The organism is Rhodococcus sp. IEGM 1330, from assembly GCF_033142445.1.
Taxonomy (GTDB): Bacteria; Actinomycetota; Actinomycetes; order Mycobacteriales; family Mycobacteriaceae; genus Rhodococcoides.
Genome location: NZ_JAWLSB010000008.1, coordinates 57067 through 172409, shown reverse-complemented (window position 1 = coordinate 172409; position 115343 = coordinate 57067). Strand labels below are relative to the sequence as shown.

Sequence of the window (115343 nt, the reverse complement as noted above, 5' to 3'; positions counted from 1 at the left end):
TCCGCCCCAGCCGCCCCAGAAGCAGATCTTGCCGTCGGGGATGTAGGGCATCGATTCGTGCTGTGGCAGAGCGAATCCCAGGCCGAAGCGCAACGGAATACCCAGGGCCAGATCGACTCCGGTGGATTGCTCCTCGAAGATCGAGTCGATCGTCTCCGGGCTGAGCAGCCGCACGCCGTCGACGGTACCGCCGCGGGAGATGACCGACATAATTCTTGCAACCGACCCTGCGTTGCCGTGCCCGTTGAGTGCACCCATGTCCGCGTCGCGCCACGCCGGGGTATTCGCGGACGCGGCCTGCACCAACGGTCCGAGGAATGTCTTGCGACGCACCATCGTCGGGTCGGGCACAGCAACATCGGACGGCGGGGGCGGAGGTACGACGTCGGCGATCCGGGCCCAGTCGGACTTCTTGGCACCGATCTGGAAGTCGGCACCGAGGGGTCCGGCGACCTCCTCGGCCACGAACTGCCGCAACGATCTTCCGGTGACGCGGCGGACGAGTTCTCCGATTAGGTGGCCTTGGCTGGCCGCGTGATACCCCGACGTGGTGCGTGAGTCCCACCACGGAGCCTGCGCAGCCAGACGCGAGGTCGACAGGTCCCAGTCGTAGAGGTCGTCTTCGCTGAACGGTCGGTCCCATCCCGAGACGCCGGAGGTGTGCGACAGCAGGTGCCGAACCGCGATGTCCTGCTTGCCTGCGGCCGCGAACTCGGGCCAGTAGGTCGCGACCGGCGCATCCGGATCGAGATGTCCGCGGTCGATGAGCATCAGTGCCGCCAGGCACGTCACCATCTTCGTGGTCGACCACACGTTGGTGATCGTGTCCGACTCCCACGGCAGCTGACGCTCGGTGTCGCGGTAGCCACCCCAGAGGTCGACCGCGGTGTGGCCGTCGATGTCGACCACAATGGATGCGCCGAGCTCCTCTCCGCTGTCGAGGTTGGCGGCCAACGCGTCGCGCACGCCCACGAAGCGGGGGTCGCAGTGACCGTCAATCCCCATGTGATGCACCGAGAACGCGGTGGACGGCGAGTTCGACGTAGGCGTCGGCGACGTCGTCGATGGTGAGTTCGCCGCCGTCGTGGAACCAGTTGCTGATGCCGTTGAGCATGTCGGTCAGCGCGAACGACGCCAGCCGTGCATCCGGAACGGTGAACTCGCCACTGCGCATTCCGGCGGTGATGACGTCGCGGACGCGTCGTTGGTACTGGCGGCGGTAATCCTCGATGGTCGAGCGATGCTCGGGGGTGAGCGAGGCCAGCTCGTGCAGCCCCACGATGTACTCCACCCGTCGACGGTTCAGATGCACCAGGTGCGCACACACCAGAGACGACATGCGCTCGGTAGGGGTTCCGGCCGCGTCGAGCAGTGGCAGGTTCTCCTCGGCCGGTTCTTGGGTGACCGTCAGACAGATGGCGAAGAGGATGTCTTCCTTGGACGGGAAGTGATGGTAGAGGCTGGCACCCTTGATGCCGACGGCGTCGGCGATATCGCGCATCCCCACGTTCGAGTAACCCTCACGCGCAAAGATATTCGCGGCATTGGCGACGATGTCGTCTCGCCGCTGGCGGGTCCGAACTTGACGGGGTAAAGCAGTGACCCCGGCCGGCTGCGTCGAATCAGGCTGCGGTGAATGTGGCTGAGTCATACGGTCTCCTCGACCGCCGCCCGCATCCGCAGTTCACGCTTGAGGATCTTCCCCTGTGGGTCGACGGGCAGCTCGGCCACGATGTGTACCGACTTCGGTGCCTTGTACGACGCCAACTCGGTGCGGCAGAACTCGATGATCGCAGCCGGGTCGGCGGTCACCCCGTCGCGCGCGATGACGAAGGCGGTCACGGCCTCGGACCAGTACGGGTCGGGAACTCCGACGACGGCGGCACGCAGCACATCCGGGTGAGTGTGGATGGTGCGTTCCACTTCCTGCGACGACACGTTCATCCCTCCCGACTTGATCATGTCCTTCATCCGATCGTAGAAGAACAGGTTGCCATCGGCGTCGATGCGCACCATGTCGCCGGTGTGCACCCAGCCGTCGCGGAACACCTCGGCGGTGCGCTCGGGGTCCTTGAAGTAGCCCAGCATCACCGATGGAGTGCGGCAGAGCAATTCACCGATCTCGCTCTCGTTGCCCGTGGGGTCGACCACCTTGATCTCGAGATGGGTGACGGGCTTGCCGATCCACGACGCGTCGCCGTCGGGAATGTCGTCGAGGGTCGTGAACCAGCCGACGGAGCCGAGCTGCGAAAGTTCGGACTGCCCCCAGTAGGTGCCCCAGATGGCCTCGGGTGCCGCGGCGGCCCAGGCGCTGATCGTGTGCGGTGACACCTGGCCACCGTAGGTGAGGCAGCGCCGCACCTGGCTCACGGCCTCGGGTCCGAACTGTGCGTCACGGGCCAGCGCCAGGTAGAACGTGGGGGTTTGCGCGATGACCGAGATCTTCTCGGCGGCGATGATGCGCAGTGATTGAGCCGGGTCGACCGTCGCGGGCAGCACGAGGGTGGCACCCATCAGCGTGAGCGTGGTCATCGAGCCGAGTCCGGCGATGGTGTGGAAGGGCATGACGAACAGCCAGGTGTCCTCCGGTCCCGTGCGCAGGCCCCAACTCCACGCGGGCGCGGTGGAGATGAGGAAGTTGCGGTGCGGAATCATGACTCCCTTGGGAGCCGCTTCGGTTCCGGAGGTGTAGATGACCATCGCGACGTCGTTCTCGTCCATCTCGACGTCCGGCTCGGTGGACGGGGTGTTCGCCGCCAGTGCGGCGTATTCGGTACCGAACGTCACCAGGGTGGTGGTCTCCGGCTTCACCGAGGAGATGATCTCGGCGTAGGCCGGATCGGCCACCACAACAGTCGGTTCCGCGTGTTCGAGCTGGTGCTTCACCTCGGCGGCGCGGTACATCACGTTGATGCCGGTGAAGGCCGCACCGGCCTTGAGGGTTCCGTAGTACGCCACCACCACATCGACGCTGTTACGAGCCATCGATGCGACGCGGTCACCCGAGGTCACTCCGTGATCGACCAGCAGGTTGGCGAACTGGTTTGCGCGAGAGTCCAGTTCGCCGTACGTGGTGACCTCGCGAGTGCCGTCCGCCGCGTAGCTGATGAGCGCAACCTTGTTCGGCTGAGTCCGCGCATGGCGACGCAGTTGATCGCCGATGGTGGCGCGGCCGATGGGGGAGCGGTGGTGGATGGCAGTACCGGGCACGGCGGACTCCTCGAGGTGCGAGCTGTTGGTCAGAGGGCGGGGGAGAGGGCAGCGGAGTCGAACATCGGCTGCGAGAACGTCTCTGCCGCAACGATCTGCTCCACCGGATCACGGGTGAGCTTGCGCGGAAACGACTTCTCGGGATATCCGACGGCGATGTGTGCGGCGGTGATGTAGTCGTCCGGGATGCCGAGCAGTTCGCGAATGGCGGGTTCCTCGTGGCACAGCAGCGTTGTCACTGCGGTCGCGACGCCCTGATCGCGCAGGCTCAGACACAGGTTCTGCACGGTCGGGTAGATGGATGCGCCGCCGACGACGGAGAGTCGACCGAGTTCGTGGTCGGTGGGGTGCAGTCCGTCCAATGCGGCACAGACCACCACGATGGCGGGCACCTCGGCGAGGTGACGGGCGAAGTAGTCGGCGTCCTGCACGGTCTTCGGCAATGCGCCGACGGCGACGGTTCCGCCGGTGATGCCGGCGAAGTAGGCGTCCCACATCGGGAGGTACAGATCGGCGAGGGCCTGCTTGCGGGCGGCATCGCGCACGACGATCCACCGCACGGGCTGACGATTGCCGCCCTGCGGGCCGAAGCGGGCGACGTCGAACGCGGCCTTGAACACCTCGTCGGGAACGGGATCGCTGAGGTACCGCCTGCAGGTGCCGGTGGTGCGCATCGCCTCGGTGAGTTCCATAGTGTTTCCCTTCGCCTGTCCGCTGTTAGGTAGTGCCATGAAGCATCATGTGGCGTGGGCCACATTGTCAAGGCTCGATTTGCTGTGAATCTCTAGATCGCGAAACCCTTGCGCAGAATTGCCTAACCGTGGTTAGTTGAGCTGTCGGAGTGGGATGGAGCAGCTCGCAACAGGAGGTACCGGTGTCCACAGACGCAGCAAAGGCAGCGGAGACCGTGGGTGGGGTTGATCGGGACCGGGTAGATCGGGACCGGCTCTCACGTGCTCTCGCCGCTGCCAACCTGCCCACGCTGGTTGCGGTGCTCTATCAGTTGACCGGAGATCCCGCGTGGCTCGCCGATCCGTATCGCCCGACGCGTAGCCGGGGCATGGACAACAACGACACGGGCGGATTCGACGTCGCGGTTGCCGACCGCATTCGTGCCGCAGCGCTCGATGCGATCTGCGCGTTCGGTGAGGGTGCGCCGATGGCGGTGCCCTCGCCCGATTCGGAGCACCTCGTCGAGATGATCAGCGTGGCTGTCGGTGAGCAGGTTCCTCCCGAGTTCGGCGTCATGGTCGCCGAGGACATGGGCTTCACTGCCTCGGACACTCCGGTAGCGGCTCCGAACGATCTGTCGGTCATCGTGATCGGTGCCGGCGTCTCCGGAATGCTCGCCGCCATCAAGCTGCACGAGGCGGGCATCAACCACGTTGTGCTGGAGAAGAACTCCGACGTGGGCGGTGGTTGGTTCGAGAACACCTACCCCGGTGCGGGCGTCGACACCCCCAGTCACCTGTACTCCTACTCCTTCGCGCCGCGGGCCTGGCGCACCCACTTCGGCAAGCGCGACGAGGTGTGGCAGTACCTCAGCGATGTCGCGTCCGAACACGATCTGCGGCAACGCATTCGCTTCGACACCGAGGTGGCGACCGCCGAATACGACGCGCAGCGTCAGGGCTGGACCGTCCGGACGGTCGACGGCGACACGCTGACCGCCGACGTGGTGATCACCGCTACCGGTCAGCTCAATCGGCCGAAGGTGCCCCACATTCCCGGGCTCGAGTCGTTCGAGGGGCCGATCTTTCATACCGCGAACTGGCCGGCCGATCTGGATCTGACCGGTAAGCGCGTCGCCATCGTCGGCACCGGGGCCAGCGCCATGCAGGTGCTGCCGGCCATCACGTCGACGGTGGGGCATGCGACGGTCTTCCAGCGTTCGCCGCAGTGGGTGTCGTCGAGCGACGTGTATTTCACCGAGATGGGCGAGGACGCGAACTACCTGATGGATGTCGTTCCGCTGTATCGCCTTTGGTACCGGACCAGGCTGGCCTGGAACTTCAACGATCGTGTGCACAGCTCGCTGCAGGTCGATCCCGAATGGGAGCATCCGCAACGCTCGATCAACCCGATGAACGACGCCCATCGTCGGGTGTTCACCCGCTACATCGAACGCGAGCTCGAGGGCAGGCCGGATCTGATCGAGAAGTCGCTTCCCGATTACCCGCCCTTCGGCAAGCGGATGCTGCTCGACAACGGCTGGTACGCCGCGCTCAAGCGCGACAACGTCACGCTCATCGCCGACGCGGTCTCCTCGATCACCGCCAACTCGGTTGTTGCGCAGGATGGTTCGGAGACCGAGGTGGATGTGGTGATCCTCGCGACGGGCTTCGAGACCCACAAGCTGTTGACGCCGATCGACGTGCGCGGCCGAGCGGGTGAGTCCATTCGCGATATCTGGGGTCCGGAGGATGCGCACGCGTATCTCGGCATCACCGTCCCGGACTTCCCGAACTTCTTCATCACCTGCGGTCCAGGCACGGTACTGGGTCACGGCGGCAGTTACATCACCATCGCCGAATGCCAGGTGCGCTACATCGTCGATGTGTTGATCGACATGGTGGACAAGCGAATCGGAGCCATCGAGTGCAAGGCAGACGTTGAGGAGGAGTACGTCCGTAAGCACGACGAGGCGCACGCGAAGATGATCTGGTCTCACGGCGGCATGGACAACTGGTATCGCAACGACGCCGGACGCGTGGTCTCGACATTGCCATGGCGCATCGTCGATTACTGGGAGATGACGAGGCGGGCCGATCTGGACGACTTTGTCATGGAGCCTGGACGGGATGAGGCTCGCTGATCAGTTGGATGTTGCCTGCTCCATCGAGAGTACGAATCCGTGTCCGCCGCCCGCGTCGCAGATCATCGCTTCGACGCGGGAGAAGCAGGTGAATCCGTTGAACGTGATGGAGGTGTTGTATTCCAACGGCTGTGCATTCTCGACACCGAACACTCCTTGGTTGAAGCAGGTGGGAGTCACTTTGCCGGGGTCGAGGTAGAAGCCTTTGGACAACATGTCCACGGTGAAGGTCGAGTTCGGGGAACAGTCGGCCTCGGCACCGTCGGGAACGGGTGCGTTTGATGACTGGCAACCCGAGGAGAACGGCCCGGTGCCGATCTTGCAATAGATGTTGCCCGACGGCGACTTCCAGCCCACCTGGTTGCCGTACGCGGTGTATCGGGCCGGGTCGACGGGGGTGATGGGTGCCGTGTTGTTCGCCGGATCGGCGTCCGTTTCACTGGTCGCGGCGGGGGCTTCGGCTGATTCGCCGGAACCCTCGGTACCGGCGTTCGACGGTGCTGCGATGGTCACCTGAGGAGGCGCGGGTATCTGCGCGGCGACGCTGGTCGTCGGGGCCGGATCGGCGGCGGGTGCATCCTGGTTTCCGCAGGCCGTGAGTACAGCTGTCGTGAGTACTGCGGCAAGCGCGAGTTTGCGGACCATCGAGAACTCCTTCATCAGAATGCGATGTTGACGTCGCGGGAGATCATGAAGCCCCGGTCGCCGTCGTAGCAGGTGATGCCGGCTTCGTCGGAGCGGCAGAAGGTGCCGGTGACTCCGATGACCTGGCCGTATTGAAGAACTTGGACGCCGCCGCTGTTCGGGTCGCCGACGAAGATCCCCTGGTTGGTGCAGATCTGTTCGACGGTGCCGTCTTGGCGAATCTGGACTCCGTAGGTGTTGGTTGCTGTGTTGGCGCATTCGCGTCCAGTATTGCCCGGCACCGAGTAGCGGACCTGGCAGCCGACGATGGTCCCCGGTGCGTTGGACGAGTTGAATCCGCAGTCCACATTTCCGCTGGGGGAGGTGAAGAAGTACTGCCCGCCGGCTTGCTCGAAGTCGCGTGCATCGACATTGACGTCGTCGCGGTTCGGAGCGGGCGGCACAGCAACCGTGCCTGAATCGGCTGGCTGCTCGAGCGCAGGAGCGGCCACTTCGGGTGTCTCGACGCTGGGTGCATCCCCGGCCTCGGGGGCACCGTCATCGGACGGAGCGGATGCGGCGCTGGTGGCCGGTGTGGGTGGGTTGCTCACCGGCTCGTCGGCGCCGCAGGCCGTGGCTGCGAGAGCGGTAGCGGCGATCAGCGCGCATGTGGCCACGATTGTGCAGACTTGCCTCATTCGATGGTCCTCACCGGTGGCTGCGGAGTGCATCACCTCTGATCAGTGAATCGAACGGGCCAAGTGGTCTGTTAACGTCTTTCGTGTCACGACCCCATCACGAATCGGTATACGAGTGGTCCTTTTGTCGCCGTGGCTGCGAGGGTGGGTCGGGTAAAGACTCAAGAACCACTTGATGTTTCAGGTTCAACCTGGAGTTCTTGGTTCGATGTCACGAGCGATCCGGTATCTCGTTGTGCGACATGATCGAAAGGCATGCTGTATGCGAAAAACATTGCGGCGAGCGGTCGTATCGATCGCACTGACAATTCCCCTGATACTCGGTATCGGCACGGGAGCGGCCGTGGCAGCGCCGCAGACCACGCTGCTCCAGATTCCGGTCGTCACCGGTTTCCAGATCGCACCCGGCGCCGTGCCCGGTGGGTTGTTCCAGACCATTCCGATGAAGGCCACGGTCGGTACCGAGCCGGGTGTTCTGCTGCTGTCCGCGGCGAATGTTGCACCGTACGCAGACCAGTACCCGTACCGAAGTCTCGGTGTGAGCTGGCGGAACTGGGACATCGGATTCCGTGGAAACGTGGGACTGCGGCACTGGCAGGAAGACCCCGACCCTGGCCCGCCCAACGACCTGCCGCCGCTGCGCGGAGAACAATTGCCACTCGAGGTCGCTCTACCCACAGGCAGCGGTTGGGTCGAAATCACCGTGACCCACTACCGCGATTACTACTACGGAGAGCCCTACGCCGACACGTTGATCCCGGGCAAAGGCCTGATCTACGTGCCCTGATCGTTCACCCGAAAGGAAACTCGATGCGGAAATCGATCCGATGCGGTGTCGCCGCCCTGGCGCTGACCGTCCCCCTGGTCTTCGGCATAGGTGCCGGAACTGCAACCGCTGCGCCGCAGGAGTCGGTACTTCAGGTACCCGTCGTCACAGGTCCCGAATTCGGCCCTGTGGGCGTTCCCGGCGGGCTTATCCAGACAATTCCGATCAAGGCGACGGTCGGTGAGAAGCCGGGTGAGGTGCGCTTCGCCGCCGCCGACATCCGGCCTTACTACTACCAGTTCAATTACCGGCACCTAACGGTCAACTGGCGCAACTTGTCCACCGGTGCAGTGGGCTCCGCAGGCCTGCGGCACTGGATCGATGAGGTCGATCGGACTCAACCCGCCAATCAGGGTGGCTCGCAGGCATATCGCCTGCCCCTCGAGGTGACGGCTCAGACGGGTGCAGGTCCGGTGTTCGTGACGGTCACCCATGATCGAGAAAATCCTGATGCGTCGAACGCTCTGATCCCCGGTGTGGGTGTGTTGTTCGTTCCCTGACACGCGGTGCTACAGGCGTTCACGTACCCAGATCGCCCGCGATATCCGCAGCGGCGAGCATCGAGACCAGGAGCGGCACAACTCGTTTGGCGGCGATTCGATAGTCGCCGCGACCGTGCTGCTCCACGATGTTTGCCGAACCCAGCGTCTTGAGGTGGTGATAGATCTGGCCGGACGACCCGAGTCCCACGGCTGCGAGGAGATCTGCCGCGTTCGCAGGGCCGCGCAGCAGCGTTCGCACGATCTGCAGTCGCACCGGATGTCCCAGAGCAGCAAACACTTCCGATGCGGAGGGAACCGGCAGTTCCACGATGGCGTCGGGGGAGTAGCCGATGTCCCAGCGGACGGTGCCGTACAGATGCACGTCGCCTTGGTAGGCGATCAAGCCGCCGGTCGACGGTGCGGCCTCGAGCTGCTGGGGAGCGTCGCGTCGTTCCAGTTCGGCGACGCGGGCTTCCAGCTCTGCCAGTCTCGATTCGAACTCTGCGTTCACACCACGCAGGCTATCCGGTCGAGAACCTCGGGTGAGAGCATCGCCTCGACGATGAGTTGCTGTTGCACGCCGGCTCCCGCATACGCTTGCTCGAATCTGTCTGCAGAAAGACCATCGGTGAGCCACACGGCCGTCGCCACCGTTCCATCGGTGCGCCGTAGCTCGAATCCCTGGGTGAGCACCCCGGGAAGGCTGCCGCCTTTGAACCCGACACCGAGAACGCCGTCACCGGCGGGTTGCCATTCCAGTTGGCGCAGAATGGTGTCGGATGCCGCGCCGTAGGTCTTGTCCGTGAAGGCGCGATACATTCCGTTCAGTTCTGCTGCCGAACCGCCGCGGAAACTGCTCTCAACCCTGGATACCTGGTCCTCGTAGGTCGGCACTTGCACGGACGCCTCGGCCTGTGCCCGGAACTGCGGGTCGAATGCCCACTTCTGTGCGGTCTCCCAGGGATCTGCATCGGCGAGTTCGGGATCGAAGATCGAGAGCATCTCGGCCACCATGCTCGGTAGCTCGAAGTTCTCCCATCCTCCGGCGGCTGCGGCGTCGACGAGTGCTTGATCGCCGAGTCGGTATCGCAGGTAGTCGGGAACCGAGTTGTCGCTTTCCTGGATCATGGCCGAGACCATGTCGTCGATGCGGACCGTGGCATTGGGGTCGGTTGCGTTGGTGCCGGCGTTGGCAATGCCCAACCGGGTCAAGGCCTTCGGATGCGCGTTGGCGTCGGTACCGGGTACGTACCACCGCTCCCAATCCGTCAGGGCCACCTGCTCGTTGGGGTCGATGGCGCCGTTCGCGACTGCCTGCGCGTAGGCGGCAAGATGCACCACCTTGATCGCGGATGCGAGTACTTGATCCTGGTCGGCCCGATGCTCGACGGTTCGGCCGCGGCCGTCGTCGATGACGAGGCTGACGGTGTCGGGCGCCTGATCGATCAGTCCGATCCACCCGTCCTCGGTGGCGAGGTCGGTGGACGTGACGGGTGCACAGTTCTCCGGCGTCGGGGTTGTGGTGGTCGTTGCAGCTGCGTCGGTGTCGGTGGCGCATCCACCCACCAGCAGTACGGCTGCACAGGCTGCCGAGATCCAATCCGAGCGTCGCATCGAGTTCTCCCATCTGCTATTCCGTAATTCCGGAATAACCATAGAAGATGGTCGAGTGATCTGACAACCCTGCTTCTGGCCTTCATCCGATGCCTGTCAGTGCCGACAGTGCTTCGGTGGGGATTGCGCGGTAGTACCCGAAACCTGCGGCGCGTTGGCAACCGTCGAGCTCGAAGGACACGAATGATCTGCCCGAGCCGTCAGGACGGCGTAGTTCGGTCGATGCAATGCGGGTACTGATCTCGTTGCAGGCCGGTGCGAGGGGTGCGTTCGCTACCGACCTCACGATCGATGCGCTCTCCGCTCGGCCGAGAGTCGTCGAAGTCCCAGCCGCAGAGACGATGGAGTCCGGTGGTAGTTCCTCGGCAGCCAGAGGATTCGATGTACGAACTGTGCACAACTGCAACTGGTCCACATCGTCTATCGGCATCACCAACGACGGAACCACCGGACCATCTTGTGACCGTTCGCGTTCCTCGGCAGCAGCCACGTCCTCCGGTGTCGTGTTGTCGAAACCCTGTCCGTACGGACTGCTTTCGCACGAGGTGTTGTACCGATTGTCGATGCCAGTCGGGTGAGGCGACCTGGACACTTCGTTGAGGTCGGCGAGTGCCTCCATCGGTGCGTTCTGTAGACCGCACGGGCTCGCCGGCCATGCCGGTCGAAACGCTTTGCCGGCCTCGTTCACGAACCACAGACCGACCGGCGGGTCCATGGCGTACACACACGACGCTACGACGCCGTCGGGAAAGCGCTTCGAATCGGCCGAAAACGCAGCATCCACGGCGTGGATATTGCCTTCGAGCCGTACCGAGTCCACCGTCATGCCCCCGGCTTCGTCGGTGCCCCGCTCACATCTCACCACCGCAACCGGCTGAAAAGTGGCCGGTGGGTATCCCGGATCCGGTGCATCGGACGTCAGCGCCGGATCCCATGGCCCCGAGCCAGTCAGTCCTGTGTAGATGCTCTGGGCCAGACAGTCAGGGGAGGAAACAATTGTCGCTGTAGGCGGGCGGTACGAGACGTCGTCGATGAACGGGTTCAGGCTCGACGAGCACGCCGGCGACGCCAACACCACGGTGCCGACGAGAATCAGCTGAGACCTCACGCCGCTCATGACGGAAGGGTAGCTGCCGAGGACACCGTGAGCGACGGTTCACGACCTGAACGACTGTGTCGCCTCGTCTGTCGTACTGTCCGCTCGCCGAACGAGGTGGCCGGTCGCGCGAAACGTGAACAACAGCCCGATGACGGTAGCCCCCACTACGTCGCTCGTGCGGTAGTCCGCATTGTTGGCACATACGCGTACGAACTCGCTCTGCGGGATCGGTCGCTCCCGCACGATGAGTTCTCCTGACGTGCCGTCGGTTTCGCGGAGGTCGTCGCCCTGGACCCTGTTGACGATCGAGCCGCAAACGACTCGGTTGTTTCCTACGCTTTCAGTGGACACCGAGAAAGGAGTCAGCAGGGCCCACCCGGCGGAAAGCAGGGCGGCAGTAGCGATCAGGCCACAGGCCAGTGCCCACAGTGTGCGCAGCTTTTGCGGCCGTCGCACCCGCCACCAGCAGTAATTGGCCGCTCCGCCGAATGCGGCGAGCAGAAGCCACCATTGCCAATCCGAGTTGAAGACCAACCAATACGTGGACACCACGAGGATCACCCAGAATGCCGTGGTGAACCATTTGGGATGCACCTGACCGAGTCGCCCGTGCAGCTGCATGCTCATCGCTACATCATGGCCGCTTGCCGGCGGGGGCGTCGTCACGAGCGGGCGGAAGTCGGTCTCAGGTGCGTCGGTACTCGACCGTTCAGAACAACGTGGGTGCGGTGTAGCGGCCGTGGCGTGCTTCGTTGAGTCGGGCGCTCCAGCGCTGCACGAGCCACATTTCGACGAGCTCGGGGCTGGTGCCGATGTCGGTGGCCCATGCGGTGATGAGTTCGACGTAACGGTCGTAGCGACGACGAGTGAATCCGGTGACGGACGGGGCTTCGAGCCACCCTTCGTGGATGAGTGTCGAGACTCCGTACTGGTCGATCAGCTGCGCAGGTCCGCCGTAGACCGACGCCTTCACAGCCCACAGGAACGTGGCCATCAGGGACATTCCGACGCCGGGTGCATCGGGCCAGCCGGACCAGGTCGAGTTCGGATGGTCCGGCACCACGCGGTTGCGGACGCAGCTATCGAGCACAGCGAGAGTCTTGGCGACGGGGTTCTCGTCGGGACGGCTGAGGTGCGGGTTCATGACGTCGGGGAAGCGCCGCATCGCTCTGCGGTGCCGGTGACTGCCCTGCCAGGCCGCGCAGAGAAACAGCAGGCCGAGCGAATCGTGTTCGCCTGCAGCCAGATCGGTGCCGAACCGAAGATCGTTGCGCTGCACCGTGGCACCGCCGTACTCGACGATCTCTCCGTCGAGATTGCGGCCGCGGAGTCGGAGATCATGACCTGCCCGGTCGAGGTGGCCGTTCCACCAATCCAGGTCCACTTCCACACCGTCGTCGAGGACATGCAGGTCGTAGCTGCGGTGCTGACACCACTGCACACAGGCCGTGGGCGGCGGGAACCCCTCGTCGAGTCGTGACATATCGCCATCGAAGCATCGGGTACCGACACAGTTGTTGGCGTTTTCGATGTCACTGCGAACTGTCGGTCCCATATGGAACTGTGGGGTCTGGTTAGCCATCAGAACGAACAGGGGAGTGCCGGTGACCGTTTGCCGACATTGCTGTCGACAGGCCACTCGTCGACGTGGTGATCGACGCCATCGACGCGGACACTGACCTGTTCGATGAGGTCAGGTACTACGTGCTCGTAGCGCTCGAAGGGCCGACGGCACAATAAGAACTACTCGACGGCGTCTCGACTCCCCGAGTCATCGGACGACAGGACTGTCGAAGAGCCCGTCGGCGCGTTCCTGACGTCCATCGGTGTGGCGGGCTCCCGGGGTATCGGCCCGAAGGCGACACTCGAATTGCGTCCTGCTTCGAGATCGCCATCGTCAGTAGTTGCAGAGGATTGGCCTGTTCGGGTTGGATAACGATTACGAGCAAGATGGGTTGAGTTGCAGGACTTTTGAGTGGCAGGAGACGGTGGCTTGTCAGCCGGTGAGCAACGGCTCTCTCAACGCAGTTTCCCGGATGATGCCGGGCACACCGGAACTAGACTCGCCCCAGGGTAGACGCACTGCCTCGTCGAGCCGCGCGCTGTCGATCAATCGACCTGTAGCGGTTGCGAGAACGTGTGCTGCGAAACGTGGTGGCACAGCGTTTCCAACTTGCTGTCCGATATCTCCACCGCGCCAGGGGAAGTCGGAAGGAAATGTCTGCAAGATACCCGCTTCGGGGAGTGATAGACGCGATTGTCGTCCGTCCGGGAACTGCAACCTGTTGCGGGTGATTTTCCCGGTCACGGTTGCGGCCGGCTGGTCAGCGCTTCGTCGTCCACGATTTTTGGGATCACCACCGCTGCCGTAGTTCGAAATGACGGTGAATTCGTCATTACGATTGAGGGCATCAGCCATCGACACCCATCCGAGCAGATGTGATTCGCCCGGACGCAAAGTTCCCTTGTGATACGCCTGGTGGGTCTCCGTGGGGAGCGCAGCTTTGCCATTTCGGCGCGCGATCAACACCGCTCGCCTGCGCGTTTGCGGCACACCGAACTGTTCGGTGCGCAGAACGTCGTGACAAACGTCGTAACCGTTGGCTGCCAAAACGCGGCCGATCGCTTTCCAGACAGGCAGGACTGCTGGTACCTGCTCAAGGACGATGGATTCGTATGGGATGCCTTGTCGAAGGGCTTGCATTGCCCATCGAAGTGGTTCGACCACCAGGCCGGTTCGCTCATCGTGAAGAGCACGAAGTCGTGCTGCTATATCCTTCCCGCTGGCGAGCTCGTCTACCAATCCGAGCACGGTATCAATGGCCTTACGGCCGGTTCCGGAACCGGCGATGGTGAACGTCTGGCACGGGGGCCCACCTGCAAGCACTTTGGCACCAGGGAAGTCGTCGGGGCCGAATAGGCGAACGTCGCCCTGTATGGTGCGCAGTCCGGCTGCCATCCTCGTCTCGCATGCGCGCGGATCGAGCTCGATCCCGCACACCGATAGACCCAGCCATGACGCGCCGACGTCTAACCCGCCTGGCCCCGCGAAGAGGTCTACGACGTCAAGGTCTGCGTCGAGTGATTCGGGCATGTGTCGATGTTATCCCGCTGGCGTCCACTCAAGTGCCTTCGACAAGCAGTCGAGTGTTTTGCTCAAGCAACACGGGAAAGTTCAACGTCCGTACAGATTGCCGCCTCGCAAGGTAGAAGTGGACATAAGCGATAGCTGTCTTGGAACAAGGGGTTGTTCGGGTTTGGTTGTTTTGGACGAAGCACAACGCCGCGTGGTCACTGCGCCTGCTGAGGCGCGGCTAATGGTGGAAGCCCCGGCCGGGTCTGGCAAAACCGAGGTTGTCGCGTCTCGTATCGCGTATCTGGGAGCCGACGAGGGTCTGTCGGCGACAGCGGAGATCTTGGTGTTGAGCTTTTCCCGTGCAGCCGTTCATGCAGTCCGAACGAGAGTGTCGGAGGGCGAGAGAGTAGAGGCGAACGTACGCACATTCGACTCCTTCGCGTCGCAGCTCTTGCTTGATTTCGACATCGAACCGCTGAGCTCGTACGACCAGCGAATCAGGCAGGCCACCGCAGCACTTACAGCACTACAAGACCCGCCAGACCTGATCGCGGATCTGGCTCATGTCTTCATCGACGAGGTCCAGGATCTCGTCGGGGATCGTGCCGAGTTCGTCCTGGCTGTACTGGCGCACCTGGATGCGCACGCGGGCATCACTGTGCTGGGCGATCCGCTACAAGGAATCTACGACTTCGTCCTTGACGACTCAAGCAGCGCAATGAGCTTTGACGCATTCTTCGACGCGCTCTCCGGGGAGTTTGGCCTCCAACGCTTGACTCTTGAGCACAACTACCGTGCGAGAGGTGCAGACTGTATTCGTCTTGCCAATGTGGTGAGAGGACTTCGTCTGGAGACGGACCCGAGTTGTGCTCTCGATTTACTTGACGGCTTCGAAGGGTCACTGCCGCAGGTGGATCAGCCATCGGACTGGAAGTTTTTGGAGTATTACCTTGGGCGGACAGCAGTGCTGTGTCGAAGCAATGCAGAAGTTCTGCGCATTTCCCGATCGATGGTTGATCACGGTATTCGCCACGTGGTAAGGCGGCCGGCGCGGTCATCTGGTGCTGCGCGTTGGATCGCTCCTGCTTTATGCCGCCTCAGCGGTCCGATCGTTGCGCAGTCGGACGTCGAGTCCGCACTTCGCATCCAGCTCGATGAGCTTAATGCGGAGAACGCCTGGTACCTCCTCAAGTCGGCGGAGGGCCGATCTCGGAATTACAAGCAGATTGACCTTGGCCGCCTGCGGGCGAAAGTTCGTTCTGCGGCTATGCCGATCGCCCTGACGCAGGGGGACGACCTGGAAATCATCGTCTCGACGATCCATCGTGCCAAGGGACTGGAGTTCGATAACGTGGTAATAGTCGAGTCGACTGTGGGCTTCGAGGAAGAGCCATGGGCTCAAGTTCGCCGAAGGTACGTTGCCCTCAGCAGGGCGCGAGATTCAATTGCTTTAACGCGCCTGCCCCAGGCGGGGTCGTCGATTCGTGAATTCGATTGGCTCGCAAACCGTTTACAGGAGAGAGTAGGAAGGTCGGGTCAAACGCGAGCTCGGGCGATGGAGTTTTGCCCGGCCGATGTCTACAGTGACCGACCTTCTGCCGGAGATGAAGTCGACGCACGTGCCGTACAGCAAATACTCGAGGCGGCGCTACCGGGCGTCGCTGTGGAGGGCACACTAGATACTGCCCTGTCCGGTGTGAACCACCCGATCTATACGCTAAGGATTGACGGTGCGCCCATCGGCCGGACGGCGGACGAGTTCGGGCATGCGTTCGCTTCGCTCTTCAGGATCAAGCAGGGTTTCTGGCCCGCCGAGCTCGTCGACCTGACGTTGGCGTCGGTCGAGACCACCGCTGGAGATCCGCGCTTCACCGAGGAGGCCGGTCTCGGTCCTGGGGGATTCTGGCTGGTCCCACGAGTAGTCGGACTGGCAAAGCCGTTATGGGACGTCATGGAGGAAGCGCGATGAACGAGCAAGATGCACTCGACGAAAAGTATAGGTTTCGCGAAGACATGGTTGATGCCCTGGTGGCCGACCTCGTCGGTCCGGCAGATGGAGATCGCGAGCACGTTGGTGAAGCTCCACTGAGCAGATACGTTATTGGTGCCCTGTGGCCGCGAATTTCCGATGATGACGATGACATCAATGAGTCGATGCAGAAGTCGTCAGCCGAGCCTGATAGTGCTGAGTCTGACTCAGAGGGCACGGATGATGGCAATCCGGTTGCTCAGGCGCTAGCTCGATTTCCGTCATCGATGGGGATGACGTTTTCCGTACGTGCCTCAGCGGGCCACGTTGTGATAGCTAGTTCCGCGGCGCGGTATGAGCAGCCGATCGATGACGATCAGGTCGCTCAAGATTGGGTCCGAGTCCCATCAAAAATAGAGCCGGTTGTTCAACAATTGGCTAAACCTGGGGTGCACCGGCGCGAGGTTGCCGACGGGCTAGAGCTCTATTGTTACGTGCGACCCGCCAGGAACGGTATCGTCACGCTATCTGTGGCTCTCAACAACACACATGTCGCCCTTCAGGGGGACATGCGTGACGCCATTTCCTGGTTTCAGGTCGGAATTGAAGCGCGAACCCAGAACGCAGACATCGTGGACCGCTCGTCACCCGGAAACATCGGGCATGACGCTGACTTGGATAGTGCTGCACTGATGTATCGTCATGCCTACACCTTTGCCATCGGTCACGGATGTGCCGCCGATTGGGAGCTGGGCGCGATCGACAGCGGCGCGGTTCCCCACGTAGCAACGACCTTCATTCCGACGCATGAGGTCCACCGAGCGCGTCCGGGTGCGTTGGAGGGCGTCGATCTTCGGATGTCGAGTCTCGCGGACCAGTCGTTGGACAAAGTCACCGCGAGCCTGAGAAGCCTGACCGGACAGTACCGCGAGTGGATCGACAACCTCGCGCAAACTATCGCATCGGGTGCCGCATCAGTGTCTGAAGAGCTCGCGCCGGTCGCTGCTGGTCATATTGCCGAGATGCGACGCGTCGCAGACCGTATCGACGCGGGCATACGCCTGCTGGAGGATGACGAAACGGTCTACAGAGCTTTCAAACTCGCGAATCGCGCGATGCAGCTGCAGCGCGCTCGGCAGGACTGGGTCCGTTCGGGTGCGAAGCCTGGTGAGTTGACCGACGGATCGGCCGCAGCATGGCGACCCTTCCAGATTGCGTATGTGCTTCTAAATCTTCCAGGTATTGCTGATCCCAAGCATGAAGACCGTGACGTCGCCGACCTGCTGTGGTTTCCGACGGGCGGCGGCAAAACGGAGGCGTACCTCGGCTTGGTCGCGTTTGTCATCTTCCTGCGTCGCATTAGGAGTTCGTCCGCGATAGGTGTGGCCATCATCATGCGTTATACGCTGCGACTGTTGACAATTCAGCAGTTCGAGCGCGCTTCGATGCTGATGTGTTCACTGGAAACAATTCGGAGGGACAACGCGTATCTTGGGTCGCGCGGGTTCTCGATCGGGCTCTGGGTCGGTGCGGGCGCTACACCGAACAGCGTTCGCGAGGCGCGAACGTCCCTGAATAAGTTGGCGCGGAACGAGACTTTGATCGAGAAGAATCCCGTCCAGCTGACCCAGTGCCCCTGGTGCGGAGCAATCATGGACCACGAGAACTACTCTGCCCCAAGAAATCCATATGATCACCTGATCATTGCATGCGGTACGTCGACGTGTGACTTTAAAGACGGCCTGCCGGTGCATGTAGTCGACGAGGACGTCTACCGTGAGCGTCCGGAACTCGTTCTCGGAACCGTCGACAAGTTCGCGATGATGGCGTGGAACGAGAACGTCGGAAAGTTGTTCGCGCGGGACGGTCAGGGCACACCCCCGGAGTTGATCATCCAAGACGAGTTGCATCTGATTTCGGGGCCCCTCGGGTCGATGGTCGGTCTCTACGAGACAGCCGTCGATGCTGCATGCACAGTCACGTCGCTCGACGAGGAGTCGAATCGCGCTCGGCCGAAAGTCATCGCTTCCACTGCGACGATCCGTCGTGCCGACAAACAGATCGCTTCGGTATTCGCACGCAAAGCGGCACTTTTCCCGCCGCCTGGTATCGACCCTGATCAATCCTTTTTCGCTGAACCGTCCACAAAGGAGGAGCTGGGGACGCGTCGGTACGTCGGAATAATGGCGTCAGGGACCAGTCACGCGACGCTCCTAGTCCGCACCTACGCAGCCCTTCTGCAGGCTGCGAAGGACGTCCCTGGTAGCGACGAGACGCGAGACCCCTACTGGACGCTGCTGGGATACTTCAACAGCCTGCGAGTGCTCGGTAGCGCGAACCTTCAAGTCGAGGGTGACGTGCGGGAGCGACTGGGCGTTGTAGCCGGACGCAAGGGCACGGAGAAGCGCGAACTTAAAGTCGTGAACGAGCTGACTAGTCGTGTTGCGTCGTCCGAGATCCCTGAGCGCCTCAAGGCGTTGGAACGACGGCTCGGCGGCGCTAACCCGCCGGACGATGTGGTGCTCGCGACGAACATGATCTCGGTAGGCGTAGATATCGACCGACTTGGCCTCATGACGGTGATGGGACAGCCACAGGCGAGTGCTGAGTACATCCAGGCCACCAGTCGCGTCGGCCGTCAATACCCTGGACTCGTAATAACCATTTTCAATTCGGCTCGGTCGCGTGATCGCTCGCATTACGAAAGCTTTCGCCCCTTCCACCAGGCTCTCTACCGCGCCGTTGAAGCGACCAGTGCAACGCCGTTTGCGGCGCGTGCCCGAGATCGGGGATTGCACGGTGTCCTTATTTCTATGGCGCGTCTATTGATCCCAGGGTTGTCCGGCAATGGGTCTGCATATCTAGCCGACGTTAACTGGGATGACTTGACGAAGGTTGTTGCGCTGATTGAGCAGCGTGTGACCATGGTTGAGGGTGACGAAGCAGACGACACGGCGGACGAGTTGGGGGATCTGCTCGACATTTGGTCCGACGCCGGCCAGGCGCGGGAGTACATGAAGTACCAGAACAAGGAATTGGAAGCCGCGCTGATGGTGCGACCCGAGGACGCCTTGACGAACGACGAGATCGAATACTCGCAGCGCGAGGTCCCGTGGCCGACGTTGCAGAGCATGCGCGACGTGGACGCTGAAAGCAGTCTCTATCAGATCCCAATGAAGAGGAAGCCATGAGCACCGCCGACGCGAAGGCACGCCGCAGCCAATTACTCAGCACCTACGGTATCGGAGGGTTGTTTCCTTCCGAGACGTCGAGTTTTATGATTGTAGGTCTCGATTTTTGGAACGAAGACCGAGCTCCGGTGATAAGCGAGCCCAGGTTGGCCCGGTCACTCGGTGTCAAGGAACTCAAGTCGCCACCTGCAGGAGGCCGTAAAGATGTTCCTGTGGTGCGGTTTCCACAAACGCAGATCTGCCCAGGATGCAGGCGAATCGGCAGCGCGGCCGACCTGGGTGGTGATTGGAATGCGTCGCAATGTAAGTGCAAGGAAGGGCGAGCCGGGGTAGCCCTGTCCCCGTTCCGTCTCATCACCGCATGCACGCGTGGCCACATCAACGAGTTCCCGTTCTACAACTGGTTGCACGCAGGTCATGCCACAACACCCGGCGACAAGCACTACATGAAGATGGTGTCGTTGGGTCGGACTTCATCTCTGGATGATCTGGTCCTCGAATGCAGTTGCGATGTACCGCGCCGCTCACTTGATGGTGCCTCACAGGGTCACGCGATGAAGGGAATCTTGTCGTGCAAGGGTCTGCGCCCGTGGCTCGGGGCGGATCATGCCGAAGTGTGTGACGAGACACCGAGAGTGTTACAACGGGGTGCATCGAACGTATGGTTCCCGGCGGTGCGATCAGCGATATCGATTCCGCCGTATTCCGAGGCACTCGCGAAATTCGTAAACAAGCACTGGGTTTCACTTGAGGACCCTGCCACTGTCAACGATGCACTGATGGCCAAAATCGCCAAGGATTCCCGCGGCCGATTTACCGTCGCGCAAATAGCCGCGGAAGTCGAGCGTCGCCGCGGCGAGCAGAACGGCGACGCAATCGGCGAGGAACAGCTCCGTCAGCAGGAATTCGGTGCACTGATAGACGGTCGTGATGCGACAAGAGACGAGTCGGATTTCGTCTGTGAGAAGACTGTTGTCGATGGGGATTTCGACGGTGACGTTCCCAGCATCATCACGGATTTGCGGAAGGTCACTCGCCTACGCGAGGTACGGGCTCTGTACGGGTTCTCTCGACTGACCGGTTCAACTGATGCGGACACTTTGTGCACTCTGTCCGGCGAGCCCAAATACTGGTTGCCGGCGATCGAAGTCATCGGCGAAGGAATCTTCCTGGCGATGGACCGGCAAGCGCTGAGCGACTGGGCAGGCGACAAGTTCGCTCAGAAGCGGCGCCATAGCCTCCAGAAGGCAGCCAATCGTCAGGCGGAGGCGTTTAAGAGGCCGCCCATCACGGTCGACATAGCCAAGGTTGCCTTGCACACCTTCGCTCACGTCCTCATCGACCAGCTGTCGCTCGATGCTGGTTACCCGGCGTCGGCTCTGCGGGAACGGCTGTTCGTCGACGAGGAGATGGCAGGAATCCTGGTTTACACCGCGAGCTCGGACTCGGCGGGCAGCTTGGGCGGTGTCGCATCGCAAGCCGATCCGGAACAGTTCGCAAAGGCGATCAGCGAAGGTCTGACTCGCTTGTCGTGGTGCTCTTCCGATCCTGTCTGCATCGAGTCGACCGCATCGGGAACCGATGCGCTCAACCTCGCGGCGTGCCATGCATGTGTTCTGGCCCCGGAGACGTCGTGCGAGTTGAACAACACCCTGCTCGATCGTGCACTGTTGTTCGGTACGCACGAGGAAGACGAAGAGGATGCGGGGTTGTTCAGCGAATTCCTCGCACGGGCATAACTGCCAAACAGACCCAGGGGAGTAGGCGACACGGTGGCAGATATTGCCGCGGGAGAACGAGTGATCGTTCGCGATGAAGAATGGCTGGTCCGGTCCGTCCGGTCTACCGAGTTCGACGGGGCTCGGGTCGAGGTGACGGGGGTCAGCGAACTCGTTCGCGATCTCGATGCGGTCTTCTTCGACCACCCCGAGCTCGACGACATCCAGCGCCTCGATCCGAAACACGGCACCCTCGTTGCCGATACCTCGCCGGGATTCCGACGCACCCGGCTCTGGCTTGAGTCGGTCCGTCGGGGTAGCCCGATCCCCAGTGCCGACACCCGCATCACGGTTGGCCATCGCGCCCTGCTCGATCGCATGGACTACCAGCTTCGGCCGGCTTCTCAGGCTCTACAGAATCTGCGACCACGCATCTTGATCGGCGACGCGGTCGGCCTGGGCAAGACGCTCGAAATCGGAATCCTTCTGTCCGAACTCATCCGACGTGGACGCGGCGAGCGCATTCTGGTCGTGACGCCGCGCGCTGTCCTCGAGCAGTTTCAGCAGGAACTGTGGACCAGGTTCGCCATTCCCCTGATCAGACTGGACTCGGATGGCATTCAGAAGGTCAAACGAGACCTGCCCGCGTCACGTAACCCGTTCAGCTATTACAAACGGGTCATCGTCTCGATCGACACCCTGAAGAACCCGGCCAGGTACAAGCACCACCTCAAGAATCAGCACTGGGACGCCGTGGTGATCGACGAGTGCCACAACCTCATCAACCGCGGGACGCAGAACAACGCACTCGCGAAGTTGCTCGCGGAGCAGACCGATGCCTTGATCCTGGCCAGTGCGACACCACACAACGGCAAGCCGGAGTCATTTGCTGAGCTGGTCAACTTGCTAGATCCGACAGCGATCGCAGATCACGACAAGTACTCGGCGAAAGACATCGAGCATCTGTACGTGCGACGCCACCGGAATTCGCTGGATGTGAAGCTCGACGTGGCACACAAGTGGAAAGAGCGTTTGCAGCCGGAGGTCGTCGGAGTCGAACCGACCCCAGCAGAGCTGGACGTGCTGCGCGAGCTGGAATGTGTCTGGCTGCATCCCGACGGGCCATCGGTCATCACCGGGCAAGGGAGGCAACTGTTTCCGTGGACGCTGTACAAAGCGTTCCTCTCATCGCCCAAGGCGCTGCGTGCGAGCGTCGGCAGACGCCTCAAGAACGTTGACGAGAAGGGGCCGGAGGCGAAGGCGCTCCGACGCCTCGACGAGCTGGCAATGGCTGCCGACAAGGGCGCTCCCGCCAAGCTCGACGCGCTTATCCGCCACCTTCAGAAGATCGGAGTCGGCAAAGACTCCGACACTCGTGTCGTGATCTTCTCCGAGCGCATCGACACCATCGACTGGCTACACGACGAGGTCAGCAGGCGACTGAAGTTCTCCGGCAAGCCGACAGCTGACTTGCACCCGGTCGAACTCCTGCACGCGGGTTTATCCGACCAGAAAATCCAAGCGGTCGTCGAGGGGTTCGGGCAGAGCTCGTCGCCCATTCGAGTGCTGGTGGCCTCGGATATGGCTTCGGAGGGGCTGAACCTCCACAAGGAGTGCCACCAGTTGGTCCACTACGACCTGCCATGGTCGTTCATTCGCATACAACAGAGGAATGGTCGTATCGATCGCTATGGCCAGCTCCACCGACCGCAGATCACCGCACTGGCTCTTGCCGCCGAAGCCGACGCCGATGTCACCGACGACCTGAACGTGGTGACGAAGCTTCTGCGGAAAGAAGACGAAGCGAATCGAGCTCTCGGCGATGCAGGCGCGCTCCTCAACCTCCATGACTCGGAGATCGAAGAAGCCAAGGTGATGGAGGCGATCCGACAAGGAAAGGACATCGACGACGTGGTCCCCGAGGCCACACCGGCCAAGCTCAATCCTTTTGCGGCGTTGATGGCCACCGGCGGCGAACACCGTGCCGACACGTCTCCCGAGACAGCGGAGCTGTCGACATTCTTCGAGGACGACGACAACTACCTGACCGATGAGCTCGCGGACATCAGTGGCGGCAAACGCGGGCCGGATATGGAGATCGAGCGCGACGCCGACAATGATTTCATCGCGTTCAGGCCCCCTGACGATTTGATCAATCGATTCCGCGATCTGCCGCCTGACTACCTCGACGAACAAGGCATCGCCGAGCGACTGCGGCTCACCGGCAGCAAGACGTTCGCACAAGGACGGTTGACTCGTGCCCAGAAGGCAAAAAAGACATCCTGGCCCGACGTGCATTTCTTGGCACCGATTCATCCTGTGCTCGACTGGGCCGGTGATCGCGCTGTGGGTCGATTCGGCCGGAACGAGATCCCGGTCGTCGCAGGCGACGTGGACGAACCCTATTTCTTGACTCAGGCGGTCTGGTCCAACGACGCAGGCAGCCCGGCTATCGCGCACTGGGGTGCCGTCGGTGGGCTACCGGGTGATCCTGATGTTCGTGACTTCGACGAGATCGTCGACGTCGCGGGCATTCGTGAAGGCGCGACAAACCCGGGGGTCAACAACGAACTCCTTGGAGATCTGCAGAAGAACGTTGCGGGGGCAGTCGATGCTGCGACAGCACATATTCGTACTCGACGAGACGACTTCGAGGTCGAACTCCTCGAACGAGTGGACCAATACCGCGCCAGCCTCAAAAGCTGGGAGCAAACTGCCTTGACGGTGGTCACCGAGACCGGCGCGCGGAAGAACACGCGACTGGACATCGAAAAGACCGCCGATGCCTGGAGTGCGATCATCGATTCACTTGCGGCCTCGGGCGATCCGTTCGTACGGGTCGTCGGCGTCATCATTCCGAAAGCGAGGGCCTGAGTCGTGTTCGATTCGATCCACAACGCCAACGACTTCTTGTCCGAGCATTGGCTCGCGGAAGTTTTCCCATCGAAGTTGAAGGACCTCGCCAAGGGTTGGAAGGAACGTGCCGAACAGGACAAGCCGACGCCGCTGCGAGGTCTGTCGTCCATTGCCGGCGCTTACCTGAAGGAACTTGCCGACCTCCCTCCAGTTGGGGCATCGGAGTATCCGAGCCGAGTGACAGAGGTCCATACCGGGTTGCTCGCAGCGGTCGGGTTCCAGGCTGCCGCGACAACAATTGAAACGCTGCAAGCGAATACACCCATCGATGTGCCCCTTCTGGCACGTTTCCCCAGCACCAGTACGACGGACTCGCTGCACATCCTGCAGGCGGTACCTGTCGACAGCGTCGATGCGCTCCTTGGAGGCGATGCGGAGCTCATCGAGCCGTTCCGAATCCACGTCACCAGTCAAAAGATCGAGGAGGTGACGTCGGTGGCTGACGCGGTGACGCAGTTGTTCGTGAGCGACGACGCACCTCGGTACCTGCTGGTCGTGGCCGGAGGTGTGGCGCTGTTGACCGACGTCGCACGGTGGGCAGAAGGCCGGTACCTCGGCTTCGACATTGCGACCGCGCTCGACCGTCGCGACGTCAAGGCCGCAGGCGAACTCGCCTACCACGCCGGATTGTGGTCTTCGGATGTGCTGCTGCCGGATGCAGATGGCCAGACCGAACTCGATCACTACACCGAAGACTCTGAAAAGCACGCGGTCGGCGTCAGCGAGGACCTCCGGGAGGGACTCCGCATCTCGATCGAGAAGATCGCGAACGAGGTACTGACCCGCAGGCGTGCTGCGGGCCTGCAGGTCGAGGGCGTGCCCGAATTGCCGCGCGACCTGACCACGCAGTCGCTCCGGTTTCTGTATCGAGTCCTGTTCTTGCTCTTCGCCGAAGCTCGACCAGAACTGGGCGTTCTGCCCGTGGGCACCCCCGAGTACGAATCGGGTTATGGCCTTGATCGCCTCCGGGAGATGGTGCAGGTGCCGTTGGCCGGAAGCTCGGCCGAGGGCCACCACTTGCACGAGTCACTCGATCGGCTGTTTCGCCTTGTCAACACCGGCCACAACGCAGGCCGCGCGAGCACCGATGCCTTTGTATTCGAGCCGCTTCGGTCGGATCTGTTCGATCCTGAAGAGACGCCCCTCATCGACGGTGAGGGGATGCGGCTCAGTAACCGGGTACTGCAAGAGGTGCTGAACCTTTTGCTCCTGTCCAAGCCGTCAAAGAACAAGAACAGGCAACGCGGATACATCTCTTACGCGCAGCTCGGCATCAACCAGCTCGGTGCCGTGTACGAGGGGCTGATGTCTTACTCGGGGCTGATCGCCACCGACAACATGATCGAAGTGGCCAAGGACGGAAATGCCGACAAAGGTTCCTGGCTGGTGCCGTCGACGAAGTCCGCCGAGTACGACGAGAAAGATATCGTCTGGCGCGAGGATCGACTAACGGGCCGAAGGGACATAGTCCGTCATTCCAAGGGCAGCTTCGTATTTCGTCTGTCCGGTCGAGACCGGCAGCGCAGCGCCTCGTACTACACACCGGAAGTACTTACGAAGTGCGTAGTGAAGCATGCACTTGCCGAACTGATCACCGCTGAGACGACGGCCAGCGAGATTCTCAAGTACCGCATTTGCGAGCCCGCCCTCGGCAGCGGTGCGTTTCTCAATGAAGCTATTAATCAGCTTTCGGGCGAGTATCTGAACCGTCGGCAAAATGAACTCAAGGAGCGAATCAAGCCGGAAGACTACACGACTGAGCTTCAGAAGGTTAAGGCGTATCTAGCGCTGCACCGCGCTTACGGCGTTGACTTGAATTCGACCGCAGTCGAACTTGCTGAAGTGTCCCTGTGGCTTAACGTGATGCATCCTGGACTGCAGGCACCATGGTTCGGGCTGCACCTTCGGCGCGGCAACTCACTAATCGGAGCCCGCCGCGCCACCTATGACTTCACCTCGCTTGGTCGAGCCAAAAAGAGCTGGCTGAAGACTCCGCCTATCGATCGGCCACTGTCCGAGGGCGGAATCGGCGATGGAGAGATTCACCACTTCCTTCTCCCTGCCGACGGTTGGGCCGCAGTCGCTGATGCCAAACAAGCGAAAGAATTGGCGCCTCAGGCGGCTCAGGCCCTGATGACCTGGCGTAAGTCGATCACCAAGAAGCCCGACGCGAAGCAACTCAACCGTTTGCGGTCCTTGGCGACGCGCGTCGAGCGACTGTGGGCGCTAGTTCTTCGGCGGCTTGAGATTAGCGAGCAGCAAATTTCGCGACAGATCGACGTGTGGGGCGCTGAATCGTTGTCGATTGCGCATGCGGTCGACCGCGTCAAAGTCGAACAAGAGTTGCACGACCCGGAAGGTCCCTACGAACGGTTGCGTCTCGCAATGGATGCGTGGTGCGCACTTTGGTTCTGGCCCGTTCTCGAGTCGGCGGAAGACAACAGCGTCGAACAAGCGGGACCACCTGACCTGAACGAGTGGATCCTCACCTTGGAGGAGCTTCTCGGTGCCGCGGGATTGCACACGGTGGACAGTGCGCAAGGCACGTTCCAGGACCTGGCCAATGGGTTCGAAGAACTTGCACTGATCGATGACCAAGATCGAGAGTTCTCCGGAATGCGCCGGATCCCTGAACTGCTTACGCGACATCGATGGCTTGGTACTGCACGATTAGTAGCGCAAGAACAGGGATTCTTCCACTGGGACTTGAGCTTCGCGGCTGTCTTCAGTCGGGGTGGCTTTGACCTTCAAGTCGGCAACCCGCCGTGGGTTCGGCCGGACTGGTGGGAGTCAGAAGCCTTGGCGGAGGCGGACCCGTTTTTCCTTTTGGAGGGAAATATCTCCGAAAGAGAATTCCATTTGCGTCGCGAAGAATTGTTAAACGACTCTGATGTAAAAGAAATTTACCTGTCAGATCTCGGGCGTTGGGCAGGAACCAGTTCAGTCCTCGGCTCAGAGGTCGTCTATCCGTTCCTTCGGGGTTTGCGTACGAACCTCTATACAAACTTCATCGAACAGGTTTGGCGTAACTGTAGTGCGTCTGGCGTTTCGGGTCTGATTCACCCGGAGAGCTTCTTTAGCGATCCAAAGGCTGCGAAACTTCGACAGGAGGCATATGTCCGTTTGCGGCGCCATTGGCAATTTTCTAATATGTCAAACTTATTTGAAGACATCAGTAATAAGGTTCTTTATGGTGTGCATATTTACTCCAGTCCAAAGCCGGTTTATTTCCTGCAGATCGTAGGAGTACTAGACCCGCTAACAATCGACGAATCAATGACTCACGACGGTCATGGAGAGATTCCTGGAATCCAGTATCCTCACGGCGGCTGGGACCTACGACCACACAGATCGCGAATTACAGTGGTAGACGACCGCGCATTGAAGGATTGGGCGCGGCTGTTCGATCCTGCCGGAACTCCAGCACGTCAAGCGCGTTTGATGCGTCCTGCGTCCAAAGAGCATCTAGAGATTTTGTCACGTATCTCATCAAGTGAGACCCGCCTGTCAGACCTCGGCTTCAAATGGTCAAGCTTGTGGAATGAGAAGATTGCAAAGCAGGACGGAAATATCGAATGGCGTTCCGACCATCCAGCTTCGTGGGATGAGGTTATCTTACAGGGGCCTCATTTCACGGTCGCCAACCCGTTGGTGAGGGAACCGAACAACCCTTGTAGATCCAATAAGGATTGGGCGTTACTCGATCTTGATGGGCTACCCGAAGCCATAATTCCCCGCACAAACTATCAAAGATCTACGGGCCGCGATGTTTATGTGGGTGGTATCCCGCAGTGGGGGGGTCACTCGGCCACTGATTTCTGGAGGCTAGCGTGGCGCGACATGACCCAGCCGGGTCTGGAGCGTTCTCTGCATTGTGCGCTTATTCCGCCGGGAGCATCGCATGTTCACACCGTCAGGTCCATGAGTGTCTCACCCAGTCACGGCCTAAATAGTTGGGAGCCTACTGATAGAGAGTCCTTGCGCCGTACTGCGCTGGTGTGCGGGCTGTGGTCCTCTCTGCCGTACGATTACCTCGTAAAAATTAGCGGAACATCGGCAGTGAATGTAGAAATGATGAAACGAGTCCCGGCCCCCACCGACGATGTCTTGGCGATCAACCTGCTTCTTCGGACGTTGCGGCTCAATTGTCTTACCTCCGATTACCATTTCCTATGGGAATGGCTTTACGAGTCTGGCTTTGAAGCGGACCGGTGGACGGCTCCGTTTAAATGGCTGACGAACCCGCTTGAAAATCTGTCCCGAACCTGGTCATGGATGACCCCGCTTCGTACCGATCTTGAACGTCGTGCTGCGCTGGTGGAGATCGACGCACTGACAGCACTGATGCTGAAGTTGTCTGCCGAACACCTTGCCGTCGTATTTCGTACTCAGTTCCCGGTATTACGCAAGTATGAGTACGCGATGTATTTTGATGCGAAGGGTCGGAAGATCGCACGTGATCATCACGCTCAAGGAGTTCTGCAGCAGGCAGATGACTTCAAGCTCCTGCAGGCGTGGGTGGACGGCGAAGACTACGGCGATCTCCTTGACCGCTACACCCCGTTTGAGCCGGACGAGGATCACGAGCACCCCTGGTTCTACAAGCCGGATCGCGAGGCCGAGATGCGTGCTGCCTACGCCGACTTTGAGCAGAGACTTGCCGAGGCATGACAGTTCACGAACCCACGTTTCCGTCTCTCCTCGCTGAGGAGACGCGTAACTCGATAGTCGAGTATCTGTCGACGACTTTCGCGTTGTCGGACCCGACGGCTCAGGTTGCACTGCGTGGCTTCCTGGCCAGCCCGGAGACGGGAATTTTTCGTGGCCCGTACGTGAAGATCCGAACGCCCTACCAATCCGTTGGCCAAGGTTGGCAGTCCCCGCTTGACTGGCTTCCTCAAGGGTTCAGACCTTTTCAGCACCAAGCTGAGGCCTTTCAGCGGTTGTCGACGAAGGGCAAGCCTGCGCAGCCCACAATTGTTACAACAGGTACGGGCTCGGGCAAAACCGAATCGTTTTTGCTTCCACTTCTCGATCACGCACGACGAGCTGCGGCCCGCGGCGAAACGGGTATAAAAGCGATCATCTTGTATCCGATGAACGCTCTGGTCACCGACCAAGCGCGCCGGCTTGCCGAGTACATTCACGACGATCCTCGTCTTGCGGATGTGACTGCAGGCGTCTACATCGGTGGTAACGGAAAGCGTCGGCGCTCGACGCAGCACGCTCTCATTGACCACCGAGACACGTTGCGGCAAAACCCGCCTGATGTCCTGCTCACCAACTATCGGATGCTCGACCTGCTGTTGCTGCGCGCGGCTGACGCAGGCCTGTGGTCAGATGCCGCGACCAGCCTTCAATATCTGGTTCTCGACGAGTTCCATACGTACGACGGCGCTCAAGGAACTGACGTCTCCATGTTGCTCCGCCGTTTGGGTGCCAAGGTGGGAGTTGCGGGCGAGGGAAGGCCGCTCGGCCGCGTGACGCCGGTCGCCACGTCGGCGACGCTGGGAGGTGGCTCGCGAACGGCCGAACTTCGTGCGTTCGCCGAGACCGTATTCGGGACGCCCTTTGACGCCGAATCGCTAGTCACCGAGACCGCGTTGACCGCTATCGATGTTGTTGGCGACGTCGACTTCACGCTCGAGATCCCGACGGTCGGCGACATCCTGAACACACCGACACCAAAATCGTCCGACCCTCAATCATGGGTGCCGTTGGCAGAAGCTGTCCTGAATGCGGCAGGTCACCCTGTAAACGGGAAAGGCCCGGACTTCACCGACCCCGTGGTGGTGGGCGAGAGTCTTCGAAGACATTTCCTCACCAGGGTGGTGATCGACGTGTTGGGCGGTTACCCTCGGTCCATCACCGATGCCGTGGCGGGGATCGCGCAAGCGGGCATCCTGCCGTGGGGAGTCCACAACACCTCTCGGCCAGAAGAAGTTCAGGCCGCCTTGTTGAAATTCCTGGCCTTGCTGTCGGTCGCGCGGGTACAGGATCCGCACGGCACGATCCGGCCGTTGGTGAATGTCCAGGTACAGGTATGGGTTCGCGAGGTCAGCAGATTACTTCGCGCCGTGGCTCCGGAACCAGAATTCCACTGGTGGCACGACGGTCCCAGCGAAGGACCACCGACGCTGCCCGCGGCCTATTGCCGGGTATGCGGTCGCGCCGGATGGATGGCAGCAACCACTGAACTCGGCGACAGCCTCTCCGGGGAACCAGTAGCAGTCTGGCGCAACAGCGCTCGACCGACGTCTCGAGGGAAGACGCGCGTGCTGCTCGCTGCTGACGCTGCCGAAAACGGCGTTTCGCATCTCGATCCGGAGACTCTCGAAGTGCAGCCCAAGCCAGGCGATGGGTTGCTGCCGGTGCACGTGTCGGCGACAGCTGAGGACGCCGCGAATGAGGTGTGCCCGTCGTGCGGGGCGCGTAACGCGATCCGATTTGTGGGCTCGAGCGTTGCCACGCTGCTGAGCGTCGGATTGACGACCGAGTTCGGTTCGAGCGTGCTGGCCGATGACGAGAAGAAGACGCTGGTGTTCACCGACTCGGTCCAGGATGCCGCTCACCGGGCGGCATTCATCGAGGGCCGCGCATTCGCGTTCAACTTCAGGTCCGCGATGTTCCGGTCCGTGAGCGCCGGTCGAATTGACCTCGCCGCCGTTGCCGAACGCCTCGCGACGAGCACCTCGACCGACGATCTCTATGCGATCACGCCTCCCGACTTCGCCCGCCGCCTTGCGGTCGATGCCGACTGGCTCGACCACGATTCTGGTGGTGGACTTCGTTCACTACTCGCAATGCGATTGGCCTTTCAAGCGCATCTGGAGGCGGGACTCAATGCACGCACCGGTCGTACTCTCGAAATCACGTCGGCTCTGTCGGTGGATGTCGATGTCGATCTGACGTCATTCGGCGAGCACAGCCGCGAAGCGCATCAGAATCTCCCGCAGCTCAGCTTGGCCAGCTCGTTGCAGAGCAGTCGCTATGAGCCGTGGTTACTGGGTCTGCTCGATCACCTCCGCGTTAACGGCGGGATAGTTCATCCGTGGCTGCACACTTACATCAAGGAAGAAGGTAAGCGCTGGTCGATCTGGGGCGGGAGTCCCGATGGCATGACCAAATTCCCCCGAGGCCGGCCGGCGCCATCGTTCTACACGACGGGCGTCGCCGGCGACAGCGACCTCCAGTCACTCAATCCGCGCGGCGAATCCTGGCTCACTGACTGGACGAAGCGCTGCCTCGAAGTCACGCCGAGTGAGGCGCGGGCGTTGCTCACCGCTGTCGTCGATCAGCTTGCGAACGCCGAAGGACCACTGCAACGACGCTCAGGCGAGCGCGGTGCGCACATCTACGGATTGGACCCTGCAGCTGTACTCCTCGACGACACCGACGTCGCCCGTCTGGAATGTCCTGTGTGTCATCACGTCCAGCCATCCGCTGCATCCCGCATCGCGATCTGGGAAGGTGCGCCATGCCCACGGATGCGATGCACCGGCCGACTCGGCGCCGTGGAGATCGAGCCCACGAACTTCTATCGCGATCTATACCGCAGCGGCAGGATCCGCCGCATTGTCAGCGCCGAACACACCGGACTCCTGGACCGAGACGAACGGGAGCTGGTCGAGGCTCGATTCAAAACCGGTGGTTCTGCCTCGGATCCCAACATTCTAGCCTGCACTCCGACACTGGAACTCGGCATCGACATTGGTGATCTGAGCACAGTTGCTCTCGCCTCGCTGCCGCGGTCAACGGCCAGCTACCTGCAGCGCGTAGGACGTGCAGGGCGGTCGACCGGTAACGCCTTCGTGCTCGCCGCGGTCCCCACTTCTCCACGCGACCTGTACTTCTTCGCAGAGCCCGAACACCTCCTCGCCGGCGAGGTCTTGCCGCCGGGCGCTTACCTCGACGCGACCGAGCTTCTGCAGCGCCAATATTTTGCGTTCTGCCTGGACAGGCTCGCTACGGGAACCATCTCGCTCCCGCAACCCATGCCCACCAGATTGGCCGAGTGCCTCGACGACGGCATGGCTGATGGCCACTGGCTGCGATCCGTGGTCGAGGAATGCATCGCCCAGTCTTCCGAACTCGCCTCTCAGTTCTTAGCGCTCTTCGGCGACCATGTCGGCGAGGACTCCCGCGTAGGCCTTCGCGTGTTCGCTGATGGCGGTCTCCGTACAGTCATTGCGGAGACGGCGGCACGGTGGGCGGGTGAGAGCGACGAGATCCGTTCGCGCCGTAATGAGCTGGCGAAGACGATGGACGAGATAGACAAGCACGGACATCTCGGCGATCTCGAGAAAGAAGATCGCAAGCGATGTGCCGGCGAATTCAAAGCTCTCAGCGATCAGCTCTACGAACGAAGCAAACTGGAGACGTTAACCGGCTTGTCGGGCGTGGGGCTCTTGCCGAACTACAACTTGCTGGACGATTCGACGACTCTCGACGTTCACCTGTGGTGGACCACCGGCACCGCACCTGGTGGCAAGCCGCAGGCCGAAGCGCTGGATCTCACCTACGAGCGGGGGAGCTCAACCGCGCTAACCGAACTCGCGCCCGGTGCTTTCTTCTATGCCGGGGGCAAGCGCGTCGAGATCGACGCGGTGGACATCGGCCCGTCATCCCGACCGCACTGGCTCGCCACTCGCCTGTGCCCTGACTGCGGTTGGGGGACAACCGATTCAGCTCCGGTGTCAGCCTGCCCGCGGTGCCATTCCGCGGCGGTGTCGGACTCCGGCGCCGTGCACGACGTACTCGAACTACGAAAAGTGTCCGCGGTACATCGCCTTGATGACGTCCTCATCGACGAGGAAGCCGAAGACCGCGCACGAACCTTCTTCAGCACAACCACGAGCGTGGACATCGATCCCACGACGATCACCAAGGCCTGGCGACTGAAGGACAAGGCATTCGGTGCCGAGTATGCGCGGATGGCGGTGGTCCGCTCCATCAATACCGGGCTCGGCGACGCGCCCGGAGAGGACGTCACGATCGCGGGCGAAACGAATAACGCCGCCGGCTTCACGACGTGTGCGCACTGCGGCGTCGTCGTACGTCGAGCGTCCGCAACTGCCGACGCCCGACATCGTGGGTATTGCGCGACGCGTCGCGGCACCTCCGAGAAGTGGACTCGGCTGTTGCTCTCCCATGAGCTCAGTACGCAGGCTGTCCGACTACTGCTCCCGGTGTCGTTGCTGCACTTCGAGACGACCCTTGCCTCGTTCAAAGGTGCGCTGTTGTTGGGGCTTCGAAAGGACTTCGGTGGAGATCCCCAGCACCTCTCGGTGGTCGCTTCGAGCATGACCGACTCTGCAGGGGCAATCCGTCGGTTCCTGGTACTTCACGACACAGTTCCAGGCGGTACCGGTTACCTTGACCGCTTCGGTGAGTCCGATCGCCTGCAGCACATTCTCGTGCTGGCGCATGAGGCCTTGGCTCAGTGTCCGTGCCGCACCGAAGAGCGCGCCGCGTGTCATCGTTGCCTGTACGGGGTGCTCTCACCGCGAGAGATGCCGAATGCGTCACGTGACTCGGCTCTACGCTTGTTGGATGAGTTCCTGGCGGAATGGGACGTCGAAGAAATAGACACCGTCACCGGCGTGGATATCGGGTCGGTACAGCTCAGTGAGTTAGAGATTCGTTTCCGCGAGGCGTTGAAACTACATCTCGACCAGCGAGATGGTGCGTCTTTCGAGGTATCGATCGGCGCGAAGGGCGAAGAACTCGACCTCCGTCTACCCGGGGGTGGAGGCGAGGTGCGGCGCTGGCGTATGCGTCCGCTGGTGCAGGTCGTCGAACTCGGCGTCGCGACCGAGCCCGATTTCCTGCTGACCCGAGTCGACGCGCAAACCGCGGATGTTGCAATCTATCTCGACGGCAAGCAGTTTCACGCGAGTGTCGAGAACAATCGAACAGCGGATGATGCTTTCAAGCGGGACGCCTTGCGTCGAGCTGACAAGCGTGTCTGGTCGATCTCGTGGGATGACGTTGCGGTGTTCGAGAGTATTTCGGCCAAGCTGACAAGCCCCGAGATGCTTCACCACCACACGAAAAATGTTGTCGGCGAGACCATGTCCGACACTCGAGTCAGATACATGTGGGGAAACCCGATTACTTTCCTGATCGAGTATCTCGCAGACCCAGATGACGACGTGTGGGGTGCCGGAGCGGTTCAGACCACTCTTGAATTAGTCCCGGCATCCCCAAAGCATGGGCGCGCTGCGCCCGTTCAAACTACGGGTGCTCAGTTGGGCGCAGCGCTCGTCGCACTTGCTGAAGGGCTAACTCCACCCGCAGATGCGAGCGGCACGATCATGATCGTCCCGCGCCACGGACTGACTGGTCTCCCGATGTGGATCTGTGCGGACACTGCTGATCACGAGCGTTCCCTTGGTGTGCTTTCCGTTCTAGACGATTCGGAAGCCGCGATCGGTGGACTTGACCACGACGCGCACTGGCGTGACTGGCTCCGGTGGTCCAACGTCTTCCAGTTCTTGACGATGCCGGTATATGGCACCGTGATGCCCCGGCGAATGGCCGCTATCTGGACTACCAGATCACTGGGGGAATTGGTCTCACAGCCGGTACCGCTTGCCGGTGCGGGCAGCGACCTGTCCGAGGCCGGACTCGAAATGCCTGCGGACTGGACACTCGTCGCAAAATACGTGGATACATCCCTAGCCGAACTGATCTGGTCGCTGGTGCAGCGAGGAGTAGCTGCGCCGGAGTCAGGGCTTGAGGTCGGACGGGTCGACACGGTCTGGCAAGTCGAGATGGCCTGGGAGGATTCCAAGGTGGCTGTGGTGGTCGACGCCGATAGCGAACGCGAGAAGTGGTTGGACGACCACGGGTGGGCCGTCGTGAGTATCGATGCGGGCAGAGACACGAAGTCGACAGCAGCGGAGCTCGACGCATTGATCATCAAAGGAGTGAGATGACCGTTCAAGTTCTCATACACAAACAGTTCGAGGATTCCTACGACCGACTAGACGGGAGCATCCGAAACCGGGTGCTCAACTTCATGGTCCGACTTCAGCGAGAGCCCGAGTCTCCAGGTCTCGATCTCAAGCATCCGCAGGGTGCCCAGAGTCACGTACGTACCGCGAGGGTTACCGACAACTACCGTGCGGTTCTGGTCACCTCGGGTGCAGACGGTGACACGGAGCTGCTATCGCTGATAGCAGTCAAGAAGCACGACGACGCTTATGAGTTCGCGAGCACTATTCGTCTCGAGGTGAATACGAAGACCGGCGCGGCCGAGTTGTATCAGCCCGCCCTACTGCAGGCGGCGATGGAAAGTGCTCCGACGACGGCTAAGAATTCCGAACCAAGGTTTCTTCCCAGTAGCGTGCGCCAACTGGATCTTGAACGGTTCGGTATAGCCCCTGACATTGCCGAGAAACTGGTCTCGGTGATCGGCGAGAAGCCGTTCCTCGCAATCGCTGGTGCGCTCCCCGATACGCAAGGTAGCGCCTTGCTCGACCTTGCGTTCGGGAAGAGTCCCGATGAGGTGTGGCAGGACTATGGCATCGACAACGTCGGGGCGATCGATGTTGATGATGTTGAGAAGGCGTTCCAGCGACCCATTACCAGGCTCAATTTCACTGCGGCGGCGGCTGACAATGAAGATGAGCTGCGTGCAGTGCTCGAAGGTGATTTTGCGAAGTGGCGAGTCTGGTTGCACCCATTGCAGCGGACCCTGGCCTACCACCACGGGTGGAATGGGCCGTATCGAGTCACCGGCGGAGCGGGCACAGGCAAGACGGTGACAGCCATCCACCGGGCGCGTCATCTTGCGGAGGGTCTCGATTCGGCTGGTCCGTCGTCGAAGGTCTTGCTCACAACGTTCACACGGAACTTGGTAAGGGCCATCGAGGCTCAGCTCGTCGAATTGGCTGGCCCAGGTATCTTGGGAAAGGTTGATGTTCTCAACGTCGACTCCTTAGCGCGATCAATCGTCGCGGCAAGTGAACCGGGCCGGGTGCTGGTTCAAGGTTCGACAATCGTTCATGAGAGCGCCGATCGAGTCTTGGAGCTGTGGCGAAGTGCCAGACAATCGGCATCTGGTAGCTGGGAACCGGAATTCCTAGCCGATGAATGGTCTTTGGTGGTGCTGGGCAACGCGATCCAAGACGAAGCTGGCTACCTTCGGATTCCGAGGAGTGGGCGCTCACAGAGACTGAGTCGGCCTCAGCGCGCCGACGTGTGGGTAGCGGTCGAGCAGTTTCAGAGGCTGATGCGCGCCGATAAATTGATCACGTTCACCGAACTCGCGGCACGTGCCGCAGCTGCCCTGGCGGGCGACCCATTGCTTCGAGCCTCGTTCGACTACCGCCATGCAGTTGTCGACGAGGCTCAGGACCTGCATCCCGCGCACTGGAAGATGTTGCGGGCTCTGATTGAGCCCGCTTCCGACGACCTCTTCATCGTCGGCGACGCACACCAGCGCATTTATGGTCGACCGACGCCCCTGTCTCGATTCGGGATCGAGACCAGAGGGCGGTCGCGACGGTTAACCATCAACTACCGGACGAGTCGGGAGATCCTGCGGTGGACGCTCGGTGTCGCGGATCCTGACGTAGACGACCTCGACACTGAGTCCGATACATTGCAGGGTGCCCGGTCGGTCTTCGGTGGGCCGGAGCCAGAAATAATCAGCTTCAAGAATTCGCAAGCGGAGAGCGCCGGCATCGCCGCGCTCGTGAAGAGCTGGTGTGCAGACGGATTAAGGGCATCGGACATTGCGGTTTTCGCCTACGAGAAGCGACACATGACAGAGCTGGTCGAGTCCCTAACTGCAGAGGGGCTGAAGAGCGCAATCGTTGGCCCTGACACGCGAGAAGAGAAGCTCGGCGACGTGGTCCGGGTAATGACGATGCACCGTGCCAAAGGGCTCGAATACAGAGGAGTGGTGTTGGGTCGAATGGGTGCGGCCGACTTTCCGCCTCGGTACGTCAAGAGCATGACCGGTGCAGCGAAGGACCGTGAACTGAAGAAACTTCGCAGCGTGCTCTATGTTGCCGGATCGCGTGCCCGCGAACGTATGGCGATAGCCTCCACAGGGCCCGTCACTGGCATCATTGGGGGCGAGAATGCAGGAGGATGAATCGGCCGCCGACAACTTGGCGGCGATAGAGCTCGACGCAGACCAAATGGCAATCGTCAATGCACCTGCGAATGCGCGCACCCTGGTCACCGCAGGTGCCGGACAAGGAAAAACCGAGGTCGTTGCGGCACGCGTCGACCACCTGGCGGCGAGTGAGGGGCTGTCGCCATCGGTCGAGATACTGGTCCTCAGCTTCTCGCGTGCAGCGGTGGCGGCGGTTCGACGAAGGACTGCGGAGCGTGACTCCGGAACACCACACGTTCGGACATTCGACTCCTTTGCGTCCTTCCTTCTGGGGGAGAACGACGTTGAGCTGCATGGTGGTTTCGATCATCGAATCCGAGAGGCCACGAAGCTCTTAAAAGGACAGGGAGATTTGGCGGGCATCGAAGACTTGCGTCATGTGATTTTCGACGAGGTACAGGATCTTGTCGGCGACCGAGCAGAGTTGGTTCTCGCGCTCTTGGGCAAGTTAGGTGATGAGGTTGGCTTCACAGCACTGGGTGATCCGTTGCAAGGAATCTACGACTTCACACTTGAGGAATCCCGCAGCAAGCGGACGTCAGACGATTTTCGTCATGAGCTAGTCGCTAAGTTTGGTGCAAGGGCATTGTCTCTGTCAGTTAACTACCGCGCTCAAGGTCTTCGTCCGAAAGATGTTGTGCGACTCGGTATCAAGATGCGTGATGAACCATCGAATACGACAGCGGCAGGACATCTTAAGAATCTGTCCAATACATTCCCGCACTCTGGGATCGTATCTGACTGGTCGTTCCTTTACGAACAGAACGGTAGTGTCGCGGTTCTTTGCGCGACGAACGGTGAGGTTCTGCGAGTTTCTAGGGTGCTCTCTACGCAGAATATCCGCCACGTCGTTCGCCGGAACGCTGAAGATTTCGGTGCGGCCCGGTGGATTGCCGATGTTTTCGACGGGATGGCCGGCCCCGAGGTTGCCCGGGGGGATGTAGTTTCACGTATCGAAGAGCAGCTCGAAGGCATTCTTCGGGACGAAGCTTGGTATCGACTGAAGGCTGCTGAGTCGCGGCCTCGTTCGATGGATCAGCTCAATCTGCACCGTATCCGCGGCCTCATCAGCGGGAGGGGTTTACCGTTGGAACTGACTGAACCGGATTCGGTAGATATCGTTGTGTCTACCATCCACCGAGCGAAAGGTTTGGAATTCGACAGCGTCTACTTTGTTCATCCGGACTGGGTGAAAGGAGACCCGGACGCTTGGGCCAGGTTACGTGAGCGGTACGTCGCGCTGAGTCGGGCCCGACATGATATTGCCGTCGTCGAGCTTCCGTCTGATTGGTCGTGGTTCGAGGACCATGAGGGGCGGCTGAGAGAGCGTAAGAAGAGCAAAAAGGGCAATCGCTACACCCGGGCCTTCGAAGTTAAATCTGATGATGCAGAGGTCGTCGGGGCAGCGGATACCGGCATTTTGGCAGCACAGGACGTCCAAGAGGCCCTTCGAGAGGTCGACCTCGGCACTCCCGTCACCGGAGTTGCAGAACCTGCGCTGTCCCATGGCAAGGACATTCCTGCTTTTGTTTTGACGACGAGCTCGGGGTCCGAAATCGGCATGACGGGAAAGCAGTTCGGGCGCTATATGAATTACGAATTCGGCTACCGATTCAAGGACGAAGGTTGGGACGGCATCACCATCGAGGGGATGAGACTCACGTCTGTGGAGACGGCTGCCGGGGACCCACGTTTAGGCGAGAGCGTGGGTCTCGGTCCCTCTGGTTTGTGGCTTATTCCACGGTTGGGTGGTCTAGTCGCACCAGTGGATAAATAATTAAGCATAGAATTCGGCCAAAACGATGGGTGTGTAGCGCTGACCGCCGACCAAGGGGTGGTTCGTATGCTCAATCGCTTGCTTTTATCTCGCCAATCTTTTCGATAAAGAACCTGTCGCCTAGCTTGAGCAGCTCTACGCCGTTGATCAACGAGTTCAACTCGGCGTCGACATCCTGCTGATCGATCTCGGTCGAAAGGCTGAGCGTATCGTATGGCAGTGCGGTACCGATTGGTAGATTAGCGAAGCGGTCGCAAAGTTCGTCAAGTGCGCTCTGTACCGCGGGCGCAAGTGCCGCTGGCGGGGGTGGTATGGACTTGCTGTCTGGGTGTGTCCATCGACGACAAAAGGCGTCAGCCATTGCGGCGGCGCGGACTGCTACTGCCGCATCCGATATCTCAGATAGCGCGAGCGAATTCACCAGAAAATCGTCTTTGGGAAAGAACCTTTCGCGCTCTACCCAAGAGGTCACGGTAGCAATTCCTCTTGGTCGGGGTGAGTTGACCAAACCAAGGTTGCCGATCGAATTTCGCAGGGCGTCACTACGGACATCATCTCCTACGAGAAGCTGCGCTACCTCGAATGTGTCCGGGGCTGGTTCGGCGGCTATACCTGACGCAATGAGTAGACCTGCTTCACAACCGCGGATGACGAGCTTGCTGCGTGCCCGTGTGAGATTCTTGTACAGCGGGGTGGATATTAGGACGTCCCGCATCTCTTTGTCCGAAGGCCAACGGCCGGACTCCGATGTATTAGATAGCAGAAAGTTCTTGACTACGGGCTCGAACGGAGCGTCGGCTCCACGCAAGGCCTTGAGAAGATCCAGCAACATCCTGTTGTAATTCTTACTAGTGGATCGTAAAACGGCACGCCGGACCAGCCATGACTCGATGTGGGCATAGGCCGCGGACCGGTCGTCTGAACTGGAGTGCTGCTCAAGGTAGAGCACCACGGGTGCAAGGACAGACGTGTCAAGGGCCTCCGCAACGTCCATAAGTTTCTGGTGTGTTGCGCCGGCCGATCGCACGATGATCCGCCGATAGGCGTCGCTATTTGTAGCAATGTGTTCGATACGTTCGACCAGATCTTCGCGACCAGAGTTTGCAGTCAAGGCCTTAAAGGCCGTGAACAGTTCAGTAGACAAGACTTCCTGGCCGCTACACATCGTGAGATAGTGCCCGAAAAACGCGTCGAGACGTGATCGGATGAGCCGGCCCTGCCGGATCTCCTCGCGCCAGAAGTCCGTTTCGAGCCGACGCCAGTGATCGTCGAAGACTTGCTCAACGTCTGCACCCGAGCGCTCCAAGAGCTGAAAGAGGGAGTTCTTCACCAAATCGCTTGGGAGCAGAGGTGTGCCACGGTCGTTAAGGCTCTCGAAGATGACCTGGGCGTTGTCGGTTGCCGCGAGTTCGATGACAACGACCTGCAGACCAGTTCGAAGCACTTTCACCAAAGACGCTGTTCTTTCGGGATCCGTGCGAGACTCTTCCAAGAAAGCCAAGGTCGCACCCAAGAAATAATCGTATGCGTCGCGAAGCCGGGAGTCGCCGGGCCCCGGTGCGTCCCCGCTCACGATGGATCGAAATTCAGGTCGGTCCCGCAACGTGGGCCAGACCTTGAACGGTGCAAAATCGGCATCCGAAAGGCCTTCGTCGTTGCTAGTCAACGAACGGAGCGCTCGGACCAATCGCGCCTGCGCGTCGGTAGCAATCATCGCATCACGGACAGCGCACAGAACGACCTGCAAAGTCGTAACTCGCTGCTGGCCGTCGATAACCTGTCGCACACTGATGTCCGCCGAATCCTTCTCGGTTGCGTCCAGGACGACGGCACCCAAAAAGTGCGGTTCAGCATCCTCATCGGTCGAGAAGCGATCGACCATCTCAGTGATGTCGTTCCAGAGAGGTTCCCAATTCCGGGTGCGTGTCCACACGTAAGGCCGTTGGAAGACCGGCACGACAAGACACTGCTCACCCTCGAACAAGTTGCGCAGTCGCTGAGCGGTTGCCTTCAAATCCATGACTCCGTCGGTGTCGGCTGATCTAATCCACTATGACGGTATCGGACAATGACGACAGAGGAGCCCCAATGAGTGGTGTGGCCGCCGCGATTTTCGATGAGCTCAATCGTGTGGGGGCCCTGTCTGCTGACCAACTCGCCGAAAACCTGGGGGAGTCGGTCGGCTTCGTCGAACAAGCGTTGGTAGACAACCACTTGGTGTTCCAGACCGTCGGCGATACGAGAGTCTGGAGCGTCGCTTCACCTGAATCGTTCGGTGCGGCTTTGTATTTGAACCGCCTAATGCGAAGGTGGCAGGTAGAAGCTCTCCAAAAATGGTTGTTGAGCGGCCGTTCAAGCCTAGTCGAGGCTGTGACCGGCGCGGGTAAGACCGACTTGGCTCTCGCTGCGATCGTCGAGGCTAGACGGCGAGGGCTCGCGGCTTTGATCGTGGTTCCCGATCAACACGACATTGATGCATGGTCGAAGGCGCTGTCGACAGGCATTCCTTCATCAATCGTTGCCCAAGTTGATCGAGGAACCGGCTCGCTCGACGCGTATCCGATATTGCTGGCTCGTTCATCAATTTTGGGCGACAGACGGTTGCGGTTCGCGAGGAGGGAACGTCTGCTGATAATCGATGAGGTAGATCAGCTCTCGGTTACTGACTTTGCGAATTTGACAAAGATTGGGACTGTCACGGACAAGCTAGGCTTGACGGCGGCCTACGAGTGGCCTGATCTTGGGGCAGAGAGCGTCCTAAAGCCGTACTTCGGCGACGTCATCGACGGTTGTGACTATCTGCGAGCTGTCGAAGACCGAATGATGGCTCCTCCGGTGGTTGTTGCTGTCGGGGTGGATTTTACCGACAGCGAGGCCCGCGACTATCGAATCGCAACCGACAAGGCGTCTGCCTTAACGGCCGAACTTCTCGATGCTGACGATGGCTCACCGGAGGGGGCACTTTCGCTTGCACGACGTCTTGACGCGGATGCAGCCGTAGGACCTCGAACGAGCACTGCACGGGCACTGCTTGGAGTGGATCGAGACAGACGCACAATACTAAGCCGCTGCACGGCGAAAATGTCCGTTGTTTCTACCTTGCGGAAGGCAATGCATAATACCGATTTGAGCGCCGTCTATTTCGACTATGACGGAGCAGACGGAACCGATACTAACGTGCAACCGAGGAAGACCGCGCAGAGTACTCCATCTGTCGGAGTCCTACTCTCGGTCCCGCGCACACCTCGGTCATTGATGGGACTGTTGGCTCGCGTATTTGAACTAAATTCGCCTTCAGAAGCCTTTGTCACGCTGGTCTATGTCAGAGGGACAATGGAGGATCCGCAGACGGATTCTGCTGCGGCCAGCCTTGCCCTCCTACGCGAAATTGCCCTCGACTTCAACGACGTGAACGAGAGTGACGCTCTCTCATTGCTTTTGCTCAGAGCCAGTGAACGTGACGGATGGCTCGATGTATCGCTCGATTCCGGATTCAACGAGGGCGGCCCCATCGAGGGCCCGGACACCTGGTCCGTCGTAGATGCGATCAAAGATATTTTTGATGATTATCAAGGCTTCCCCCTTTGGGAAGAGATTCGAGAATTGCTACCAGACATCGACGCAGAGCAAACGCTCAGGCAAGGTGTTGACGGTATCTCGTGGATGCCAGTCGGTTCTGCGCTTGTCGGTGCTGGTGGCCCGGGCACCCGTATCGAGCGCATACGTGCGTTGTCCGTGCTGGCAGACGTGTTCGAGGAACTCGGAGCGCATGCTCAAGAACTGAGCGATCTGGCTCAGGCGTTTTCACGCTCGGCACTGCTTTCCGAGAACATGACAACAAACAGAATCAGGGAGTTGTGGACAGGCTTGGGCGGTCGAGTAGCGCCTGGTGATAGAGCGCCGGTCGAAGTGCGCTCGGTCGATGATGTCATGCCGCTCGCCGCTGACGTTGATATGAGCCCGGCTCTGCGCCGTGTGTTGGTTGCGTTCGATGCTGCAGTCAGCAATCGAGGGGGCGCAATGAGAGGTCCGCTTGGCTCTCGCAAAGACGAATACGAAGTGTTGGACGCTCGGGGGGTCCGCCGGACAGTACGTCTTGCCGCTGACGACGCAGAGGGGTGGTCTGTCCCAAAAGCCGAGCTCAATCAAGCGAGCAACGCAGTTCGCGTCTTCATGAGTGCTTTGGATCATCATCGATTCTATATATTCACGGCCCCTGAATTTCAGCAGGTTGCCCGGGAAGCCACAAAGAACTCCACTTTCGGGCAGAAAGGGAAGGCCAAGTCGAAAATAATCGTGATCCCAAAAAGATCTGTTGTGGCCGGGCTTGATAAGTGGGAAAAGCTCGGCACGCTGGCAATGCCGAGCGCCGCATCCGCTAATTCGACGTCCATTTCCGAGTCGCGTGTCAGGCGAGCTTATGGTACTTCGAGCGTCGACCCTGCCTCGGGCGGGAGATCATCGATCGGCGCAGTCGAAATATCAGGGACCGGCGCGCAGAAATTTTCGCCGGATGCGTCCATCGTCGAGCCTTCCGACCAGCCCTTGTTCGATAGCGCCGGCCGCATTCGAGTTACATTGAAGGTCGATTCCCATTCGGTCCCAGGTGCTTTGGATACCGTCACCGGACAACTGCAGATTGCTGAGGTGGAGGTCGCAGGTAAGAATTCCGGAAAGCTATTCAGGAATGCGGCAACGGCCGCCTCGGCAGTTAGATCGATGAACAAGCCTGAGACTACTTTCAGCGACGGAATTTCTGAATGGACGGTTGACGGAACAAATGGAAAGTTTCTAACGTATTATCTCGACCAAAGTTCTTGGACAATTGAGATTCCGGAAAAGAGCTCCGCCGGGTAAACGGTGGCTGTCGGGTTGAGGGCTGTCAGCTTGACCGGCTCCGGCTCCGGCTTACGGTCTCAGGCTGCCCTTAGTCGGTGCGGGCGGGTTGGCTCAAAATCGGAGAGGGACTAACTATTCTTGACTAAACTCAAACTAATAGTCTCAGCAGGGTGACCGACGGTCTGACGACGTTCTAAATCCGCTTCTGGCTAATATTGCAATCTAGCAATCGTCCTCTTGTTGTGGGTGCATTTGGGCAGCGCGCTAAGCCTAGGTGAGGTCCAGTGCGCCGTGTAAGCGGCGTTGGTTAAACCAGTCGACACATCACATAGTTGCGAACTCGACATCGTCAGTTGTCTTCTTCGGGCCGATCAGAAACGGCAACGCGTCAATGCTGCCTCCGTCACAAATGATCTAATTGAGCTCTACGTCAACGCGTTATCGTAGGTGTTTCCGATGCTTCTAATCGATGTTGTACTAGCCCCGAACACAAGCGTTTTGCATCACGTGACTATTCCTGCCCGGAACGCAGCCAATGCCGCCTCCACTCGATTGCGCACAACCGAGTTCGATTAATATCCCAGAGATATGGGTCTTCACCGTCGTCTCACTGAGGTACAGCTCTGAGGAGATGTCCGCGTTGGTCGAACCAGTAGGCAAAATGCGGAACACATCTGGCCCCGCGGACTCATCATGTCCATCGACATTGTCATCGAGGCCGGTTTGGCAATTTAGACGTCTAAGGCTCTCAATTGAGTCAATGGCTTGAGATGGCACTCACCTCTCAGGTCGATCTATTTGACATCCTTATTTAGAAGCTTTAACCATTTCAAGAAATTCTGAGCCTGTGTAAGCACTTCGGGTTCTGGCGGGTCCGGGCTTAAATGCATGATCTCATTCCTAAGTTCCCTGAGGCTCTGCAGTGCCTCAAGGAAAACGTTGCGGTCCACATACCAATCGATACGCTCCCAATTCGTGGGACGCTCAATAGTCTTTGGATCTCTCCGAGCGTTAAATCTTCAGCCGATATTGCTTCGCGACCGGGATCATTGGGATTTTTCGAGTCTTCGATATCTTTCGTGGTGAAGTGAGTATTGACGATCTGTCGGAGGTGACGTTCGGCCTCGCCGGCAAGCAGAAATGGGCCTGCCAAAATTTGAAATGCTTCACTCAGGTCGGCGGTCGTTACTATTCCGCAAATTCGATTTTCAACGTCCCGGACAAATAGGTAGCCAGAATCGATAATGCGTGGGATTTGGCTTAGTAAATCGTCGTCCAATGAGACGGACTCGGCCGTAGAAGTGCATAATCTAAGATCTGCCTCAGGCGAGTGGACTGTCGCCTTAGCGATGGATTCCCAGCTAATCGCTCCCTCGAGCTTTCTACCACCCTCGATTACTGCTAATTGGAAATAGTCGTGCCGAATCATTAAGGATTGTGCTTTTCTGAGCGAATCGCTTTTGCTAACTGAGATCAAGCCGCGGTTCGCAGACTCAAGACTCGACACTCGAAGAGAGTTAATCTGTGGCGCAGTTGGTGCGATCGGTGAACCTACCGGACTGTTTTCTGTGTCCTGGTGCTCTTGTTTGAGAAGCACCTTTATCTGACTGTCGATCCAGCCCGTTTCGAATGGGGGGGAAGTGGTCAGGCCATAACGAGTCAGGTCGTCATTGATCTTTTTAAGTACCCAAATTCCGCGACGCTTAGCGCCCCATAGGGCAAGAAACTCTCGTATGGACGTTGTTACTTCTTGTGTTGTTGCTTGTTGGGCGGCCCTTTTGAGGAACTCTTCCGAGTCCATTCGATGATCCTACCGCGTCTTCCCCCGTAGTGTGCAATTTTCTGGCCGTTTGTCTGAACTCGCGTTTCGTCTGGTGAGGTGCTGTCGATCCTGGCGACTGCCAAAGACAAATTGGAGCAGACCGTCTGGAAATCTCGGCCCGGAGTCGCGTGCAGGTTCCGTCTTGTCCGATAGCAATACAGATACGCTCCACGCTAGGGGTGATGTAGCTTACGGCCCGCTGGAAACCTGCGACAGGTCGCGACGATACCTTCGCGCGATATTGGGATACTCTGGAGCAAGTGCCGTATTAGATGCCTCGCGCTTTAACTGTGCCCGTTCATTGTCGACATGCATACTGCGCGAGACTGGCTTGTGATCCGACGGTGTATTCTGTTCTACGGCAGTTCGAAGTCAGGCGGCCGGCGATAGTAGCTCGATTCGTTTACGTGACCATGCCAGCCCGAAATGCAGCCATAGCCGCCTCGACTCGATTGCGCACACCGAGCTTCACGAAGATCCCGGAGATATGGGTTTTGACCGTCGTCTCACTGAGGTACAGCTCGGAGGAGATATCCGCATTGGTCGAGCCAGTAGCCAAGATGCGCAGCACTTCTCGCTCCCGCGGGCTCAGCGCATCCATTGACAGCGACGGCGAGGCCACCGGCAACACCGACGTTGCCACAATCTTCCGGAGCGAATCCTCACTGAACAACGTGTTGCCAGATGCCACTGCTCGAACCGACTGATGGAACGTCTCGGGTGCCTCGCTTTTGCTCAAGAAGCTGTGCGCCCCTGCCTCGATGGCCAGTACCACCAGATCGTCCACATCCATCGCCGTCATCGCAATGACCTTCGGTGGATGGGCCAGCGTCATCAACTCGCGAGTGGAGTCCAGTCCGCCGACTCGGCGCATCTGAAGATCCATGAGCACCACGTGCGGCCTGAACGCCGCAACCGCAGCAGGCACCTGGTCGCCGTCCTCCACGTCGCCCACCACCACAATGTCCAGGGTCTTCGCGAAAATGTCGGTCACTCCCCGCCGAACGAATGGGTCGTCGTCGACGATCAGTACGGTGATCACGGCTGGCGCTGTCATGGTGCGCTGAGCTTAGAACGCGACTCCGACACTGCCCGTCAGGAGTACCACGGCAACCAGCACGAGACCACGAACTCGCCCGGCTGCGCGCTGGCGAAAAACGTGCCGCCCACCCCGCGGACCTGTTCGCCCAGTCCGGTCAACCCCGCACCCGACCCATGCGCAAACGCCGGTTGCCCCATCAGCTGATTGCGCACATCGACGCGAACGCCCGCCTGATCGGACCCGTGCACCACCACCCGAATGGTCGAACCGGCGGCGTGTTTCTGCGCGTTGGTGAGCGATTCTTGCACCACCCGATACGCCACATGACTGCTCGCAGCGCCGATCTCACCGGGCGTCACGTCGAGCATCAGCGACGTGTGCAAGCCCGCGTCCCGCGCCGAGTGCACCAGATCGGAGATGCCTTCGACACTCTGCCGGCCACCGTTCGAGGCATCGGCTGATCCGCGGAGCACGCCGATGATGCGCTTTAGCTCGTCGAGCGCATCGTGGGCGGTCTGCCGAATCATCGATGCAGTCTGGGCGACCTTCTCGGGTCCATCAGCGCTGTTGACTTGCATTCCGCCTGCGAACAGCGAGATGCGGCTGAGGCTGGCAGCGAGGGTGTCGTGCATGTCGCGAGCAATGCGGGCACGTTCCGCATTGAGCAGCATCTCCTCACGAAGGGCGTTGGACTCCACCGTCACCTTGTCTCGCGTGACCACAGCCTCCGTCAGATCGGATCGCGTGCGGCGCAGTATTGCTCCACCCACGACCAACCCGACGAGCACTGCCGCGACGACCCACGGAATCCACGCCGGGACGTCCCATTCCACCGGCACGGATCCGTCCTCGGTCTTCGTCGAACCGATGGTCAGGACGGAGTAGTACCGACTGCGATGGGCGTCGTACGTCAACGACACCCCGCACGCGACGTACACCGCGACTGCGGCCATCGCCAGCGGCTTGGTTCGTGCGAACGCACCGACAGCAAACAGGGCAATCAACGCTGCCGTCGCATCGGTGGCGAAGAACAGGGGCCCGGCCAGGGCCAGTCCCAGCACCACCCATGGCCGTTCGTGTCGCCAGATCAAGGCGACGGCGGCGATCAGGTTGAGCGTGACGCCGATGCCGAGGTTCCAGCCCGGTGTGCCGGACGCGCCCGCCAACCCGGCGGTCATCATCGAGCAGAACAGGCTGAAGGCCACCGCCGCCGTCGTCCAGGCTTTGCGGCGCAGGGTGCCTGTCCTATGCGTGCTCACGGTCAGCAGCGTACGGCCGAGCACCGACACGGCGGATCGTCCTATCGGCCCGCGTGGCCGATTGGATGCGACCTAAAGGAGGAGGTGCACCGACCGGTCAGCCGAGGCGCGGGCGGGGCCGACTGCGGTGTGGTTGATGCATCGCCGAACGAGAGGAATTTCGACATGACCAACCACAACCCGAACCCCCAGCAGCAGTACGCCCCGCCCGCTCCCGAGCAGAAGAAGAGTTGGTTTGCCCGACACAGGATCCTGACCGTCATCTTGGCAATCGTCGTGCTGGGTGTCCTCATCCGGCTCATCGGTGGCGGTTCATCGGAGACCCCGACGGCTCCCGCGTCGGCCGGATCCTCGGCGTCGGAGGAAGCGGCTCCTGCGGCCCCGGCCGAGCCGAGTAGTCCAGGAATCGGCGTTCCGGTACGCGACGGCAAGTTCGAGTTCGTCGTGACCGCGGTCGCACCACCGGTCACTTCGGTCGGCTCGGAGTATCTGACGCAGACCGCTCAGGGCGAGTTCGTCCAGGTGACGATGACCGTGCGCAACATCGGCGATCGTGCGCAGAGCTTGGATGCGTCCTCACAGAAGTTGCTCGACGCGGACGGCAAACAGTATTCCGTCGACAGCCTCGCGACCGCCTACCTCGACGAGGGCATCGGCTACGAACAGATCAATCCGGGCAACGCGCTGGACACGACCGTCGTGTTCGACGTCCCCGTCGGGACCGTGCCTGCCGAGATCGAGCTGCATGATTCGGCGTTCTCGGGCGGCACGACGGTCGCCCTCCGTTGATCGACTCGAACAGCACTTGCTTTCTCGCCGAATCTATTTCACTCGTTGCAGTTTCGGCTGCGACCTGAAGGAGGAAACTATGACCAACCCTCAGCTGTCCCTCGTCGCCGCACTGCTCGACCGGTCCGGCTCGATGCATTCCATCGCCGACGACACCCGCGGCGGATTCGATTCGTTCATCGCCAAGGAGCGTGAGGCCGACGGTCGGACCGTGGTCACGCTCGCACAGTTCGACGACCGGTACGAGCTGGTCTACGACAACACGCCCATCGCGGACGTCGACCCGCTCGTGCTCGAGCCGCGGGGCAGCACCGCGTTGTACGACGCGATCGGTCGGCTCGTCAGCGAGGTCGGCACCGGGCTGGCCACGATGCCGGAGGATGACCGTCCAGGCTCGGTGACGGTGCTCGTGATGACCGACGGTCACGAGAATGCGAGCCGGGAGTGGACCAATTCTGCTGTGCGGGAGCTGATTCAGCGGCAGGAGTCCGAGTACAGCTGGGACTTCGTGTTCTTGGGATCGAACATAGATGCCGTCGAGGTGGGTGCCGATCTGGGCTTTCAGCCCGGCAAGTCGATGACGTACGTCTCGACGTCGGTCGGCGTGACGGCAGCCTTCGATTCGGTTGCGGACTACCAGCGTCGGAAGCGATCGGCCGGTGTCGATGCCTGTTCGGTATCGGCTTTCACCACGAAACATCGGAGACGCGCGCGAGGGTAGTGGTAGAGATTGGCGATTTAAAGCCCGCGTCGTCCGTGTGGACTCTAAGCGGTTGCTCCAAGCCTCCCACCGCCGAGAGCCTGCCTTGTTCAGCAAATACACGCTCAGATACGTAATCTAGGACCACATTCCGACCGCACTCACTCAAGCCAGTCAAGTTGGATAGGTGTGGGGGTGTGCGCAGGAAGCTTTTTTCAGCATCATGTCGATGAACACTGCGAACAGGTTCCCGCGGTAGAAGGGACCAAAGTTCACCTCCGTTGGACGAGGGTATCTGAGTCAATGGTATTAACAATACGGGCTAGAATAATGCCATGATGGATAAAATAATCGAATGTACTCGGACTGTAGACGTCACGGCGGTCCTACTGTGCGCTGGTTTAGGAACGCGCAGTGAAACAGTGGCAAAGTTTGGAATACCCAAATGCCTGATCCCCGTTGATGGGACGCCATTTCTCGGATGTCTCATAGGGTGGTTGAGGAAAAGCGGAATTGTGAAGGTAATCGTCGTTGTCCATGGCTATAGCGATGCAATCTCAGAATTTCTAGAATATGGACCATTCGAAAATACTGATATCGAGATCGTCACATTAACCGAACGTCGCGATACAAATTGGGCAACTCATCAAGGTTTGAAGAAGGTCAAGACCAGGAGAGCCCTGGTGCTTGTTGCAGACACCGTATGGAAAATCGACCTGCAAAGATTCTTCAGTCATGATTTTACGCTCGACGTCTGCGTTCCCCTGACCAAACCGCGGCCACTGTGTAATAGGAACTTCGCGGTAGACCGGCGCGGGCGTGTGGTCGAAATTGGGGCCTTGCCGACTAGGCGATCGGTCACATATATGACTGGAACTGGGATCTACTTGATAACTTTGTCTGATGCGGTGATTGAAGGGCTAAACCGAGGCGGCGATCTAGATACAACAGGATTCGCTCCCGATGACTTGAGGATTGGTTCGTATAGTCATGTCGGTCCCCTCGTAGACTTTGGAACCGACCCGCAATTGACTCTGCTTCGGAACGACCTACAGTATTGGCCGGAATTCTTCAACTCTACCGACGTCAAACGAGATCTCAACTATCGATGACAAACCAGTCGAATTAAATTTCTGATAATTAATGAAATGCGCGCCTGGTGAGTAACGTTATGAGACGTTCCTCCAGCTAGAATTGTGCGTATTTGAAACGAAACCAATTTTATTGGCTGAGGCATGCCTGCTGTACCATACTGAATCTGTTCAGGATGACTAACCTTCAGTGGCGGCCTGGCTCTTTATTGCGTTAAGGCGGTCTAGCACGCCGAAACTCGTTAGAGGCTGCTTCTTGGTGACGCCTTCGACTGAATCCTTTATTACTTCTAGACGCGCTAGGTCGTAGGCCGTTATTGACTCCTCTGCTGTCTCGACGGCAGACGAAACTGACGACTGTAATCGGTCGGCCTCCCTCTGAACTGCGGATTGGTAAGGAGACAATGTTCTCGCGGCGCACGTACGGCTTGTGATACCAAAGACGGCTGCCATCGAAAGCGCTTCCGCCCCACGGATATCGGCGCGGATCACTGCGGATATTGGAGCCGAACCGCCGGACCGAATGGCTGCAGAAGCGAATTTAGCGGCTTCTAAAGACTTTCCGATGAGGCCCCTAATTGCTTGATGGTCGTAGCCCGCTCCGCTGGTCAGTGCCTCTGCAATCTGTCGCCGGCGCCATGCGGAGTCGCCAATAGCAAGCAGTGCGGAACTGTCGCTGGGTAAATTAGCGCGGTCCATCAAAGATAAAACCCAAGCAGCTTCTGGGTATCGCCGACGCGACGAGTACGCAACCGATAAATCTAGTGACGATGACGCCAAGTAATTGTTCCGATTCGGGAATCTTAATGCGTAAAAAAACCACTGCAGAGAAGCCAGCTCGAAGGTGCCGTTGTCTGCCGCTGCTCGGCAGAGAACTGATGCTCCACGGTGCAGAAGTTCAGGGCTCGCGTCCGAGAGAATCTGGGGGGTCAGCCAACTAAGCAACTCTGCGCACGGCAAGTCAACTTTGCCAATTGACATCTGGCTCTCCATCGACTCGATTAGGGACTTCGCGATTTTAAATGCAGATCCTGTTAGAAGAATTGCGTCTACACTCGCAGGTATATTGAGGTTATTCCCCTCCTCGGGGAGCCTTTGAGTCTCTCGCAAAACGTTATCAGCAAAAGTGATAATTCGTCGATTTTGGACTTCATTCGTGGCCGTTTCTTGCTGCTCTTTCACCACCTCCCAAAGAGCAATATGCATGTAGGAATTTCCGCGTGCCAGTCGTTCCGAATTTATGCGCTTGGTGGGTCGTCCGACGCCAAATTTCCGAAGGATGTCGTTTGCATGCCGAAATTCCCACCAATCTAAGTCAAAGAAATCGTCATCCGCACAGGCTCCGATCGCAGGATCGGATAGCTTTAGCCTTGCCCACTGGACCGCCTTGAGGATCAAGTCATTTCGTTCTGCACCCGAAAGCGTCGCTGTTTGGTTCACGAACCATGACGATGTGAGAGGATCATCCAGGGTTCGGCATCGAGAATCGGTTTCGTTAGGAATTTTTGGCCAGGTTGCCGCCAATTTTTCGAGTGCACGCCTGAGGACATAATGACTGCCGTTTACTCCGATATGACCATGGCCATTTTCCCGGTTTCGATGTCGTCCAGTGTGCGTCTCGGGACGCGGGACTATTCGTGAGATGGATGGACGTTCCGGACTCTGCGTGCTAATTGGTAGACACAATAAGTCCAACCCATAGTATAGGCTTACTACACTCTGCTCGATCGGAGTGATCTCGGTGCAAACTTCGAGGGCATTGCATAGTAGTCGTCTTACCTCCCCAAACGGGCGGCAGGCACCGCGAGAAGTCGTGAAGTAGCCTGAAAGTACAGGCGTTAACGGGGCCGTTATTTTGGTGGAGCCACGCAGGAGGGTCTTGTACCGATGGAGAAGGCACCGAACATCCGCCGACGAGACATCGATGCTGCTCACGCGCCAGATTGTAGCTGCTATCGTCAGACTTCGGCACCGCTAAGGATCTGCCTCATGGGCGAGCACCTGGACTGGCACGGAGGCAACTCGGTTGTAGCCGCCATCCAGCACCGAGCGTTTGTGGGGTTGGGCCGGCCAGGACTGAAACTGCCAAGAGTTCTCGGAATTGATCGACTGACGCGATACCTCTCCAATGAGAAGACCCTGTCCTTGCAACCGGTGGCGGTAAGGGTCCATCCGGGATTGGATGGTCTCGGTCTGGGCTCGACTTCAGCCGTAATGGTCGCAGCAGCCTTTGGTATGCAGTCGGTAGCCTCAAGTGTCTACATAAGACAGGCAAGAGCGGTAGATGCGGCTTACCGTGCCGAGTTCGAGGTCTTCAAGGGTGGTGGGATGGATCATATAGCGTCAGGGTTCGCGGGAATAGCGTTGACATCAGGTGGCTTTGGGGCTTTGCCGGTCGTCGACCGTCACGAGCTGAAATCATTTGGTCAAGATGGCCTGTCGTTCATTGTGATAGATACAAGAATTCCCAAGCAATCAGGTTCGATCATGCGCCAATTGCGAACTGAGTACAAAAAAGAGATGCAAGATTATGCAAATTCGGTCAGCGATCTAAGCGATGTAGTCTTCGATTCTATAGTGGCAGGAAATGTTGATAACATAGTTCAGTTGTTTGAAGCAGTTCAGCGTCAAATGGTCAGATTACCTCCGGTTTGTCCGCCATCTTTGATTGAGATTATTGAGGAGCTGGCTCGGCATAAAATTCGTGGAGTTAAAGTTTGTGGGTCTGGAGGAGGCGGAGCGCTCATATTTCCTCATATTCCGGGCTCAACTGAGCATGCAACTATTCTAGATAAGTTCTTTCCAAAATTGAGTTACTTCCGGACCGGCCTGTCTGACGACCCAGTACGAACTGATCATGAGGGTGCTGGTGTTTGTTCGGGGTGAGCGAGTCTTGTCGTTTGAGATACGTGTTTGAAAAAAAGTGACAGTCCAGTGGTGATTAATTCGCCGATCTTTCGCTACCGCTGTGTTGGGCAGTCCAGCGGTATCAGCTTTCTGCTGAGTTCAGCTTGACCGGTTGCTATTGTGCCAGCCGATCTCGATCGATCGAAGGTCCGGCGTCAAGCCTGAGAGTCTGCCTTTGAAGTTGTTGGGAATGGTGTTCTAAGTCAGGCGGGTGCGTGCGGCACGGCCCATTGGGTCAGGGCGGAGGCGGTCGCGTCGTACCGGGTTTCCGTACTTTGAGAGTTTCGGACGGATGCCGTGAGCTTATGAAAGGCCGGCCGTGCCGTCGACGACTCCTTTGACGAGGGTGCTTCGGTGTTCACCGCCACGTACAGTGATCATGAAAGTGAGTATCTCCGTCCAGGAAGCGAGATCCACGAGTGCGTGCTGTATCTGGACGTGGACGGGTCTAGGTGGTATGAAGTGGCTTCGACTGTGTCGGTTGTTTCTGAACATTGGCCTCGCAGCGTTCATTTAGACGGTTCCATAGGCCGAGCCGTCGACCTGATCGCCATCGGAGATGTGGCGTAAGTGTTCAATCGAAGACCGTCGCCATTAGCTGCCCCCAAGAGGGGCGGGGTTCGGGGCGTTTTTTCGGATGATCACAGGCCTCCCTGTGACAACATGGAAAGGTCGATTATTGAGATGGTGTGATCGAGACGGCGCCATCTTCCTTTCGCATAATTTCCAAGTAGCCGGCACGATATCCGCGCCCCTCAAATAAAGAGATCGCCGGACGATCGCGGCGAGCTCCTCGATTCCCCTGTTGGGGGTATTGAGTCTTCGTTCGAGACGAGTAGTGCTTCGTTGACTTCGTGTCGAGCGCAGTGAAAGTTGCAATCGGAGTTGGGTCGAGTAGTAATACTGCGCTCTCTCCAGACTTCATTGAAGGGACGAATGGCCACGTCGCCATATCGATGGGCGCTGTTTCCTCGATGATAGGAACAGACGAAGCAGCCTGACGGGGAGATGGTGGTCCTGAGGTCCGCGACCGGGCACGATGCATAGTTTTTTATCTGGCCCGTTTGTTCTTCTGCTGATTGGGCGGCCAACATGCTCGAAGAAAATTCGACTTTAAAACTGTCTGAAGCTAGCATTCTTGCGTTGGTCAAAGACTGTCTAATTTTTCCTCGGTCGATTTCTGAGAGAGCCATAATTTGATGATTAGGCTGCATCTCCGCCTTGAATTCGATATAGTCGCATCCCAATTGTTTTGCTAAAGCGGTGGCAGCCATAATATCGTCTATATTTCTGGATCCTTGTTGCGCCGTGTAACCTGACTGTATTACGAATGAGTACCCAACCGTCCCGCGCGTAGCGGGGTCAATCTCGGCAATCTTGCGAATTCCGTCTATTATTCTCTCGAATGTCTTGAGACTGGAACCTGTTGTACGTTGGGGACGGACGCGTGCATAGGTATCCGGTGAACCCGCGTCCATGGAGATCCGGATCCACTCGCATGACTTAGCGAGAAGGTCCACATATCTATGAATCATGGTTCCATTAGTCACGAGGCCAGTTTTTATCTTATGTTCGCGAAGACCGGCAATGAGCCGAGGTGTATTGGGGTGTATCAGCGGTTCGCCTCCGCCGATAAGTATGACAGCCATCACGCCCATTTCTGCAAGCTCGGCTGGGAATTTACTCAATCTCTCGGCGGAGAAACGTGACTGGTTAAGCACATCCATTGTGATGCAATTCGGGCATTCGAGGTCGCAGAAGCTGGTGGGATCGAGTTCAACGACGATTGGCCCGACTGTCTTTGAGTTTCTCGCCTCACGGATCCGCTGTTGTATCCGTGGATGTCCAAGCTTCCCGAGCAGGTCGAGTGGCTGGTGGGTCAAGTTGTGGCCTCCAGGCTGGTAGTGGGCCGGGTTCGGAGTTTCATGGAATCTGTGCACGATCGTAGACGACTGAGCGCGATTGTAGGAGAACCATCGGGGCAGTGGAGTCCGCTCATTCGGCCGGTAATGCTTGCGCTTGTCCGATCGAACCGTAGGAGAATTTATGATTACCGTAGTGATCATCGCGGTGTTGTCGTTCTTGTTGGGACTCCAGAACGGGTTCCTGATGGGTCGCAAACTGGGCTCGACGCAGGAGCTTGCCCGTGTTGAAGTCCTCATGCCCGTAGAGCGGCCGCGCGGCAAGAGCGGTCGAAAGCGCCGTAGATAAGACAGTAGTTATGCTTTCGTCCAGGGGCGCTCGAATGGCAATTATTCGGGCGCCCCTCGGCCGTTCCCGTTGGCAATGGTTCTGAGTGACGGCTGAGCGCTGAGCTACCGATTGGCCCCCTCGATCAACGGCACGATGGCAGGCCGTACTCACTCACGCGCCGGCATCGTCGGGGATCGAACACGCTGTTCTGCAGAAGAGCGAAGGGCGGTACCGTGGCGAGTTGCCGCTATCGGCCTGCCAAGTCCGGCCGGTCATTGGAGTCCGCGGCTGGACAGCTCCTATACGAACGTTCTGAACCCCAACCCTTGCGGTGGAGCATAATGGCTTGTCATCCCGGGAGAGATAAGTGATGACCCTGAGGGCCTGGCTATGGCCTCTTGCCGAAGGAGCATGGACCGTTTGAGGGCGTCTCGCAGCTTGGCAGACTCTTCCGAGCGAGTGTCGCGGCGGTGCTGCGTTCGATTCCATCGTTGCGGTGGGCGATTTCAGCCAGCACTCGGATTGTCCGTCATCGCGACGACGTCGCGGCGAACCACCTCTGGGAACGCGTTGGCTTGACAACATCCTTCCACCGTGATGATCGTTCCTCGCAGGTCGGTAGTGATCAAAGCTGGGACAGCCCGGTGGTCGCTCGAAGGCGCGCGAGGTGTGTAACCGGTTTCTGCTGGCGATGGGCAGATTCACGCGACGTTAGTTTGTCCGGGATGTCTTTCTGTTTCCCTACCGTCGTCTGCTGACGATCGACAAGCAAGGACTGACCGGTAGGACGGTTCAACACCACAGCGTGCGCACTGTTCGATCACCCAGTTCGCCGTCGAAACCCGAAATACACTGAACTGGACGCCGGTTTCAAGTCTGGATTACGGGGGGGAACGCGTAGCCGTGTCAGAAGCATGTCGAGTTGTACGGGGCCAAAGCGACCGTCTCGGACTGTTGTGTGTTGACCTTACTTCCAAGACGTGGTTGGGGTGGATAGAACCTGTAGATCACCGACCGCCGTACTTCGAGGTGATGCGACTCTCCAACCATTGCAGCGCAATCGTGGGCGGCAATGCCATCACGAGGATCAACACGACGGTACCCATGATGTTCTCCATCCGCACCAGGCTGACGTTGCGCAGAAGTTCGTATCCGATTCCACTGGACGACGAGAACATCTCGGCGAGAAGCAGTCCCAGGAACGCCAAGCCGAAGGTCATCCGCATACCCGTCGCCAATGCCGGGAGCACCGCGGGAATGACGATCTGACGGATCAACCTGGGCCAGCTCACCTGCAGTGACGCTGCCATCTTGAGATGGATTCTCTGGACCGACGCCGTCGCCTCGACCGCGACGAGGAACATCGGGATGAAGGCGGCGTAGAAGGAGAAGCCGAATCGACTCAGTGCGCCGATCCCGAGGAACGACAGGAAGATCGGGTACAGCACGATCTTCGGAATGCTGTTGATCGAGTAGACGATCGGGGCGATGGTTCGGGTCCAGAACGGACTCAGTCCCAGCGTCAGGCCCAGCAGGGAACCCACGACGGTGCTGGCGAGGAAGGCGAGCACGAGAATGCGTAGGGAGTCGCCGACATTGGCGCGGAAGTCCGCCTTGCCCAGGTCCTCGACGAGCGAGGCCATGGCCTCGGCCGGCGTCGGGAAGATGAGACTGTCGACGAGAACAGCCGCGAACCACCAGATCAAGACCGCGACGACGGCCACGACCAGTGGTGGGAGGAACCGTCGGGCGTTGGTGCGGCCCGCGGATGAGGTCACCTTCGGGGGAATTGTCGGTGCGGTGGCTACTCTGTGCAAGGTGCTGCTCATCAGCGGCGCCTCCAATCGAATCGGTTGAGCGCGAGAGAGATCAGCGAGGTCGAGAGCAAAGCGATCAGCGCCACGATGAGGATCCCGGCGTACATATCGGCGATGTCAAACCCGTCGTAGGCAATGGAGATGAAGTGCCCCAGGCCCTGCGTCGACAGGATGAACTCACTGGCCAACACTGAGATGACGGCGTACGAGAGCCCCAATTTGAGTCCGGTCACAATGCTCGGCAGCGCATACGGCAGCAGCACCGATCGGAAGTACTGCCACCGCGTGAGCATCAGTGTGGTTCCGAGCTTGGTGACGATCGGTGACACCGAGTTGAAGCCGGTGCGTGCGTTCAACGCGACCACACCGAAGGCGAAGATGGTGGACAGAATAGCGATCGGAGCCACCCCGGCCCCGAACAGCACCACCATGATCGGGTACAGCGCAAACGTCGGGACGGCGTAGTAGACATTGAGGTACGGCTGAAACGCCCTGTCCCACAACTCGTACCGCCACAGCACGTACGCGGCGGCGACACCGAGAACGGAGCTGAGCACGAATGCGAGGACGATGATGCCGAGCGTTCGGCCCAACTCGTCGATCAGGAAGTCCGGGTCGGTCAGCAGGCCCAGCGACGTCGAGATCATGTCGGTCACCGGAACGATGTCCAGCGGTGAGGCGAAGAATCGTGCCGAGATGTCGATGGCCACCAGTGCCGCGACGAGGATGAGCACCGTCCATCCCCATGCGGGGAGACCGAGTTGGGTGGAGGGGGCCGGTCGGATGTATCCGGGAACCACGGAGGCGCGCGTGCTCTCGCGCGTGGGCGCACTCATGGTTCGATGCTCATCGTCTTCTTGGCCTCGTCCCGCAGCCGCGACCAGATGCGTTCGTGCAGAGCCACAGCGTCGGGACTGGCCAGCACGTCTTCGGATCGTGGGCGCGGCAGGTCGATGTCCACCTCGTCGATGAATCGGCCGGGCCGCGCACTCATCACCAGCACGCGATCGGAGAGCAGCACCGCTTCCTGGATGCTGTGGGTGATGAACAAGACTCCACACGTGAGCTTTTCGACGATCTTGAGTAGCTCGTACGACATGACCAATCGCGTCTGCTCGTCGAGTGCACCGAACGGCTCGTCCGCGAGAATGAGATCGGGTTCCATGGACAGGCAGCGCGCGATGGCCACACGCTGGCGCATACCGCCGGACAACTGGGTGGGGTAGTGGTCGCCGAACTTGGACAGCCCCACGGTGTTCAGCAGCTCGTCGGCGCGGGCTCGACGTTCTTTCTTGCCGACACCCCGCACTTCGAGGGCGAACGCGACGTTGTCGCGAACGGTCCGCCAGGGCAGCGTCGCCGATTCCTGGAAGATCACCGCAGTCTTGGACCGAGGGCCGGTCAGCGGCTGGCTGTCGACGTGCACGGTGCCGCCGTCGTGGTCCTGAAGTCCGGCGAACACCTCGAGCAGAGTGGACTTGCCGCAGCCACTGGGGCCGACGACGGAGACGAATTCGCCTCGGCCGATGGACAAGTCGATCTCGTGGAGGGCGGTCACATCACCGAAGCGCCGCGAGACCGACGAGGCGACGGCGATGGCGGAGGTGGTGTCGGGTCGGGGTCGAGTCGCTGCGTGAGTCACGTCGATACCTTCTGGTGGTGGGAAAATGCTGTCAGGAGTCGCAGTCGCCGGGGACATCGTTCTCGACTCCTTCGGCGAGGAACTCCGGGTCGAACAGTGTGCAAAAATTGGGTACGCGATCGCTCCCCGACGCTTCCACGCCGTCCTGGGCAGATTCGACGGACGCTGTGTCGAAGCCGCCTCCCCAGGTGTCGACCGAGGACGCGCGTTCGACCACTGCGGTGGCCGACTCGACGTCGAATCCCGTGTACGCCGCGTAGATTTCGGCAGCGGCAACAGGATCGGCCTCGATGGATGCGACCGCCTCGGTGTAGCCGGCGTTGATCGCGCGCACGACGCCCGGGTTGCTCGCGGCGTAGTCCTTGGTCGTGGTGATCGTCGACTGCAGGAACCGTGACATGTAATCGGGGCTGCTGACGATCAGTTTGAAGTCCTCGGGTCGCTGTTCGGCGACGATGGAGGGGACGAGGGCGATATCGACGTTGCCGGCTTCGAGTAGTGCGAAGCCCTCGCCGATTCCGCCGGATGCGACCCGCTCGATCTGGCCGGCGTCGACGCCCGCGAGAGAGGGAATGAGGCGGGTGAGGGCGTCGGACGCCGAGTTGGGGCGGGTGTAAGCCCACCGCCGGACGTCCTCGATGGAGTTGATGTTGGGGTTCGAGGCGAGCGCGTAGAAATTCATCGGGTACGGCCCCTGGGTGCCGCCGCCGACGATGCGGAGTTCGGAGCCGGCCGCGTCCGCCTGCACGATCGACGGGTAGCTGACTTCACCGATGGGGATGTTGCCGTCGAGCAGCGTGCGCATGGTTGCGCTGCCGCCCTTGCCCGGCACGATGTTCTCCACGATCACACCGTGCTTCTCGAACAATCCCTGCTGCTGCGCGACAAGCCAAGGGATGCTGTAGATTTCGGCCGCTGCCGAAACGGTGACATCGATCGTGACCGGATTGGCAGGGTCCGCGTCGGGACCGGGATCTGATCCGCAGGCCACCAATGCGGTGGACAGCGTCAGTGCTGCCATGATGGACGTGGCTCGGCGTAAATGCATCTGCGTCCTCGCTGGATGATCGGCGTCGCACGGAATCCATGTAGTCCGCGTATCGCCGAGGTCTGGAATGTCGGCTGTCACAGCGTCGGGTGTGGTGAGACCTAAGTAACAGCTGCGATCTACCTAAACATAAGATATATAGACCGTCAAGGGGCGTGTATCTGCGTCTCGACGCGTTGATTCGGTCAGTTTCGGTCGCAAACATCTGATGTATGGAGCCGGATTCGAGTCAACCGGCACCGCGCACGCGATCGATGCATGACCGTGCTTCGGCCAGGCTAGGCTCGAGCCGATCGTCAGCCGTCGTCGAGAAGTAGGGGGAGAAGTGGCCGAACCGGCATCGCTCAAGGGCTCGGCCAAGAGCGTCCCCGCGTATGCGGTTCTCGCCGGACATCTTCGTAGCCGCATTCTGTCCGGTGAGCTCCAACCGGGGGAGCGGCTCCCCGGTGAGGCCGAGCTGACCGCTGAATTCGGCGTCGGGCGTAGCACCATTCGTGAAGCACTCCGGTCCCTGGCCAGCCAGAACCTGATCGAGACGACTCGGGGAGTCACCGGGGGAAGCTTCGTCGCCGTCCCCAGTGTCGGGCACATCAGCGAGCACCTGGAAACCGGTGTCGCGCTGATGGCCGCCGCAGAGACCGTCACCGTCGACCAGCTCATGGAAGTGCGCAACCTGATGGAGGTGCCGGCCGCAGGCATCGCTGCGTTCCGTCGCACCGACGAGCATCTCCAACAACTCAACGCGACGATCTTCGACCCCAACGAAGTACAGGGTCCCGAGACCTTCGCCAAGAACCAGGAATTCCACCTCGTCTTGCTTCGTGCGGCCCACAACCCGCTGCTCGAGCTCATCACCGCACCCGTCTTCCGTGTCTTGTCCGGCCGATTCGGTCGGGATCACGCGCCCGAGGGGTTCTGGCAGTGCGTCGACAGCGACCACCGAGGACTGCTCGACGTGGTGGAGGCCGGTGATTCCATGGCCGCAATGGACTTGATGCGCAAGCATCTCGACCACCTCGGCGACTCGTACCGACAGATGGATCGACTGCGCAACCCGTAAACATCTGCTCTTTATCGGGTCGATACACCTGAAGTTGGTAGATTGCCGGTTTTCTCGAACCCTTGACGCCGTAAACATCTGATGTTTATGGTCTAGGTAAGGCACTCGCCAAACCGACACGAGGAGACACGGTGGCATTCCATCCGGCCGTTCTGGGGCGCTTCTTCGACGACTACGCCGTGGGGGACGTCTACCAACATCCCTTCGGGCGGACGATCTCGGAGACCGACAACACGTGGATCACGCTGCTGTCGCTCAACACCAACCAGAACCACTTCAATGCGCACCTGGCATCACAGAACCCCATCACCGAGGGGCGCGTCATCGTCAACTCCGGCTTCACAGTCTCTGTGGTGCTGGGACTTTCGGTGATCGACATGAGTCAGAACGCGATCTCGAACCTCGCCTTCACCGACATCAAGATGTCGCACCCGGTGTACGCCGGAGACACGCTCTACGCCGAAAGCATCTGCACCGGGTTGCGTAAGTCCGAGTCACGTCCCTACGCCGGCATCGTCTCGATGATCACCCGCGGCCTCAATCAGGATGGGGTCGAGGTCATTTCGTGGAAGCGCTCGGTCATGGTCGCGACCCGCGACAGTGGCATCGGGCAGAACTACTTCCCCGAAGCGCAGAACGGCCCGCTCGAACTTCCCGCCGACCTTGAACTACAGACGAAAGATTCAGACGCATGAGGCCACTCGAAGACGTCCGCATCATCTCCCTCGAGCAGTACGGGGCAGGCCCGTTCGGTAGCTTGCATCTGGCTGACCTCGGCGCGGATGTCATCAAGATCGAGGACCCCAGTGTGGGCGGCGACGTCGGCCGCTACGTCCCGCCCTACAACGAGGGCGAGGACTCGCTGTTCTTCGAGAGCTTCAACCGCAACAAACGGTCGCTCTCACTGGATCTTTCGACCCCGAGCGGGCGGGCTGTGTTCGAGGACCTCGTCCGTACCAGCGACGCCGTCTACTCGAACCTCCGCGGTGACGTGCCCGAGAAGATCGGCATCACCTACGACCAGCTCAAGCACCTCAATCCCGCGATCGTGTGCTGTAGCCTCACCGGCTTCGGTATGACCGGCCCGCGCGCGAAAGAGCCTGGCTACGACTACATTCTGCAAGGTCTCGCCGGCTGGATGAGCGTCACCGGTGATCCCGACGGTCCGCCCACGAAATCCGGTCTGTCGCTGGTCGATTACTCCGGTGGCTTCGTCGCCGCGATCTCACTGCTGTCAGGATTGCACGCTGCCCGACGCGACGGCATCGGTGGTGACTGCGACGTCTCGCTGTACGACACGGCGATGTCTTTGCTCACCTACCCCGCGACGTGGCATCTCAACGCCGGCTTCGAGCCGATCCGCACGAAGAACTCCGCTCACCCGTCCCTGGTTCCGTTCCAGGCCTTCGAGGCAACGGACGGCTGGCTTATCGTCGGCTGCGCGAAGGAGAAGTTCTGGGACCGCTTGGTGGTTGCCATCGATCGCCCGGACCTCGGTGCCGATCCGCGGTTCACCAACTTCTCGCTGCGTGGCAAGAATCAGGACGTGCTCTTGCCGATCCTGGAAGAGGTGTTCGCTACGAATACCGTCGAGCACTGGCTATCGAAGCTCGGCCCGGCCGGGGTGCCGACCGGTCCGATCAACGACGTCGAGCACGCACTGACGGAACCTCACACGCTCGCACGCAATCTTGTGGTCGAGACCGAGCACCCGGTGTACAACACGGTTCGCCAGGTCGCCTCACCGGTGAACTTCGGTTCCGAGGCCAAGCAGTACCGCCGAGCGCCGCAGCGCAACGAGCACTTCGACGACATCGTGCGCGACCAACTGGGCTACGACGACGAACGCGTCGCGAAACTGAAGGCGGAGGGTGCCTTCGGTACGGCGAAAGACGGGGTGCGGGCGTGACTTCGACGATCTTGGCGGAGTGGGCATCGAGTGTCACCGTTGCCGATCTGTCCGAGGACGTCCGGCACGCGGCCGCGCGTCACCTGCTCGATGGCGTCGGCAATACCGTTGCGGCCCAACGTCTCGGCTACGGCCGGCCGGGCTGGACAGTGGCCGAAGCCCTCGGAGGCCCACCAGAGGCGCGGCCTCTCACCGGCACCCGAGGCCTGTCCGCGCCGGCAGCCGCCTTCGCGACCGGGGTGATGCTGCATTCCCTGGACTTCGACGACACGCATGCGGGCGCACTGGTGCACGCGACGGCCGTATCTCTTCCCGCGGCATTCGCTGTGGGGCAGCAGGTGTCGGCCTCGGGTTCGGATGTGCTGACCGCCGCGGCTCTCGGTCTCGAAACCGCCTGTCGCCTCGGTGAAGTCAGTCCGCACGGCTTTCACGCTCGGGGCGTGCACGCCACGGCAGCGGTGGGTCCGTTGACGGCCGCACTCGTTGCCGGACATCTCTCGAAATTCGACACCGAGACGTTGGTCAACGCCCTGGGGATCGCCGGGTCGTCGAGTTCGGGACTGCTCGAGTTTCTCGATACCGACGCCGACACCAAAGCGCTGCATCCGGGATCAGCCAGCATGAACGGTGTGCTGGCCGCCCGGCTCGCCGCCGCCGGTGCCACCGGACCATCCTCGGTTCTCGAAGGACGACGCGGAATCTACGCTGCGTTGACCGATCGGCCGACGAACTTCGCGGCACTGACGGAGGGACTCGGCACGCGGTGGGAAGCCACCCGGATCGGCATCAAGCCGTATCCCAGTTGCCAGCTGATGCACGTCACACTCGATGCGGTGTCGAAGGCGCTCGGGAACAATGCGATTGCGGCGAGCGATGTCGCTGACATCGAGGTCTTCGTTCACCCCGATTCGAGTCCGTTCGTCTGCGGACCGAACACCGGCGTCGCGTCACCGCGCAGCACCTACGACGGCAAGTTCGACCTCCCGTGGAGTGTGGCCGCGTTACTGCACGACGGAGCCATCACCGTCTCGACCTACACCGACGAATCCATCGCACGCGAAGACGTCCTCGTCACCGCCCGCAAGGTACGGGTGACGAACCTCCCGTCCGAGGTTCCCGCGGCCGCCGCGTCGGGCAGGGCGGTTCTCACCCTCACCGACGGACGAGTGCTCGACGCGTCCGTCGGCGGCAGTCAAGGGTCTGCCGGGTTCCCACTGAGCGATGACCGTCTGCTGGAGAAGTTTCTCGGCAACTGCGGCAACGACTCTCGTGCCGCAGAGCTGTCCGACCGCATCCTCGGTCTGGTCGACGAAACCGACCTGACCGCCATTCTCGATCTCGCCGCAGCCATCGCGCCGGCACCGTGACACTTTGATCGACGACACCCCAATCGACAGGACATCATCATGGACTTCACGTACGACGAACAGCAGATGGCATTCCGGAAAGCGTTGCGCACCTTCGTCGACAAGGAAATCATCCCCGTCGCGAACGAGTGGGAGAAGACGGGGCGATACCCCACCGAGATCGTCGAACACATGAAGGCCATGGGCCTGTTCGGGATCACGACGCCGGAGGAGTACGGCGGTCTCGACCTCGATAAGGTCTCGTTCACCCTCGTCTACGAGGAGCTCGCCCGCGGCTGGATGGGCGTCGCCGGCATTCTCGGCAGCCACAACCTCTCGTGCTGGATGATCGGCAAGCACGGTACCGAGGAGCAGAAGAAGACTCTGCTGCCCAAGCTTGCGTCCGGTGAATGGCGAACGGGCGTCGGTCTGACCGAGCCCGGTGCCGGAACCGACCTGCAGGGCATCAAGACCACCGCCAAGCGCGACGGCGACCACTACGTCGTGAATGGTGCCAAGACGTGGATCACCAACGCCCGACACGCGAATGTGCTTCCGGTACTGGTCAAGACCGACTCCTCGACCACGCCGGCGCACAAGGGAATGTCGCTGCTGCTGATCGACACCACGACCGACGGGTTCGAGGTGCAGCGCGACATGGGCAAGCTCGGCTACAAGGGCACCGAATCGTGTGAGATCACCTTCACCGATGTGCGCGTTCCCGTCGATGCGCTGCTCGGTGGTGTCGAAGGACGTGGTCTGCAGCAAGCACTGTCCGGTCTCGAGATCGGCCGCCTGAACATTGCGGGCCGCAGCGTCGGAATCGCTCAGGCTGCCTACGACGCCGCCCTCGAATACGCGAAGCAGCGCAACGCATTCGGGCAACCCATCGCCGAGTTCCAGGCCATCCAGCTCAAGATCGCCGACATCGCGACCCAGCTCCAGGCTGCACGTCTGATGACGTACTGGGCGGCATCGCAGGCTGATTCGGGCAAGCGCGTCGACATGGAAGCAGGCATGGCGAAGTACTTCGCCTCCGAGGCCGCCATCACCGCCAGCCTCGAAGCCATGCGGATTCACGGTGGCTACGGCTACTCCACCGAGTTCGTCGTCGAGCGCCTCTACCGTGACGCCCCGCTGATGGCCATCGGTGAGGGCACCAACGACATCATGCGCACCGTCATCGCGAAGTCCCTCGTTGCGGGTACGGGAGTCATCGGATGAGGTCGGCCCTGACGTACCTCTACGTCCCGGGGGATGTACCTGAGCGGTTCGACAAGGCACTGGCATCGGGCACCGACGCAGTGGTGTTGGATCTCGAGGATGCCGTCACCGCGGCGAACAAGGACCATGCTCGTGCGACGGTGGCTGCGTGGGTTGCGGCCTGTGAACCGGGTGTCGTGCAGATCTGGGTACGCGTCAATCCAGGGGCGTTGCAGGAGAGCGATATTCGCGCAGTGCTGCACCCGAATCTGACGGGCCTCTGGCTGCCGAAAGTGTCGTCTGCTCGCGAGGTTGAGCAGGCCGTTGCACTTCTTGGTGAGAGCAGCGTTGTGGTCTCGCCGCTGATCGAGACGGCCGGTGGCGTGTTCGCTGCCCTCGAGATCGCCCGGGCACCGCGGGTGCGGTTTCTCCAGATCGGGGAAGTGGACCTCGCCGCCGATCTCGGCGTCGACGGTTCTGCGGAGTCACTGTCGTTCGTGCGGGCTCAGGTAGTGGCAGCCAGCGTGGCGGCCGGAATCGATCCACCACCCGCGGCGGTGTCGCGAAACTTCCGCGACTCCGAGGCCTTCGAGGCCGATACCCGAACGCTTGCCGGCCTCGGTTTCGTCGGTCGTGCGTGTATCCATCCGGCCCAACTCGCCCCTGTGCGCACGGTGTTCGTGCCTACGGAAGACGAGGTACGTGAGGCAGAGCAATTGCTGGCCGACCTGGAACGGGCCGAGTCGGGTGTGGCCGTCGACAGCAAGGGATTTCTGATCGACGAGGCAGTGGCACGAACCGCTCGACGAGTGGTGGAGCGGGGTGCCGCGCGGGAGACGATCAGCAACTGACGTCAGCCGAAAGCGATGCGAAGCCCGACGCTCGCCGTGGCCCCACCGGCGCTGAGGATGAAGTTATGCCGTCCTTCGTCGCGGAACACCATCTGCATCGGCAGGAACCAGAACCGATTCTCGCCGGTGAAGCCGGCACCGGGGATCTGAAGACCCCGCTGGTTGACGATATGTTCGCCGTTCGCGTCGAGGACTTCGAGCGTCGCGGGAAAGTCCTTACCGATGTCGTCGGGTCCCGTCTGTAGCAGAGCGACCAGCCGGCATTCAAGCATTCGGGTGTCGCGAGGGACCGTGCAGGTATCCCAGACGCCGCCGAGAATGTCGAGCATGTCTTCGCTGACCCGCGCGTACTCCGCGAAGAACAATCCGGTGATGATCATCGGCTTCCTCTCTCGGTCATGACTCGCCTCGAGGTAAATCTACCCACGGCAGCCGGCACGGTGTCCCTGTCAGGGGCCTTCGCTGTCGAGTAGGACACTGCGGCTGCCTTGCTCCTGCAGTGGCCGCGCGTTCTGTTCGATGACGGATCTGAATTCGTCGAGCTGCTCGGCCGAGGCCTGGACCGGAGTGGTCATGACGATCCACTGCACGCCCTCGGTGCACGGGGGAGTGGTTGAGGGACCCGGTGTAACGCACGTCCGTCCGGTTGGCAGGCAGAAGATCGGCGGGATCGAATCAGCGAGTTCCGCGGTTTCGCCGGCCGGAGGCATTCCATCCTAGTGGTTCCCCAGTGCAGTGGCCGGGGTTCGCGCAGCTGACTGGCTTGCGTCAGACTGTCAGAGAAAGCGAGGCACATCGATGCGGATCAAACACGTTCACGCAAGCAACTGGCGCAACTTCAAGTCGTTGGACTTCCCGCTGGACGATCGGATGTTCGTCGTGGGCCCCAATGCTTCCGGCAAGTCCAACTTGCTCGACCTTTTTCGCTTTCTCGGTGATGTGGCCGGCGCTGGAGGCGGACTCGCCGCCGCTTTCGACAAGCGCGGTGGACTGTCGAAGGTGCGCAGCCTTTTTGCGCGCAACCACCAGAGGGGCCGACTGATCATCGATGTTCAATTGCAGGACGGCGACAACTCTTGGCGCTACCACCTGTCCGTGCGGGGAGAGAAAGGAGGCCGGAATCGGCCGATTGTCGATGCCGAGCGGGTGGAGCTCAACGAAGAAGTTTTGTTGCAGCGTCCGGATAAGGTTGACAACGACGATCCCGAGCGGCTCACCCAGACTCACCTCGAACAGATATCGGCCAATCAGAGCTTTCGGGTCCTGGCCGAATACTTCGCGAAGTCGCGCTACTTCCACTTGGTGCCGCAGCTGATTCGTGACCCCTCTAGACTCGTCGGGACACCTGACAATGCATATGGTGGCGACTTCATCGCTCAAATGAATGCAGTTCAGCCTCGTATCCAGGCCGCGTGGCTTCGGCGAATGCAGGACGCGTTGAAGGCGGCTGTTCCGGAGTTCGAGTCCCTGAAATTGGAGGTCGACTCGGCAGGGCGTCCGCACCTTGTCGCCGGCTACCGCAACTGGCGAGATACGCCGGCACGTCAGAGCGAGGCGGACTTCTCGGATGGAACGCTGAGGCTGATCGGACTGCTTTGGACGTTGGTGAGTGCGCCAGCGAATGGCGGCGTGTTGTTGCTCGAGGAGCCAGAGCTTTCGCTGAATGCCGCGATTGTTCGTACCCTGCCAACAGTGCTCGCTGCGGCTCAGCGCGATCGATCGATGCAAGTGTTGCTGTCGACCCACGCTCCAGAACTGCTGGATGACGAAGGAGTACTACCGCGTGAAGTGCTTGTTCTTCGGGTTACGGGCGACGGCACCACCGCAACGCTACTTTCGGATATCGATGAAGTCGCGGACGAGCTAGCGGCGCAGTTGCCGACTTCAGACGTCGTCGATGGGTTGGTCTCTCCCCAGGACCTCGCAGGCCTCATCGCCGTGGGCCAGGGTAAGCGCCTTTGATAAACGTCGTCGTGGAAGGCGAGTCCGATCGGGAAACGGCCAAGGCGACCGTCAAAGCCGCCGGGCGCACGGTAGCGAAGGTCGTGATTACTGGTGGGAAAACTCGACTTGACCCAAAGATCCCAAACTACAACGAGGCCGCGCGCAGGTCCTCTTGGATAGTTTTTCGGGACTCGGACGGAGATTGCCCAGTTCGACTGCGAGCTGAGATGACGTCGTCGATTACGGTGTGGAGTCCGAACTTTTCCCTGCGCATCGCCCATTCGATGACGGAAGCGTGGCTGCTGGCGGATCGAGACGGCTTTGCGGATTTCTTCAACGTCAGAGTTGGGCGAATTCCGAAAGATCCTGAAGGTGTGCTTCACGCGAAGCGGGAGGTTCTGCGATTGTGTGCAGACTCGACCACTCGGACGGTTCGACAAGACATGGTGAGGTCGAGCGGTGAGATCGGACCCCTCTATGTCAGCCGGATCAACGAGTTCGCCTCGACAAGGTGGGATGCTGCGGCCGCCGCCGTCAACAGTGACTGTCTCACCCGAGCGATCCGGAGCATCCGCAGTCTCCCGTGAGAGAGTTCGCGATCACCGCTCTAGTAGACGTCAACTCGATCAGTGCGGCCGCCGTCGCCGCATCCCACAGGCTCGTCAACGCGTAGATCTGACGCTATGGAATTCTCCTTCCTGGCACGCCGACCCAGTTTGACGCCGACGATCTTCGCCAGCACGTCGGCCGACCCCTGCGGGGAACACGCGCGCCGGTGAGCGGTCTCGACCTGTCGAGCAGGCCGTTTATGCTGGCCGCGATGGATGACAATGATGATCTCGCCGAGCTCGATACCGCAGCCCTCGATGTCCTCCGAGAGCTCGGTCTGCTGAGCACCGAGGACTGGGCGAACGCCATGTCCGACCGAGGATTCGGACACCGACGCGACATGTACGAACTTGTCGACACCGTCGATTCGGTCGATCTGGCCTTTCTGCCGGACATGCGCAACATTGCTGTCGACGTTCTGTTGGATGGCCGCGTCCTCACTCACCGGCTCACTCAGCGGGAGGTGGCGTCGGACATCATCGTCGCGATCGACGACCTTTCGCCCATCACGACGCTCTTGCAATTTGCCGAAGATCCCGCTGGCCTTCGCGCGACTTACAGAGGTGTGGGCGACGACGAGATTTTCGCCAGTCTAGGCATCGATGACCCATTTTGGCCGCACAGCGAAGCGCTCGTACTCCCACAGGGGACACTGAGCGACTACGAACAGGGTGACCTCGTATCGCTCGTAGTGGTGGGCGGCGTGGTTCGGATTCGAGCGGTCGACGGCCCGCTGGAACAGATCGACGTAAGTGCCGCAGTGCGCGAGATTGTGCCCGAGGACACCACGGTCGATCGCGATGCTGTTGTGTACCAACTGATGCACGACCAACCGGACCTATTCACACAACCATGCCCACCGCTGTCCGAGATCTTCGCCGGTGCGGGGATCGAGCAGTCGGAAGACCTTGTGGCGCGAGCAGGATTCGAATTCGACGCCGCGATGGCCACCACTCGAACGAACATGGTCTCCAACACTCTCAAAAGTCGACGCCGCAGAGGCACGTGCACTCGTCCTGTTCGGTGACATCGTCAGGGACATTCGCGGCGAGATCGCCTGCGACGCCCAACAGCATGCCGAGGCAGCAGTTTCCGAGGGTGCGGATGCGCTTACCCCACTTGCTCGATCCGACGTCGCCGTGTTGGCACTGAACAGACACTTCGACAGCGATGGGACCGCGGAGCCCCTACTGTATGCGGCCGACGCGCTGCTGAGTGCAGGGCCTCGACGGGTGACCGCAGCCGCGTACTGGTTCCGCGCTAACGCGCTGGACAGACTTGGAGACGCATTATCGGCTGAGAAGGCGTTGGAGAAGGCACTCGACGCCGACTCGCATTTCGAGCCGGCGGTGCTGTCTCTCGCCGAGTATGCGTCGACGCGGGGAGATGCAGTCCGTGGACTGTCTCTGCTCGGACGTATAGACCCCGCCGCTGGCGCGGACCTACGGAATATGCAGGAGCCCTGCATCCCTCAGGATCGCCCTGATCTGGGGCGTAACGACCGCTGCTGGTGCGGTTCGGGTCGTAAGTACAAGGTGTGTCACCTCGGAAGGAACGTTCTGTCGCTCGAAGAGCGCGCACAGTGGCTCTACCAGAAAGCCAGTGGCTATGCGGCAACGGCGAATTCCGCAGATCTAATCCTCGGTCTGGCCCGAACACGAACGGCGCATCTCGGCGATCGTGACGATGTCTTGTCGAAGGCCTTCGATGAACCGTTCGTCAGCGATGTAGTGCTGTTCGAGGGCGGAAAATTTGCCGAGTTCGTGAGTTCTCATGGGCCGCTACTGCCGGCCGACGAGTTGATGTTGGCCCAGCAGTGGCTTCTGGTGGAGCGGTCGATTCACGAGATCGAATCGGTCAGCCCCGGAGAAGGCATGTCGCTGCGCGACATTTGTACCGGGGATCGACACGACATTAAAGAACGCTCGGCGAGCCGACAGTTGACTGCATGAGAATTCATCTGCTCGCGCGTCGTACCCGTCGGTGCAGAGTTTCAGATCTTCGGTGGCATCGAACCTGTCGATCCGGCGCAACGAACGAAGCTGATCGAGATCCTCGACGCCGACCCTGTCGATCCCGAAGATCTGGTGAGTTTTCTCAGTGCGCGGTTGGCTCCTCGCCGAATCGAAAATCGTGACGGCGATCCGGTGGCGTTGTGCGAGTCGGTCTTCGAGCTCGGTGAGGTCGGTGGACTACGGCGGAGGCTGAGCCGCAAATTCGGGGCCGCGGGGGGGAATCGCTGGTACTGGAAGGTCGGAACGAGCATCCTCGGAAGACTCACCCTGGACGGCACCCGATTGACGGTGGAAGCAATGTCCGAACGCCGAATGGACACGTTGATCGACGATGTGATGACCCTTCATCCGGATGCGGATCAGATGAGCGACAGGCGTTCGTCGGCAGAGGAAGCGATGGCCGAGACATTAGGGAATGGCGGAGAACCCGTCGAAATGGCTCCAGAGCTCATTGCGCTCCTCGAAGAGCAGGTTCGCGAATACGAACAGAAGTGGCTCACCGAGTCCATCCCCGCTCTCGAAGGTTGGACGCCACGCGATGCCGCGGCAGATCCGACTCGTCGCGATGATCTGATTCGTCTCCTCGATTCTTTCCCGGACGAGGAACGAACTGGTCCGATGAGCATGCGTCGACTGCGCGACATGCTGGATCTGTGAAAAACGCGTCGATGCTGCTCGCCTGAGATGCGCGAAGCACGGGCGGACGAAAGTCGATCGGCCGGTGCGGCGATCAAGGTCCAGTCAATCCCTATGGACCGCGATTGCGTCTACCGTGAGGGTTGCCGCGAACACCGATATCGCCGCCACGATCAGCGCGACGAAGGTGCACTCCGGTACGGGTGGCCCTGGAGTGTTGCCCAGTCATCGAGGGATGGTTCAGTCCCGGCCGCGGGGTCCGACGATCCAATCGAATGGAGACGGCGTCGCACCGATCGGCAAACGCCAGGCGCACCTGCGTCCGATCAAATGGAACCGATGCGCTGGTAGCTGCGTCCAACACCACGGATGGGTTCCAAGGACGGAGTGCTGTGAGCAAGATGCGATTGCTGATCGGGAGTGCGGTCGGACTGATGCTGGTGGCAACCGGCTGCGGAGGGGCGTTCGAAGGCGTGCCCGTTGCGGCGGCACCGTCGACGACATCGGTGATGACAACCGCTCCGGCGAATGGGGCGTGGGATCCGTGCACCATCCCGGACTCGGCAATCGAAGACGCGGGCTTGGCGGTGGAGACAAAGTCCTGGAACCTGGTGGGAGATCTGCCGATCTCTGAGGACTGGCTGACGTGTTTCTGGACCAATCCGCTGCCCACGCCGTGGTATCACCTCGGCATCTTCTCGTCCACTGAAAGCCTGGACTACCTACGCGAGCGGGGACCGTTCGAGAATTTCCAGCCGATCGAGGGGTTCGATGGCGTGCGCTTCCAGCGGACCATCAAGTACGACGAGGTCAATTGCGGCGTCGCTTTCGGACGCCCGGGCGGCGTCGTCTATCTGAATCTCGATGGGATTGCAAGGACACCAGCTCTCGCGGATCCGTGTGTCGAGGTCGAACGGTTGGCGCGTTCGCTCCGACCGTCCATGCCGGCATCGAACTAAAAGGAAGAAGAAGCGATGGGTTCAGAGACGAACGAGCTTGCGGTATCGATGCAGCAGTGGCAATCGCTGTCGATGCAAGCAGAGTCCGGACAGCTCGAGATCCCCGATGGCGTGGCGTTCCGGTGCGATGAGGTCTGCGCTGCGTACATCAGACACCTGACGGAAATGCTGGCGAGGACGAAAAACCTGGTCGACGTCGAGGCGTTCGGCACCCTCGATTCGGCTAGGCAGCTCGGGAGGAAGTTCGAGAAGATTGCCCACAGTGGCGATCGATCGTTGCGGGTCGTGCTCTTGCAACACATCGAGGTCATCGAGCTGATGCGGTCGGTGTTCAAGCGCTATTTCGACGAGGTGGAGTACACCGATCAGCGGACGTTGAAATCCATCGGCGAGATCGCGGAGGGTCTGAGCAAGTGATTTCATACCGGAGTTGGTGTGATCGGAGCTGGTCTACCGTCCGTCCGAATGATGCTGCGCTGGCGTCGAATCGGTAGTGAGCTACCTCTGGCTCGCTCAACCCAGCGCCCCTGTCAACTTCCTTCAGTATCGAGCAGAACGCTTCGGCTGCCTTGCTCCTGAAGGGGCCGAGCGTTCTGTTCGATCAGGGTGCGGAATTCGTCGAGTTGCTCTGCCGAGGCCTGTACCGGAGTGGTCATCACAATCCACTGCACGCCCTCGGTGCACGGGGGAGTGGTGAGGGATCCGGTGTAGCGCACATTCGTCCGATCGGCAGGTAGCAGAGCCGCGGGATCGAAACTACTGAGCTCCGCGGTGTCGCCGACGGGAGGCAGTTCGTCGAAGTAGTTTCCCAATGCTGCGTTCGCTGCCCCCCTTGTCGATCAGGACGCTGACGACGGTGATGCTTCCGTCTTCTGCGGTGTGCACCAGATGCAATTCGGCGTCGTGGCGGACGCCGTCCAGTTCGTGCTCGGCCGGTTCGTGGAGGTGGAACTGCGTCAGCGCAAAGTGCTTGTCGCCGAGGATCACCTCCGATCCGGGTGTCTTGTCCGCCTGTACCGTGTGTCTAGTGTTCTTCAAGGCGATAACGCCTGTGTTGTAGGCGAATTGGAGCGACGGAAGGTCTGCGGCGGTGGCGTCGTGGAGGTTGATCGGGGATTGGGCCGACGTGTCGGCGCAGGCACCCCAGTCAGGGCTGAGGGTCGGCCACGCGTCGGGGTCGAGTTCGCCGTCGTACTGGAATTCGGTCGCTTGCTGCGCCCCTGCTTCTTCCGCTGCAGCGGCGGCGCTTGCTGCAGGTGTGGTCGTGTCAGTGCTGGATTCAGCGCTGGGCGTATTCGAGCACGCTACGAACAGGAGCGGGACGGCCGCGACAAAGGCAGCACTGCGAGCAAGGCGAAGCATAATTCCTCCCAACTAGATGTAGAACGCACCTAACGAAATATGTCTATCACACTGACCGATTGCCGCTTCGATGGCGGGCGGAGTGCGAAATCGATCCGAACTCGGGGCGATCCGATCCATCGGATGGTGCATGTCGTACCGCGCGTCTACGCTCGGAGGTGGTTCATGAGTGGCAGCTGTCGGTACCTGGCCGGCTGTCCGGCAACCCCGTCTCCATCGACAGGGTGCCCCAGGGGAAGAACCGGCGCGTCCCGCAATCGCAGGCGCGCAAGTCGATGGAGGGTTGCACCTCCAGAATGAGGTGAACAATGTCCGGTAGTGACGAACTCGAAGCAGCACAGGCGAAGTGGGAACCCATTCCGCCGGAACGCCGTCGTACCTGGTGCCAGACGCTACTGAGTTACCCGCCGATTTGGTACGGCGTGTTCCCGATGCTCGAGACTCGGAGGCTGGTACTCGAAGGCGGGTACGCCAATGCCGAAGCTTGGATCGAGCTCGCGAAACGTGCTGAGGCAGTGGGTTTCACGCCTCAGACGTGGCTGATCTTTCGGCAGAGTCTCGAGCCGTCCTATCTGAAAGGTCGTTTTCCTGCGCATCCAGAGAACATGCCCAAGCGGCGTGGGAACGGTGGTGTCGAGACGGTGGTCGTCGACCCCGAGGACTTTTCCGTATGGCCATGGCTGTTCGAGGCGGGGTATCGCGCGGGCGAGGCGACCTTGCAGACGCTGTCTCGCTGAAGCCGTCTATCAGCCGTCGGCGTGCGGCTTCTCAGTGGAACCGCGGGCGTCGCTGCTGCGTCTGATGCTGTGGGGCGGCGCTCGGGCCGCGTCGGGGAGGGGCGGAAATGGCAGTTCCAACTGATTTCCCACCAGTGGTCTACGTGCCGTGCGTCGAATCGGTGGCCACGCCCTACGAAGACGGTTTGGGTAGCGTCGGCGACGCTATCGGTGATGGTGCTGCGGCAGTTGCCGACACGGGGTCGGCAATCGGCGAACTGGCGACAGGGGCGTGGGATGCGATTTTCTGACGTGCAGACCAGTGAAGTGCGGCGCTGGGTGGCATCGCCTGGGTCGATGATCGCTCGAAGCGCGATCTTCGGGGTTGCGGCGCTGATTGCTCTGTACTTGTGCGTGGTGGGTGTCGTGGAGGGAATGATCGCCCCTGCGCTGTCGACATTCGGATTTGCTGTATTCTGCATCAGCACAATGGCTTTCGCGTGGACCAACGTCCCGTCGATTAAGACAGGCTCTGACGTCGGCCCTTGGGTGCAGGGATCGACTGTGCGCTACAACCCGGTGAGCTTGAGGTTGCTCGTCGTGGTGGTCAGTTCTCTGTCGACCTGCGTGATCGCGATGGGTTTCACCTCGGGTGGGGTGGGGTGGGATGGGTGCTTGCGGCGATGGGGCTTTCCATGGCCTCGCTCCTGATTCCAATCCTGTTGCGCAGTATTCGCAACGGCTACCTCGAGCTCTCGGACGACGGTATTCGCCACCGCGGCTGGGCATTCGACATCCAGGTACCGTGGGCGGACATCCGAGACACCGCTGTGGTCGTGGAGTCGTACCCGTTGGTTCTGGTGAGGGTCGACGAGTTGGCGAAGATGAACCGTCGCTTCACAACCTTGCTCCGGAGAATCGAAATTATGCCGAAAGGCAAGTACATCGAACTCGACTGCAGACGCTTCGATATCCACCCGGTTGCGCTTGAACAGTGGATTCGCTTCTACATCGACAACCCGGAGGCCCGAGTCGAACTTGGAACCGATGCAGCAGCAGATAGATTGACGGGCGTCGGTGTACAGCGCGCCTGACCGAACTGTCCGAGGTCATACACGAGTTCCGGTACGCCGGATCCGGAAATCGTTGCGTACGAGTTGATCGGACCCCTTTTGCCGAGATCCGATTCGGGTTCCATGGCTTTGCTCTACGGCCACGCGGGTTGCAGTCCGCCTGGCCGGTCAGGCACCGCCATGGTGGCGTTGTCAACGCGGATCCAGAGGCGGCACAGGCGTTCCGGCCCGAGTCCGCAGAGTGAGGTCACAGCCCAGCGCATTCGCGATGGCGATCGCACCGTCGAGTTGGATCGAGTCTTTGCCGCCTTCGAGAGCTTGGACCGTCGATCGCCCCACGCCGGCAAGCAATGCCAACTCAGCCTGAGTGAGGCGTAACTGAAGCCGACGTGCGACGAAGGCGTCGGCCACCTCGCTCGAATATCTCCGGCTTCGTCATCGCGGATCGGCCATATTCGCTCCTTGTGCTTGCGAGTGCATGCATAGGTGAGGGTACGCCTCATGGTTGAGGCGCCACATCCGGTTATGCCTGTGAACGACGGCATAACGCCGTATCCGAACGTCGAATCGCGCGTGTCGGTGGTCCGTTCATTGCGATACTGAATCGACATTGCCTGTACCGGGGACGGGCCCATGCAGTCTCGACCGGCTCGGAGTTGGCATGTCCACGAGAACGTTCATTGCAATCACCGCAATAGCTCTGGTCTGCGCCGGCTGCTCGAGCAGCCCCGACGAGACACCGAGCGAAGCTGTTCCTGTCACGAGCAGTTCCAGCGTCACTGTGTCGGCATCGCCTACCTCCAACGTGGACGTGCCGGCGGCACCTGAGCCGCCGCCTGTTCCTCAGCCTCAACCAGTCACCTACGAGTGCGGCGACTTGGATCTGTATCAGTCCGGCACTGCCCTGTACTCAGACGGAACGACAGGGTACGAAGCCGAATGCGACACGTACGTCGCGCCGGCACCGCCTGAATTGAGATACTGCGATTACGGCGGCACCGCGGTCTTCACCGATGGGTCGTACGAGGTGAACGACCCGAGATGCGCGGCGACCGCGCCGGTGCCCGATGCAGGGTATCCGTACAACGAATCCGAGGATCGAAACGGCGATGGCGTCGTGAATGGCTACGAGCGGTGCGGAGTCCTGTGCGGAGAAGAACCCACCAGCGGGGACATACAAACCCAGTACGGCTGCGAGCAGGGCTACATCACAGGTCCGCAGTGCGAATAGATTGACCCGTGTTCGGCATTTGCCGTATTGCCGGTGACCCGTGCGGCATAGTGACCACCACTGTCCGTTTGCGTCGAAGGTGGAACCTCCGTGGGGAATGCAGTGAAGACCGGACGCGACAAGTGGGTCGTCGTCGATGTCGAGACCTCAGGTCTGAAGGCATCCCGTGATCGGGTGCTCAGCGTGGCCGCTATGACGGTCGACGAGGACGGACGCGTGGGACGCGAACTGTCGACTCTGGTCAACCCGGGCTGCGATCCCGGTCCGGTACACATCCACAAACTGACGCCCGAACGGCTTGCCGGCGCGCCGACGTTCGACATGATCGCCCCGCAGCTCATGGATCTGCTCGACGGTCGAACCATGGTCGCGCACAACGCAAGTTTCGACCATGGCTTCCTGAAGCTCGAATCGATGCGTGCGGGCATCGACATGCCGACGAAGCAACGGTTGTGCACCGTGGCATTGTCGAGGCGACTACAACTCGACACTCCCAACCACAAGCTATCCACCCTGGCTGCGCACTGGAAAGTGCTGCAGTCCAATGCACACGACGCCTACGACGATGCCCGCGTGCTGGCGCAGGTGTTCACTCACAGTGCTCGACTGGCCAGGTCGCTCGAACTTCCCCTTCCCGTCGTCACGTGCACCGAGCGCCTGACGCTGTATCCGGACACCGTTCCTCGAACGCATTGCACGTGGGAGAACCCCGGTCCACTTACTGAGGACGGCGCTCTGATTCAGGGCATGCGAGTCGTGATCAGCGGCGACACGCGGATTCCGCGGCTGCGTTTGGCTGCTCAGCTCACCGAAGCGGGCTTGGACGTGATGAACTCCGTCAGCAGGTTCACCAGTGTGGTGGTGTGCTCGGATCCGACGACTGAAAGCAGAAAGGTCGAACGGGCTCGGGCCCATGGACTTCGGATCATTTCGGAGTCAGAACTGCTGGACTTTCTACGGAACGTGCAGCCAGGAATGCCGAAAGAATCTCTGCCGCAGGCCCAGCCGAAGCCACGCGTGCAGCACCTCGATCCAGTCTTAAAGCCTTGGCAGTCAAGAAGGGTCTTGGTCATGGGTGGTTCGCATGCCGATTCTGTGCTGATGCGTTCCCGTCTGATACAACTCGGTGCGACACCGGCTGTGAATCTCAGCGCTGGCGTGACCGACATCCTGATTCTGGACGGCGGAGACGGAGATCCCCGGATGCCGAAAGTGAAAGAACGGGATCTCACACTGCTGACGCCCGCCTTGATCGACCGCGAACTGAAGATCGAAATGCCTGCGCCGCTTCCTGCCCGGCGATCCCGAATCGCTCCGCTGGTGCCACGTGGTGGTGTTGTCGATCTGGATCCAAGCCTCACCATGCTGACTTTGAACAGTTCGTGGCGGGCCGACGAGTCCGATCAGGTCGGTGTCGACGTCGTCGCATTACTGGTCAACGACGACGAGTTGGTCTCCAGTGACGAGGATTTCGTGTTCTACAACGCTCCGGCCACCTCGGACGGTGCCGTCTCGATGTCGATCGACGGGGACAGTGAGCAGGGTGTGCGGATCGATCTGGGACTTGTTCCAGAGGAATGCTCGCGCATCGTCATCGCCGCGGCTGTCGACGGCGACAAAACGTTCGGTGATGTCGGCGCGGTCTCGGTATCGCTCGATGGGCTGGAGTCGACGGTCGCCACAGCGGTGCTCGATGCGGCCACAACGGAACAATCGATGCTGTTGGCAGAGATCTACCGCCGGGGGAGCGGTTGGCGCTTCCGACCCATCGGCCAGGGCTACGACGACGGATTGGCTGAACTGGCTGTGCGATACGGCGTGGAGGTCGACGAATAATCCGAAGCGGGAACCTGTCAGTCGTGGCTGCTGAGATCCACGACCAATCGGATCACGAGTTCACCGTCGACGACTCGCGTTCGTTGCTCGCAGATGGTGTTCATCAGCGCGGTTCCCTCGTCGATTCCGCGCCGATGTGTGAGGAGCCTGTCGATCGAGTCGTCGGCGGTGGTCAATGCCGTTGCTGCTGCGGTGAGTTGACTGTTGGTAACCCCTCGGTTGCCCGTCAGCGCCACCCTCTGCGAACCGCGGGTGAACGTCGTGACCGCAGGCGGCGTCGGACCGCCGGTGTTGGCCTGCCGAACACCGGCAATGTCCACACCGGGGAGCAGGTCGGACGTCGCCTTGGCCGGAACACCACCGATCGGATGTACCGCCACTACTCGATCACCGAGGCGACGCAGAGCCGCGTCGATGGACGCCACCGTCCCGGCGCGGTGGGTCGCCACAAGCACAGCGACGGTTCCGGTGAGGTGGCTTTCCCAGTCGTCATCGGTGGCGAAGTTCGTCACGGACGGTAGATGGTTGGCGGTCCACTTCGTGCCCAGTTCGGTGCGGTGCACCATCGCGACGTCCACGGTGGGAAACAGGACGGACGGCGCAAGAGTGGCTGCGAGATTGCCGATCAGACCATCCCCGAAAATCAAGAGCGTCTCCGGTGTCTCCCTTGCCAGGCACGACAACGCGTAGCGGACGACGGCGTACGGCTCGACGAGAGTTGCTCGGGCACTGGACAAGCCTGGCGGAAGCAGCGATACCAATCCGCCGCTGACGGCGGACGCGCCGATGACGACCCGCTGCTGGAACAATCCCTCGACGTTGTGACCGAGCAGGAACGACGAGTCGTGCGGGTGCGTGGGATTGATTACGACACGATCACCGACGGCGAACTCCGACACACCTGCACCGACCTCTACGACGCGGGCGGCTCCCTCGTGACCGACGATCGGGGACGGATCGTCTCGGTCACCCCGGACGATCTGAATGTCCGTGCCGCACAGCGACACTGACTCAGGTGCGATCAACAATTCACCCGGCCCGGGCGACGGCGTCGCGCGTTCTTCGACGGCCGAGTGGCTGCCCTGCCGAACGATGGCGCGATGAGTCGCTTGTGTTGTCATCATTCCTCTTTCAGATCTTCGTGACGCGGAGGAAACCGTCGGCAATGGCGTCGGCTCCGGCCAGGGTGTCGATGTCGCCGGGGCGGCAGAGATGGATGATGTCGGCGACGCGCTCCGGAGTGAGGGAGTCGGCATACGAGCGCGTCTCCGCGAGCTGCCCGGTGAGCTCGCGTTCGTAGAATTCCCACAGTCCCTCGGCTACACCGCCGCCTATTCCGATGCGGTCCAAGCGCGGGTCGAGAGCGATCATGGTCCTGATCAGTTCGGCGATCGGTTCCACCACTGTCCGCAGCAGCCTGGACGAATCGGGGTCTCCGGCCGCCAGCGAAGAGGCAAAGGTATCGACGTCGTAGCGAATCTCGAGAACATCTGCCACTGCCTGAACTGCGGGTCCGGACGAGATGGACGAGACGTGCCCGATTCCTCCGCATGCGCAGGGCAACGTCCGCACTGCCTCTGGGGCCGAAGTCGATGCTCGGAGATGGCCGACTTCGCCCTGGAGGCCACGATGGTCCACCGGAATGGATCGGTCGGTGAGAATGGCAGTGCGCGCGGCGATTCCGCTGCTGATCGTGAAGTAGGCGATGTGCCGATCGGTGGGTCGGGCGAATCCGAGCGCGAACGACGCCAGCCCTGCGGTCACGTCGTTGACGAGTCTCCAGTGCACATCGGGACGACGGGACGACAACATGCTCAGCAGGGGAATCTCACCGGTGGGCGCTCCGCCCCACAGTGGCCCCGAACCCAATGCAACGCCGTTCTGCTCGTCGAGCGCCGCGCCACATGAGATGTTCACCGCTGCACCATGCGGCGCATGACGATCGAGCGTATCCATCAGTTGCTGCAGCAGGTTGTCGGCCGCCACGCCGGGCTGTCTGAGCGCACTGGGCGAGGGCACTCGCTCGATGACGTCACCACTGCGGATACGCAGCCATGTGCCGCCCAGATCGACCGACACAGCTGCCGTCATCGCACCGGATCCACGTCGATCACGAGGGCACCGTCGCGTACCGCGACCCGCAACGATTCGAAGTCGTCCACGCGGGCAACCTGCGGACCGGACTCGTTGCCGATTGCGATGCATCGCGCGCCGGCGGCCTGCGCTGCGGCGATCCCGGCATCTGCATCCTCGAAAACGATGCACGACTCGATGGAGACACCCAGTTGCTCTGCAGCAGAGCGAAATCCCTCGGGATCGGGCTTGCCGACGGCCACGTCCTCGGCGCACACGGCAACCTTCGGTGTCGGAAGGCCGGCTGCGGTCAGACGTCGCACCATCATCGAACGTGACGCCGAAGTCACCACCGCCCACCGGTCCGCGGGCACCGAGGCGAGAAACTGCTCCGCACCGGCGATAGGCCGAACCGGCACCAGGCTCTGGTGTTCGCGCTCTCGAATCCAATTGAGTGCCTCGCGTAGGTCGGCAGTGGGTCCGAGTACACGCAGAATGATGTCGGCGGCCAGTCGGCCGGGAAGCGCTTTGGACATCACCGCCTTGTCGACACCGTGGCGCTCGGCGAAAGCGAACCACACCGCTTCGATGGACTCGTGCGAATCGACCAGGGTGCCATCCATGTCGAACAGGAATGCGGCAGCGGTGATCTGGGTCGTTCCGCGGGCTCCACTCCCGACGGATCGACGAGTCGGACTGGGCTGCACACTCATACCGTGGCCTCCGCTCGCATCCCCAGGACTTCGCCGGCGTATCGGACGAGTTCGAGATCGTGTGCGGTGGACCGCCGCAGACGTTGATCACCCGGGTCGGTGTCGAGAACCACGGTGCTCGCGCCCACCTCGGTGAGGAACTCGATGTCGGTGTGGATCTGTTCGATGCTGCCGTAGCCGAGTGGACGGTTCGGTGACTCGATCGGGGTGTCGGTGGGGAGGAAGTAGATTCTCGGAACGAACTCCTTGCCCTCATCGAGGGCGCGGGATCCCGCGGTGCACAGTTGCCGCGACGGGTGTAGCGGATGCCAACCGGTACCCAACCTGTTGGACCGGTCGAGTGCAGCGGGACCGTTCCCGCCGATCCACAGCGGTGGATGCGGCGTCTGTACCGGCAGCGGTCCACCGTGGACTCGGCGGGGCGTGCCGCTCGCTCCTGCAGTCTCGTACGTCTCCGACGACCATGCCGCCCGCAGAGTTTCGAGCGTGGCGTCGGTCATGCGACCCCGCCGGTGGAACGGGACGCCCAGAACATCGAATGCCTGCGCCGTCCAGCCGACGCCGACTCCGACGATGAGTCGTCCACCGCTGAGCCGGTCGATCGTGGCGGTCGCGTGCGCCAGATGTGCCGGATGACGGTGGCTTCCGATCAGCACTCCGCTACCGAGGCGGATGGAGTCGGTCTGACCCGCGAGCCACGACAGCGTCGCCAGGCATTCGTAGAACGGTGCGGGGGAGCGCCGATGGGCGTCGTCGGTCAGTACCACGTGATCCGAGAGCAGAATGTTGTCGAAGCCGACGGATTCGGCAGCGCTGGCCCACGCGAGAATCCCGTCCGGGTCGATCTGCGGGCCGAAGTTCGGGAGATTGATTCCGTACTTCACAGCGCACCGGGAAACAGTCGAACTGCACCGGTGTTGCGATCGCCGGTGGGCAGGGTGAGGAAGTTGCCGCCGTTGGCCGTCAGTGGTCGGGCACCGTGCTTGCGGCCGATGTTGTGCTCGAACAGTTCGACGTTGAGCTCGCCGACCGACACCATGGCCATTCGGGAGGTGCCCTCCACATCCAGGTCGAATTGCGCACGCATGAAACCGCGATCCGCTTCGATCTCGGTACGCAGTACTTCGACGGCGGAATGCGATTCCACCAGCCGAGCAATCGTGGCGTCCAGATCGGCCACGCTGTAGCCGGAGTGGTCGAGTCCTCTGCAGGTCGGCAGCAGCGCCGACGGACTGTCCTCGCGTCGGTGATGCAGCCGGGCGTCGGTATCGCCGAAATATCCTGGCGTCTCTGGCCACTGCTGCAGCTCGAACAATGTGCCCCACGGCGATCGGAAGTAGATCCACCTGTTGCCCGCAATCGGGCCCTCGGGGACGGTGATCACGTCGCCGAGCACCGAAACATCCTCGCGTGCTGCGAGATAACTCGCTGCAGCGTCGATGTCGCCGACCGTGAAGCACAGGTGATTGGTTCCCACGTCCACCAGCCGCGGCGGGACCTGGTCCGGAGCGGACGAGGAGGTGAACTCGATGGACATGCCGTCCCCGACCGGCACCGATGCGTTGTCGCCGCAGTTCACGCCCAACAGTGACGCAACGAAGTCGGCCGCTTCGTGGCCGTCGGGAACGGTGATTCCGATTGTGGTGAGCGAGGTGTCGATGTTCGTGGTGACGGTCATGGGATCAGCAGTACCTTTCCTCGTGTTCCACCGGCAGCGAGCAGGGAATGAGCGCGCGCAGCCTCGTCGAAACCGAACTCGCGGGCGACCGGAACGGTGATCGTCCCCGCGGAGACGAGCGCGGCGAACTCCTCGAGACCCGGCCCGTCCTCGTTGACGTAGCTCTTACCCGGCGTGATGCCGCGCTGTGGTTCGGGCTGATCGCCGTCCTCGATGGAGACGTACGCACCGCCGTCGCGAACACTGTCGATCGTCTCCACCACGCCTGCGGTGTCGACGACGGCGTCGTAAGCCCCGAGGGGCAGATCTACGGGTTTGCCGAACACACTCCGGGCACCGAGCTCGAGCAGATCGTCGGTGTCCGACTCGCGCGCGAGAGCGTCGACGTGGTGGCCGCAGGTCAGCAGAATGGCCGACGCTATGCGGCCCACCGCGCCGGCAGCACCGGTCACCAAGACTGTGGATTGTGCTGGGAGAGTGACTTTGTCGAGCTGTTGGAGGGCCGTGAGGGCTGCGAGCGGTAGTGCGGCCGCGTGCTCGAGGGTGACGCCGGTGGGTGCGTGCGCGAACAACGATTCGTCGGCGACGACGCGTTCGGCGTAGGTGCCGAAGCGGTGTGCCGGCTGGGCAATCATGCCGATCACGTTGTCGCCCGGCGCAAATCGAGTGACCGACGGGCCGACGGCGACGACGGTTCCCGAGACATCCCAGCCGAGGACCGCAGGGTACGTCAGTTCGATGTCCAGGAATCCCGAACGAGTCTTGAGGTCGACCGGGTTCACGGCGGCCGCAGCCACCGACACGACGATGTCGCCAGGCCCTGCCTCGGGCTCGTCGATCTCTGCGACGGTGAGTACGTCGGGTTCACCCTTGGCGGTGATGATCACGGCTTTCATGCAATGTCCTTTCGTCCGGTAGCGGGAACCAGTCGGCCCGCATATCGCGCGTTCTCTTCTGCGGCGGTCAGCACGAGGCCACCGTCGACGGTGATGGTGGTGCCGGTGAGGTAGCTCGATGCGGGTCCGGCGAGAAACACTGCGGCTGCGGCAACTTCGTCGACTCCCGCGGGCCGTCCCAGCGGAATGGCCGGCCGCACGATGTCCGCGTATCTCGACTCGTCGTCGACGCCGTTCATCGCGGTGGCTGTTTCCCCGGGTGCCACGGAATTGACACGGATTCCGTGCCGGGCGAACTCGAGCGCGAGAACCTTGCCCGACGCGGCCAATGCCGCCTTGCTGGCGCAGTACACGGCTCCGCCGGTGATGGGGATCGAGTCGTGAACGGAGGTGATGTTGACGATCGAGCCGGCGATACCGTCGGCGATCATGCGGCGACCGACCGCCGATGCCAACGCGAGTGGTGTGACGGTATTGATGGCAAGGACGTCCTCGATTCGTTGGACATCGAGTGCGTCGGCCGAGGATCGGTCGTTGACGCCGGCGTTGTTGACCAGGCATCGGATGCTGCCGAGCTCGCCTACCGCGCTCTCGACTGCAGCGACCGTGGCACGCGCGTCACGCAGATCGAGGTGTAGCGCGATTGCGTCGACGGGACAGGAGGCTCGAATATCGTCCACCAGTCGACTGATTCGATCGGTGCCGTGCCCGTATCCGAGAATCAGATTGTGCCCTTCGTTCGCGAGGGCCAGCGCGATGGCGCGGCCGATTCCGCTGCTGGCACCGGTGACTACCGTGTACCCGGGACTACTCAACTGCGATCACCACTTTCGGTCGTGTCCGACGGCTTTCGAGACGATCGAACGCCGCTTTGGCGTCGGACAACGGCACCACGCTGTCGATGAGCGCGGCCAGTGCGGGACGAATCAGCGGAAAGAGCGCTGCCGCACGGCGATAGTGATCGACACCGTGACGTATCCCGATGATTGAGATTCCTGCCAGCGCAACCATTCCGGGGTCGATGGATTCGGAGTGCGCGGCGACGCCGACGAGGATGCATTTTCCGCCGGGACGGAGTGCGCCGATTGCCGTGCTCAGCGCGCCGGCCCCACCCGATGCTTCGACGACGATGTCGTAGGTCCCGGTCAGAGAATCAGCTGTCGTGAACCTCTGCGCCACTGCGCCAGATCCGAGGTGCTCGATGCATCGTGGTTCGAGAACGTCGACGAAGACGGGGCACCGGGACAGCATGGCCACCGCGAGACTGCCGATGGTTCCCGCGCCGATGACGAGCACTCGATCGCCCGGGGACACCGACGCCGCGTCGAGAGCTTCGAGCACGGTGACCAGCGGTTCGATGAGCACGTGTTCGGGTTCGGCGGGTACGCGGCCCAGCGAGACCACGGCGCGCCGGGGCATGACGAGGAATTGTGCTGCTGCGCCGCCGTGTTCGTACAGGCCGACTTCCTTGAGATCCGAACATTGATTACGTTTGCCCGATCCGCAGGCGGTGCAGGACTGGCAGAAGAGCATGGTGCTGCCGGTGACGGCGTCACCTGTCTCGAGGTCGCGAACGCCGCTGCCGGTCCGGTCGACGACACCCACCCACTCGTGTCCGAAGTGGTGTGGAAAGGTCGTCTTCCCATCGGTCAGGTACGAGGATGTGCCGTGCAGCAGTTCCAGATCCGTGCCGCACAGTCCGACGTAGGAGATTGCGACTACGACGTCGTCCGGGCCGCAGACGGGGGCGTCGAGCTCGACGATCGATACCGAATGCGGCGCGTCGATCACTGCGGCTCTCATCCGGCCGCCTGGGACGCGCGGCGACTGAGGATGAGACCGACGATCGAGCCGACGGCGACACAGGAGTCGGTAGCGGGCGTTACCTGGCGTGATTCGACGACCATGGTCTATTCCTCCGTCGTGTTGTCGTGGCCGGTGTATTCGACGACTGCGCATCCCCAAGTGAATCCAACGCCGATGCCGGTGAGCATGATTCGGTCTCCCGGGTGCAATGATTCGGTGCGGCGAAGCAAATCGAGGCCGAGCAAAGGGTCGGCGGCACCGGTGTGGCCGATTGTGCGCCCGACTTCGATCAGCGTCTGATCGGGTCTGATCTTGAGGGGCTCAAAGCACTGTTTGCGCAGCAGCACGTTGCCGAAGTTGGGGACGATCCACCTGTCGATCTCTCCGTGATGAGTAGACGAGTCACCCAAAGCTGTTTCAGCGCAGAGAGTCAGCGCCGCCGCATTGCGCGACCAGAACTCGTCGATGGTGTGGTTCTCGGTGAAGCCGGCGACGCGTGCTCGCAGATCTACGGGTCTGCCGGTGCCGTAGACAGGCATGTCGAGACTGTCGTTGCCGCGGTGCATCTGTTCCAGGTGTGCGTCGCTCACCACTGACGTGGACAGAATGCGGAACGGGCCGGGATCGGGGCCGACGACCGCGGCAGCCGCGCCGTCTCCGTAGACGAGTCCGCTGTCGGAGGTCCATCGATCGAAAAGAGGCAAACGCCACGCGTCGGACGCGGTCACCAGCCCCTTGCCGCGTCCGTCGAACCAGCGGCCGATCATTTCCATGCCCACGATAACCCCGGCGCACGCGGCGCGGATTTCGATGGGCAGACAGTCGTCGATGCCCAGTTCGTTCTGTATGTACGCTCCGCAGTTCCAGGCTTCGAGACCGTTGTGCAGCACGACAGCGTGCACAAGAAGGTCTATCTCGTCGGTGTCGATTCCGCTGTCCCGCAGAGCGGCTCGGCCTGCGTGGATAGCCATGTTGGGAGCAGACTCATCGAGTTCGGGGCTCGAGACGGCCGCCGATATCTGACCGGTCTTCTGGTGCTCGACTTCCTCGAACCGCCCCGATGCGACCATGTCGGTTGCCAGGACGCGACTTTCGGGTAGGTAGGAACCGAAGCCCTCGATGTACAGGCTGTCCCACTTCACGACGCCACCTTCGTCCCCGGGACGCCGCTGGTCGGAAGTCCGCCGTTCTTGCGGGCCAGCAACGCCAGTGCGGACGAGATCTCCTCGTTCGTAACGTCGTTGGCGAAACGGTGTCCGCCGATGCCGACTGGGAGCGGCAGTCGCTGACGACCGTCACGGTGGCGCACAGTGTCTGCGAGCGCTGCGTCGAGCACGCCTTGTCTGGACAACACCTCGTTCCATACGGGGAGGCCGAGCTGCTTCATGACCGTCAGGATGCGGTCCAGGTCGTCACCGCTGAGACTCCCGCGCAGGAATCCCAGCGCTGAGGTGAGTGCCATGTCGATGCTGACGGCCTCGCCGTGCAGCAAAGCGGGCAGCGCTTCCATCTCGAGTGTCGGTGAGAATGTGTGGCCGTAGTCCACGCACCGCTCGAGGCAGGACTCCCACAAATTGGGTTGCAGCTCTTCCAGCATGAGGTGGATCGACTCGGCAATGACTTGTTTTGCAGCAGTGTCGAGTTCGGCAGAAGAACCCTGAAAGTTGTCGCCGATCAGGCGTTGGCCGTACGTCTCGAGCAGCTCGAACAGATCGATCGACTTGATCAACGCCATCTTCAGAATCTCGGCGAGGCCATTGGACAGGTGACGTTCGTCGAGGGTACGCAGAAATGCTCTGTCGACGTAAGTGGCAAGGGCTGGGGCGTACGTTCCCAGCCGGTTCTTGCCCATGCCGTAGTTGACGCCCGTCTTGACGCCTACACCCGCATCGACGAGGCCGATGAGAGTGGTGGGAATTCTGATGTACGGGGTACCGCGCCGATAGACGCTCGCGGCGAATCCGACGACGTCGAGCAACACTCCGCCGCCGATGGCGATGACCGGCTCTCGGCGTCGGTCGATACCGAACCCGTTCATGGCGTCGACAACTCGGATGACCGAGCTCCACTCCTTCACCGCTTCGTCGGCACGCATCGCCACGAACGATGCGGTCACGCCGTGATGCTCGAAGTATCTTCTGATGCGATCGCCGTGAATGCGGTCGACATTGGTGTCGATGACGATGAGGCGCCTGTCTCCATGGGTCAACGGTGCTGCGCTGCAACCGTCCAAAAGCTGAGTGTTGTCCTGCGCAAACAGATCCCGCGCGGCGAGGACGTGGTATTCGACCTGCTTGACTGCTTCGACTTTCCACGCCGAGTCGGTGTCTGCACTGTGACTGAGTCCGAGCTTGAATGAAGCGGCACTACGCATGTGTGTCCCCCTGGACGGTGATGTGCACTCTCGGGCTGTGTTCACTCTCTGCCGTGCTGCAACGAACCGAAGTTCTTACTCGAGCGTAGATGATTCGCTTATCGATCGCTACAGGAGTAGACTAGATCACAGTGTCAGAGAAGCACTCGATTCGAAGCCGGGAGATTCACATGGCCGGAGTACGGGGACAGGGTCGTAAGTTCGATCTCGACACTGCGCTGGACAAAGCGATGTTCGCTTTCTGGGAGCACGGGTACGAGGGCACATCCATCTCGATGCTCACGAGCGCCATGAACGTCAACCCGCCGAGCCTCTACAGCGCTTTCGGTGGCAAAGAGGGATTGTTCTTCGCGGCGGTGGACCGCTACGTCGCCACTCGTGGTGACTTCATGGGCCGGGCGTTCGCCGAGGAACCGCGTGCCGACAAGCTCATCTCCAGGCTGCTGTACGACGCGGCCTCGCACTACACCGACGAGTCCTGCCCGGGTGGCTGTCTGATCATCAGCTCGGCCGTCGGCGTCACAGAAGCTAATCAGGGCATCGCACATCGATTGCGCGACATGCGTAATGCCAACGTCTCGCTGCTGTCGAAGCTCATCTCGGAAAACGTCGAGGACGGCGTCCTCCCTTCGTCATGGGACGCCGACGATGTTGCCGAATTCATCGGCGTGATAATCCAGGGCATGTCGCAACGCGCGCGAGACGGTGCTTCAAGGCGGCAACTCGAACAGGTGGCAGACCGAGCAGTTGCGTCGCTGAGGCCGGTGTCTTCGATCGCCCGTTGACCCGAACCGCACGATCGATACTGCAGGTGCCATCGCTCTACGACGGTACCGATGGACGAGGGTCAGACGAGTTCGATGACGTCCAACGCCCCGTCGGCATGCGAACTACGCAGTCGTTTCTTGTCGTATTTGCCGACGCTGGTTTTCGGGACCTCGTCGATGAAGGTCCGTCGTTCGGGCAACTGCCAATGCGCGACGCGACTGTCGAGGAACTCCTCGAACCAGCTGGCCGATGGACAGTGGGGTGTCCTGCATGGTGCTCTTCATCGATTTCGCTCCTGAAGTCTCGGCACGCACGTCGCTGTGCTGCGCGTCACACCGTGCACGGTACGGACTTCAGGCGAGTCGGGTGCGCAAAAGCACGCCGCGTCGACGGGTCAGCGTGAGTTCGATACAACTCCGATGGTGCTCACGTCAGTTCAGCATCCAATCGATTCGAGCGGCAATCACTTTCGCGGCCTGGTCGTTGGGGTGGATGCGGTCGCCACTGTCGAACGCGGGTGCCAGGGTGTCGGGATACGAGGAATCGACCAGAAGGCTGTGGAGTGGCAGGACTTCGAATGCTCCGCCCATGACGACTTGGTTGGCCGCGTCGCGTGCGACGTCGATACCGGGTCGGCAGAACTGCGGATACCGGCATCCCTCGACCGGCGGAAGTGTCGCGACGATGACGGTGACTCCGGCGTCACGAGCGTTGCCTGCAATGTCGAGCAGTTGCTGACCCAGATGCTCTCCGTCGGTCTCGTCGAGTGCACGTCCAGGAAACACCGTAGCGAGATCGTTGATACCTGCTTGCAAGACCAGATAAGCCGGGTTCGATGACAGTCCGTCCGAGCGTAGTCGACGCCTGATCGACGGCCCGATCTCGTCGGCGTCGAGGCGATTTCCTGCAATGCCGACGTTCAATACACGACGGTTGTGATGGTCGGCGAGTACACCGGGGTAGCCGTGCACGGAGCTGCCGAATCCCGCAGTGATTGAATCGCCGAGGGCAACTACGATCGGAGCATCGTCGTCGGTCGCGACTTCGATTTGCTGGACGAGAATTTGCGTGGGTACAGACCCTACGTGGCCGTTCGGCGAACGTATGAGCGTGGAGTGGATCAGCGACGGGTTGTAGGTCAGTTGCTCGGACGAGTCCCTGCGGCCCATCAGTGAAATGGTCGCCGGCTCGTCCCGGTCTGCGTCGATATAAAGTGGGTCGGTCGTGCGCGAGCTGCCGGAATCGAGGATTACATGATCGCGGCCGTCGAAGGTTGCGGGTGAATCTCCGATCGCGATCGCAACGTCGGTTTCGTGGGTGCCGTGTTCGTTGGACACAGTAACTCGGATCGCGCTGCCGCTGAACGCCATTCGATGTTCTTGAACCACAACATCACCGCGTCGGAGGGTGATCGAGGGTACATTCTTGTCCGACTCGTAGGGACTGACCAGCGGTACCCGGTGCGCGACGCGCCAGCGCTCACGCTGAGGCATCGTCCGACTCCAAATCGGTGGTGGTGCGGAGGCGGCCACGCGTTGCCCACAAGGCGACGACGAGGCCCAACGCCGTCGCCACAGCACCGATCCATCCGAGGTTCCGCTCGGACAGGCCCTGCGCCAGAGTGGTTCCGCCGATCAACGATCCGAGCGCGACACCGACATTGATGCCGGACGTGTTCGCGGCGAGGGCCGACGGGGCACCCTCCGCTGCGGTCAACACCCACGTTTGGTAGGCGGGTACGACTGCGAATCCTGCAGCGCCCAGTGCTATCAGAGCGACGACGACAGCGGGTTTCGAAGGAGCCGCGAGGCTCAGGGCCAGCAGTGCGACGACGAGAACTACCAACAAGCCGACAAGGGCGCGCGCCAGATTTCGGTCGGCGAGACGACCCCCGACGAGATTCCCGAGGAAGCCCCCGACACCGAACACGAACAGCAGGAAAGCAATGGTGCCTCCGTCGAATCCGGTGATGTTTTCGAGTGTGGGCGCGATGTAGGTGTAGGCGGTGAAGAAGCCGGTCTGCCCGAGGGCGCTGAACAGCAATGCGATCAGTACGGGCCGTCGGAGGATCACCCTGAGTTCCTGTGCGATGCTCGGTGTCGTTTCCGGGGCGGGGTCGGTCGGAATGGCCAGCGCCACGAACGCGATGCCAGCAGCAGCAACCACGGCAAGGGCGACGAAGGTCGCCCGCCAGCCGAAGTGTTGTCCGATCAGTGTTCCCACCGGAGCACCCAGGATCATCGCAAGAATGAGACCGCCGGCCACCCAGGAGATGGCCTGTGCGATGCGTTCGGGTGGAACGCTGCGTGCGAGGGTGGCAATCGAGAATGCGATGAACCCACTGAGCGCCAGCGCTGCGACCACACGGCCGGCGAGCAGAACGGCAATTGTGGGGGCGGAAGACGAGATGACGTTGCCGACCAGGAACACAACCATGAGCCAGACCATGGACAGTTTCGACGAGTACCGTGCCAAGTATGCCGCCAGAATTGGGCCGGTCACAGCAACGGTCACTGCGTAGGTCGTGACGACCGACGCGGCAGTGCTGACGGTGGTGCCGACGTCGACGGCAATCTCGGTAAGCAAGCCGATCACCGCGTATTCAGCACTGCCCAGGGCGAATACGCACAGCATCATCGCAAGTATCGGTGCGACGGGAATGCCTGGAGAGTCGGACTGTGGCGCAGTGGCGGTCCGTTGCTCGGTGGTCATCTAGTACCCCTTCGTGGAAGTAGTAGTGGATAGGCGGTTCATGCCATGATTTCGATAATGGCTGCGCCCCAGTTGAATCCGATCCCTGAGGAGCACAGCGCAACAAGTGATCCCTTCGGAGTTGCGCCTGTCGAGATGAGGTGATGCAGGCCCGCGAGCTGGTCGGCTGCTCCGATATGGCCGACGGTGCGGCCCCATTTCCAGAGTGTCCGGTCTTCGTCGATCCCGTACTGAGACAGAAATTTCCACTCTGCGATTCCGCGGCCGGTGTTGGGGAACACGAACCGATCGATCTGGTCGATCTTGCAGTCCGCGTCTTCCAGCGCGATGCGCAGGACTTCCTCGGTGGCGCCAGTCAGTTTGGCGATGGCCTCCTCGATCGGATGATCGGCGAGATAGATGTCCTTTCTTCCCCGTAGGTCGAGACGCGTCGAGGGATCGTTGGGAAGAGGGCGCGGCGCATCGCCCGCGTAGAGCGGCTCGAGTGACGGGTCACCGATCAAGGCGCTGCTGCGGACGGCGGCGATTCCGGAGGAGCGGTCGAGCACGACGGCTGCTGCACCGTCGGCGAGGACAAGCCCCTTGTCGCTGCGGTACCGGTCGAAGTGGGGTTGTGCGAATACGTCGGCCGCAGTAACGGCGACAGCACCGCCTGAGTTGGCGGCCGCGAACAGTGCGCCAGTGTGTAGTGCTGCGAGTCCACCGTTGGATGCCTGCCGTATTTCCAATGTGGTCAATCTGCTCGACGCTGCGTCCGGTAGAGCCGTACGAGCTATGTGGGCGGCGGGGGTCCAGTAGTCCTGACCCTGGAAGTGAATTCCGGTGTGTATCAGGGTGTCGATTCGTCGATCCTCGCCGAAGGAAAGCGCCTCTCCGAGTGCTCGAGCTGCGAGTTCGGTGGGAGCCGCCCCCGGTATCACCGAGATCGATTCGAGGTCGTCCTCGGCCGCGTCGTCGGGGTCGTAGTCGCCACGTGCGACGGCCTCGTGTACCGGATCTCGCTGTCCCAGAACCGATGCGATCCCGGTGATGTAGACGTCGTCGTGCTTCACGAAGCTCCCTCGTGGTTGCGTTTAGTGATCACTACACGAGTATGGCACGGCGGATCGAGTTCGCAACCGGAGCCCGCTGATCTCCGCCTGGGTGCAACGTTCGCGTTGACCGCGGGCGATTCGTTGCGTGTCTCCGTGACCACTCTTTACCCCTTCGTTCCATGAAGAACCGAACCTTCTGTCGAAGGCTAGGCGATTCATTTATTGATCGCTACAGGAGTATGATCAATCACAGTTTGCGAGAACAGTTCGAGAAGAGGAGGGCCCGATGGCCGGCGTGCGAGGACAGGGGCGCAAGTTCGATGTCGACTCAGCGCTGGATCAGGCGATGTTCGCCTTCTGGGAGCACGGGTACGAGGGCACTTCTGTCTCGATGCTCACCAGCGCGATGGGCATCAACCCGCCGAGTCTCTACAGTGCGTTCGGAGGCAAGGAGGGGTTGTTCTTCGCCACGATCGATCGATATCTCGCCACTCGCGGCGACTTCATGGGTCGGGCGTTCGCCGAGGAGCCCCACGCGGCCAAGCTGATCTCAAGGCTGCTGTACGACGCGGCGTCGCACTACACCGACGACTCGTGTCCGGGGGGTTGTCTGATCATCAGCTCGGCCGTCGGCGTCACCGAGGCCAATCGAAGTATCGCAGATCGATTGCGCAACATGCGCAATGCGAACGTGTCCCTGCTGTCGGATCGTATTTCCGAGAACGTCGCCGACGGCATCCTGCCTCCGTCATGGAACCCCGTCGACGTTGCAGAATTCATCGGCGTGATCATCCAGGGCATGTCGCAACGGGCACGAGACGGAGCCAGCCGGCAACAGCTCGAACGCGTTGCGGACAGAACACTGGCGTCGTTGGGGCCGAACGTCGGCTGACAGCTGTCTTGTATCAGAACACGATCGCCGCGAATTTCTCCAGAAACTGGTCGACATCCCCGGACTCGATTGTCAACGGCGGTCTGATTTTCAACGTGTTTCCGTACAGCCCGGTCGCCGAGATCAACACCCCGTGATTTCTCATGTAGTTGACCACTCGAATTGCCTCGTCAGGATCGGGCTCTCCTGACGGACCCACGAATTCGACTCCGACGAACAACCCCGCACCCCGAACATCTCCGATCGCATCGGCATTGTGGGCGATCTCGCGTAGGCCGGTAAGCATTCGCCCACCCATCGCCGCTGAGTTTGACACCAGGTCCTCGTCTCGGATCACGTCGAGCACCGCTTGCGCCGCAGCGATGGTCACCGGGTTGCCACCGAAGGTGTTGAAATAGCGAAGGTCTCGTCCGAACTGCTCGGCCAGTGAACTCTGCATGACCAGTCCGGCGATGGGCATGCCGTTGCCCATCGGTTTGCCCATCGTCACGATGTCGGGCATCAACCCGTGCCGCTCGAAGCCCCACATCGATGCGCCCAGCCGTCCGAATCCCGGCTGCACCTCGTCGGCGATCAACACCCCACCCGCTGCGTGAACGACATCTGCCGCAGGCTTCAGGAACGGTGTCGGCTCCGGCAAGATCCCGTCGGACGCGAAGATCGAGTCGATCAGCAGAGCCGCGATACCGACGCCGGACGCGGCCAGGTCGTCGATCTGCGTCTGCACCTGTTCGGCGAACCATGTCCCCAGATCGCCCTCGACCCGGTACGCATCCGGTGCCGGAACCGTCCGCAACCACGGAGCGTCGCGAACGGACGCCGGACCCATCGACGGCGAACATGCCGCCACATCCACAGTCCCACCGTGATAGGCACTTTCGGTGACGATGATGCCCTGGCGGCCCGTCGCGTGCCGCGCGATCCGGAGAGCGAGGTCGTTGGCCTCGGACCCGGTGCACGTGAACATCGCGGTGTCCAACCGGTCGGGGAAGGTGCCGACCAGGTCCTCGGCGTAGCCGATCACTGCATCGTGCAGATACCGCGTGTGCGTGTTGATCAACGACATCTGCCGGGTGACGGCCTCGACCACCCTGGGATGGCAATGCCCCACGCTGGCAACGTTGTTGTACATGTCGAGGTATCGCGTGCCATCGGCGTCGTAGACGTACACACCCTCGCCTCGTACCAACTCGAGCGGGGTCTCGTACATCAGGTGATAGGCGGGCCCGAGTACGCGCCTCCGGCGCTCGACCAGATCGAGCGTGCGAGTGCTGAGCCCCACGGCCGAGGACGCATCGAAACCGTTGACGCTCAGGGCTCCGACGCGATCGAGTGTGGTCACCTCACAACCCCTGCAGCCAGAACGCCCAACGCGGATCCGCCATCTTCATCCTCGCGCGGGCAAGCTTCCAGGTTCCGTACTTGTGGTAGTCGAAATCCCATGCGGTGCTGAGCTTGTGGTTCATGCAACCCCACAGCCCCCATTTGACGTCGGCGAGTGCGCTGCATACCTGCACCCGGGAGATCATCGACCACTCGGCTTTGCCGTAGAACTCCTCGATCAATTCCATCGTCTGCTGCTCGCCGTAGAACATCTCGATGATCATCACGGCCAGCTCGTAGGCGCGGTCGTTGTTCGACGCGAACTCGTAGTCCACCAATTTCATCGGCAGGCCGTCGCCGATCAGAATGTTGCCCGGCATCGGGTCGTTGTGACACGCAACCAGATCCAGGCCGGATGCCAGCATCGCGTTCTTCGCCTGCCCGTATTCCGCGAGGATCACCTCGGCGTCGCGCGGCAACCGCACGCCGAGTTCGGCAACCTGATCGAGGTGTTCGTCGATCATGTCGAAAATAGTCTTCGTGATGCTGAGCTTGCTTCCCGAATGCAGTACGCGATACAGATCGATCATGCCCAGGGGGATCTCAGGGCGCTTGAGGTCACCGTTGGTGCACGCCCGATAGCCTTCGAGGAACTCGATCACCTCCACACCGGTCACTGGATCGAACAGCACCACCTCGGGTCCGATGTCCAAAGCGCCTGCGCGACGGGCAGCCTCGTTCGCCAGCGACCGGTCGATGAACGAATCCGTTCCGGCACCGGGGAGTTTCATGAAGTAGCGCTTCGGTTTTCCTTCAACGGTGATGCGCCAATTGCTGTTCATCAACCCTCCGGGTACCGGGGTATAGGTGATGTTCAGTCCCTCCCACTCCGCAACGGCGGCGAGGGCTTTCTCCACCTGCCGTTCGGGTTCGGTGTGGGCGGATCCCAGTGCGATCTCGTTCATGGCCACCTCAGATATTCCGTACTCGGTCGTCGAAATGCGGGTCGCGCAGTCCAGCGCGCGCCCTCAGGAACTGCCAGTCGGAGAACTTCGAGTATTCGTGCGTGCCCGGCCTCATCGCGTCTGCGTACGAGCCGATGAGGGCCCACCGCAGGGAGTCGGCGACGCCGTAGATGCGGGCGCGATCGAAGAGCGCACTGTCGAACGAGCCCCACATCATCTCGAACACCTCACGTGCGTCGGTGTCGAACGGGCGGATCTCTGCGAGCAACGCACCGATGTCCTGCAGCGGATCCATCAGCGCCGCAACGTCCCAGTCGACGAGCCGCATTCCGCCGTCGTCGAGCATCAGGACATTGGAGACATTGCCGTCGCCGTGGCAGGGCACCGCGTCGATGCCGGCGCTGTCGATCCGCGCTTCGGCGGGCCCGAGAGTGCGCAGCATCCAGTCGAAGTCGGCCGGGAACAGGCCCCCGACCTTTTCGACCAAGCCTATGACGTGTGTCAGGTCGTCGAACACCGACGCACGTCTGGTGATTCCGCTGAGCCGGTGAACGGAAGTCCGAAGCGCCACCAGCTTCTCGACGTTCGTATCCTCGTCGAACAGATCGAGCGTTGCAGTCGAACACAGTCCGGTGAAGTCCTCCATCACCAACACGCCGGAAGCTGCGTCGGAGAAGAAGACAGTTGGGCCGATGCCCGCGTCACCGGCCGCGGTCGCAGCCGAGAACGATGCTGCGACATCGATGTAGTCGCGGGCCTGCGGTTCCATCACCTTCACGTACGCGGCCGAGCCCGCACCGGAGTCCGCAACCTCGGCCCGCGCCGAATAACGCTCGGAGTCAGCGCCCCACCAACTGGGGCTCGCCATGGTGGTCCCGGGTTCCAACGTCAATTCGCCCGAGGCCCAGATACCCAACTCGCTCAATGCCTGTCGCACGGTCATCCCAGCGCTCCGATCTTGTCAGCGGCCACAGCCGTCGGCCAATTCATCTCGATCTCACGTGCACCTTCGAGCCACTTCGTCAGCCGTAGCACCGCCTGATCTGCGAACCGCGGCCCGACGACCTGGATCCCAACGGGCATGTGTGCGCTGAAGCCGAAGCAGAGCGCTGAGGCAGGCTGCGCGGTCTGGTTGAACCACGCGGTGAAACTGCAGTGGCCCAATGGTTGTGCCGGGTCGAGCCCGACCTCTTCGGCTCCGAACCCCACCGTGGGAATGACCGGGGAGATGACGAAGTCGAACTCGGCCGTCTCCGCCCGAATCATCTCCTGCGATCGCATCACCGCATCGGTATCTCGCGAGAACTGAGCCGCCGAATACTCTGCCGCCGCCGAGGCCCAGTCGGCGACCGCGGGCAGTACCTGCGATCGACGATTCTCGGGAATGGCCTCCCACTCCGTGCGTGCACGAACCTGGAACAGGCGATCCAACGCCGGGTACGGATCCACGCCGAAGACCGGCGGCATTTCGGTGACCACGGTGCCCGCTGCACTCAGTTTCGTTGCTGCAGAACGCACCACGGCCTGTACGTCGTCGGAAACGGTGGGACCGTAGCCCATGTCGAGCATGACGCCGATGCGAAGTCCGGCAGGAGACAGGCTTGCGCGTATGTCGGTGGTGTCCTCGTAGGGCAGGCTCCACGTGTCCCGCGGATCGGGCCTGGAGATGACACCGTAGAGGTCGATGAGATCGTCGACGGTGCGGGCCATCGGACCGGCCGATCGCATGGTCGACGGCGCGGTATGCGGTATGCGGCCCTGCGTCGGCTTCAACGCAACGAGCCCGCAGTGTCCCGCAGGCAACCGCACCGACCCGGCGATATCGGAACCGACAGAACCGAAACCGATGCCCGACGCCAGCGACGCACCTGCGCCCGCACTGGATCCACCGGTGTTGCGGGAGAGGTCCCAGGGATTGCGGGTGATTCCGTACAGCGAGCTGACGCCCGCTGCCATCATCCCCATGTCCGGCATCGTGGTCTTGCCGACGATCACGGCACCCGCTTCCTTCAGCCGGGCAGCCGGTGGTGCATCGACCGTGGACATCGGCAGGTCAGCATTCGCGGCGACGCCGTGGCGCCACGGCATCCCGATCGCATGGACGCTGTCCTTGATGGTCACCGGAATGCCGTCCATGTCGCCTCGCGCACGGCCGGAATCGAGGCGGTCGGTGGCGGCCTGAGCTGCCGCACGCGCACCCGACTCGTCCAGGTACGCAATCGCATTGATCATGAGATCGGTGGTCTCGAGATGCTCCAGCGTGGCATCGAGCAACTGCACGGGAGTGAGCTCACCGGTGCCGAATGCCGCACGTATCTCGGCGACGGTTGTGGTCAACAGGGGATTCATCGCGTGCCTTTCATACTGATACCGCGGTTGCCACCGGTATGACCGGAGTGCCGACGAGCCAGCCGCCGTCCACGGCCACGATCTCTCCGCAGATGTGGTCCGAGAGCGACGAGGCCAGGAACAACACGGTGTCGGCGATGTGCTGTGGATCTGCCCACTTGCCGTTGGGGGTCTGCGCCTCCAGAGCACCGCGGATGGACGCGTCGTAGATCGCGGTCATGTCGGTCTCGACGAAGCCGGGCGCAACGCCGTTGACGTTGATTCCCATCGGTGCGTAGTCGATGCCGACCTGCCGAGTGAAGTTGACCATCGCTCCTTTCGCCGCGCAGTATCCGGCAAATCCTGGATTGGCCCGCAGGCCGCTGATCGACGCGACGTTGACGACCTTGCCGCCCCGCCCGGCGTCCACCATGTGCCGTATCGCCGCTCGGGTGCAGAAGAACGTTCCGTCCACGTTCACTGCGAAGAGCGACCGCCACGCCTCGTCGGTTGTGTCGAGGACCGTTCCGGCACTGAGTATTCCGGCGTTGTTGACCAGGATGTCGATGCCCGATCGGGCCGCGACGTCCGCGAAGACCGCGTCGACCTGCTGGGAATCGGAGATGTCCAGCAGGACGGACTCGGCGGTGCCTCCCGCAGCGCAGATCAGATTCGATGTCGATGCGCCGTCGGTGCGGAGTGCGTCGCTGCGGTCGGCGATCACCACGTGCGCGCCAGCCGCCGCCAAAGTGGTCGCGACTGCTCGTCCGATGCCGCGGGACCCGCCTGTGACCAGGGCAGTCTTGCCGCTCAAGTCGATCATCTGGCTCTGCTTTCTATGCTCGAGTGCGGCTGGTGCCGGCGAGTTCGGAAGATCGGCCGACTCCGATATCGCCGCGCACCATGCGCGCGACCGTCTCGGCCAGCATCTTCACGCCGTCGAGCAGGTCGCTGTCGTGGGTCAGTTCTTTCTCGCTGTGCGAGATTCCGTCGACGCTGGGGACGAACAGCATCACCGTCGGAACGACGTCCTTGAGATTCACCGAGTCGTGGCCGGCCATGGTGAGCATCCGTCGACACGACAATCCGAGGGACTCTGCGGCTTCCTCGGCGAGGTCGACGCCCTCGGTCTGGTAGCTCGTGGACGGCCGCAGCGCCGAGGTGTCGATGCTGACCCGCACCTCCCCGTCGGTATTGACGGAATCGATTGCTGCAAGCAGCTTCTCGTGGGCCTGCTCGAGAACCTCGGGGTCGGAGGACCGGATGTCGATGGCCATGGTGACCTTCGACGGCACGACGATGGGGGAGTTGGGTTCGACATCGAACTCTCCGACCGAGGCCAGCAGCGCCTGTTCCGGAAACTGGGTCGTGAGTTCGCGGGCGGCGAGCACGATGCGCGATGCGCCGACCAACGCGTCGTGACGCAGGGCCATATGAGTTGCGCCGGTGTGCGACTGCTCGCCGTGCACGGTGATCGAGTACTTCCGTGCGGCCCAGTTGGCGGTGACGATGCCGATCGTCGTCCCGGTGTTCTCGAGGATGGGACCCTGTTCGATGTGGATCTCGGCGTAGGAGGCGGCCTCGGGCGCATCGGCATTGCCGTGAAACCCGATATCGGACAGAGCATCCCGCACGCTGACGCCACTGCGGTCGTTGACCTTCAGGATGTCGTCGGCATCGAATTTGCCGATGAAGACCCCGCTTCCCATCAGGCTGGGCGAGAAGCGGGAACCTTCCTCGTTGAACCAGTTCACCACCGCAAGATTGAATTGCGGAGCCACCGAACCACGTTCGACACATTCGGCTACCTCGTGTGCGGCGTAGGCCGCAGCGAGAACACCGTATGCGCCGTCGTACTTTCCGGCCGTCGGCTGACTGTCGAGATGCGAGCCGACGAGTACGTACGGCGCATCGGGAACCAACTCGACAGTGCCGTACATGTTTCCCACTGCATCGACGGTGGTGGTGAAGCCGTGCCGGTCGAACCAGTCGGCGAGGAACCGCCTGGTCCGACCGTCGTCCGCAGTCGCTGCTTCGCGGTGCACGCCACCGGCGGCGGTGGCACCGAACGAGGACATCGCCTGAAAGTCGTCGAGGAAAGGCACTAGATCTTCTCCGGGGCGGGGTTGGCGGCGAGTTCTTCGATCTGGTTCTCGAAGGACAGGTCGACCGGTGCGGTGCGGGTAGGACGCTTGCCGACCTCGAACATCTCGTCGACGCGGGCCTTCTCCTCGGCCGTGGTGCCGGTGGCCTTGGAGACGATGAGGAAGACGGCCAGGTTGACGGCCATGCCTACGACGCCGCCGGTGAGGCTGCCGAGTCCGGCGATGTCGTCCGGGTAGATCGCGGTGAGGACGAGTGCGACGGTGAATCCGGAGATCATCCCGGCTACTGCGCCCTTGCCGTTACCGCCTCGCCAGAAGATCCCGAGGAACAGCGGGATGGCAAGCTGCACAACGCCTTGATACGAGATCTGTGCGAGGAGTTGCAGGCGCGTCATGTTGAACGTGGCGTAGGCGACGATGGCTGCCGCTGCCATGAACGCGAGCATGCTCGTCTTGGCTACCTTGGTGAGCTGACTGTCGGTGAGCTTGCGCTTGTCGGAGTTGACGATGTCGTTGGCAATCTGCAGTCCGCAGACCTGCACGCTGCCGTCGATGTGGCCCATGGATGCGGCGAACACCATGGTGGCCGCCAGGCCGAGAAGCCACGTTCCGCCGTAACTCTCGGCGATGGTGAACCAGCCGGTCTGCGGTGAATCAGCGACGGCGGGCATGACCGTGCCGGCGATGCCGACGAGCATGAGAAGGGAGTAGAAGACTCCGGAGATCAGGACCGTGCGGATGGTGCCGGACTTGACGGCCCGGACACTCGACGCGGTGTAGATCCGTTGGAAGCTCGTCGGCCAGCACAGTGATCCGACTACACCGGTGAAGATGAGGGCGAAGAGGTAGAACGGGCCGTACGAGTCGCCGTCTCCGGGAACGCGGAGGTACTCGTCGGCGACATCGCCGAGTGTGGCGAAGCTGATCGGGCCGCCAGCGACACCGGAGAGCAGAATCAGGCACAGTGCCGCAGAGAAGACGTAGGCGACCAGACCTTGGAACATGTCGGTCATGATCAGGCCGCGCATGCCCATCTTGACGGTCCAGTACTGGCGGATGACGATGACGGCTAAGCCGACGAACAGGCAGGTGGTGACGGACCATGCTCCGGCACTGGCGATCTGGAACACCTCACCGAGTGCCTGCATACCGAGCACGACCCACGGGAAGAGCGAGACGATGCCGATGACGCTGGCGACGACCTTGGTGCCCCGCGAGTTGAAGCGCAGGCCGAGCAGATCGGGCTGCGATCGCAGGTTGTACTTCGCTCCCCAGCGCCAGGCGCGAGTGGCCATGAAGTACATCATCGCGACGCCGAGGCTGGAGTACGCGAGACCGTACAGTCCGAATACTCCTGCGCCGCTGGCGAGTCCGAAGAACGCGATGAACACCGAGCCGGGCCACCACGAGTTGACGTAGCTCATCGCGACGTACCAGGGGCCGTAGCTGCGGCCGCCGACCGAGTACTCGTCGAAGGTGGGGGATGTTTTCTGTTGCGTGGTGTACAGGATGAAGATGACGACGGCGTAGAAGACGCCGAGCATTCCCAGCATGATCAACATGTCATTCTCCAGTCAGCGGTGCGGTAGCGGGGAGGAGATCCTCGTCGAGTTCGCCGCGGATGTCCTCGACGATGTAGAGACCCCAGAGAGTCAGCCCGAGAACGACTCCGTCGATCAGCCAGTACATGATGGCGAACGGAATGCCGAGGATCTCGTAGCGAATGCCACTGCCCCACATGTACAGCGGCGGGAACAGTGCGAAGAGCAGGGCGAGAGCGTAGATGCTGCCGAAGAACGTCATGATGTTCTTTCGGCTCAGGCCGCGAATGTACTCTTTCATGTGCGTCATCCTTGGTTGACTATTTTGAGAACCGAATCGTGCAATGCGCCGTTGGTCGCAATGCCGTTGCCGCTGTTGTAGTCTCGCGCTCCATCGAGCGAGGTGAAGGTGCCGCCGGCTTCTTCGATGATCACCGGCATGGGGGCGAGGTCGTAGATCTGCGTGGTGTAATCGACCACCGCGTCGGCTTGGCCGCTTGCGACCATCATGTAGCCGTAGGCATCGCCCCAGGTACGCAACACTGCGCCTGCGGCATGCAGGTCGACGATGGTGTCCGAGTGCCAGTCTTCGAGCCAGGTTGCCATCACGTAGGCCCCGTCGAGATCGGTCCTGTCCGAAACATGCACCCGTTCACCGTTTTTCCAGCATCCCTTGCCGCGCTCGGCGTGCATGAGGATGTCGGCGCTGGGTAGATTGATGACGCCGAAGACGACATCGTCGTCTTCCTCGAGCGCGATCAAGTTGGCGTACAGCGGAACTCCGTGCACGAACGACTTGGTGCCGTCGATCGGGTCGACGATCCAGCGGTAGTCGGACGTGCCGCTGGTTTCGCCGAATTCCTCCCCGAGGAAGCCGTCGGCGGGGAAGTGCTCGGCCACGGCGGCCCGAATGTGGGTTTCGATATCTCGATCCGCTTGCGTAACAGGGGAACCGTCCTGTTTCTGCTCGACGGTGAGGGCTGAGGTGTCGAACCAGCGACGAGCGATCTCGCCCGCCGAGCGGGCGAGCTCCACGCCGAGTGCGGCGCGTGCCGACCTGGAATCCTCCACGGTGTTGCACCCTTCGGTAGATGTTGCGTTCTCGGGTAGGTGCAACGATGGGCGTAGACCATTTCTGGTTTTCTCGTCGATACGTGAACGTCGTGTAACGCGTCACCTGGTTGCGGGTCATAGGACACCCGCCGTGTTAATCGTGCGTTAATGCCCAGGTCGAGGGGTGTCGCGCGGGCCTGATTGAAGATTGAATGGGCTTCTGCAGTCGTGACGGAGAAATCGAGGTGATTCGGTGCTGTTGATGGAGCAGACGCATGCGGCGCTTCTTCGGTTGGTGGCGGAGCTCGAATCGCGGTCCGTTGCCCGGTTGCCTCCCGAACGCGAACTGGCCGAGCGACTCGGCACGTCACGGACGACGCTGCGCAAAGCGCTGGATCTCCTCGAACGCGACGACGTCATCCGACGCACGAAGGGGAGAGCCGGCGGTGCGTTCCTGACCTCGGTGACACCGGGTTCGTCGTCGCCGGAAAGCGCGCAGTCCCTCTGTCAGAGCCGGCGACTGCTGCGAAGCCTCAACACCGTCAAGGGCGTCCCGCAGATGCTGCACGAACAGGGATTTCGAGACGGGACCAAAGTCATCTCGGCGCGCATCGCCGAGCCGAGCCCGGAGGCGGCGCAGGTGTTGGGAGACGGACCGGTGGTATCGCTGCTGCGGCTGCGCTTCGCCGACGGCGACACGCTGTCGCTGGAGCAGATGTACCTCAGCGACAGCATCTGTGGCCGAGTCCTGGAGACCTCGTTGGACTCGGTGTACGAGGCTCTGCGTACACGGCTCGGCGTATCGGTCTGTATGGCAGACGAATCCATCGAATTGGCGACGATCAGTGCGCCCGCGGGTTCGCTGCTCCGCCAACCCGAGGGAACGCCCATCCTGAAACTCGAACGCATCGGATACGACCAGTCCGAACGACCCGTCGAGTATTCGGTGGACCTGTTCCGAGCCGACCGAACGCGTCTGAGTGTGCGCACCTCGTCGCTGGTGAGTGCGTCGGTCACCGAGGCGTCGACGTAAAGAGCAGGCCCGGAGACAGTGGTCCCCGGGCCTGGACGGGGATGGCTACTCGTTGCAGCAATGCCCAGCGGGCTTCGGGGTCTCCGGAGCCAGATCCAGCATCGGATTGCCGTCGAAGAATCCCGTGGGCTTGAGGTGCAGACTCACATGACTGACCGGCATGACCGGCCAGTCCTCGGGGCGCACCACATGGTGTGCAGCGATCGTGGGCCAGATGACCAGGTCGGCGTTCTCTAGGGAACGGTCACCGCTCGTGTACTTCACCAGCCCGTCGTGTCCGGGGTTCTGGGCCACGTACTCACCGGCCGCATAGCGCTCACGTTCGGCGTACGGCGTCGCCCACAGGTGCTTGGTGGCGAACCCGCCTCGGCGTGCCTGCTGCGAACCGGGCTGTGCCAGAGGCAGAGCGACCGCGCCGGACGGTTCGATCTTGTACCCGATGTGCCCACCGAGCTTGTTCCTTTTGTCCGCGTTGGCAATCAACCAGGAGCGGGCCCTGAGTGGATCGGCGAGGCGTTGTGCCTCCGACTCGGTGGCGAGGTGCCGCTTGGTCTGACGCCACGCGTTCCCGTGCGGGTTCTCGGGGCCTGCGGGCACTGCCTCGGCTTCGAGCTCGTACAGGTTGTTGCGTGCTCCGTCCACGTTCATGTCCAGGCGAACGCTGAAGAAGTGTTGGTGATGAGGCCCGTAGAGACCGGGAGCGACGAGGGTACCGAACTCGGGGACCTGGCCCGGCTCGATGGCACCGGTGGAGATGATGCCGGTCAGTTTGATCTCGAACTCGATGGACCCGTCGAGATACAGATGCCAGTAGAAGCCGTAGTCGTAGTTGCCCACGGTGGCGAAGAACGACACCACGAGACGACGGTTGCGTCGGACCTGGCCGACGTTGTCTCTGAAGTCGGTGTGCTTCCAACCGATGCTGTAGTCCTCCTCGTGCATGCAGATCGCGTTCGGAAGTTCGATCGGCTGACCGTCCTGATCGTTGACGTACGCGTCGAAGTAGTGAATCTCCCCGAGGCAATCACAGCCCAGCTGAAGCGAATTGGCGAGAACGCCCAAACCGTACTCGCCCTCGTCGAACACGTTCTTGTTCCACTGGCTGTCACCGGGATCGCCGTAGGGCACGTACATTTCCGACAGCGAGGCCCGATGGATGACCGGGCGCAGGGTTCCGCGATCGACGTATCCGACATCGTGCAGCACCAACCCCTCACGGGGTGTGAAGCCGACGCGCAAGCGCCAATTGGCCCACTCGACGTAGTGGCCGTCCACGGTGAACGACGGACCGTCGGGTTGGGTGATGTCGATCTTCTTCATCGGTGCCCGCTGGTGCGAGAACTCCGGGACATTCCCGGGGCGTTCGTAGAATCCCGGCAGGTAGTTGCCGGGAGTCTGTGGGATGGGAACCACGCCGGTGTCTGCGACGTCGACCACCTCCATCGTGTCCATATCGACTGTCACGACGAGGTTTTCCACGGGTCGCGCGTAGCCGTTCTCCTGCGCTTCGCTTCGTACGAACGTCAGAGGCCGGGCGAGGCGTCGACCACCAGGATTGTCACCCTCCGTCGTGTGGCCGCTGGCCCACTTGTCGACCATCGCCAGCGAGAAGTCGGTGACACCACGCTTGACCATCGCTTCCTGCCACCGTAGATCGGCCTTGATGACGTCCTCGCAGCGAAGGAATTCTTCCAGCGTGATGGGTGGCTGGGCGTCGACGATCTCGGTGTAGCTGATCAGGGCGTCGTGGGTGAGCGAGACAACTGCCTCGAAAGTGGCATGGGCGTCACGATCACGCAGCACGACGAATGCTCGACGGTCCGTATTCGATTGCTGCAGAGCGGTTTTCGTCGGCTCCAGCAGCTCGATGTAGACGAAGCGTGCAGCGGAGGTCAGATTCCGCTCGCGAACGACTATCGCCGACGTCCTCGAAATCTCCTGCGGGGTCAGCGGTTCGAGGGGGTGAACTACAGCGGGCGCAAAGGTATCGGTCATCGTGGCTCCTGCAGTGGGTAGTGGAGAAGTTCTGGCGGAATGCGGCGCGTGCGAAGGAACACGACGATGGCGGCAAGGGTGAGTTCGACCACCGCGACAGTCGAGGCTGCCGACACGTCGCTGACACCGCCGACAACGACGGCCTGATGATGTCCTGTCGGACCGGAGGCATGCGCAAGCAGCATCACGGCGCTCGACGCCGCCATGACCACCCACGGACGATTGTTCGCCGACCGCCACAGATCGGCAGCACACAGCAGGCACACCACGGCCATGGCGGCGACCACAACACCGACCGCGCTACCGACGCCCATCCTCAGGTGAAGAACGGCCGAGATCACCGCGAGTGCTGCTGCACAACGGTTGATCAACACTGTCCGGGCTCCCTGTCGTCGCTGTCCGTCACGACGTTAGGGGTAAACCATTACTGGTTTTCGTAGGTCATATGAGGGATGTGTAACTCACCGACGCGATCAGACCAGCTCGATGACCTCCAACGCACCGTCGGCATGCGAGCTACGCAGTCGCTTCTTGTCGTATTTGCCCACACTCGTTTTCGGGACCTCGTCGATGAACGTCCAGCGTTCCGGCAGCTGCCAATGCGCGACGCGACTGTCGAGGAACTCCTTCAGTTCCTCGGCCGTCACCGAAGCACCCTCACGGACGACGACGGCCACCAAAGGCCGCTCGTCCCACTTCGGATCGGGCACCCCGATCACCGCGGCCTCACGAACTGCGGGATGCCCCATCACCTGGTTCTCGAGTTCCACCGACGAGATCCACTCGCCACCGGACTTGATGATGTCCTTGGAGCGATCGGTCAACCGGAGGTAGCCACCCTCGGAGATGGTGCCGACGTCACCGGTGCGCAGCCAGCCGTCGTCGAATTTGTCGTCGGCGTCGGCGCGGTAATAGCTGCCGGTGATCCACGGGCCACGCACCTCGAGTTCGCCGACGGTCGTGCCGTCCCAGGGCAACACCGTGCCTGCATCGTCGACGAGTCGTGCTCGCACCCCGGCGACGAATCTGCCCTGCGTGCAACGCAAGTCGAACTCGTCCTCCGGCGACAGCCCGGCGTCGGGCTTGCCGGAGGTGCCCAGTGGGGAGGTCTCGGTCATGCCCCACGCCTGAGAGATGTGCACCCCGTACTTCTCGTGGAACGCCCGCATCAAACTCGGTGGACACGCGGCACCGCCGACCACCACGTCGCGCAGACTCGACAGATCAGCCGGGTGCTCGTCCAGGTGAGCGAGCAGGGCCTGCCAGATGGTCGGAACGGCCGCCGCGGCTGTCGGGCGCAGCGTCGACATCATCTCCGCCAACGGAGCCGGCTGCAGAAACCTGTCGGGCATGATCAGCGACGCGCCGACCATCAACGCCGCATACGGCAGACCCCACGACATCGCATGGAACATCGGCACGATGGCCAAGACCTTGTCGGACTGCGCAATTGCCATCGCATCGGTCATGCACGCCTGCATCGAATGCAGGTAGATGGAGCGATGTGAATACACGACCCCCTTGGGGTCGCCGGTGGTGCCCGAGGTGTAACACATTGCGGCAGCTGATCGTTCGTCGAGCTCGGGCCAGTCGAACTCTTCCGGCTTGCCTGCGAGTAGGTCCTCGTAACCCAGCACCTCGATGCCATCCGGTGCCTCGACCTGCGCCGGGTCGACGCCGACGACGATGAGATGCCGCACGGTCTCGAACGTCGGCAGCAAGGGTGTCAACAAGGGGAGCAGGCTCGCGTCGGCGATGATCACCTGATCCTCGGCGTGATTGACGATGTAGGTGAGCTGCTCGGGAAAGAGTCGAATGTTCAGCGTGTGCAGCACCGCGCCCATCGCAGGAATCGCCATGTACGCCTCCATGTGCGGGGCGTTGTTCCACATGAACGTTCCGACGCGCTGATCGTCGTCGATGCCGATCGACCGCAGACCGTGCGCCAGTTGCGCTGCCCGCCTGCCCAATTCCCCGAATGTCACGGTGGTCGGACCGGTGTCCGTCCAGGTGGTGATCTCGGCCGAGGAGTGAATGGACGTCCCGAATCGAACCAGCTGGCCGATGGACAGTGGGGTGTCCTGCATGGTGCTCTTCATCGATCTCGCTCCTGAAGTCTCGGCATACACGTCGTTGTGCTGCGCGTCACACCATGCACGATACGGACTTACTCGGACGCGTGGTCTCGGGTACCTCGGATTCGAGCGTCGACCTCGCGAACCATGTCCTGATAGATCTCCGACGCGGGATCGATGACCGCGAAGTGGCCCCCGGGTCCTTCGATCGAGACGACCGAATCCGAGCCCGCCGACGCGGCGGCACAGTAGGCACGACTGATCTCGAGCAGGTTGGGATCGTCCGATACCGCGCACACCACCAGCTGCGGAACTCCGAGCGGAAGCCGCGAGATCGGTGACGATGCCTCGTACGTCTGTTGGGCATCGGCGAAGCGCGCACCGAGTGCAGTCGACACTGCACCTTCGCCGAGCCACCGCTCGTCACCGACCCGAAGATCCAGGACACCGGCCAGACCAACTGCGAGGGCTGAGACGACCGGCTTTCCAACGGAATCGGCCGCGGCTCGCAGTGCGAGTTGACCGCCCGCTGAATGGCCGAACAGAACTACCCGGGACAGATCCAGATCGCCGGGTGCGGTCTCGAGCGCCGCCAGAGCGGCTGCGACGTCGCCGGTCATCGCATCCCACCCGTGTTCGTCGGGGCGACGATATTCGACGTTCCAGGTCGCGAAGCCCCGCGCGGTCAGATCGACGGCCATCGCGTCCATCAGGTCGAATTCCCAACGCGACCGCCAATACCCACCGTGGATCAGCACCGCGACGGGATACGGGCCATCGCCCTCGGGTAACCGCTGCTCGACGCGTTGCTCGCGGTGATCTCCGTACGACAGGATCGTCCCGGGGTGGAAACGGTGGAAGAACACGCTGTCGATCGCGAACCGGAGGCCGTCGAGTCCGCGGCCCCGGATGTGTGTGCGAATGCCGTCGGACCTGTCCGCCTCGCACTGCCCGAGATCGACTCGAACGACACTGCTGTACGACGCCATGTCGATGGGGACACCACCCCCGGGAACGACGACCACCTCGTCGGAACCGGCTGCAGTGTCGACGATTCCGCCGGTCAGTCCTCGGGCCGACAGCGCCCTGGCGACCAGTTCCTGCGCCGTCGCGAGATCGGCGAACACGCCGGGAGCGGCGACGATGTCGAGGTGCATGGAGGGGGGCGTCATGGGTTCACGCTACCCAGATCGGCGTCGACCGAGCCCGAGACGGAGTGTCCGGGCTCGGTCGAAGGACGATGATCAGTTGTCGACGGCCTCGTTCAGTTCGCGCAGACGGGGGAGTGCGCGGTTGGTGAGCAGGTCCTCGCGGGTCTCGGCGGAGACGGCCATGCTGTCCTTCCACAGTGAGCGGCCTGCCATCGCGCCGCGCGCGCCGTTGGCCACCGCGATGCGTACCTGCTCGATGAACGTCTCGTGGTCGACGCCTGCCGACAGCACCGCCCACGGAACACCCTGTGCCGCTTCGGTAACGGCGGCACATGCCTCGGCGGAACCGGGGTAGGGGAGCTTGAGTACCTTGGCACCGCATTCGACCGAGATGCGGGTGGAGTCGGCGATGATCTTGCCGAAGCCGGCCTTGTAGTCCTCGTCCGATTCGCCCTCGAGCTTGTAGGTCAGGATTTCGACGATGAGCAGCAGGCCCTCGGCGGAGCATGCTTTGACGAGGTCGCGGATCTCCTCGGCGACACGGGAATCGACGCCTTGCCGTTCGGGGCGCATGTAGAACAGCATCTTGGCGACATCGCCGCCGAGGTCGCGTACGACGCGCGGGGTGACGCCGTCGACGTACCGGGTGTACCGCAAGCCGTCGGTCTCTTCGAAGCCCGAGGCATCCATGCCGACGACGAGTGCAGTGTTGCGCGAGAGCACACCCTCGTCGACGATCTTCGGCAGTGCGACCTCGGGATCGAGCAGGATCGCCGGGGCGTAATTGCCGAGGTAGCGAACCAGATCGGCTTTGGCGTCGGCGAGCTGCTCGAACGTGACCGAACCGGGTCCGTCGGGGGCGTCCGTCATGACCGCCTTCATGCCGTTGCGCTGATCTCCTGCGACGATGAGCATGTTGCCGTCGGCGGTGGAGATGGCGGCCATTCCGCGACGTTCGAGGGTGGTGAGTTCGTTCATTGTCTTCTCCTGGTGATGGGTTGGGGCTGCGAGCAAGTGAGACAACGTTGTCTCACCGCAGAAATGTGGGCTCAGATTTCTATGAGCGTCAGTAGTCGCGCAGCGAACAGTGCTGCGCCGTAGGCGGTGTCCTGGGCGCGAGTCGAGACCGAGACATCGGGAAGTACCTGCGCGCGGGCATCCCGAACGCTGGCCATACCCGCCCAGCCGCCGGTGAGCAGCGTGGTCCGGGCGGGAGCAACCTCGGCGTCCAGGGCGGCGATGAGGCGAGCGATCTCGTCGTTGCCGTGCAACAGAATCGAACGGAACAACTCCGCCGCGTTCACCCCATCCGTGCGCACGGTGATGGCCAGCACGCCGTCGTCGTTACGGGCCCCGGCGATCTCTATCCCGCCGTCGGTGGACGGTCCGCCAGCAGGCAACGCGCACACTCGCTGATCGAGCAGGTCACGCCCGGCACGGTCGGTGATGTCGCACAACTGCAACGCCCGTCGCATCAACAGTCCGGTCTTGACCCCGGCAACGAGTACGTGTTGGCCCGGAACGACATGGCGCACCGAATTGATCAGATGATCGGCCAGACGGCTTCGCGCCGCGGGCGTCAGGGGGGCATCGAGTACGCGAAGAAGAACCTCGGCGGTCCCCATCGACACGTGGTAGCGATCGTGGGGAATGTCGCCACCCGATACGGCGGAGACGAGGTGGTCGTGACCGGCCACTGTCAGCCGTGCCCCCGCGATGGCGTCGGGAAGTGAGGGTCCCTTTGCGGTTCCGAGATCGGTGCCCGCGTCGACGAGGGGCGGGATGAAATCGGCTCCGACGCCCAAGTGCGCCAACATCTCTGTCCACGGCTCGCCGGTGTCCTGATCGAGCAGCCCGGTCCGGGAACTCAACGAGTAGTCGGCCACCGCGCGGCCGCCGAGGGACAACACGACAAACTCGGGGAGATTGAACCATCGCAGTCCGGCCAGATTCAGGCCGTTGTCGCGGAGGTGGGCGATCTTGACCACGGACACCTGAACACCGACGGGAAGGCCTGTCCTGCCGGCGAACCGGTCACGAAGGTCCTGGGGCAGCGCGTCGACCTGCTGCTGCCCTCGGGGATCGAACCACGCGAATGCCGGTGCGCGGACAACGTTGTCTTCATCGAGAAGGAAGCCCGTCTCACCCATTCCGGACACTGCGATCGCATCGATGCGCGCCGCGGAATCACCGGTCACCTCGGGCAGTCGACTCGCGACGGCGTCGAGCAGATTTCCGATGGTGGCCAACAGATCCTCGGCCGACAGGTCAGTGGTTCCGCCCGGGCCGTGACGCCACGGGGTGGGACTCTGCTCGATCGTCAATTCGGTTCCGGCCTCGTCGATCACGAGCACCTTGATGCCGGTGCTACCGAGGTCGAGTCCCGCAACGAGTCTGGGATTCACGGGGATGTTCTCATTTCTGTGCAGGTAAGGGGAGTGCATGCGAGAGTCGTTCCACCAGGGTGGTCGGCGCAATCTGTTGCTCAGGTTCGAGATACGGGTCGTCGAACCGCTGCACCAGGCGATCGAAGGCCAAAGTGCCGATCCGGTACGGATCCTGATCGATGCACGTCACCGACGGGCTGACGGCGTCGGCGAGCGAGAAATTGCCGAACGAGACCATGGCCACGTCGGTGCGATCGATCTCGTGCAGAACCGAGACCACGGCGGTCGCATGCCGTGCGTTGGCGACGAAGAAGGCGGTCGGCGGATTGCTCAGTGCCAGTAACTTCTTGACCACCGGCCGCACTGAATCCGCAGCATGCGAGACCGAGGGAGCAAGAGCTAGGTCCGGTGTCTGACCGAGGTCGGTCAGCACGTCGAGGTACGCCTCGCGGCGGAGCTGAGCGGTCTGCAGTCGATCGTCGAAGCCGAGCAACGCAATTCGGGTGTGCCCGCTCGCAACCAATTTCTCGACGGCTTGCTTGGCGGCACCATAATCGTCGACGATGACCGAATCGAATCCCGGGATGGAACGGTCGATGGTCACCGTGGGCAACGTTCGACGCCGAGGCACGAGGAAATCGCTGTGATCGCCGACAGGCGCGAGAATGATTCCCCGCACGTGCTGGCCGGCCAGCAGCGCCAACTGGTCACGTTCGCGCTGGGCGTCGAAACCGGTGCTGCCGACAATCACGGCGAGTCCGTGTTCGAGGGCTCGATCCTCGACGGCGCTGACCAGGGATGCGAAGAAGACATCGTCGATGGAGTCGACAACGATGCCGATGGTGTTTCCCGATCCCGATTTCAGCGAACGCGCAGCCGAATTGGGGACGTAGTTGAGCGTCTGCACTGCGGCCTCGACGCGTTCGCGCAGCTCGGGCAAGACCGTGTCCACGCCGTTGACGACACGGGAGACGGTCTTGAAGCTGACGCCGGCCAATGCGGCGACGTCTTTGATGCTTGCGCGCTCGGTCACGTGAACTCTCGATCGGAGGAGTGTGCTCGCGGTACCAAGAGTGCGAGACAACGTTGTCTTGTATGATTCACGTTATGCCTCATGTCTGTCAAGACGTTTCCGTGATCGATCGGGATCAACTGCCGGTTGTGGTCGTCGCGGGTGCTGCAGGAAGTGGAAAGACGACTCTCGGTAGAGAGCTGGCGAGACGGTTCGGTACGGCTCTGCTCGACTTGGATACGCTCACCAATCCGCTTCTCGATCAACTGGACTCGTTGCTGGACGGTCCACACTGGAACAGCGCGGGACCGCACTCGGAGCTGATCCGAGCCGGCCGATACGCCGTCCTGCTCGCTGCTGCGCGGGACCTCGTGGAGATCGGTCAGCGCCCCTTCCTGGTCGCGCCATTCACCCGCGAACTGACCGCGGGCACGGAGTGGGAACGACTGGTCTCGCACGTGACCCCCGCCGCAACGATGGTCGTGCACGTCGACGGGTCGCCGGAGCTGTTGGCGCGCAGGCGCGCTGCGCGTGGGGCGGCGCGTGATGCCCATCGGCCGGTGGACGCGCCGGCGGTCAAGCCGCTCGTTCCCCATCTGCGGGTCGATGCCGAACTGTCGACCGAGCAGCAGGTCGATCTGGTCGTGCACGCGCTCAAGGATCAGTCGCAGCGGTGATCGCTTCCGGGCGTGCAGGATTGGCGTTCGATCAGCTCGACCCCGAGTATGTTGCGCCGTTTGAATCGCTTACCGGGATTCTCGATTCGGCCCAGTAGTCGCTCGATGGCCAATCGGCCGAGCCGAGCAGGATTCTGGTCGATCACGGTCACCGGGGGCATCACTGCATCGGCCAGTGGAAAGTCGCCGAATCCGACGAACGCCAGATGCAGCAATTTCATCTGCTGCAGAACGGGCACACATGCCATCGCCACGCGTGCATTGGAGAGAAACAGCGCAGTCGGTGGATCGTCGAGCGCGGTCAGTGCGGTCAGGGCGCTGCGTGCATCGTCACGGCCCATGACGCCGAGCGCAACGAGAGAATCGTCGAACTCGACTCCTTCGGCCTGCAACGCCTCTCGATACCCCTCGAGCCGATTCCGGCTGGTAGGAATATTGGCACTGTCGCCGATGACCGCGATGCGAGTGTGGCCCAGCCGAAGCAGATGATCGGTGGCCAACACCGCCCCACCGTGATCGTCGTCGACGAAGCTGTCGGCCTTGAGGCCGTCGGGTCCGCGATCGACGAAGACCGTCGGTGTCTTGTCGATCCAGCGCTCCAGATAGCCGTGATCGGAACCCGTCGGCGCAATGATCAAGCCGCTCAACTGTCTACGCAGCAGCGACTCCACCAGAGCTTGTTCCTGATCGCCGTCGTGACCGAGGCTGGTGACCAGAACGGCCATGTCGTCCTGTCGCGCTCGTTCCTCCACCGCGCGTGCGATGGAGGAGAAGAATGGATCGTCGATATCGGGTACGGCGACTCCGATGGCTGCCGCCTGACCGTTGCGGAACGACGTGGCCATCGTATTGGGCACGTAGTTCAGCGAATTCAAGGCCTCGGTGACGCGGGCACGGGTATCTGGGTCGACGTGAGGGTCGTTGTTGTACACCCGTGAGACGGTCTTGGCGCTGACTCTGGCCAGTGCCGCGACATCCTGCATGGTGGTCATGATCTACCCCCGTCTGCTCGTCGTCCGCTCGTCATCGACTGGTGTAGCCGCCGTCCACCGGCAACGACACCCCGGTCACCATGGAAGCATCATCGCTCAACAGGAAGGCAATCGGCGCGGCAATCTCGTCCTCGGTGGCCCAGCGACCCAACGGCATCTGTGCCAGGAACGGCTCTTCGATCTCCGGGCGGCCCCAGTAGAACGCGGACATCTCCGTCATCACAACGGTCGGATTGACTCCGTTGACCCGGATTCCGTGGCGACCGAGTTCGAGGGCCGAAACCCGAGTGATGTTGTCCAGAGCGGCTTTGGAGGAACCGTAGGAGATGTGGCCCGTCAGAGCGACGAGACTGGCCTGGCTCGAGACGTTCACGATGGCCCCGGCACCGGCCGCGATCATCGCGGGGACGGTGTACTTGATGACGAGCAGAGCGCCGCGCGCGTTGATGGCGATGACCTTGTCGAAGATGGAGATGTCGGTGTCCTGTGGCGTCGCGATTTCGCCGCCGAAGCCGGCGCAGTTCACCACTCCATAGAGCTCCAAGCCCTCGACGGCGTCGCGCACACTGTCCTCGGAGGTCAGGTCGAACGCAAGGGGCTGTGCGCCGGTCTCGTCGGCCAGCTTGTTCAGTGCATCCACCGACTGGCCGGCTGCGATCACGTCGGCACCGTCGGCCACCAACCGCCGCACGGTCGCCGACCCGATGCCTCCGC

Annotated in this window: 96 protein-coding genes and 1 riboswitch (2 of these 97 only partly in view); of the genes, 37 read left to right on the top strand and 59 right to left on the bottom strand. The window is 61.4% G+C overall.

All coding sequences use genetic code 11. The features are described 5' to 3' along the window. The 4 genes in view from R4P57_RS19070 to R4P57_RS19055 are tightly spaced (at most 29 nt apart) and all read right to left on the bottom strand, a layout consistent with a single transcriptional unit that may run on beyond the window. On the bottom strand, window positions 1–1005 hold the 5' portion of the coding sequence (locus R4P57_RS19070; protein ID WP_317804395.1) for a serine hydrolase domain-containing protein. Its footprint begins 129 nt before the window's first position; only the first 1005 of its 1134 coding nucleotides appear in the window; it begins with the start codon at window positions 1003–1005; its stop codon lies off the left edge, out of view. Then, window positions 995–1651: a TetR/AcrR family transcriptional regulator gene (locus tag R4P57_RS19065; RefSeq protein WP_317804394.1), complete on the bottom strand. Its 657-nt coding sequence runs from the start codon at window positions 1649–1651 to the stop codon at window positions 995–997. Before R4P57_RS19065 ends, R4P57_RS19070 begins: the two co-directional genes overlap by 11 nt. Further along, window positions 1648–3210, bottom strand: a complete 1563-nt coding sequence (locus tag R4P57_RS19060; RefSeq protein ID WP_317804393.1) for a class I adenylate-forming enzyme family protein — start codon at window positions 3208–3210, stop codon at window positions 1648–1650. Before R4P57_RS19060 ends, R4P57_RS19065 begins: the two co-directional genes overlap by 4 nt. A 29-nt stretch (window positions 3211–3239) precedes the next feature. After that, on the bottom strand, window positions 3240–3902 hold the full coding sequence (locus R4P57_RS19055) for a nitroreductase family protein (protein ID WP_032383742.1): 663 nt from the start codon (window positions 3900–3902) through the stop codon (window positions 3240–3242). A 182-nt stretch (window positions 3903–4084) separates the two neighbouring features. Here R4P57_RS19055 and R4P57_RS19050 point away from each other — a divergent pair, with 182 nt between their 5' ends. Further along, complete coding sequence (locus R4P57_RS19050) at window positions 4085–6025, top strand: NAD(P)/FAD-dependent oxidoreductase (protein ID WP_317804392.1); 1941 nt, start codon at window positions 4085–4087, stop codon at window positions 6023–6025. On the opposite strand, the gene R4P57_RS19045 is transcribed toward R4P57_RS19050, so the two are convergent. Together R4P57_RS19045 and R4P57_RS19040 are read right to left on the bottom strand one after the other, a co-directional pair. Continuing rightward, a complete protein-coding gene (locus R4P57_RS19045; protein ID WP_317804391.1) occupies window positions 6026–6670 on the bottom strand; it encodes a hypothetical protein in 645 nt (214 codons plus the stop codon). Between the two features lie 14 nt (window positions 6671–6684). Next, window positions 6685–7326, bottom strand: coding sequence for a hypothetical protein (locus R4P57_RS19040; protein ID WP_317804390.1), 642 nt, complete (start codon window positions 7324–7326; stop codon window positions 6685–6687). A gap of 283 nt (window positions 7327–7609) precedes the next feature. Here R4P57_RS19040 and R4P57_RS19035 point away from each other — a divergent pair, with 283 nt between their 5' ends. Next, window positions 7610–8134, top strand: a complete 525-nt coding sequence (locus tag R4P57_RS19035; RefSeq protein ID WP_317804389.1) for a hypothetical protein — start codon at window positions 7610–7612, stop codon at window positions 8132–8134. Window positions 8135–8157: 23 nt separating this feature from the next. After that, window positions 8158–8673, top strand: coding sequence for a hypothetical protein (locus tag R4P57_RS19030; protein WP_317804388.1), 516 nt, complete (start codon window positions 8158–8160; stop codon window positions 8671–8673). 19 nt (window positions 8674–8692) lie between these two features. On the opposite strand, the gene R4P57_RS19025 is transcribed toward R4P57_RS19030, so the two are convergent. The 6 genes from R4P57_RS19025 to R4P57_RS19000 all read right to left on the bottom strand — a co-directional run bounded on the left by R4P57_RS19025 (window position 8693) and on the right by R4P57_RS19000 (window position 14462). Beyond that, complete coding sequence (locus R4P57_RS19025; protein ID WP_317804387.1) at window positions 8693–9166, bottom strand: metalloregulator ArsR/SmtB family transcription factor; 474 nt, start codon at window positions 9164–9166, stop codon at window positions 8693–8695. Continuing rightward, window positions 9163–10269, bottom strand: coding sequence for a serine hydrolase (locus R4P57_RS19020; protein WP_317804386.1), 1107 nt, complete (start codon window positions 10267–10269; stop codon window positions 9163–9165). The genes R4P57_RS19025 and R4P57_RS19020 overlap by 4 nt, the downstream gene beginning before the upstream one ends. Window positions 10270–10351: 82 nt before the next feature. Beyond that, on the bottom strand, window positions 10352–11386 hold the full coding sequence (locus tag R4P57_RS19015; protein WP_317804385.1) for a hypothetical protein: 1035 nt from the start codon (window positions 11384–11386) through the stop codon (window positions 10352–10354). A 39-nt stretch (window positions 11387–11425) separates the two neighbouring features. Next, window positions 11426–11995 (bottom strand): hypothetical protein, encoded by a 570-nt coding sequence (locus R4P57_RS19010; protein ID WP_317804384.1) that lies wholly within the window; start codon window positions 11993–11995, stop codon window positions 11426–11428. 82 nt (window positions 11996–12077) lie between these two features. Beyond that, window positions 12078–12851 carry a hypothetical protein gene (locus R4P57_RS19005; protein WP_317804383.1) on the bottom strand — a complete coding sequence of 258 codons (774 nt, stop codon included), beginning with the start codon at window positions 12849–12851 and terminating at the stop codon, window positions 12078–12080. Window positions 12852–13364: 513 nt separating this feature from the next. Further along, the gene (locus R4P57_RS19000) at window positions 13365–14462 is read right to left on the bottom strand and encodes a DNA cytosine methyltransferase (protein WP_317804382.1); all 1098 of its coding nucleotides are present in this window, start codon (window positions 14460–14462) and stop codon (window positions 13365–13367) included. A 163-nt stretch (window positions 14463–14625) separates the two neighbouring features. Between R4P57_RS19000 and R4P57_RS18995 the strand changes: the two genes are divergently transcribed. From R4P57_RS18995 to R4P57_RS18960, 8 genes are read left to right on the top strand one after another with little or no spacing between them, the layout of a single operon-like run. Then, entirely contained in the window at window positions 14626–16413 is a 1788-nt protein-coding gene (locus R4P57_RS18995) for a UvrD-helicase domain-containing protein (RefSeq protein ID WP_317804381.1), read from the top strand. Then, entirely contained in the window at window positions 16410–19604 is a 3195-nt protein-coding gene (locus tag R4P57_RS18990) for a helicase-related protein (protein ID WP_317804380.1), read from the top strand. Before R4P57_RS18995 ends, R4P57_RS18990 begins: the two co-directional genes overlap by 4 nt. Beyond that, window positions 19601–21343: a DUF1998 domain-containing protein gene (locus R4P57_RS18985; RefSeq protein WP_317804379.1), complete on the top strand. Its 1743-nt coding sequence runs from the start codon at window positions 19601–19603 to the stop codon at window positions 21341–21343. The genes R4P57_RS18990 and R4P57_RS18985 overlap by 4 nt, the downstream gene beginning before the upstream one ends. 60 nt (window positions 21344–21403) lie before the next feature. After that, window positions 21404–24196: a DEAD/DEAH box helicase gene (locus R4P57_RS18980; RefSeq protein WP_317804378.1), complete on the top strand. Its 2793-nt coding sequence runs from the start codon at window positions 21404–21406 to the stop codon at window positions 24194–24196. 3 nt (window positions 24197–24199) lie between these two features. Then, window positions 24200–28909, top strand: coding sequence for an Eco57I restriction-modification methylase domain-containing protein (locus tag R4P57_RS18975; protein ID WP_317804377.1), 4710 nt, complete (start codon window positions 24200–24202; stop codon window positions 28907–28909). Then, window positions 28906–35178, top strand: a complete 6273-nt coding sequence (locus tag R4P57_RS18970; protein WP_317804376.1) for a DEAD/DEAH box helicase — start codon at window positions 28906–28908, stop codon at window positions 35176–35178. The genes R4P57_RS18975 and R4P57_RS18970 overlap by 4 nt, the downstream gene beginning before the upstream one ends. Further along, a complete protein-coding gene (locus R4P57_RS18965) occupies window positions 35175–37346 on the top strand; it encodes a UvrD-helicase domain-containing protein (RefSeq protein ID WP_317804375.1) in 2172 nt (723 codons plus the stop codon). Before R4P57_RS18970 ends, R4P57_RS18965 begins: the two co-directional genes overlap by 4 nt. Further along, entirely contained in the window at window positions 37333–39147 is a 1815-nt protein-coding gene (locus tag R4P57_RS18960) for an ATP-dependent helicase (protein ID WP_317804374.1), read from the top strand. Before R4P57_RS18965 ends, R4P57_RS18960 begins: the two co-directional genes overlap by 14 nt. Before the next feature lie 70 nt (window positions 39148–39217). On the opposite strand, the gene R4P57_RS18955 is transcribed toward R4P57_RS18960, so the two are convergent. Then, on the bottom strand, window positions 39218–41167 hold the full coding sequence (locus R4P57_RS18955; RefSeq protein ID WP_317804373.1) for a DUF262 domain-containing protein: 1950 nt from the start codon (window positions 41165–41167) through the stop codon (window positions 39218–39220). A 68-nt stretch (window positions 41168–41235) separates the two neighbouring features. Here R4P57_RS18955 and R4P57_RS18950 point away from each other — a divergent pair, with 68 nt between their 5' ends. After that, complete coding sequence (locus R4P57_RS18950; RefSeq protein ID WP_317804372.1) at window positions 41236–44004, top strand: DEAD/DEAH box helicase; 2769 nt, start codon at window positions 41236–41238, stop codon at window positions 44002–44004. 459 nt (window positions 44005–44463) lie between these two features. Here the strand turns inward: R4P57_RS18950 and R4P57_RS18945 are convergent, their stop codons facing one another. The 4 genes from R4P57_RS18945 to R4P57_RS18930 all read right to left on the bottom strand — a co-directional run bounded on the left by R4P57_RS18945 (window position 44464) and on the right by R4P57_RS18930 (window position 48109). Next, complete coding sequence (locus R4P57_RS18945; RefSeq protein ID WP_317804515.1) at window positions 44464–44658, bottom strand: LuxR C-terminal-related transcriptional regulator; 195 nt, start codon at window positions 44656–44658, stop codon at window positions 44464–44466. A 208-nt stretch (window positions 44659–44866) separates the two neighbouring features. Continuing rightward, the gene (locus R4P57_RS18940; protein WP_317804370.1) at window positions 44867–45787 is read right to left on the bottom strand and encodes an HPP family protein; all 921 of its coding nucleotides are present in this window, start codon (window positions 45785–45787) and stop codon (window positions 44867–44869) included. A gap of 424 nt (window positions 45788–46211) precedes the next feature. Continuing rightward, window positions 46212–46865 carry a response regulator transcription factor gene (locus R4P57_RS18935; protein WP_317804369.1) on the bottom strand — a complete coding sequence of 218 codons (654 nt, stop codon included), beginning with the start codon at window positions 46863–46865 and terminating at the stop codon, window positions 46212–46214. A 38-nt stretch (window positions 46866–46903) separates the two neighbouring features. Then, window positions 46904–48109, bottom strand: a complete 1206-nt coding sequence (locus tag R4P57_RS18930; protein WP_317804368.1) for a sensor histidine kinase — start codon at window positions 48107–48109, stop codon at window positions 46904–46906. Between the two features lie 165 nt (window positions 48110–48274). On the opposite strand from R4P57_RS18930, the gene R4P57_RS18925 reads away from it, so the two are divergent. From R4P57_RS18925 to R4P57_RS18915, 3 genes are all read left to right on the top strand, one after another. Further along, the gene (locus R4P57_RS18925; RefSeq protein ID WP_317804367.1) at window positions 48275–48898 is read left to right on the top strand and encodes a DUF4352 domain-containing protein; all 624 of its coding nucleotides are present in this window, start codon (window positions 48275–48277) and stop codon (window positions 48896–48898) included. Between the two features lie 79 nt (window positions 48899–48977). Beyond that, a complete protein-coding gene (locus tag R4P57_RS18920) occupies window positions 48978–49619 on the top strand; it encodes a VWA domain-containing protein (protein WP_317804366.1) in 642 nt (213 codons plus the stop codon). A 314-nt stretch (window positions 49620–49933) separates the two neighbouring features. Beyond that, the gene (locus tag R4P57_RS18915) at window positions 49934–50710 is read left to right on the top strand and encodes an NDP-sugar synthase (protein WP_317804365.1); all 777 of its coding nucleotides are present in this window, start codon (window positions 49934–49936) and stop codon (window positions 50708–50710) included. 159 nt (window positions 50711–50869) lie between these two features. Here the strand turns inward: R4P57_RS18915 and R4P57_RS18910 are convergent, their stop codons facing one another. After that, a complete protein-coding gene (locus tag R4P57_RS18910) occupies window positions 50870–52129 on the bottom strand; it encodes a hypothetical protein (protein ID WP_317804364.1) in 1260 nt (419 codons plus the stop codon). Between the two features lie 447 nt (window positions 52130–52576). Here R4P57_RS18910 and R4P57_RS18905 point away from each other — a divergent pair, with 447 nt between their 5' ends. Beyond that, window positions 52577–53575: a mevalonate kinase gene (locus R4P57_RS18905; RefSeq protein WP_317804363.1), complete on the top strand. Its 999-nt coding sequence runs from the start codon at window positions 52577–52579 to the stop codon at window positions 53573–53575. A 776-nt stretch (window positions 53576–54351) separates the two neighbouring features. Here the strand turns inward: R4P57_RS18905 and R4P57_RS18900 are convergent. From R4P57_RS18900 to R4P57_RS18880, 5 genes are all read right to left on the bottom strand, one after another. Next, window positions 54352–55479, bottom strand: a complete 1128-nt coding sequence (locus R4P57_RS18900; protein ID WP_317804362.1) for a radical SAM protein — start codon at window positions 55477–55479, stop codon at window positions 54352–54354. A 1317-nt stretch (window positions 55480–56796) separates the two neighbouring features. Continuing rightward, entirely contained in the window at window positions 56797–57567 is a 771-nt protein-coding gene (locus tag R4P57_RS18895) for an ABC transporter permease (protein WP_317804361.1), read from the bottom strand. Window positions 57568–57617: 50 nt separating this feature from the next. Then, complete coding sequence (locus tag R4P57_RS18890; protein ID WP_317804360.1) at window positions 57618–58442, bottom strand: ABC transporter permease; 825 nt, start codon at window positions 58440–58442, stop codon at window positions 57618–57620. Further along, the gene (locus R4P57_RS18885; RefSeq protein ID WP_411742396.1) at window positions 58439–59203 is read right to left on the bottom strand and encodes an ABC transporter ATP-binding protein; all 765 of its coding nucleotides are present in this window, start codon (window positions 59201–59203) and stop codon (window positions 58439–58441) included. The genes R4P57_RS18890 and R4P57_RS18885 overlap by 4 nt, the downstream gene beginning before the upstream one ends. Window positions 59204–59279: 76 nt before the next feature. Next, window positions 59280–60269: an ABC transporter substrate-binding protein gene (locus R4P57_RS18880; RefSeq protein ID WP_317804358.1), complete on the bottom strand. Its 990-nt coding sequence runs from the start codon at window positions 60267–60269 to the stop codon at window positions 59280–59282. Between the two features lie 352 nt (window positions 60270–60621). Between R4P57_RS18880 and R4P57_RS18875 the strand changes: the two genes are divergently transcribed. From R4P57_RS18875 to R4P57_RS18850, 6 genes are all read left to right on the top strand, one after another. Further along, complete coding sequence (locus R4P57_RS18875) at window positions 60622–61356, top strand: FadR/GntR family transcriptional regulator (RefSeq protein ID WP_317804357.1); 735 nt, start codon at window positions 60622–60624, stop codon at window positions 61354–61356. Window positions 61357–61487: 131 nt separating this feature from the next. Further along, window positions 61488–62051 (top strand): MaoC family dehydratase, encoded by a 564-nt coding sequence (locus R4P57_RS18870; RefSeq protein WP_317804356.1) that lies wholly within the window; start codon window positions 61488–61490, stop codon window positions 62049–62051. Continuing rightward, window positions 62048–63265: a CoA transferase gene (locus R4P57_RS18865; RefSeq protein WP_317804355.1), complete on the top strand. Its 1218-nt coding sequence runs from the start codon at window positions 62048–62050 to the stop codon at window positions 63263–63265. Before R4P57_RS18870 ends, R4P57_RS18865 begins: the two co-directional genes overlap by 4 nt. After that, on the top strand, window positions 63262–64632 hold the full coding sequence (locus tag R4P57_RS18860) for an MmgE/PrpD family protein (RefSeq protein ID WP_317804354.1): 1371 nt from the start codon (window positions 63262–63264) through the stop codon (window positions 64630–64632). Before R4P57_RS18865 ends, R4P57_RS18860 begins: the two co-directional genes overlap by 4 nt. Before the next feature lie 39 nt (window positions 64633–64671). Further along, window positions 64672–65835 (top strand): acyl-CoA dehydrogenase family protein, encoded by a 1164-nt coding sequence (locus R4P57_RS18855; RefSeq protein WP_317804353.1) that lies wholly within the window; start codon window positions 64672–64674, stop codon window positions 65833–65835. Further along, window positions 65832–66665, top strand: coding sequence for an HpcH/HpaI aldolase/citrate lyase family protein (locus R4P57_RS18850; RefSeq protein WP_317804352.1), 834 nt, complete (start codon window positions 65832–65834; stop codon window positions 66663–66665). Before R4P57_RS18855 ends, R4P57_RS18850 begins: the two co-directional genes overlap by 4 nt. 2 nt (window positions 66666–66667) lie before the next feature. Here R4P57_RS18850 and R4P57_RS18845 read toward each other — a convergent pair whose 3' ends face one another. Both R4P57_RS18845 and R4P57_RS26840 read right to left on the bottom strand, forming a co-directional pair. Beyond that, window positions 66668–67045, bottom strand: a complete 378-nt coding sequence (locus R4P57_RS18845) for a DUF6941 family protein (protein WP_032384867.1) — start codon at window positions 67043–67045, stop codon at window positions 66668–66670. Between the two features lie 69 nt (window positions 67046–67114). Beyond that, a complete protein-coding gene (locus R4P57_RS26840) occupies window positions 67115–67375 on the bottom strand; it encodes a carbonic anhydrase family protein (protein ID WP_411742393.1) in 261 nt (86 codons plus the stop codon). An 88-nt stretch (window positions 67376–67463) separates the two neighbouring features. On the opposite strand from R4P57_RS26840, the gene R4P57_RS18835 reads away from it, so the two are divergent. From R4P57_RS18835 to R4P57_RS18810, 6 genes are all read left to right on the top strand, one after another. Next, window positions 67464–68627, top strand: coding sequence for an AAA family ATPase (locus tag R4P57_RS18835; RefSeq protein ID WP_317804350.1), 1164 nt, complete (start codon window positions 67464–67466; stop codon window positions 68625–68627). An 802-nt stretch (window positions 68628–69429) separates the two neighbouring features. Then, on the top strand, window positions 69430–70245 hold the full coding sequence (locus R4P57_RS18830; protein WP_317804349.1) for a hypothetical protein: 816 nt from the start codon (window positions 69430–69432) through the stop codon (window positions 70243–70245). A 205-nt stretch (window positions 70246–70450) separates the two neighbouring features. Then, entirely contained in the window at window positions 70451–71170 is a 720-nt protein-coding gene (locus R4P57_RS18825; protein WP_317804348.1) for an SEC-C domain-containing protein, read from the top strand. 135 nt (window positions 71171–71305) lie between these two features. Next, window positions 71306–71890 carry a hypothetical protein gene (locus R4P57_RS18820; protein ID WP_317804347.1) on the top strand — a complete coding sequence of 195 codons (585 nt, stop codon included), beginning with the start codon at window positions 71306–71308 and terminating at the stop codon, window positions 71888–71890. A gap of 380 nt (window positions 71891–72270) precedes the next feature. Continuing rightward, window positions 72271–72828, top strand: a complete 558-nt coding sequence (locus tag R4P57_RS18815) for a DUF3558 domain-containing protein (protein WP_317804514.1) — start codon at window positions 72271–72273, stop codon at window positions 72826–72828. Window positions 72829–72843: 15 nt separating this feature from the next. Continuing rightward, window positions 72844–73245, top strand: coding sequence for a hypothetical protein (locus tag R4P57_RS18810; protein WP_317804346.1), 402 nt, complete (start codon window positions 72844–72846; stop codon window positions 73243–73245). Window positions 73246–73358: 113 nt separating this feature from the next. Here the strand turns inward: R4P57_RS18810 and R4P57_RS26835 are convergent, their stop codons facing one another. Beyond that, entirely contained in the window at window positions 73359–73640 is a 282-nt protein-coding gene (locus tag R4P57_RS26835) for a carbonic anhydrase family protein (protein ID WP_411742392.1), read from the bottom strand. After that, window positions 73585–74190 (bottom strand): carbonic anhydrase family protein, encoded by a 606-nt coding sequence (locus R4P57_RS18805; RefSeq protein WP_317804345.1) that lies wholly within the window; start codon window positions 74188–74190, stop codon window positions 73585–73587. The genes R4P57_RS26835 and R4P57_RS18805 overlap by 56 nt, the downstream gene beginning before the upstream one ends. 161 nt (window positions 74191–74351) lie before the next feature. Next, window positions 74352–74470: riboswitch (SAM riboswitch) on the top strand. Window positions 74471–74498: 28 nt separating this feature from the next. On the opposite strand from R4P57_RS18805, the gene R4P57_RS18800 reads away from it, so the two are divergent. From R4P57_RS18800 to R4P57_RS18790, 3 genes are all read left to right on the top strand, one after another. Further along, window positions 74499–74927, top strand: a complete 429-nt coding sequence (locus R4P57_RS18800; protein ID WP_317804344.1) for a mandelate racemase/muconate lactonizing protein — start codon at window positions 74499–74501, stop codon at window positions 74925–74927. A 107-nt stretch (window positions 74928–75034) separates the two neighbouring features. After that, the gene (locus R4P57_RS18795; RefSeq protein ID WP_317804343.1) at window positions 75035–75217 is read left to right on the top strand and encodes a hypothetical protein; all 183 of its coding nucleotides are present in this window, start codon (window positions 75035–75037) and stop codon (window positions 75215–75217) included. A gap of 384 nt (window positions 75218–75601) precedes the next feature. Then, window positions 75602–76000, top strand: coding sequence for a hypothetical protein (locus tag R4P57_RS18790; protein WP_317804342.1), 399 nt, complete (start codon window positions 75602–75604; stop codon window positions 75998–76000). 171 nt (window positions 76001–76171) lie between these two features. On the opposite strand, the gene R4P57_RS18785 is transcribed toward R4P57_RS18790, so the two are convergent. After that, window positions 76172–76390: a helix-turn-helix transcriptional regulator gene (locus R4P57_RS18785; RefSeq protein ID WP_317804340.1), complete on the bottom strand. Its 219-nt coding sequence runs from the start codon at window positions 76388–76390 to the stop codon at window positions 76172–76174. A 250-nt stretch (window positions 76391–76640) separates the two neighbouring features. Here R4P57_RS18785 and R4P57_RS18780 point away from each other — a divergent pair, with 250 nt between their 5' ends. Together R4P57_RS18780 and R4P57_RS18775 are read left to right on the top strand one after the other, a co-directional pair. Further along, complete coding sequence (locus tag R4P57_RS18780; RefSeq protein ID WP_317804339.1) at window positions 76641–77210, top strand: hypothetical protein; 570 nt, start codon at window positions 76641–76643, stop codon at window positions 77208–77210. 90 nt (window positions 77211–77300) lie between these two features. After that, window positions 77301–79046, top strand: coding sequence for a TerD family protein (locus R4P57_RS18775; protein WP_317804338.1), 1746 nt, complete (start codon window positions 77301–77303; stop codon window positions 79044–79046). A 17-nt stretch (window positions 79047–79063) separates the two neighbouring features. Here R4P57_RS18775 and R4P57_RS18770 read toward each other — a convergent pair whose 3' ends face one another. From R4P57_RS18770 to R4P57_RS18725, 10 genes are all read right to left on the bottom strand, one after another. Further along, entirely contained in the window at window positions 79064–80167 is a 1104-nt protein-coding gene (locus R4P57_RS18770; protein WP_317804336.1) for an alcohol dehydrogenase catalytic domain-containing protein, read from the bottom strand. Window positions 80168–80177: 10 nt separating this feature from the next. Further along, a complete protein-coding gene (locus tag R4P57_RS18765) occupies window positions 80178–81137 on the bottom strand; it encodes an ROK family protein (protein WP_317804335.1) in 960 nt (319 codons plus the stop codon). Continuing rightward, window positions 81134–81832, bottom strand: coding sequence for an HAD-IA family hydrolase (locus tag R4P57_RS18760; protein WP_317804334.1), 699 nt, complete (start codon window positions 81830–81832; stop codon window positions 81134–81136). Before R4P57_RS18760 ends, R4P57_RS18765 begins: the two co-directional genes overlap by 4 nt. Further along, a complete protein-coding gene (locus R4P57_RS18755) occupies window positions 81829–82716 on the bottom strand; it encodes a TIGR03619 family F420-dependent LLM class oxidoreductase (RefSeq protein WP_317804333.1) in 888 nt (295 codons plus the stop codon). Before R4P57_RS18755 ends, R4P57_RS18760 begins: the two co-directional genes overlap by 4 nt. Then, on the bottom strand, window positions 82713–83510 hold the full coding sequence (locus tag R4P57_RS18750; protein WP_317804332.1) for a VOC family protein: 798 nt from the start codon (window positions 83508–83510) through the stop codon (window positions 82713–82715). Before R4P57_RS18750 ends, R4P57_RS18755 begins: the two co-directional genes overlap by 4 nt. Then, window positions 83507–84406: an NADP-dependent oxidoreductase gene (locus R4P57_RS18745; RefSeq protein ID WP_317804331.1), complete on the bottom strand. Its 900-nt coding sequence runs from the start codon at window positions 84404–84406 to the stop codon at window positions 83507–83509. The genes R4P57_RS18750 and R4P57_RS18745 overlap by 4 nt, the downstream gene beginning before the upstream one ends. Beyond that, window positions 84403–85221 (bottom strand): SDR family NAD(P)-dependent oxidoreductase, encoded by an 819-nt coding sequence (locus tag R4P57_RS18740; protein ID WP_317804330.1) that lies wholly within the window; start codon window positions 85219–85221, stop codon window positions 84403–84405. Before R4P57_RS18740 ends, R4P57_RS18745 begins: the two co-directional genes overlap by 4 nt. Further along, window positions 85214–86209 carry a zinc-dependent alcohol dehydrogenase gene (locus tag R4P57_RS18735; protein ID WP_317804329.1) on the bottom strand — a complete coding sequence of 332 codons (996 nt, stop codon included), beginning with the start codon at window positions 86207–86209 and terminating at the stop codon, window positions 85214–85216. The genes R4P57_RS18740 and R4P57_RS18735 overlap by 8 nt, the downstream gene beginning before the upstream one ends. 107 nt (window positions 86210–86316) lie before the next feature. Then, window positions 86317–87354: a ketoacyl-ACP synthase III family protein gene (locus tag R4P57_RS18730; protein ID WP_317804328.1), complete on the bottom strand. Its 1038-nt coding sequence runs from the start codon at window positions 87352–87354 to the stop codon at window positions 86317–86319. Beyond that, a complete protein-coding gene (locus tag R4P57_RS18725) occupies window positions 87351–88586 on the bottom strand; it encodes a sedoheptulose 7-phosphate cyclase (RefSeq protein WP_317804327.1) in 1236 nt (411 codons plus the stop codon). Before R4P57_RS18725 ends, R4P57_RS18730 begins: the two co-directional genes overlap by 4 nt. Window positions 88587–88756: 170 nt before the next feature. Here R4P57_RS18725 and R4P57_RS18720 point away from each other — a divergent pair, with 170 nt between their 5' ends. Further along, a complete protein-coding gene (locus R4P57_RS18720; RefSeq protein ID WP_317804326.1) occupies window positions 88757–89371 on the top strand; it encodes a TetR/AcrR family transcriptional regulator in 615 nt (204 codons plus the stop codon). 414 nt (window positions 89372–89785) lie between these two features. On the opposite strand, the gene R4P57_RS18715 is transcribed toward R4P57_RS18720, so the two are convergent. From R4P57_RS18715 to R4P57_RS18705, 3 genes are read right to left on the bottom strand one after another with little or no spacing between them, the layout of a single operon-like run. Further along, complete coding sequence (locus R4P57_RS18715; RefSeq protein ID WP_317804325.1) at window positions 89786–90847, bottom strand: GDSL-type esterase/lipase family protein; 1062 nt, start codon at window positions 90845–90847, stop codon at window positions 89786–89788. Beyond that, window positions 90834–92066, bottom strand: a complete 1233-nt coding sequence (locus R4P57_RS18710) for an MFS transporter (RefSeq protein WP_317804324.1) — start codon at window positions 92064–92066, stop codon at window positions 90834–90836. The genes R4P57_RS18715 and R4P57_RS18710 overlap by 14 nt, the downstream gene beginning before the upstream one ends. 38 nt (window positions 92067–92104) lie before the next feature. Next, complete coding sequence (locus R4P57_RS18705; protein ID WP_317804323.1) at window positions 92105–93118, bottom strand: ketoacyl-ACP synthase III family protein; 1014 nt, start codon at window positions 93116–93118, stop codon at window positions 92105–92107. A 268-nt stretch (window positions 93119–93386) separates the two neighbouring features. Here R4P57_RS18705 and R4P57_RS18700 point away from each other — a divergent pair, with 268 nt between their 5' ends. Then, complete coding sequence (locus R4P57_RS18700) at window positions 93387–93992, top strand: TetR/AcrR family transcriptional regulator (protein ID WP_317804322.1); 606 nt, start codon at window positions 93387–93389, stop codon at window positions 93990–93992. Between the two features lie 13 nt (window positions 93993–94005). Here the strand turns inward: R4P57_RS18700 and R4P57_RS18695 are convergent, their stop codons facing one another. The 9 genes from R4P57_RS18695 to R4P57_RS18655 are packed head-to-tail and all read right to left on the bottom strand — an operon-like array spanning window position 94006 to window position 103325. Further along, a complete protein-coding gene (locus R4P57_RS18695) occupies window positions 94006–95334 on the bottom strand; it encodes an aspartate aminotransferase family protein (protein ID WP_317804321.1) in 1329 nt (442 codons plus the stop codon). Between the two features lies 1 nt (window position 95335). After that, window positions 95336–96280, bottom strand: a complete 945-nt coding sequence (locus R4P57_RS18690; RefSeq protein WP_317804320.1) for a phosphotransferase — start codon at window positions 96278–96280, stop codon at window positions 95336–95338. 7 nt (window positions 96281–96287) lie between these two features. Next, the gene (locus R4P57_RS18685; protein ID WP_317804319.1) at window positions 96288–97223 is read right to left on the bottom strand and encodes a phosphotransferase; all 936 of its coding nucleotides are present in this window, start codon (window positions 97221–97223) and stop codon (window positions 96288–96290) included. Then, window positions 97220–98629, bottom strand: coding sequence for an amidase (locus tag R4P57_RS18680; protein WP_317804318.1), 1410 nt, complete (start codon window positions 98627–98629; stop codon window positions 97220–97222). The genes R4P57_RS18685 and R4P57_RS18680 overlap by 4 nt, the downstream gene beginning before the upstream one ends. Window positions 98630–98639: 10 nt before the next feature. Beyond that, window positions 98640–99431 (bottom strand): SDR family NAD(P)-dependent oxidoreductase, encoded by a 792-nt coding sequence (locus R4P57_RS18675; RefSeq protein WP_317804317.1) that lies wholly within the window; start codon window positions 99429–99431, stop codon window positions 98640–98642. A 13-nt stretch (window positions 99432–99444) separates the two neighbouring features. Then, complete coding sequence (locus R4P57_RS18670; RefSeq protein ID WP_317804316.1) at window positions 99445–100713, bottom strand: M20 family metallo-hydrolase; 1269 nt, start codon at window positions 100711–100713, stop codon at window positions 99445–99447. Next, on the bottom strand, window positions 100713–102275 hold the full coding sequence (locus R4P57_RS18665) for a sodium:solute symporter family protein (protein ID WP_317804315.1): 1563 nt from the start codon (window positions 102273–102275) through the stop codon (window positions 100713–100715). The genes R4P57_RS18670 and R4P57_RS18665 overlap by 1 nt, the downstream gene beginning before the upstream one ends. A gap of 1 nt (window position 102276) precedes the next feature. Further along, entirely contained in the window at window positions 102277–102555 is a 279-nt protein-coding gene (locus R4P57_RS18660) for a hypothetical protein (RefSeq protein ID WP_094619741.1), read from the bottom strand. A 5-nt stretch (window positions 102556–102560) separates the two neighbouring features. After that, entirely contained in the window at window positions 102561–103325 is a 765-nt protein-coding gene (locus R4P57_RS18655; protein ID WP_317804313.1) for an inositol monophosphatase family protein, read from the bottom strand. A gap of 244 nt (window positions 103326–103569) precedes the next feature. Between R4P57_RS18655 and R4P57_RS18650 the strand changes: the two genes are divergently transcribed. Next, window positions 103570–104340, top strand: coding sequence for a GntR family transcriptional regulator (locus R4P57_RS18650; RefSeq protein ID WP_317804513.1), 771 nt, complete (start codon window positions 103570–103572; stop codon window positions 104338–104340). Window positions 104341–104385: 45 nt separating this feature from the next. Here the strand turns inward: R4P57_RS18650 and R4P57_RS18645 are convergent, their stop codons facing one another. The 7 genes from R4P57_RS18645 to R4P57_RS18615 all read right to left on the bottom strand — a co-directional run bounded on the left by R4P57_RS18645 (window position 104386) and on the right by R4P57_RS18615 (window position 112981). Then, complete coding sequence (locus R4P57_RS18645; protein ID WP_317804312.1) at window positions 104386–106335, bottom strand: primary-amine oxidase; 1950 nt, start codon at window positions 106333–106335, stop codon at window positions 104386–104388. Continuing rightward, window positions 106332–106709, bottom strand: coding sequence for a hypothetical protein (locus R4P57_RS18640; protein WP_317804311.1), 378 nt, complete (start codon window positions 106707–106709; stop codon window positions 106332–106334). The genes R4P57_RS18645 and R4P57_RS18640 overlap by 4 nt, the downstream gene beginning before the upstream one ends. Before the next feature lie 99 nt (window positions 106710–106808). Beyond that, window positions 106809–108434: a long-chain fatty acid--CoA ligase gene (locus R4P57_RS18635; protein ID WP_317804310.1), complete on the bottom strand. Its 1626-nt coding sequence runs from the start codon at window positions 108432–108434 to the stop codon at window positions 106809–106811. 68 nt (window positions 108435–108502) lie between these two features. Then, on the bottom strand, window positions 108503–109582 hold the full coding sequence (locus R4P57_RS18630; RefSeq protein ID WP_317804309.1) for an alpha/beta hydrolase: 1080 nt from the start codon (window positions 109580–109582) through the stop codon (window positions 108503–108505). A gap of 72 nt (window positions 109583–109654) precedes the next feature. Continuing rightward, window positions 109655–110539: a hypothetical protein gene (locus R4P57_RS18625; protein ID WP_317804308.1), complete on the bottom strand. Its 885-nt coding sequence runs from the start codon at window positions 110537–110539 to the stop codon at window positions 109655–109657. 71 nt (window positions 110540–110610) lie between these two features. After that, window positions 110611–111966 carry an FGGY-family carbohydrate kinase gene (locus R4P57_RS18620; RefSeq protein ID WP_317804307.1) on the bottom strand — a complete coding sequence of 452 codons (1356 nt, stop codon included), beginning with the start codon at window positions 111964–111966 and terminating at the stop codon, window positions 110611–110613. 10 nt (window positions 111967–111976) lie between these two features. Further along, entirely contained in the window at window positions 111977–112981 is a 1005-nt protein-coding gene (locus R4P57_RS18615) for a LacI family DNA-binding transcriptional regulator (protein WP_317804306.1), read from the bottom strand. Window positions 112982–113082: 101 nt separating this feature from the next. Between R4P57_RS18615 and R4P57_RS18610 the strand changes: the two genes are divergently transcribed. Continuing rightward, a complete protein-coding gene (locus tag R4P57_RS18610) occupies window positions 113083–113637 on the top strand; it encodes an AAA family ATPase (protein ID WP_317804305.1) in 555 nt (184 codons plus the stop codon). Here the strand turns inward: R4P57_RS18610 and R4P57_RS18605 are convergent. Both R4P57_RS18605 and R4P57_RS18600 read right to left on the bottom strand, forming a co-directional pair. After that, window positions 113622–114629, bottom strand: coding sequence for a LacI family DNA-binding transcriptional regulator (locus tag R4P57_RS18605; RefSeq protein ID WP_317804304.1), 1008 nt, complete (start codon window positions 114627–114629; stop codon window positions 113622–113624). The two genes, R4P57_RS18610 and R4P57_RS18605, sit on opposite strands and share 16 nt — an antisense overlap. A 31-nt stretch (window positions 114630–114660) precedes the next feature. Next, window positions 114661–115343, bottom strand: the 3' portion of a protein-coding gene (locus R4P57_RS18600; RefSeq protein WP_317804303.1) for an SDR family oxidoreductase. 43 nt of this gene lie beyond the right edge of the window; 683 of the gene's 726 nt are visible here — the last part of the coding sequence; its start codon lies beyond the right edge, outside the window; its stop codon occupies window positions 114661–114663.

Excerpts from the sequence above, each read along its gene's own strand:
- R4P57_RS18720 (WP_317804326.1), top strand. The coding sequence starts at position 88,757 with ATGGCCGGAGTACGGGGACAGGGTCGTAAGTTCGATCTCGACACTGCG.
- R4P57_RS18650 (WP_317804513.1), top strand. The coding sequence starts at position 103,570 with ATGGAGCAGACGCATGCGGCGCTTCTTCGGTTGGTGGCGGAGCTCGAA.
- R4P57_RS18780 (WP_317804339.1), top strand. The coding sequence starts at position 76,641 with ATGTCCACGAGAACGTTCATTGCAATCACCGCAATAGCTCTGGTCTGC.
- R4P57_RS18920 (WP_317804366.1), top strand. The coding sequence starts at position 48,978 with ATGACCAACCCTCAGCTGTCCCTCGTCGCCGCACTGCTCGACCGGTCC.
- R4P57_RS18690 (WP_317804320.1), bottom strand. The coding sequence starts at position 96,280 with ATGAACGAGATCGCACTGGGATCCGCCCACACCGAACCCGAACGGCAG.
- R4P57_RS19000 (WP_317804382.1), bottom strand. The coding sequence starts at position 14,462 with ATGCCCGAATCACTCGACGCAGACCTTGACGTCGTAGACCTCTTCGCG.
- R4P57_RS18965 (WP_317804375.1), top strand. The coding sequence starts at position 35,175 with ATGACCGTTCAAGTTCTCATACACAAACAGTTCGAGGATTCCTACGAC.
- R4P57_RS18675 (WP_317804317.1), bottom strand. The coding sequence starts at position 99,431 with ATGATCGACTTGAGCGGCAAGACTGCCCTGGTCACAGGCGGGTCCCGC.
- R4P57_RS18665 (WP_317804315.1), bottom strand. The coding sequence starts at position 102,275 with ATGTTGATCATGCTGGGAATGCTCGGCGTCTTCTACGCCGTCGTCATC.
- R4P57_RS18850 (WP_317804352.1), top strand. The coding sequence starts at position 65,832 with ATGAGGTCGGCCCTGACGTACCTCTACGTCCCGGGGGATGTACCTGAG.
- R4P57_RS18685 (WP_317804319.1), bottom strand. The coding sequence starts at position 97,223 with ATGACCGTGCGACAGGCATTGAGCGAGTTGGGTATCTGGGCCTCGGGC.
- R4P57_RS18750 (WP_317804332.1), bottom strand. The coding sequence starts at position 83,510 with ATGACCGTCACCACGAACATCGACACCTCGCTCACCACAATCGGAATC.
- R4P57_RS18605 (WP_317804304.1), bottom strand. The coding sequence starts at position 114,629 with ATGACCACCATGCAGGATGTCGCGGCACTGGCCAGAGTCAGCGCCAAG.
- R4P57_RS18660 (WP_094619741.1), bottom strand. The coding sequence starts at position 102,555 with ATGAAAGAGTACATTCGCGGCCTGAGCCGAAAGAACATCATGACGTTC.
- R4P57_RS18625 (WP_317804308.1), bottom strand. The coding sequence starts at position 110,539 with ATGAACGAACTCACCACCCTCGAACGTCGCGGAATGGCCGCCATCTCC.
- R4P57_RS18800 (WP_317804344.1), top strand. The coding sequence starts at position 74,499 with ATGTCCGGTAGTGACGAACTCGAAGCAGCACAGGCGAAGTGGGAACCC.
- R4P57_RS18960 (WP_317804374.1), top strand. The coding sequence starts at position 37,333 with ATGCAGGAGGATGAATCGGCCGCCGACAACTTGGCGGCGATAGAGCTC.
- R4P57_RS18855 (WP_317804353.1), top strand. The coding sequence starts at position 64,672 with ATGGACTTCACGTACGACGAACAGCAGATGGCATTCCGGAAAGCGTTG.
- R4P57_RS18890 (WP_317804360.1), bottom strand. The coding sequence starts at position 58,442 with ATGAGTGCGCCCACGCGCGAGAGCACGCGCGCCTCCGTGGTTCCCGGA.
- R4P57_RS19045 (WP_317804391.1), bottom strand. The coding sequence starts at position 6,670 with ATGGTCCGCAAACTCGCGCTTGCCGCAGTACTCACGACAGCTGTACTC.
- R4P57_RS18805 (WP_317804345.1), bottom strand. The coding sequence starts at position 74,190 with ATGCTTCGCCTTGCTCGCAGTGCTGCCTTTGTCGCGGCCGTCCCGCTC.
- R4P57_RS26840 (WP_411742393.1), bottom strand. The coding sequence starts at position 67,375 with ATGCCTCCGGCCGGCGAAACCGCGGAACTCGCTGATTCGATCCCGCCG.
- R4P57_RS18635 (WP_317804310.1), bottom strand. The coding sequence starts at position 108,434 with ATGAAGAGCACCATGCAGGACACCCCACTGTCCATCGGCCAGCTGGTT.
- R4P57_RS18810 (WP_317804346.1), top strand. The coding sequence starts at position 72,844 with ATGGGTTCAGAGACGAACGAGCTTGCGGTATCGATGCAGCAGTGGCAA.
- R4P57_RS19035 (WP_317804389.1), top strand. The coding sequence starts at position 7,610 with ATGCGAAAAACATTGCGGCGAGCGGTCGTATCGATCGCACTGACAATT.
- R4P57_RS18765 (WP_317804335.1), bottom strand. The coding sequence starts at position 81,137 with ATGACGGCAGCTGTGTCGGTCGATCTGGGCGGCACATGGCTGCGTATC.
- R4P57_RS18935 (WP_317804369.1), bottom strand. The coding sequence starts at position 46,865 with ATGACAGCGCCAGCCGTGATCACCGTACTGATCGTCGACGACGACCCA.
- R4P57_RS18710 (WP_317804324.1), bottom strand. The coding sequence starts at position 92,066 with ATGACCACCGAGCAACGGACCGCCACTGCGCCACAGTCCGACTCTCCA.
- R4P57_RS19020 (WP_317804386.1), bottom strand. The coding sequence starts at position 10,269 with ATGCGACGCTCGGATTGGATCTCGGCAGCCTGTGCAGCCGTACTGCTG.
- R4P57_RS18990 (WP_317804380.1), top strand. The coding sequence starts at position 16,410 with ATGAACGAGCAAGATGCACTCGACGAAAAGTATAGGTTTCGCGAAGAC.
- R4P57_RS18745 (WP_317804331.1), bottom strand. The coding sequence starts at position 84,406 with ATGAAAGCCGTGATCATCACCGCCAAGGGTGAACCCGACGTACTCACC.
- R4P57_RS18630 (WP_317804309.1), bottom strand. The coding sequence starts at position 109,582 with ATGACGCCCCCCTCCATGCACCTCGACATCGTCGCCGCTCCCGGCGTG.
- R4P57_RS18725 (WP_317804327.1), bottom strand. The coding sequence starts at position 88,586 with ATGCGTAGTGCCGCTTCATTCAAGCTCGGACTCAGTCACAGTGCAGAC.
- R4P57_RS18925 (WP_317804367.1), top strand. The coding sequence starts at position 48,275 with ATGACCAACCACAACCCGAACCCCCAGCAGCAGTACGCCCCGCCCGCT.
- R4P57_RS18760 (WP_317804334.1), bottom strand. The coding sequence starts at position 81,832 with ATGAGTGTGCAGCCCAGTCCGACTCGTCGATCCGTCGGGAGTGGAGCC.
- R4P57_RS18835 (WP_317804350.1), top strand. The coding sequence starts at position 67,464 with ATGCGGATCAAACACGTTCACGCAAGCAACTGGCGCAACTTCAAGTCG.
- R4P57_RS18790 (WP_317804342.1), top strand. The coding sequence starts at position 75,602 with ATGGCCTCGCTCCTGATTCCAATCCTGTTGCGCAGTATTCGCAACGGC.
- R4P57_RS18940 (WP_317804370.1), bottom strand. The coding sequence starts at position 45,787 with ATGGACTCGGAAGAGTTCCTCAAAAGGGCCGCCCAACAAGCAACAACA.
- R4P57_RS18815 (WP_317804514.1), top strand. The coding sequence starts at position 72,271 with ATGCGATTGCTGATCGGGAGTGCGGTCGGACTGATGCTGGTGGCAACC.
- R4P57_RS18845 (WP_032384867.1), bottom strand. The coding sequence starts at position 67,045 with ATGATCATCACCGGATTGTTCTTCGCGGAGTACGCGCGGGTCAGCGAA.
- R4P57_RS18830 (WP_317804349.1), top strand. The coding sequence starts at position 69,430 with ATGGATGACAATGATGATCTCGCCGAGCTCGATACCGCAGCCCTCGAT.
- R4P57_RS19010 (WP_317804384.1), bottom strand. The coding sequence starts at position 11,995 with ATGAGCATGCAGCTGCACGGGCGACTCGGTCAGGTGCATCCCAAATGG.
- R4P57_RS18700 (WP_317804322.1), top strand. The coding sequence starts at position 93,387 with ATGGCCGGCGTGCGAGGACAGGGGCGCAAGTTCGATGTCGACTCAGCG.
- R4P57_RS19030 (WP_317804388.1), top strand. The coding sequence starts at position 8,158 with ATGCGGAAATCGATCCGATGCGGTGTCGCCGCCCTGGCGCTGACCGTC.
- R4P57_RS18905 (WP_317804363.1), top strand. The coding sequence starts at position 52,577 with ATGGAGAAGGCACCGAACATCCGCCGACGAGACATCGATGCTGCTCAC.
- R4P57_RS18735 (WP_317804329.1), bottom strand. The coding sequence starts at position 86,209 with ATGAGAGCCGCAGTGATCGACGCGCCGCATTCGGTATCGATCGTCGAG.
- R4P57_RS18985 (WP_317804379.1), top strand. The coding sequence starts at position 19,601 with ATGAGCACCGCCGACGCGAAGGCACGCCGCAGCCAATTACTCAGCACC.
- R4P57_RS18770 (WP_317804336.1), bottom strand. The coding sequence starts at position 80,167 with ATGACAACACAAGCGACTCATCGCGCCATCGTTCGGCAGGGCAGCCAC.
- R4P57_RS18950 (WP_317804372.1), top strand. The coding sequence starts at position 41,236 with ATGAGTGGTGTGGCCGCCGCGATTTTCGATGAGCTCAATCGTGTGGGG.
- R4P57_RS19015 (WP_317804385.1), bottom strand. The coding sequence starts at position 11,386 with ATGAGCGGCGTGAGGTCTCAGCTGATTCTCGTCGGCACCGTGGTGTTG.
- R4P57_RS18715 (WP_317804325.1), bottom strand. The coding sequence starts at position 90,847 with ATGCCTCAGCGTGAGCGCTGGCGCGTCGCGCACCGGGTACCGCTGGTC.
- R4P57_RS18970 (WP_317804376.1), top strand. The coding sequence starts at position 28,906 with ATGACAGTTCACGAACCCACGTTTCCGTCTCTCCTCGCTGAGGAGACG.
- R4P57_RS18680 (WP_317804318.1), bottom strand. The coding sequence starts at position 98,629 with ATGAATCCCCTGTTGACCACAACCGTCGCCGAGATACGTGCGGCATTC.
- R4P57_RS19005 (WP_317804383.1), bottom strand. The coding sequence starts at position 12,851 with ATGTCACGACTCGACGAGGGGTTCCCGCCGCCCACGGCCTGTGTGCAG.
- R4P57_RS18865 (WP_317804355.1), top strand. The coding sequence starts at position 62,048 with ATGAGGCCACTCGAAGACGTCCGCATCATCTCCCTCGAGCAGTACGGG.
- R4P57_RS19065 (WP_317804394.1), bottom strand. The coding sequence starts at position 1,651 with ATGACTCAGCCACATTCACCGCAGCCTGATTCGACGCAGCCGGCCGGG.
- R4P57_RS18795 (WP_317804343.1), top strand. The coding sequence starts at position 75,035 with ATGGCAGTTCCAACTGATTTCCCACCAGTGGTCTACGTGCCGTGCGTC.
- R4P57_RS19055 (WP_032383742.1), bottom strand. The coding sequence starts at position 3,902 with ATGGAACTCACCGAGGCGATGCGCACCACCGGCACCTGCAGGCGGTAC.
- R4P57_RS18955 (WP_317804373.1), bottom strand. The coding sequence starts at position 41,167 with ATGGATTTGAAGGCAACCGCTCAGCGACTGCGCAACTTGTTCGAGGGT.
- R4P57_RS18880 (WP_317804358.1), bottom strand. The coding sequence starts at position 60,269 with ATGGCAGCACTGACGCTGTCCACCGCATTGGTGGCCTGCGGATCAGAT.
- R4P57_RS18645 (WP_317804312.1), bottom strand. The coding sequence starts at position 106,335 with ATGACCGATACCTTTGCGCCCGCTGTAGTTCACCCCCTCGAACCGCTG.
- R4P57_RS18915 (WP_317804365.1), top strand. The coding sequence starts at position 49,934 with ATGATGGATAAAATAATCGAATGTACTCGGACTGTAGACGTCACGGCG.